This window comes from Salinadaptatus halalkaliphilus (assembly GCF_006543045.1).
In the GTDB taxonomy this organism is placed as follows: domain Archaea; phylum Halobacteriota; class Halobacteria; order Halobacteriales; family Natrialbaceae; genus Salinadaptatus; species Salinadaptatus halalkaliphilus.
In genome coordinates this window covers 1-114,445 of record NZ_RBZW01000014.1, presented here as the reverse complement: position 1 = coordinate 114,445, position 114,445 = coordinate 1, and the positions used below count along the sequence as shown (strand labels likewise).

Below are 114,445 nucleotides of genomic sequence, written 5' to 3'. Positions count from 1 at the left end.
CTACTGCATCTTCTGAGGTCGAAAAGCCGTCTCTAACGCCGTGAAATTGTAGATCAGCAACCCCACCCCGATGCCGTCTTGCGTTCAACAAGGCAACGTATTTTCCAAGAATCCAGAAGCCGGCGATGAGCGCCACATCGAAATCAAATCCTTCTCAAGCGGGGGAACCGCTAAGCTCCGACCCAATCAACAGGACCGAGCCAAGAATGACGACGACTTCTATCTCTACATAGTGATTAATCCGAAGAGCGATGACCCAAGGATTTGGTTCAAAGGGTCTCCAGATATAGAACATCTTCTTGACAGAGGTGCAGAAATGGAGAGAATTTTGGCGATTCCACGACCAGTTTGGGAAGGATACTGTGATGGACCAATCCCGACTAGGCGGCAATAATTAATTCACGTTCTGTATTCTCTGTTCATTTGACAATGAGCTGGATACCGATCACTCTTGCCCCGCCAGTTACCGATCCTGACGCTCCCTGTGGTTTCGATAAAACAGCGATAGCAGAGTCGCTGTTCTTAGCGGTCGGTCGGTCATGGACACGACCGAAAGCGCTGAAACTGGGTTAGTAGCGAATTGATACGTTAGGAGGTGTTCGACTCTATAATGAGGATGCGGGCTTTTTCAGTTGGTTGAATCTTGTAGTCGGCGTTTCGCTCGAAGTAGTCGTCGAGTTCCGAGGAGAGGTATTGCCACGCCTCTTTTCCGGTCTGGAGTCCCCACTCGTCGGCTAATTCACTGTTTGATGTTGGGGCTAACTGTACGATGTCTTTGACTCGGGAGCGGAGTTGCGGGTCACTGGGCGTGGTGCGGGCCGGGTCGTCGTCAGACCCGTTCCCAGTACCGTTAGTAGTGTTCGTGGTGCTACCCGTGCCGGGAGACTTTCCAGTCGATGGTTCGATGATGTCTGGCTGGTCACGCGGAACAGGTGATGGGACGTTGGATGGGTCGATCCCGTCAATCCAGAGCCCACCGTCCCAGTTGAACACGCCGCCGTGCTCGGTAGCGTACCTGATGAATGCACGGAGGGTGTTCTTCCACGGTGCTTCGTCTTTGATGGCGGTTTTATTGCCTACCATGATGAACTGGTCTTTCGGGCGAGTACAAGCGACGTTGAATCGGTTCTTGTTCCCGGAAAATTGCAGCCCATATTTTTCAGTGTTGACGGCGCTGAAGATGATCATTTCTCGCTCGCGGCCTTGAAAGCCGTCAACAGTTGAGACTTCGACACTGCCGTAGTCGGTGAGTTCGTCGCTGATCAAGGTGCGTTGGCCGCGGTAGGGTGTGATGACGCCGAGTTCTGATTCGGGGACGTCGCGTTCGTCTACGAGGTGGGCGACGAGGTCGGCGACGACATCGACTTCTACGGTATTGACGGAGCCGCTGAAGCGTTTGCGCCAGGATTGCTCGCCGGTGACGTCCACGAACGTTACGGGCGGGCCGTCACAAATGGCTTCGACCTTCGAGTCGGGGTCGTCTGCAGGATTCCAATCGAATCCTTCGGGGCAGGAGTCGTCGATAGTGATGTTTCCGTCGTAGATGTGTTCTTGCGAGAAGCCGATGATATCGGCGTGGCTTCGGTAGTGGTATTCAAGCCACTGATCGATGTCGTACCTGTTGCGAAGGAACGAAAAGATCGAAGCGTCGTCGGGTGGGCTGCCGTCGCTCGTTGAGAGGGTTTTGAGGACTGGTTGGAGTTGGTTGTGGTCGCCGACGACAACCCATTTGTTCGCGTTGATCATACCGAGAAGGCCGAGTGGGACGGGTATTTGGCTCGCTTCATCGATAATGACCGTGTCGAACTGAACTTGGGCGAGGCCGCCGAGTTGGGAGCGGATGATTGTCGCACCGGTAATGTCTGCGTTCTCGATGGAGGTCTTCTCCGCTTCCGACTGAAGTTCCTGAATTTTCCGCCGGGTGTCGGAGAGTTTGGCTTGCTTCGCATCGATATCGGCCTCGACCTCGCTCATTTGCGTGCTGCTCACAGGGCCGGTTTCGGCCGCTCGTTGCAACACCTCGTATTGCTCTTGATCGTTCTGTAGTTGAGCGCCCATGTTGCTGATCTCTGATTTGAGATCCTCGACTTCGGCCAGCAACTCTGACACGGAGTCATCGTCACTCTCGTCGATGACTTTCGAGAGCATCACTTCGGACGTGCCCTTCGACATTTTTTCTGGCCGGCCAGCCCGGACGAGCTGATGCGTATCTTGATGACTAAGTTTCTCGATAACGTTGTCAACCGCGATGTTCGTGTGAGATGTGACGAGCACAGATTCGCCTCGGGTAGCAAGTTCCTGAGCGGCTTTGGCGATAACTTCAGTTTTTCCGGAACCAGGGGGACCAACGACGAGTGAGAGGTCACCGGCTTCGAGGCCGAGGATGTTGGCCAACACGGATTGCTGTGAGTCATCCAGTTCGAATCCATCGAGACTTCGCGTATCATCTAATTCGACAGGTGTCTCCTGGGTGATCGTGGATTGGTCCAGCGTGTTGGATAGGTGTGGGCCGTTGACAGCGAGTTTCGCCACCGTTGGATCCGGGTTCTGCTCGTTTCGCCAGCCGGCGAAATCGCGGCGCAGTTCTCGTAATAACCCGAGTTGCTGGGTCGTGGCGATCATTGTTTCGGAACTACAGACCGTGATGTCCTGTCCAGATTCGAGGCTTGTTGCGACGCCGCCCCAGTAATCAACCTGAATGTCGCGGTTATCGATATTCACGACGCGCCCCATGTCGTGGAGACTGCCGTCGATAATCTGGCCGATTTGCCCGCCTTCTTCGGTCCACCCGGGAAGGGATGTTTTTGAGCGAAGGACGAGGAATCGTTTCTCGATGTTCTGGCTCAGGACGGTTACGTCGAGCTGTTCGCGCCATTTCGATGCGCTCTGTTCTTCGCCTTCAGCGAAGACGAGTCCGGACCAGCCAGGAAACCGCGTGGCACACGTTGTGCAGCGATAACTGAACGCTGTTTCGAGTTCTTCGCCACAGTACTCACAGTACTCGTACGGGTTCTCGTCGTCATATGCGTCTTCGATTCGCTTGAGTTCCATCGTATTCGCGTCGAAATACGATCGAACTTTCTCGACTTCGGCGGCGATGTCGTGCCGCGAGATGTCCTGTAGAAAGTCGTCAATGTAGTTTCCGAGGATTGCGAACCCCATCGCTAAATCGCCCTCTGTACGGGAAGCGACCTCTGATCCGACAGCATGGATCGTCGCGGCGACTGCGGAATCCTTCCCGTAGCGCTCTTTACAGAATGCAATTCCTTGCGTTGGGTGTTCGTCAAGCCACGTGACCTGCGTACCGAAGTCGGGTAAGTCGTAGTTCAGATACGGCGGCTGATTTTCGGTGAGGTAGCCACCATCAGCGAGCACGTTGACGAGGTGCATCGTTTCGGGAGGGATATCGAGGTCAATGGCGATTTGCTGATACACTCGCCAGGGAACCATGATAATGTGAATCCAAGTCACACATTTATAGATTTTCCAAAAGGGTGATGAGTGAGGTTCTCATCGTAGGTCCGTCTGTGAGTCTTTCCATGGTGGCTAAGGAAACCGTACTGAACAGGATGGCGAGTGCGGTTCGTATCGTGTTACGCAGTGCTTCGGGGCTATCTGGGACGTACCCGGCTCCTGCAAGTTGGTGAGGGCCTGATCGATAGTTGCGAGGTTCTTATGAAGGTCTTCTCTGGTACAGCCGTGCCGAGGAATTCGTTGCTGTGGGTGTTTTCGATGAGGAAATTGGCGTGCACGACGTCGTTACGGAACTCGGTGACTTCATGGAAACGAGAATCTGCGCCGCCTTTTGCGGAGAAGCCACAGGTTTGATAACAGGCTTCAACGCTGGTCACGATGGTTTCGAGCGCCGAAAATGAGGCATAATGGATCTCTTCTAACTCGACGTTTGCTGCTTGCGTGTCTTCATAACGGTCTTCGAGGTCGTTGAGTTCGTCTGCGGTGACTGGTGTGTTTTCCAGTCTGATTTCTTGTTGAGGATGAGTTCGCGGAGGTGTTCTTCGAGGTAGGTGATGCGGTCGAAGAGGTAGATGCGTACGGGAGTGGTGTTGAGATCCGGTTTAGGTGAGGATGCCGGTGACGTGGTTCGGACCACCAAGGAAGTACACGCGGTTCTCGATGAGTGCGGACAGGACGGCTGTGAAGGAAGTGTCGCCACTGATCATGTATGCGATGACCAGTCCAGTGAGATGGTCGCCCCGACCATAGGCATCCTACCAGCAACGCCGCAAATTAGGTTCGGCGTCTACTGTTTACGACGGGCGTGAATCCGACAATGCCTCCACAGTCATCGTTCAGTAGAAATACCGATATTTAAGTGAAATCCTCCCGTAGCATGACAGACACCGAGGCGGCATGACCGCCCACCTAATCGGACAATATCGGGACTCCGAGACCCAGAACGTTCGAGACACCATCTCGAACCGCTGTGGTGTCTCGACCAGTGAGATAACTCCGAGTCCCCCGCCGGGATAGGAGTAACAGCGGTGTGGCCCCGCCATCGACCCGTCATGCCGACAGGTCGTAAACCAGTAAATATCCCAACCCAGCGGCGCGGTGCCGTGGGAAGCCTCGCCGTTCACGGCGAGGAGGAGGTCACTTTGGATATTCCATTGATACTCTTTCGTAATTATTAGCTGTTGAGTCTGACGAGAGTAATGTGGGCTAACTGGACCGACAACGGTACGTCGGTCGTGCAAGAGAGAGAATGATCTCGGATCCTCAAGCACACTACGCGTGGTGTGCGGGACCGAGTACTCTCGCTACCCTACGATTCCGAATTAACCATTACAGCTACAGCGGAAACAAAATTCTCCCTGCGCACACCATGCTTGGCGTGCGGCTGTCTCCCGTGATTCCGGCGCCGACAAGAGTTCCTGTCGTCATAGTTGAGCGCTCATCTCGACAGTCGGTCTCCAGAATAACCTCTTCGGTAAAGTCGTCTGCGACAGTTACCGACACGAGAGTAGACCCCTCACTCTTGATACCTTCTCCCGGTTCATCATCGGAACCAAGACATCCCGAAAGCCCTGCGAGAAGGGGAAGAGTCGAAAGCAGTTTTCGCCGGTTCACACGTAACGTTGATAGTTTGAGTTGTAAGTGCTTTTTGTCGTTGAGGAACCTACTTTCTTCAGTGTTTCAATTGCTCAGTCATCCACCTGTACTTATCGCTTCCAAAGGACACCAGAACAAGATGTGCGAACTGCCTATGAAAATCCTGCAGGTGAATTTTCGCCTTGATCGCGTGCGGGTACGAACGCGATACCTCACCGTTGTGGGGTGAGGAAGACAATGAACTCCGGGACTTGCTTGATGAGGAACGGCAGACCGTTGCTGACGTCATTAACCGAGGAAACTTCGTCAGTTCTGCCCGTCGTGTTTCCCAGAACTTGCAGCATGGGCGGATGATTCCGAGGGGATACCCCGAGAAACATGAATCAGGGGTCGAGGGTTCGTTCGCCGAGGAGTTCTCGAAGGTACGTGCTGGCTGCGACGCCAATGTTAATACCCCAACGTAGTTTTCCGCCACGGCTCCTGCAGCGCGGTGTGAGATCCCGTCTGCAAGGCTGTGGCGGATGCACTCTGCGACGGCATTTTCCCGTACTTGTCGACGGCTTCGCGTACCCCTTTCGCATGAGCCATCCGATATGGTCGTGCTGTGAGTCCGCAGGAAGTGCTGATAATCTGGTTTTGAAGGCTTGTGTTCCCTATTCTCGCTAAACCTTTTCCCGCCAGAACGGGTATTATAGAATAATGCAACTGAGTCCGTTTGAGTCACGAATCAACGAGGACAGCTGGCCGCACAAAGCGCCACTCTATGGAAGATGTGGGTTACGGGACCCTCGCGGTCGCTGTACATTCGAGGTGTTCCCCGCACGTCCTGGGGAAGATGTGAGCGGATATCAGGAGATTCCACGGGATGACGAGCAGCATGACCCGGAATCAATTGGCTTCGATATCTCGAACGCGCAGTCTGGAACAGAGTATGTGTTGATAATAGATACGTACGGTCGACCGACTCTCAAGTGGTATTCACAAAACCAGTTCAGGGAGCGGTTCGGATATGATCCCCTAGACCCACCTCGTCCAAGAGGAATCCGTCCCGAGAAATGTAGACAACTTGCTGAGGACCGAGTGAGAGGAAAAGTCGAATCGACGGTTCAGCTCGATACGGACAAAACAATATTACTGAAGCGAATCGCCGCTCTGTGGAACGGCGAAGTCGTCTGCGGAGTGCATCTCCTTGCGGACCAGTGCCCGAGCATCAGACAGATCGCGTCCGACTTGGACGAAGAATCTCTCAATCGTCTCTACTACAACACGGATCTTGGTCGAAATGTTATTAGTGCGTTCGATGATGCTGACTGGTTTAAGACCGCGAGTGGGTTCTTAAAACCGACGAGTGTATTTCGCAAGCAAGCGTGGTATGATCTGAACGAGAAGGGTCGCTCACTGATTAATAACCGTAGTGAGTTTTCTACCCTCAAAGGAGATCCACGCGAAGGCCTCGTTCACAGAATTACGGTCGGGTTGGTAACACTCTTCGACAAACATCCCGGTTGGAAAGTATCTTCGTATTATAACTTAGACAACTACGTCATCGATGTCTTTGGAATAGACAGCGATGATCAAGCCAACGCGTACGAAATCCTCACTGAACATCACAATTGGAAGCTGTATCGGAAAACGTACCGGAAAATGGAGTCGCTGAACAAACGTGGAATCAAACCGATCGCAGTCTTTGATTCCCGAGAGACCGCTTATATGGTTTTCAACCACTGGCACAGAAAGGAGCTTGGAGAACTTCCAAACGGACCGTTCGAATCGGTGTATAGCGTAGAAAACGGGCGTAAGCAAATCAAGGAGGCATACCAGAGTGATAGTTTCGATTGGGTAGTAGCTGATTGGACGACAACCTGGAAAATCAAGCAGAAAGCGCTCGGGCCAGACGGCCCGGAGTTCACCCGAGATCAGATAGTATCGCTTGACTGGTAGGACGGTTTTCCGCAGCATTCACTTCTCATCCCTAAATGGGGTACAGTACACTAATTATACTGGTCCATTCTGAAGCGCTAATTTCACCGTTTACCGGTGCCTCACCCTCTTCCGGAGTTGATTTTCGCTCGGGAACGGGAACGCAGCCTGCTTCCTGTGACAAGATATAGATACATTAGTTTATGATATTGATCGTTAGAAACCACCAGACTACGACGGGGTATGGACTAATTGAATAATGTAATGATATATTTGAAGTTCAGAGATGGGAGTGGCGTGACTTCGAGTCGCTGACGATCAAATTTTCACGTTCTATCAATCAGAATTATATCCCACTAATTGAAACACAGGATGAAGATCTCGAAATCGCAGTACTGCGAGCTAATTGAATATTGGAATGGTTTCCTCAAAACTAATGGACTGAAGTGGAGTAGTAGAACGTCTCGATCTTAGTCTTCTCGGTAGCGATAGCCCCATCCTCGAAGTTCGTCAGCCAGTTCATCAACGTGATTCGCGCCGACGCGAATGAGGGCTTCACGGATATCGGTCAGGTACACATCAGTCCCAAGTTCCTGTTCAACAGCATGTTTGACATCGGATTCAAGATTCATTGTTTCGTCACGCAAGAAATATTGAACCATTTGCCGGTCAGTCTTGACTGTGTTCCGTCCGAAAATATACGGTAAATCCCCCTCATCAGTGTGATCTGCTGACTCGGATGCCACTGAACGAGTTGATGATGAGTGTCCGTCTGCCTCCGATTCAGGCTCCGAGTTGGCCTGTGTTGTCGTCTCTTGAGTGGTTACGTCACTAGTCTCCGGAGACTCCTCTTCGTTGTCGGAGTCGTCAGCAAATGGATCGCTTCCTGCCCCTGATTTCATTCCGTCCGTCATTGATCTCCTACCACCTGGATATGAGCCGCAAGATCACGTATCTTGTCTAGTGTTCCGACTTCGTAGTCTCTCCGTCGATTACGGTGGTATCCCACGTAGTAAAACGCCGTACATCGTTTGTCCCAGCAGCCTTCGAACAGCGATGACCGATCACGTAACACGATCGGGGCATGGTAGCCGAGTTCTCGAATTTGTTCGAGGTACTGTTCTTGATTTGTTGTCTGCCCGACGCCGTTTGGAATGATCGCAAGCACACCGATATCAATCTCCAACGCGGTTTCAAGGTTCATGACCATGTCCTGAATTCCTTCTACTGACTGTATTCCTTTTCCCGTTGGTTCGACTGGCAAGACGAGCGAGCGCGTCGCTGACAAGGCGTTATATAGGTGTGGCCCTGCTGTTGCTGGCGGGTCGATGATGACGGTATCGTACTCGTCGGGGATGTTCGCATCCGCTAGAACTTGTTGGAGACGGTCGTTCGTATCGAATGATTCCCCCAAATCCTCAGCCATGTCTTCGGCCTTCGTTAAGAGCTTCGGCAGGCTTTCAAGCATATTGTGCGAGGGAACGATATCGAAGTCAAACGGAGTCTCGTGAATGAGATCGGTGAAGTTACCTTTCGGCCGATCAATAAGATGGCGAGCGATATTGTCGGCTTCTCCGTCGTCACGAGGGGCAGTGATTCCTAGTAAGTACGTCAAAGAGCCTTGTTGTGGGTCTAAGTCTACAACCAGTACGTCGCGTCCTTGCTGGGCGTGAGCGTCAGCAAGGTTTGCGGTGAGTGTGCTTTTCCCAACGCCTCCGGCCTCAGAGTATGTCGTGTACGTGAGCATGTATACACATTAGTTATGCTTACGTAAAAGGGTAATTAGACTAATCAGTTAGACTAACTAGTTATACTAGATTGTTATACAGATCCGACAGCTCATTTTGGAAACCACGATTTCTAAGATCGTGATTTCTCTACCGAGTCAGTAGCTACGGGAAGTCAGAGCAAAGATTGAAAGACAATAATACTCGCTATAGAACACCCAAAAGCCGGTATTCGATTCTGAGATCCATACTAGTCGGAACTTTGTAAGCACAACGTTTCACATCTACCTTCATTTTCCGAGATTGTTGGATCTGATCCGAAAAGCATCACCTCGTATAACAACGAATTCCTCGTAATCAGGATACGGTGTCCCCCTCAGAAGAAATTCCCACGTCGAAACCACGGTATCTTGCATTGATCTGGTTCCAATACACCATTGTTCAGCCCCCGTCGCTATTACTCTCAATGGCTCTATTGAATCCACCAACGGCGTCGGGATGAGTTGCCAGAACGATTGAGTTGAAGCGGAAGAGGAACCTTTGTGCAGAAGACTCTCTTCCGCTTCGTCGAACAAGCCGTCTCGATAGCACGAAGACTTACCGATGCTGCGGTAATGCAGATCAGTCATCCTGCCGGCTGTAGGCACGCTGTCTTGCACTTTCTCCGGCTTCAGGTCCTCCACGACGCAATCCGGGCTGATACCGCCTAGGACGCCATTGTAACCGCTGTCAACCGAGGTGGCGATACGGATACGATGGGGGCCGTTGCCGGGGCCGTCGCTGGCGCTTGTTTTGGCGCAAACGAACTCCCCAAACGGTGGTTGAACGCGATCGATGAGGAGACCGAACTCTGTCAGCTCGCGGGTGATCTACTCGACATCGGAGCCAACTGATGTTCATCCTTGCGTTCGATCGTAACTGAACGGTTGACCTGAACCTATTCCTAAACGATACGCGGTGCTCCTCAACTAGGTCAAACATGAAGTATGGGCGATCAGGGCCAAGAACTCAGACTAATTCATACAATTGCTGCACGGTTGTGAGTGAATTCGACCACCACTTATTTATGTGCTATCGCCGTTCGATTATCCGGATTCCCAGAGGGAGGCGACTCGCGTGAAACAACTGCATGGGTTCACGAAATATCGTGACTCGAAATCGGCCGATGAAAATCACTATTCGGCTGGTAGAAGCGCTGAGGATTCGGAAAACGACGGAGTTACAGACCGTACGTAGTTCGTATGGGTTGGGGCAGATTCGAACTGCCGACTTCCTCCGTGTGAAGGAGGTATCATAACCGGACTAGATCACCAACCCGCAGGCGAGTGTATCCGGGCGTCTAACTTAAGACTTCCTTTCAATCGTGGCCCTCGAGCCGACTCCCGCGAGAACATATACGGTGGTACACGTCCACAATGGGGTATGAACGAGTTACAGGGAATCGCTCTGGAACGCGAGGGCGCGACCGCCGATCTGGTCGTCGACGGTGGACACGTCTACTGTTCGAACCGTCGGGAGTTCCTCGAGCGAGATGTCGCTATCGTCGGCGATCGCATCGCTGCACTCTTGCCCGACGCGGGTTCGGTCGTCGGCGACGAGACGACCGTCGTCGCGGCGGACGATCAACTCGTCTTGCCCGGCCTGATCGACGCCCACACGCACGCCGACCTACAGGTGACCCCGGATCGACTGTATCCGAAACTGCTCGAGGCCGGCACGACGGCGATCGTCAGCGAGACCTCGGGGTTGGGACTGCTGTGTGGCAGTCGCGGTATCGAGATGCTGCTCGAGCGAACGGCCGACACGCCGGTCGCGACCTATCTCGCGCTGGCGCCCCAGGGGCAGACGGTTCAGACGCTGACGTTTCCGGGCGTTCCCGCGCTGAAGCTGACGGCGTCGGGATACGCTGACGTCCTCGATCGGTCCGTCGTCAGCCTCGAGCTGGACGGCGGCGAACGCGAACCGGGCGGAAACTGACTCGAGCAAGATAGCGACGAACTCGAGTCGGACAACGGTGGCGACGGGTCCTAGTACTGTGGTTCTTCTTCGAGTTCGCCCTCGCGTGCGTTGACGACGCGAGCGAACGTGAACAGCCCGTCGGAGAGGCGATTCAGGTACTGGACGGCCTGTTCGTTGATCGGCTCCTCGCTCGCGAGGGCGACCGCGCGGCGTTCGGCGCGTCGACAGACCGTCCGGGCGTGATGGAGTTCGGCGCCGGCGTCGCTCCCGCTTGGCAGGATAAACGACGTCAGCGGCTCGAGTTCCGCGTCGAAATCGTCGATCCAGTTCTCGACGGTGTCGACGTGGTCGGCCCGGATCGCGGGGTCGTCATCGTCGGGGTCGGGATTCGCGAAATCGGCCTGCACGACGTGCAGGTGGTTTTGGACGGACCGCAGGCAGTCGTCGATATCGTCGTGGCCCGTCGGTCGAATGGTCCCGAGCAAGGCGTTGAGTTCGTCGACGGTGCCGTAGGCCTCGATGCGGGCGCTCGTCTTCGAGACGCGGGTCATATCACGCAGGTCCGTCTGCCCGTCGTCGCCGCGACCGGTGTAGATCGACATATCTCGAGCGACGGTCGCACGATACTTATCAGTAGTTGGTAGCGCCTGGGGATGAGTCAAACTACTTCAGTTTCGGCCAATTACCTTTTAATTTGTGTGACTAATACGTATTCATGGCTATCAGTAATACATCAGAAGACCCGCTTCTTCCAGATATCGAAGAGGAAGAACCCCTAGAGCAGGTGAAAAAAGAGCGGGATTTCTGGCAGTCGATGTTTCAGAGCCTCGTTGAGAACGCTCCCACACCCATACTCGTTACTGATAACGAGGAACGGATCACGCACTGGAACGAAGCCTGTGTCGAGTTTACCGGACTTTCACAATCCGATGCAATTGGGACGGCTGCTTCGGAGTTCGTCGTCGATGATGGAGAAGAGTTCGTCGTTCAGCCAGCAGTCCGTCACGACGAACCAGCCGTAGCCGATAAACGAACTGGAGAATATCCTGATGGATCGACGTGGACGACGAAAGACGTGGGCGTCCCGCTGGAAGGACCGGATGGGGAAGTCGTCGGCGGGATTGAATACGTGGTCGAAATCACAGAAGTCGTCGATGAACTGCACACTCTGATGAAAGATGTCGAACATGACCTCGCGACGCCGATCGACGAACTCACCGAATCAGCGAACGAGGTGAGCGGGACCGCGAGAGAGATACATACGGTCATTGAGGAGCAGACGGAGGCGCTCGACACGGCCGCTGGCGAGATTTCCGATATGAGTGCGGCGATAGAAGAGGTAGCATCGACGAGCGAACGAGTGGTTGATCGGAGTCAGCGGTCGGAAGCGCTGGCAGAAGACGGACGTGACGCTGCGATGACTGCTATCGACAGGATGGAAGAGATCGACAGTTCCGTCGAAACGGTGCGAAACGACATGGATGGGCTCCAGGCCCGGATGCAAGATGTCGCTGATTTCACCGAAATCATCGAAGACATCGCAGAGCAGACCAACCTGCTTGCGCTGAACGCCTCCATCGAGGCGGCAAGAGCGGGCGAGGAAGGTGACGGATTTGCGGTCGTTGCCTCCGAAATCAAATCGCTGGCAAATGAATCTGGGGAAAACGCGACAGAAATTGAAGCGACGATCGAGAGCGCCCAGACCGAGATGAACGAGACGGTCGAGAGTCTCCAGGCCGTCAGCAACCAGGTCGAACAGGGGATTACTGACGTTCAGCAGACGGTCGAACACCTGGGGGATATCGTCGAAGCAGCAAGAAAAACCGCAGAAGGGATACAAGATGTCGCACGCTCCACTGACGACCAAGCGTCTGGGGTTGAGGAAGTCGCTTCGATGGTAGATAACTTGGTCGATAAACTTGCGGAGATCCGTATTGGCGTGAACGAAGTCGCGGAGGCGACTGAGAACCAAACCGAACAGATTCAAGAAATTTCCGACACGACGGCACGTCTCACGGCCACGCAATAACGAAATCGTATTACCACTACTGTTATTACTGCCGAATGTCGCCGCTACGTCGGGAATCGGGACAGCAGTTCGTATGAGCGAAAGCAGTATCTTCAACACCGTCCGGTACGAACGCTCGCGTATGTCCATGGAACTCGATCACGACTGTCCCGACTGTGGGGGCGAGAAGACCTTCTATCGCGCGGCAAGCACGACGTTGCACCTGGGTGAGAAAGTCAAGTGGCACTGTCCCGACTGTGAGTACGGCTTCGTCCAGATCAACGGCAACGGCGACGGCATCGACTCGAGTGCGGCCGACGCCTGATACGGATTCTTGTAAATCGAGTTACTGTAGGTCAGTTCCGGCCCGATAGCGAGCTCTCCTGCACTCGGGCCGGTAAATCGGTACAGCGGTCCGCCCGAACGCAGCCAGTACGTATCGCTGGCTACCGATACCGTTCCGAGCGAGTCCCTGCTTGGATTCGTTATATAATTGTACTGTTATCCAAATATACTGAGAAACCAGTGTTATCCGGCCAAAGTACGTAGACCGTAGTGCGAATGAACGCCCACTGTCCGGCCTGTGACGACGGGCTGGGAGAACGACTCGCAAAATACGTCCCAACGGCGAAGTCGTCGCCGATTTCCGTTGTACGAGCTGTCGCCACGAGTGGTCGATTTCGTTGTAACTCGAGTATGCTTGCGAGCGGCTATACTCACACTTCTGTCCCGGATCGCTCGTCGGTGACGATCGATCGATCCGGGAGTTCGGGCGTCGGGGTTCGTCCGAGCGTGAGCAGCCGTTCGGTCCGGGTGATTTCGTCCCCACCGGGGGACGCTTTCTCGATTTCTTCGAACTCGACGGACACGCCGCCCGGTACGGCGGAAATGCGGACGACACACAGCTGGTAGGACGGATAAAACACTGGCGGTAACACGCCGGTGATGACGTCCCGACGATGAAGCCGTTTCAGCCACGTACCGGTATTGACGAGCAATCGATTATCGACCTCGGTGATGCCCGGTCGGTGCGTATGTCCGTAGCAAAACACCGCCGTCTCCGGATGCTCGGCGAAAATCTCTCGAGCGGCCTCGATATAGGGCGTCTCGGGATCGACGGTGAGATCCGTCTCGAACACCCCGAATCGATCGACGGTCGTGCCGATATCTCGGATGACGAAGTAGATCGGAATGCCTGCAAGCAAGAGCACGCCAGCGACCGCCGCGTTGAGCACGAGCAGGAAGTGGACGGCTTCACCGACCAGCCCGAGTTGCTCGAGTAGCGCGTCAGTCCGTTCGACGGGCATCGTCCAGATGCCGATCACGTCGAGACCCGCGGTCACCGCGAGAAAGGCGCTTACGTTGAACACCAACAGAAACGGGATCACGGCGTATCGCAGCAGCGGATTCATCTCGCGATAGAAGTACTTCGAAAGCAGCCAATGTGGGACGCGCTCTGTCGGGGTAACGGCCTGGACGTCTTTCAGCCAGTTGAATCGGCCGCGCTCGGACAGCCGGCCCGCTCGGCTCGTCACGTGCGTGTTGTAGTAGTAACCAAGCGGGGTCTCGTATCGGTTGCCGAAATCCTCGAAGCGGTTGTTTGAATCACGTTGATTGCCATGTTCGAACCAGATCGTCCGGTCGCCCACCTGTCGGGTGACCGATTCGGACCGAACGAGATCGACGTTGTACGCCGAGAGACGGTCGGCGTACGTCTCGTAAGCGGCGAGCTCGTGGTCGTGATTGCCCGGTAGCATCGTGATCGGAATCGATCCACCGGTCGCGCGCAGCTGCTCGAACAGTCCGGGATACCACTCGGTCAGCCGGTCGAATTTTGCCATCCCATCGGTCCCCGTCATCTCCCATAGCCCGAACGCGTCGCCGTTGATCACGAGCTCCGCCGGCTCGTCCGTCGTCTCTAATCGCTCGAGAAACGCGAGCAGTTCCTCGAGAAAGTCGATCTCACCTAGCTGCTCGTCGCCACCGATGTGGAGATCGCTGATGACGTAGTAGACCGGCTCGGTCGCGTTGTCGGTCATACCACCACACCACCGCGGCCAGCCCGATAGTAGTAGGCCCGGCACCGTGACCGCCCGTAGGGACAGGTGGTGATACCGTCGGCCAGCAGCCACTGCAGAGCAGTCGCCGGGCAGAGATGCGGAATCTGGGTACTAGTTCTGTCCAGCAGTCTGAATGCTCGAGCAACGCCACGCGATGCGTCTCGTATTCCACGGACACATACGGATTATCGAAGTCAGTTCCGGCGCAACCGTGATCTGGATGGCGGTTGCACGGGATATCGGGACAGCAATCCGTATCAGCGACGCCGAACGACGAGCCAGCCGGCCAGTCCCAGCCCGACGGCAGGAAAGATCGCGAGGACAAGAAACAGCAGTGTGGTCCCGCCGTAGGTGAGTGTGATGCCGGCAATCGAGGCCCCCGCAGCGCCGATGCCGAAGACGCCGAGGTAGGTGTAGCCAAACGAAAGGCCGTGGACGTCGGCGCGTGCATACTTGCCGATCAGTGCTTGGTGGATCGGCGCCTCGAGGTAGACGAAAAAGCCGAGCGCACCACAGGCGACGAGCGTCGCGACTAGTCCTGCGTTGGCCGCGATCGGGAACAGTAGCGAAACGACGATCAGCGCGACAAACGCGCCGGTGATCGCCCACTCGGGCGAGCGAGCGTCGCTGACCTTCCCGCCGACGTACTGGCCACCGGCGCCGAGCAACAGCAGGCCGGCGTAGGCGTACTGACTCGGCTCGAGCGTCTCGCCGGCGACCTCCACGGGCTCGAACACGGGGAGGTCGGCCAGGACATCGGGGAGGAACGTAAAGACGCCGCGATAGTACGTCCCCGCGAGCATCGCGATGGCGAAGACGAGGACGAATCCGCCGACGAACAGCAGTTTCGTCTGCTCGAACAGCTCGACGAATTCTCCGCGACGGTCGCGCTCGCTCGAGCCGCCATCGAACGTCGCGTCGGCAGCGTCGACGCCGGCCGTCTCGTCGAAACTGAGCCCGTAGGCGGCGAGGACCCCGAGGAGTGCCGGCAGAACGAACAGGAAGGCGACGACGCGCCAATCCAGCACCGTCAGCGCGATGGCGGCGATCAACGGACCGAACGCCGTCCCGACGTTGCCCGCCACGCCGTGATAGGCCAGGACGGTCCCCTGCTGGCTCGAGCCCCGGGTGATCAGCGAGAGGCCGGCCGGATGATAGAGACTGGCCGCTCCACCCCACAGCACGAGCGCGACCGCGAGGACGTGGACCGACGGGGCGAGGCCAACCAGGGCGAATCCGGCACCCATACCGAGCATCGAGAGGACAACCAGCCGCCGCGAGCCGTAGCGGTCGGCGAGGATGCCACTCGGGAGCGCACCGACGCCGACGAGTCCGTACCCGACCGCGACGACCGTCCCCAAAATCGCCGGCGAGACATCGAAGACATCGAGCCAGATTACGACGAACAGCGGGATCGTGAGTTCGTAGACGTGGAACGTCGCGTGCCCGACCATCGTGAATCGAGCAATGGCGCGATCGTTCCGATTCATACGTAGGAATTCCAGCGAGCGTGACACAAAACTGCCGATTCCACGTGTTCGAGTCCATCGCTTCCACTTTCACTCCGGTAGCGTACACCTTTTAGCCCCGCCGCTAATACAGGGTGGTGATGACGTCGTTCCAGTCGACGCTCGGCGAGGAGTCGGGGATCGCCGAAGAGCTGGCGGAAAACCAGCAATCGATCTCCATCGCCGAGTTCTTCGAGAAGAACAAGCACATGCTCGGCTTCGACAGCGGCGCTCGAGGCCTCGTCACGGCCGTCAAGGAGGCCGTCGACAACGCCTTAGACGCCGCCGAGGAGTCCGGTATTCTACCCGACATCTACGTCGAAATCCAGGAGGAAGGAGACTACTACCGGCTGATCGTCGAGGACAACGGGCCGGGACTGACGAAAGACTCGCTCCCGAAAGTCTTCGGGAAGCTGCTGTATGGCTCGCGGTTTCACGTCCGCGAGCAAAACCGCGGCCAGCAGGGGATCGGTATCTCTGCCGCGGTACTTTACTCCCAGCTCACGAGCGGCAAACCCGCCAAGATAACCAGCCGCACCCAGGGTTCGAGCGAGGCCCAGTACTTCGAGTTGATCGTCGACACCGACACGAACGAGCCCGAGATCAGCGTCGAGGAGACCACCTCCTGGGATCGACCCCACGGCACGCGCATCGAACTCGAGATGGAAGCCAACATGCGCGCCCGCCAACAACTCCACGACTACATCAAGCACACGGCGGTCGTCAACCCCCACGCCCGCCTCGAGTTGCGCGAACCCCAGGAACACTTCAAGTTCGAGCGCGCGACCGACCAGTTGCCTGAAGAAACGGAAGAAATTCGCCCCCACCCACACGGCGTCGAACTCGGGACCGTCCTGAAGATGCTCGAGGCGACCGACTCCCACTCGGTCTCGGGGTTCCTCCAGGAGGAGTTTACGCGCGTCGGCACCAAGACCGCCAATTCGGTCATCGACGCCTTTCGCGACCGTCACTACGGCCGCGAGATGCGCTGGCGACCGCCCGCGAGTCACGAATCGATCGATATCGAAGCAGCGGCTACCGACGCAACTGCGAACAAGGGCGCCGACGCGACCGACGCCTTCGCCAAAACCATCGCCGACGCCGTTGCCGACCACGACCGGATCGCCCACCACGAACTTCGCGAGATCGTCGCCGACGCCGCCGACGCCGTCGAAACCGAGCACGGAACGACGTTCGGCGAGACGGTCCAGGAGAACGCCCTCGAGGCGGTCTGGCTTGCACTCCTGGATGGCGCGGCCGTGGACGACGGGGCAGCGATCGACATCGACCCGGAATCCCGGCTGGTCACCGACCTCTACGAACTCGCCGACGAGGCGACGAGTACTCGCAAGGACGACGCCGTCGTCCGTGCATTCGCCGAACGCCTCGCCGGGACGTTCGCCGACGCGGCGGCCGAGGACGTTCGACAGCGACTGACGCGGGGAACGCTCGAGGAACGCGTCGACCGCGCCGCGGAGCTCACCGAGGAGTACGACGACGTCGCCTTCGGTGACACCGCTCGCGAGAACGTCGTCGAGGCAATCTGGGACGTGATGGGGACGGTACCGGACGAGCCGCCGCTCGTCCGCGAATTGAGCGACGACCGCGACGCCGCCAGCGACCTCGTCGACGGGATGCGCGCGACCGACATCATGGCCCCGCCGACGCGGTGTCTCTCGCCGATTTCGGCCGACCTTGTCGAAGCCGGCCTCGAGAAGGAGTTCGACGCTGATTTTTACGCCTCCGCCACGAGAGACGCCGAGGTCCACGGGGGCGATCCCTTCGTCGTCGAAGCCGGCATCGCACACGGCGGGGAGTTAGACGCCGAGGGAAGCGCTGACGTCCTTCGCTTTGCCAATCGAGTGCCGCTCGTCTACCAGCGCGGCGCGTGTGCGACGACGGACGTGGTCAAGTCGATCGGCTGGCGCAACTACGGGCTCGATCAGCCCGGCGGCTCCGGGCTACCGAAGGGACCCACCGTCATTATGGTCCACGTCGCCTCGACGAACGTGCCCTTTACCAGCGAATCGAAAGACGCCGTCGCGAACGTCCCCGAGATCGAAGACGAGATCGAACTCGCCATCCGGGAGGCCGCTCGCGAGCTCAAAAGCTACCTGAACAAACGCCGGTCGATGCAACAGCGCCGGAAGAAACAGAACGTCCTCGGGACGATTCTGCCGGAGATGGCCCAGAAGGTCGCCGAGGTGACCGGCCGCGACGAACCCGATATCGGCGACGCGCTCGCTCGCATCATGAACAACGTCCTCGTCGAACGACGCGTCGAACAGAACGGCGACGGCCAGGCCGTCTCGGTGACCGTCGAGAACAACGCCGAGACGAACGAATCACTCGAGATCACCGACATTGTCTCAGCGGAACCGACCGCCCTTCCCGACGACGCGACGGTCGTCGAGATGGACGGCGAGTGGTTCCTCAAGTGGGAACCCGAGGTGGGAAGCGACGACGAAGCGACGCTCGAGTACGTCGTCCCTGACGATGCATCGTTCGAGCTGGACGTCAAGGGCGTCGAAACGGAGAAACTAACGATCCAACAATGAGCGCGGACAACGACCAGGCCAGAGACCAGTTGATCGACCTCGCCGCACAGTTTTACGACCAGTTCGAACTCGGCGAGATTCCACACATGTCCGTGCCAACACGGACGAAGGCAAACATCGAGTACGACGAGGACTCGAACGTCTGGGTCTACGGCGACCGGGAGTCGACCCGCTCTGCGAACTCCGTTCGCGGAGCCCGGAAGCTGCTGAAAGCCGTCTACACGATCGAGTTCCTCGCCGAGCAACTCGAGGAAGACCGCTCGTCGACCCTGCGTGAACTGTACTACCTTTCGGAAAGCTGGGACAACGACGAGGCCCAGTTCAACGACCAGGACGAGTCGAACAGCATGATCGAGGACTTAGAGATCGTCTCGGGAGTCACCCGCGAAGACTTTCACATGCGCCCCGAGGAGTCCGGCGCGACGATCATGGGGCCGCTCCATCTGCGAGAGCAGACCCGCCGCGGCGAGCGCGAGATCCACTGTCAGGAAGATGTCGGCGAAGGTGGCTACCAGATCCCAAACAATCCTGATACGATCGAGTTTCTGGATACCGACGCCGACTTCATCCTGGCCGTCGAGACGGGTGGGATGCGCGACCGCCTCGTCGAGAACGGCTTCGACGACGAGTACAACGCCCTGGTCGTCCACCTGAAGGGCCAGCCCGCACGGGCGACCAGACGGATCACCAAACGCCTCCACGACGAACTCGAGTTACCGGTGACGGTCTTTACGGACGGCGACCCGTGGTCGTACCGGATCTACGGCTCGGTCGCCTACGGATCGATCAAGTCGGCCCACCTCTCGGAGTACCTAGCGACGCCCGAAGCGCAGTACATCGGCATCCAGCCAGCCGATATCGTCGAGTACGACCTGCCAACCGACCCGCTGTCGGATTCGGACATCAACGCCTTAGAGAGCGAACTCGAGGACCCGCGGTTCCAGACCGACTACTGGGAAGAACAGATCGAACTCCAACTCGAGATCGAGAAGAAGTCCGAACAGCAGTCGCTGGCCTCCCACGGACTCGATTTCGTGACCGATACCTACCTGCCGGAGCGACTCGACGCGATGGGCGTCCTCTGAAGTCGAAACCCGCGCTGAGCCGGGAACAACAGGAGTAAGACGGTCTATCGACGAGTGGACGTATGGTCGTCGACGGGCTCGGACTCGTGCTGGCAGCAGGGATATTTACCGCGCTCGTCTGTGGACTCGGGACGGTACCGTTTTTCGTCGTCGACGACATCAGCGATCGCGTCACCGTCGTTCTCTGGGGACTCGCCGGCGGAATCATGCTCTTTGCGTCCCTGTTTGGCTTCGTCGTCGAAGGGTTGGGCGAAGGGACCGTCGGCCAGGTCGGCCTCGGACTCCTCGTCGGCGTCGTGCTGGTCGTCGTCGCCGATCGGCTCATCACCGGCTACGAGTTCGAACCTCGAGAGATGCCCGACGCCGACTTTCGCAAGCTCGTACTCATCGTTGGCGTCCTCACCGTCCACAGTTTTCCGGAAGGGGTGGCACTCGGCGTCGCGTTCGCCGATCTCGGCGTCGAGGGGGATCTGGTGTTGGCAGGGCTGGCAGTTCCCGCACTCGCGGTCTTCATTACGATCGCGATCTCGATACAGAACATCCCCGAAGGGCTGGCCGTCGCCATTCCGCTTCACACCTACGGTCTCGCAAACTGGAAGATATTCGGCTGGGCCGTTTTCTCGAGCGTGCCCCAACCGATCGGCGCCGGAATCGCATACCTGTTCGTCACCGTCGCCCGCGAGTTCCTCCCGTTCGGGTTCGGCTTCGCGGCCGGCGCGATGATCTATCTGGTCGTCCACGATATCTTCCCCGAGGCACTCGAGTACGGAACGGATCTCCCCGGCCGGGGACGCCGCGAACTCGTCTTCGGGGTTGTACTCGGTGTCTCGATCATGGTCCCGGTCATGCTGCTCACCGACTAGGCTCTCGTTAACAATCACGCGAGAGACCGTGACTGACCGTCGTTCATGGCCGCCTCGAGACCAAACGTCCTCCTCGTCCACTGTCACGACCTGGGCCGATATCTCGGCTGTTACGGTGCCGACATCGAGACGCCCCGGCTCGACGCCCTCGCCGAGAACGGCGCGTGTTTCGAGAACCACTTCGTGACCGCACCGCAGTGTTCGCCGAGCCGCGGCAGCCTCATGACCGGACGCTACCCCCACGTCAACGGACTGATGGGGCTCGCACACGGCGAGTGGGAACTCGGCGACGGCGAGCGGATCCTCCCGCACTATCTCAGCGAGGCCGGCTACGAAACGCACCTGTTCGGCCTTCAGCACATCACCCAGGATACCGATCGCCTCGAGTACGATTACGTCCACTCCGAGGGGAATCTCTATCCCGGCGTCGCGCCGACGGTCCATCAGGCAAACCGGGCGCAAAACGTCGCCGACGTCGTCGACGGCTTTCTCGAGCGAGAAGCGTTCGAGCCACCCTTTTTCGCCTCCATCGGTTTTTTCGAACTGCACCGCGTCGAAGAAGACAACGGTCGGTTCGGGTTCGACGGCGACCACTACGAGACGGACGATCCGGACGCGATCAGGCCACTTGCCTATCTGCCCGACCGGCGAGGCATTCGCCACGACCTCGCGGAGATGCACGGCATGGTATACGCCATCGACGACGCCGTCGGCACCATCCTCGACGCCCTCGAGTCCAACGGGCACGCCGACGAGACGCTGGTACTCTTTACGACCGAACACGGGATCGCGTTTCCGCGAGCCAAAGGCAACTGTTACGATCCCGGCATCGAGGCGGCACTGTTGATGCGGTACCCGGAGTTGACCGACGACGGACGACGATACGACGAACTGATCAGCAACGTCGACGTGTTGCCGACCCTGCTCGAGTTTCTCGAGATCGATGTTCCGCCGGAAGTCGACGGACGGAGTTTCCTCCCCCTGTTAACCGACGACGAGTTCGACGAGCGCGACCGACTCTTCGCGGAGATGACCTGGCACGATATGTACAACCCGGTCCGGGCGATTCGCACGAACCGGTACAAGTACATCCGCAGCTTCTGGCACCTGCCGAAGGTGTATCTCACCACGGATATCTTCGCGAGCGAGGCCGGCCGCATGGTTCGCGAGACTGACGGGGTGCCACCCCGTCCCTACGAGGAGCTGTACGATCTCCGGGAGAGCCCTCAGGAAGACGACAACGTCGCACAGGAGCCGAGATACCAGGACGTTCGCCGGGATCTCGCAGCGCAACTCCACGAATGGATGGTCGACACCGACGATCCGCTGCTCGAGGGTCCGGTTCCGCCCGGTGACTACGAGACGGTGACGGCGTGGCCAGACGACATCCAGTAACCGACTGTCCGCTCGTCGAGGACCGGCCGTCGGTATCGTTGGTGACCACCGGGCATCGGGGTCGGTCTGATATGGTCCGTATGATTACGGAGCACCACCCGCATAGGTGGGGGTGGTTTTTTGTACTCGACGTGGTAGAGGATCCCGATGGCGGGACTACGCTGGGTTACCCTGCCCGACGCCGAACGCGACGCGTTTCTCGAGCCCGGTGGCACCGGAGTACTCTCGTTCACTACCGAGAACGACGAGCCGCCGGCGTCGTTACCCGTTTCGTACGGCTACGCGACGGACGATGGTGCCTTTTATTTCCGCCTCTCGTTCCCGCCCGAGAGCAACAAATCCGATCGGATCGACGATCCGGTGTCGTTCGTCGTCGCCGAGGAGACCGACGATGGCTGGCGAAGCGTCGTCGCGACGGGGAGCCTCGAGGAGCTGGCCGGCCATCCCTACGACTCGTCGGCCGTCCAGCGCATGTGGGCCGTCGACATCCCGACGGTCGACATCTTCGACCGGCCTCGAGACGAGATCGAGTTCGCCGACTTCAGGTTGATACCAACGTCGGTGACCGGGCGGAAAAGTGCCCCCGAGTGACGGTCGTACGGCTGACTGTCCGTCAGCGTCGGTCCGACCTCGAGGCGTCCTGGAGTCACTCCGGTAAAACGGGACAGCAGTCCGATGAATCCCATCTCCACGCGGTGGATCGACGACGGTGTTCGAACATCCGAACGGACGCCGCGGCCAGTTGGTACACGAACCGAGCACGGCCACGTCAGTCCGTCCCACCGTCGACTCGGAACGGAACGTTTTTGATAAACCCTCGGCAACTACCAGGTACGCCTCGATGGCGAGATGGACCGTGTCCGTCAGGCCGTCAGGTGTGTGAGAGACGCTCCGTTGGTGTAGTCCGGCCAATCATTTCGGCCTTTCGAGCCGATGACCTGGGTTCAAATCCCAGACGGAGCATTTTCCGAACCTACTGAGAAAAAGCGAACGCTTTTGATTTGAAGCAGGTACTCCGGCGAATCGAGGCTACGCATCGGGTTCAAATCCCGGACAGCGTCGGCGTCTCCGTAGTCGCTCGGTCGCTCGATAGAGCCGTTCCCATCTCGAGCGAGCGAATGATTCTGTCTCGATTCGAGGTCGATGTCGGATTCGGTGTGACCGATCTGCTCGCTGGGCCGGGTCTACCCATTGCGTTCGATCGTGCTCGAGCGAACGTCGATGGAACGGTCTCACTCGAGACGGTCGATCGAATCACGGGAGCGACCGTATCGCTCGGTTGCGTCGGAGACCTCGAGAACGCGTCGTTTTCGTGTATCCGTTCCGTACCGCTATCGCGTTTGGCTACGGGGCGTTAGTGTCGTCCCAAGCCTGCACTGGTGAGCGACATCACGCGGTGGGTATCGATGCGCTCAGCAGTCGACGCTTGGGAGGGTACTTAGCCGAGAACGTATCGGAGCCACGGATTCGATCGAACGATTCCGGTCTGCTCGAGGACGCCGTCGATGCCGGCGAGACGACCGGCACCCCAGGCAGCGAGGCCGAACAGCAGTAGCATGTAGACGAACGAGCTATCGAAGACGAAGCCGTTTTCGACGGGGAGTCCCGCTGCCAGGCCGCCTTCCCAGGCTGCAGTCCAGAAAAATAGCATCTGGACTGCGCCCATCAGTGCGGCAAACCGGAAGCATGCGCCAACCAGTAACGCCAATCCGATGAGTAGCTGTCCGAAGATAACCAACGGGTCGACGAGAGCGGCGTAGTCGCCAAACCACAGGAACAAGCCGTGTAGGGGGTTCGCATCGGCGACGGCGTTGTTCAGAAAGCCCGCGGACGACCACGCCAGCGGTTCGCCCCAGCCACCGTCGGCCACCTTCCCGAGGCCGGCCTGGATGAAGACCCAGGCCATCACGAGTCGAAGGCCGACGATCGAGTAGGCGACCCAGGTCTCCGAGTAGTTGAACGAGACTGACCGGCCGAGCAATGTCGATTCGAGCGTGCGTTCTGCAGGGGTACGTTTCGTTGCCACGTGTTGAGCCTCCATTTGGCGGTGGGTCCCAACGGTCTTAATACAGACCTGAATTCCAGCGTTTTGATAAGTTCCGAAAGTCGAGTTCGTGCCCCGGTGGGCCGTGCATGGCTCGCGAGCAGACGGACAGGTGTGGCGATTCCCGGTGGGCTCGCGAGGCGGTCGCGGGCATATCGGCACTGCCGGACAATCGTCTCAGCGGACGAGCTCGAGGACGGTCAACGTCTCGAAGGGGAACGACTCCTCGGCGATGGCGACGGCGCTGAATCCGTGCTCGCCGGCCCGTTCGACGACCTCGTCGACGCCGGTGAGACTGCTGACGAGCAGATAGACGACGCCGTCGGGTGCGAGCACGCGGCCGACGGTTTCGAGGAACGGATCGATGACGGCGCGGCCGTCTTCGCCGCCCGAGAGGGCCCGTTCCATCCAGTCGTCCCACTCGTTGTCGGGATCGGTCGGCAGATACGGCGGATTGAACGCCACGGCGTCGAAACTGTCGTTGGCAAACGGCGAGACCAGATCGGCTCGAATCGCCTCGACACCCTCGTCGCGGGCCTGGCGAACGGCGTGGGGATTCAGGTCGGTGGCGACGACTTGGGCGTTCGTCTCCTCGGCAATGCGGCCGGCGACGTAGCCCGACCCCGTCCCGACCTCGAGGACGAGTCCGTCCGCCACGCGATCACAGACGGCATCGGCGAGCAACTGTGAATCCTCGGCTGGTTGGTAGACGTCGGTCGTTTCGCCGCGTTGCTCTCGGAGATCCATCACTCGTCCTCCGCGTAGGTTATCGGTCGGTGGTCGTCGTCCGATCCATCGTCGGTTTGCGGGCTCGAGTCGTCGGTAGCGTTGGTGTCGTCTGTCATCCTCTCGGTGCCGTCCGCGTCGACATTCGCGTGGTCGCCCTCGGAATCCGGTGGATCGACGGTGGGTTCTGCCCCGTCGCTATCGCCGACTCGAACGGCAACGTCGTCACGGCCCGAGAGTTCGCGCTGTGGATACGGGATGTCGATCGATTCGGCCTCGAGATCGCGTTTGATGGCCTGAACGGCCGCCGTCCGGGCCCGCCAGTAGCGTCTCGCGCTTGGGTTGGTGATCCAGAAGCGCGCGCCAAGAACGATCGCCGAGTCGCCGAACTCCTTGGAGACGACCTGTGGCGAGGGGGCATCGAGCGATCGCTCGAGGTCCGCGAGGACCGCCTCGAGGCGCTCGGTCGCATATTCGATATCGGCGTCGTAGTCCACGCCGATGTCGATTTCGATGCGGAGTCGGCCGCGGCGGGATCGATTCGTGACCATCTCGGAGGAGACGACGTCGTTTGGAATCATGATATATTCGCCGTCGAACGATCGAACGCGCGTGTTGACGATCGAGATATCCGTGACGATGCCCTGTTTGTCTTCGATTTCGACCCAGTCACCGATCTCGAAGGGGCGAGAGAACATCAACACGAACCCGGCGAGGACGGTGCCAAGCGTCTGTCGGGCGGCCATCCCGATGACGATTCCGAGAAACCCGGCTCCAGCGAGCAGGCCGGTCAGGTCGTCGATCCAAACGGCTAGGATGACGATACACGAGATCGCCCAGACGATGACCTGTGCGACCCGGTGGGTGATCTCGCGCTGGTGGTCGGTCACGGCGGACGCCGAGCCAAGCACCTCGTCGACGATGCGCTTGACGAATCGCATCACGATGACGGTCCCGATCACGAGGACGAACGAGGCGATCGCGCTCGGGACGATGTCGCCATCAAGGCCGTTTTCCGAAATCGCGTCGACGACAGTCGCGGTGTACTCCCAGAGGCCCAAGACGACCGAGAGCGTAATCGCACAGGTGATAATAAGGATCGCCGTCGAAATCACGTCGCCATATAACGGTCTGGTCCAGTCGCTGATCTTGGATTGGAGCCGCCGGTAGGTGAGGAGGACAGCGACTAAAATCCCGACTGCAGCGACGGTGATGGCGAGTTTGAGTTGCGCCGACTCTATTTCCATCCCGAGCCAGTCGAGACCCGCCGATTCTACCGCCATGGTCAGTGTATCTCTCGCTCTGTCGTCCGCCCAGCTTTGAGTATCCGTCGGTCACGGCCGACCGTGCCCTCGACACACTGCGATCGCAAACCCCAACTCGAGTTCGGTCGGCCGTATCACACAGGTAGACCTGCCGAACCACGTCAGTATCCGATCGACTGCAGCCCCATCTCGAGAACCAATTGCGGAACCTCGTAGATGATCGCAGCGGCGACGGCAAGTTCGAGCCCCGTCACGACCCACGTGACGACCGTCGCGTGTTTGCTACTGACCGCGACGCCAAACGGAAAGCCGAACTCGTGAGAAGAGAGCGGATAGAAGAGGGCGATACCGCGTTTGCTCCCGGCGACATCTAAGACGTAGTGGGTCAGGACGCCGATCCAGACGTACTCGAGGTTGTTGAAAATTTCCGGAAACGCAACGAAGGCGGCAAGTAGCGGGAGGTTGTGCAGCGTCTTGCGGTGCTTGCCGAACTCGGTGTCGATGTCGGGGACCATCGCCCCGAGCGTAATCGGGACGCCGACGAGTACGATCATCTCGAGCGTCGCTGGCGCGTGGGCGAGTTCCGTCGCTGGCTCGAGCAGATACCCCAACCCGATACTCAACAGGATGGCGTTGAGCACGTGGCCCTTCTTGTTCATCTACATCCTCCTCTCGAAGCGACCGACGAATAGTTTTCTCTCTCGAGAGTGTCGTTCGAAATGGCGTATCTCGAGGGATCCGATCGGGAGCTTAGCGCTGGTCGTCGATTTCCCCACGGAGATCCTCGAGGGCCCGATCGACGGTCTGGGCACGAACGGCCGCACGGTCGCCGTCGAACTCGTAGCGGGACACGGTTGCGAACGAGGACTCGCTACCCCACGGGCCGGCGTAGGCGATCCCGATATAGACCGTCCCGACCGGATTCGCTTCGCTTCCACCCGAGGGACCCGCGACGCCGGTCGTCGAGAGTCCCCAGGAGACGTCCGCCACGTCGCGGACGCCGCGGGCCATCTCGCGGGCGACGGGTTCGGAGACGGCGCCGTGTTCGTCGAGGGCTTCCCGACTGACCCCGAGATGGCGGCGCTTGGCGTCGTAGGCGTAGGTCGTCAGCCCGGTATCGAAGTAGTCGCTTGCACCCGGAACCGCGGTGATCGCCGCCCCGACCAGCCCCCCGGTACAGGATTCGGCGACCGCGAGGGTGTCGTCGGCGTCTCGCAACGTGTCAGCGACCGTCATCGGTAGCTCGCGGTCGATGTCGTCGTTCATGGTTCGGGGGTAGGATCGGGACGGTTGTCATACTGTCGGACAGAAGTCAGTGAAACGTCGGTCGCGAATTCGCGGCCGTCCTTACGGTGGCGGCCGCAGTACTGCGACCGATCGTTGAATAGTTCTGTCCAACAGTATCAATGGACGGGTGGACGAGAGGTCGATGACCGGCGGGACGCGGGCTCGGTGATCGACTGGCATTCGAGCCCTCGCGGAGAAGAACAAGAGCCACGGTTGCCCAGTAGTATGTCCCGGTATGGAGTACGAGACGCCGCTTTTCTTCCGCGTGATGCAATACGCGGACGAGGCCGATCGCGATGTCGTCGACATGGTCAGCGGGAATCCGGACTGGGAGCCGCCGACGGCGCTCAGAGCGGGACTTCGAGAGTACGCCGACCGCGACCCCGATGCCTTTCAGTACCCCGCCAGCGAGGGGTTGCTCGAGTTGCGCGAAGAGATCGCCGCCCGCCGCCGCGTCGACGTCGAGCAGGTGATCGTCACCAACGGTGCTGGCGAGGCGAACTACCTCGCGATGGCGCGAGCCCTCGAGCGCGACCGCGGCGACGAGATCCTGCTGACCGATCCGGTATATCCCTACTATCCGGGGAAGACGACGATGCTCGGCGGGACTCAACGCTATGTCGCGACGGACGAGAGCGGCCAACTCGAGCCGGCTGCCGTCCGCGAGGCGGCGAGCCAGGAAACGGCGGCGATCGTGGTCAACTCGCCGAACAACCCGACGGGTGCGGTCTACCCCGAGTCGACGATGGCGGCACTCGTCGACGTCGCCGAGGCGTACGACGCCATCCTCGTCAGTGACGAAGTCTACGATCACTACGATCTCTCCGGACGATTCACGAGCGCACTCGGCTTCGATTCCGATCACCGGATCGTGACCAACGCCTTCTCGAAGTCGATGGCGATCACCGGCTTTCGGGTCGGCTACGCCATCTTCCCGCCGGGGCTGGTCGCCGACGCCAAGCGCCGTCACATGCTGGTCAACGTCGCCGGCAGTCGGCCGGCACAGACGGCCGTCTTGCACGCCCTTCGAGAAACCGGCCCCGACTACTACGACCGAAATCGAAAACTGCTCGCCGACCGGGTCGATACCTTCACCGACGCGCTCGAGGCAGCCGGCGCGGACTATACGGAGCCACAGGGATCGTTCTACGTCATGGCTCGATTCGAGAACTTTCCCGGCACGCTCGAGAACACCTTCAGACTCGTCGATGAGGCCGGCGTCGCCGGGATGCCGGGCAACGCCTTTGGCGACTCGCGAACCGACTGGCTTCGATTCGCGCTCGTGACGCCGCGACTCGAGGCGGCCGCGGATCGGCTCGCGGCGTACTTCGAGTAGGTCGGCCGTCTCGAGCCGTTACCAGTTCGTCGTCGCGAGCTATCGAAGGATACCGGTCCAGTCACACGACGTGCAGACGAACAGGCCGGCACCGTTGATCGTCTCTCCGTCGCAGGCGGGACAGGCCGTCGACCCCGCAGCGCCGACCGCCGCTGTCGGCTCGGCCGGCCGGAGCACTCCCCGAGCGGGGTACTGGGCGAGGGCAAAGCCGGTGTCGGTACTAGCGTACGGAAACGGTGCGTCGGGCGTTCGGTCGGCGTCGGTTCGGGCGGACTCGAGGTGGGCGAGTTGCGGTGTCATGGTATGGAGTTGGCATCGCGAGTGGCGTCTGCGTACTCGAATCAACACCGTTTTCGTATATAATGCTTCGCCTCAAATGAATACATGGGATAGGCAGTATCGAGATAATTGGTAGAATATAAGGGCATATGCACGGTCGTTTCACAACCCACCTCGACCGGAGACGGTCCGTGAGAAGTGACCCGCAACCACTAAACGCGACTCGCCCCAACCACGCGTCAATGAGCGACTGGACCGTGCAGTCGAACAAATACGATGTAGATTCGATGTACTGAGAACGCCGAATATCTGTCGCCGGCCGCTCGTGAATGTAGAGACAAACTCCGACAAGTGGACGTGGAATGGGTATCCACATATATCGGGGAACGCTTTTACTTTCGCCCACCGTACACCGAGATATGTCTGACGTAGCGCTTGACGACCGTGGCCGTCTCACGCTCCCGAAGGAGGTCCGAGAGCGATACGGGGACCGATATCACGTCGTTCAGCTTTCCGACGGTGTTAAACTGGTTCCTGTCGCCGATGACCCGCTCGAGGCCCTTAGGGACGAATTCGAGGATGTCGAAAAATCGGCAGACGAACTCCGTGAAGAAGCGCGCAATGCAGCGCTCGACGAGGCCGGACGATAGATGTATGCGGAAACCGACTTCCTTCTTGCACTGATTAAGGACGACGACTGGCTCGGAGATGCCGCTGAGTCGGTATACCACGAGCACCGTGACGAGTTGTGGACATCACAGTTCACGCTCATCGAACTCCTGATGGTCGCTTATCGCGAGGATCGAGACACCGAACGTGTCGTCACGAACGCTGCCGCCCTCGTCGAGGTACGTGGTGATGTCGAGACCGTCGTCTCCGCAGCGACCTACGTCGAAGACCACGGGTTCACACCGTTCGATGCGCTCCACCTCGTCGAATCAGATGGTGATACCATCGTTTCGAGCGACGACACGTATGACGACGTTACACCGCGTCTCGACCTGAAAACAGTCGCCGAGGAGTGACGCTCCGCAACCACTAAACGCGACTCACCCCAACAATCTCTCAATGAGCGACTGGACCGAAACGTACCGCCCGACGACGCTGTCGGAGGTGCGTGGGAACAACAAGGCCCGCGACAAACTCGAGGAGTGGGCGACATCGTGGGACGACCACCGGGATGCGGTGATCGTCCACGGCTCGCCAGGCATCGGGAAGACTTCGGCGGCCCACGCGCTGGCAAACGACATGGGCTGGCCGGTGATGGAACTCAACGCCAGCGACGACCGCCAGGCCGATGTCATCGAGCGTATCGCAGGCGAAGCCGCAAAGAGCGGAACGCTGACCGCCGGTGAGTCGGGCCGACGGCTCGTCATCTTAGACGAGGCCGACAACTTCCACGGCAACGCCGACTACGGCGGCTCTCGGGAAGTCACGCGAGTCGTCAACGACGCCAACCAGCCGATCGTCCTCGTGGCCAACGAGTTCTACGACATGAGCCAGTCACTTCGCAACTCGTGTGAGACGATCGAGTTCCGTGATGTTTCGGCTCGCTCGATCGTCCCCGTGCTACGGGATATCTGCCGTCGTGAAGGAATCGAGTTCGAAGAGGAAGCTCTCGAGAAGATCGCCGACGACACCAGCGGCGATCTGCGTTCGGCGGTCAACGATCTGCAGGCTGTCGCGGAGGACACGTCGCGGCTGACCGTCGACGACATCGTCACCGGCGAGCGCGACCGGACCGAAGGCATCTTCGACTTCCTCGATACGGTCATCAAGGAGGCCGGCGCCGAGGCCGCCCTGCGCGCGTCCTACGACGTCGACGAGAACCCAGACGAGATGCTCAACTGGCTCGAGGACAACGTCCCGAAGGACTACGCGGGCGCCGAACTCGCGGACGCCTACGAGTTCTTCGCGAACGCCGATCGCTGGCTCGGGCGCGTCCGCTCGAGTCAGAACTACTCCTACTGGCGGTACGCGACGGACAACATGACCGCCGGCGTGGCTGCCTCCCGCCGCGAGCCGAAAGGCGGCTGGACCCGCTATGGGCCGCCGAGTTACTGGTCGAAACTCGGCCGCAGCAAGGGGACACGCAACACCCGCGACGGGATCGCCGAACGCATCGCCGAGCGCGAGGGGACGAGCGTCGCGACGGCACGGCGGGAAATTCTGCCGTTCCTCTCGGCGATCACCCATCACTGCAAGAACCGCGAGCGGACCGTCCAGATGGCCGCCACCTACAATCTGGACGAGTCGGAGGTATCGTTCGTCACCGGCAGTGGCAAAGAGACCAACAAGGTCGAGTCAATCGTCGAGGACGCCGAAGAGCGAATCGCCGAGACGACGGTCGAACACTCCGGATCGGCGTTCTTCCAACCCGACGACGCGGATAGCGATGGGAGTGAAGACACAGCATCCGCCACGGAGCGCCCGGACGACACCGACGCCGATCGACAGTCGCCTGCGTCCTCGAACGAGTCGTCGTCCGCCGAAAGTACGGCCGAGACAGCAGGACACGAGTCGGACGACGACCAGGCTGGCCTGAACGATTTCTTCTGAGTTCGACCTCGCCGCCAGCGTCGATCCGTTGGTCCAGATTACCGGGGATAACCGGCCAGTTCCTCGAGAAAGGCGTCCGAGAGCGCGTCGTAGACGCCGATAGCGAGCCGTTCCGGTGATGGATCGGCCGCTTCGTCTTCGCGTCCCGAACCGATCGGCGGCACCGTCTCGACGTCGTAGCCGGTCATCCGTTCGAGTTCGGTCGGGTTCGTCCGTTCGGCGACGGTATCGGCTCGATACTCGTTACAGACGATGCCGACGACATCGACATCGCGGCGCTCGAGGGCGTCGACGGAGAGCGCGGTGTGATTTAGCGTCCCCAGTCCGGAGCGGGTGACGACGATGGCCGTCGCCCCGAGATCGGCAACGAGGTCGATCACCTCGTGGTCTTCGGCCAGCGGCACGCGCAGGCCACCGATGCCTTCGAGCAGCGGGAGCGCCGTGCGTTCGATCTCGCGCTCACAGGCCGCACGGATCGCCTCGTAATCGAGTGCTTCCTCGGCGACATCGGCGGCGACCCGTGGGGCGAGTGCGGGCTCGAGATAGCGCGGGCAGGTGGCCGCCTCGGGGTCGGCACAGGCCTCCACGACGAATCCTGCATCGTCGTCCGGCGGATAGCCGGTCTGGGCGGGTTTGATCGCTCGCGCGTCGATCCCCTCTTCGCGAAGCCAGCGCGTCAGTCCCGCCGTGACGACGGTCTTGCCGATACCGGTGCCGGTACCGACGACCGCGATCGGACCGGTGGCGTCGCTCACAGCAGCCCCACCTCCTCACCGGCCGCCTGGAACGCCTCGAGACAGGTGACGATATCGTCGCGGCTGTGGGCGGCCGTCGGCGTGACCCGAATGCGACTCGTCCCCTCGGGGACCGTCGGCGGGCGAATCGCCGGCGCGACGACGTTGCGTTCGCGCAAGCCGTCGGCGAGCATGAGTGCATCCTGTCGATTCCCCACGCGAACGGGGAGAATCTGGGAGTCGCCGGTGATGGCAAAGCCCATGGCCTCGAGACCGTCCCGGAGGTGGGCGACGTTGTCCCAGAGTCGCTCGCGAACGTCGTCGTGGCGGGCGACGTGTAACGCCTCGCTCGCCGCAGCGGCCGCCGGCGGCGTGAGGCCGGTCGAGAAGACGAACGACCGAGCCTCGTTGACGAGATACTCGATCAGCGCCTCGTTACCGGCGATGTAGCCGCCCTGGCTGGCGAGTGCCTTCGAGAGCGTGCCAAGCTGGACGTCGATGCGATCCGCGAGTCCTTCGGCCTGCACGACGCCGCCGCCGTCGGCGTACAGGCCAGTCGCGTGTGCTTCGTCGACCATCACCCACGCACCGTACTCGTCTGCCAGGTCGGCGATCCCGGTCAGCGGGGCGACGGTCCCGTCCATGCTGAAGATGGAATCGGTGACGATCAGCCAAGACTCGTCCTCGCCGCCTCGCGTCGCCTGCTCCTCGAGGGCGATCCGTAAGCTCGCGAGGTCACAGTGATCGTAGACGACGGTGTCGGCAGCGGCGAGTCGACAGCCGTCGATGATACTCGCGTGGTTGTGTTCGTCCGAGAAGATTACGTCCGGCTCGAGAGCGGCGATCGTGCCGACGTTTGCGGCGTAGCCCGAGGAAAAGACCAGCGCCCGCTCGGTGTCTTTGGTCTCGGCGAGTTGGCGCTCGAGGTCACGATGGACGAGCGTATCACCGGTGACCAACCGGCTCGCGCCAGCACCGGTTCCAACGGTCGCAGCCGCCTGGGTCACCGCCTCCTCGATACGCTCGTCGGCGGTGAGCCCGAGATAGTTGTTCGAGGCAAACACCAGCGCCTCCGAGCCCTCGAGTACCGGCAATTCGCCCCCAGAGGGTGCCGCGAAGTAGCCCCGTTCGGCCACCCGATCGACCGGTGACAGCGTTCGTTTCAGGTCCTGCGACTGAAGGGACTCGAGTCGGCTCTCGAGATCGAACCCGCGGTCTTCCATTCGGATCAATGCTGACGGTGCCACGATTTCACTGTCACGGTTTGGCCTCGGGCGATTCAAAATCGTGGCAACAGCTCTGCTGGTCCGAAAACGCCGTACTCACCGGCCCAATTCCGACGAACGCCGGCCGAGAGATACCCCAGCGCGGGACCGTTGACGTTCGCTTCCATGCTCGTCCGGTCGCCGAGTTCGAAGGTGTTCGTCGCCGTCTCACCGTCGAAGGTTCGACCGGTCACCGAGACGGTCGTCGTCGTCGGCTTCGCGTCGCTCTCGACGTCGAGAATCCCGCCGACGGTGACATCCTCGGCCTCGCAGATACCGGCACGCTCTAAGAGGACGTCGTCAGCGTGTTCCATGTCTTGGAACTCGATGACGCCGTCGTGGTCGTCGATGATCGCTTCGATCTCTTCGTCGCTCAACTCGCGTGCGGTCTCGATGTCGTATCCCGGCAGGTGAGCGATATCTTCGCGGACCGTGCCGCGGTTGTCCTCGTAGCCCGACTTGAGGCCAACGCCCCACCAGATCTCGACCTCGGTGACCTCGACGAACGACTGGGCGGCGAGTGCCGCGGCACCTGTCAAGAGTCCCGGCGTCGCGCCAGCGCCACAGACGAAGGTGATGCCGGCATCCTCGAAGTCCGCGCTGCGCTCGTCGAGCATGTCGATCACGCGCGAGCGCTTGAGCACGTCGATCAACACGCCCGCGTAGCCACCCTCGAGAAACCGATCTGCCGTCCGTGGGATGAAGTCGTGCTCGTAGTTCGGCACCGCGAGCAAGACCGCGTCGATCCCATCGCCGTGGTCGATGACGTCCTGAATCGGGTCCTCGCTCGCACGAGCTTGACTCGAGGCGACGACGCCTTTGCCGTCGCCGTGTTGTTTGACGCCGTCGCCGCCGGTATCTCGTTGCTGCGTCGGCCCAACGCCGTCGGCCGCCGTCGCACCCGACCCGCCGTCGGTCGCAATCTCGTCGTCACCCGGTCCGCTGTCGATATTCCCTTCCGTCGCGGCGAGCAGTTCGTCGACATCGAGGCCGTCGAAGTCGATCGCGGTCCCGTGGCGATCACAGGCCGCGACCGGCGTCAGGGCGTCCTTGTGCTGGCTCACTTCGAGTGCTCGTCGGCCGATTCCACCGGTGCCAAGTACTGCAAACGTGATTTCGTCCATTATCGTCGTTGTCGGGTAGCGCGTGTCGGTCGCTCGTCGTTGGCTAGCGCGTGTTGGTCAGTCATCGCTCGGTTCCGGATCCGTATTTACGGTCGCGTCACTCGAGGTTGGACCTGTACTCGCGGCCGCGTCGTCCGGGGCCGTCTCACTCGCCGCTGTCTCCGAATTACCGTGGCGTGCTTTGACCGCCTCGGGATCGAACGCGTTCGTCTCCCGATTCGGCTCGAGGCCGGCGCGCTCGATGATTTCGATATCCTCGGCGGGCGATTGGCCCTCCGTCGTGAGGTAGTCGCCGGTGAGGATACCATCGGCGCCGGCCTCGAGGGGGAGGTGCTGTTCCTCGGGCTCGAGGTTGACCTCCCGGCCGCCGGTGAGTCGAACCCGCGAGTCGGGATGAAGGAGTTTGTAGACGGCGACCGTCTTGACGATCTCCTCGGTAGTGATGTCGACACCTCGCTCAGCGAGTGGCGTCCCCGCGACGGGATTAAGGACGTTGACCGGCAGCGAGGAGATACCGATGTCCTGTAGCGCGATCGCGGCCTCGACGCGGTCGGTCGGCGACTCGCCCATACCGAGGATGACGCCGGCACAGAGGTCCATACCGGCCTCTTTGGCGACCTCGAGCGTCTGTACCCGATCCTCGAAGCTGTGGGTCTCGACGATCTCGGGAAAGTAGTTCGGCGAGGTCTCGATGTTGTGATTGTAGTGATTGATCCCTTCGTCGGCGAGGATCGCGGCCTCTTCCTCGGTGAGAATCCCCAGCGAGGCGTCGACCTCGAGATCGCACTCGTCGCGGACGCGACGGATGGACTCGAGGACATCCTGCCACTCCTCGGGACGGTTCTCCTTCGAGACGCCTTTCTCGGCGACGACAATGCCAAAGCGCTGGGCGCCGTCGCGTTCGGCTCGCTTGGCCGCCTCGAGGATCTTCTCCGGGCCGAGAAAGCCGTAGGTGTCGATACCGGTGTCGAAGTGGACCGACTGCGCGCAAAAGCCGCAGTCCTCGGCGCAGTTGCCCGCTTTCGCGTTGACGATCGAGCACGCGTCGACCGTGCCGTCGCCGAACTGATCGCGCACGACCGCACCGGCGTCGGCGAGGGGCTCGACCGGCTGGGCTATCAGTGCCAGTCCGTCGGTCCGGTCGAGTTGCTCGCCGGCCAGCACGCGCTCGAGTGCATCGTCGACCGTCTCGTTGCCTGTCTCGTAAACCACGACTAGAAAAGTGGTTAACGAGGATATAACCGTTGTGGATACTCACGATATTTGACTGTGCCCGGCCAACTCCAGCCGTACCGACTCCAGCCGGTTACTCGTCCGTCTCGTCGCCCTCGAGTTCGCGCGTCGAAATCTCGTACGTCTCGCCGTCGTACTCGTAGTAGCCGTCGTCCCGGCTGCCGAAGATCGGGTGGGTACCGTCGTACTCCTTGAGCCGAACGCGGTCGGCGTCGTACTCGCGAGCCAGCGCGACGACATCGCGCAACTGATCGTTTCGCATCAGCGTTTCGGTGATGTGGGGATCACCCCGGACATCGTCGTCGGTGCGGACCAGTTCGTAGGCGCCAAGTCGCGTCGAGTCGCTGTCCGCGTCACCCCGATCGGACATCGCCACGAGCGTTTCGTCGTCCCATTTTGTCTCCGAAATCGCATCCGACGGCGTCAACTCGAGCGGTTCGGTCTCGAGGTCGAACCGGGCGCTGAACCCGATGGCGTCCTCGTGGGATTCGTCTTCGAACCAGCCGCGGGTACCGAACGCGTACTCGCCGCCGCCGAGGCCGGCGATCGGATTCGGCTCCTGACCGCCGCCTCGGTCGGGTGATCCGCCGGGCTCGAGGGCTGCGTTGTCGACGCGCAGCGTCCACACGTGGCTGTCGCCGGCCCGTAGATTGGTCAACGGGAGGGGGACTTCCCAAGGTGCGACGTGGTACCATCTGTCGTCGACCCGTTTGTGGAGCCGCCAGCCGTAGGGATTGAGCGCGAACGTCCGTCCGGCGGCGTTGGTCAACGTAAACGTTGCGCCCTCGTTCTCGGTGAGCGTCGTCGTCGAGGGCTCGAGGTAGATCGGCGTCGTGTCGGGGTCGATTTCGCCGTAGGCGACGACGCGCTCGACGTCGTCGTACTCGGGGTAGCCGTTGGGAAACGTTCCCTCGACGGGCAATTCCCCTCGAGAACCACGGGAGAGACAGCCACTGAGGACGAGCCCACCGATGGAAGCGAGGAGGGTACGACGGGATGGGCGGAACATGTCGGAAATACAGTTCGAATCGCTGTATGCTTTGTCCTGTCTCGAATGGGGTTTCTTCCGGACGGATTCACGCCCGTTCTCTCGTTACACCTCGTCAACGTGTTCGTGGTTTGTTTCTGTTTCACAATCCTTGAATAGTGGTATGGTGTCTCACGACATATGGTTCTCAGTGTCCCGGAAGCACGATTCGAGGACGTTCCGAACTTCGATTACGAGCCCCAGTACGTCGACGTCGGCGACCTGCGGATGGCCTACGTCGAAGCCGGCGACGGTAGCGATGGCAACGCCGAGGAGACGTTCCTCTGTCTGCACGGCGAGCCCACGTGGTCGTTTCTCTACCGGAAGATGATGCCCACGCTGGCCGAGCGCGGCCGTGTCGTCGTCCCCGACTTGATCGGCTGTGGCCGCTCGGACAGATACGAGGATCGCGACGAGTACACGGTCGAGATGCACTACAGCGCTCTCAAGACGTTCGTCGAGACACTCGAGTTGACGAACATCACCCTCGTCTGTCAGGACTGGGGTGGGGTTCTGGGCCTTCCGCTCGCGACCCACGAACCCGACCGATTCGCACGGCTCGTCCCGATGAACACCGGCGTCCCCGACGGAACCCAGGAGATGAGCGATCGATGGAAGGAGTTTTCCGAGATGGTGGCGACGACCGACCATCTCGACATCGGTCGACTGGTCGAAGGCGGCTGCTACCGGGACCTCTCGGACGACGTCGTCGACGCCTATCGTGCGCCGTTTCCCGACGATCGGTACAAGGCCGCTGCGCGGACGTTTCCGGGTCTCGTTCCACAGTCTCCCGACGACCCAGGGGCGGAGCTGTTCGCCGAAACGCAGGACCGTCTCGGCGAGTGGGAGAAACCGGCGTTCGTCCTCTTCGCGAGTGACGACCCGATCACCTCTCACGACCGCGATCCACTGCGACACCACATCCCGACCGCGACCGAGCAACCCGACGTCTGGATCGACGACGCGGCACACTTTCTCCAGGAAGACGCCGGCGAGGAGATCGCCGACCACATCGTCGCGTTCGTCGATCGAACCTGACGCGAGGCCGGCTCCCGACCAGCACGACTACCGCGGCGTCTCCGCCCCCCACTTCTCGAGCGCGGTCGCCAGTTCCTCGTGATCCGTCGCGTAGTCCGCGAGACTCACGCCCTCGAGGCTCGCTTCGGTGGCCTGCCGAAGTGCTTTCGCACCCGCGTGGGTGCCGTCGGGGTGGCCGTGGATGCCGCCGCCGGCCTGGATACAGATGTCGGTCCCGAGGGCGTCGATGAGCTGGTCGACGACGCCGGGGTGGAGCCCGCCGGAGGCGACCGGGAGGACGGGCTCGAGGCCGTGACAATCGCCGTGGAGCCAGTCGTTGATACCAGGGGTATCCTCGTTCGCGAGTTTGCCGAGCCCCGCAGTCCCGGTGTGGATGTGGTCGACGCCACAGAGGCGGGCAATCTGGGCGAGGACGCGCATCGAGACGCCGTGGTGCTCGAGTCGATCGAAGGCGGCGTGCATCGCGCGGTGGGCGTGGATTGCGAGCCCGTGGTCTTCACAGCGCTCGCGGACGCTCTGGACGGCCGACCAGCCGCAGGTAATGACGTCGACCATGACGAAGCCACCCCCGTGTTCGGCCACCAGATCGACGCGCTCGAGCATCTCGGTCGTCTCCGCGGTGACGTTGACGAGGTAGTCCTTTCGTTCGCCCACGTCTTCCTCGACGCGATCACGGGCCGCGAGACTCTCCGCGAGTCGGTCCTCGAACGGGTTGAACGCCTGGTCAGTGAGGTTCTCGTCGTCTTTCAGGAGGTCGACGCCGCCGCGCCAGGCCTCCTCGCCGACGCGGACGTGGGCGTCCGTCGAGAGCCCCACCTTGGGTTTAGGCACCGTCGCCAGAATCGGACGCGCACCGGCGTCGAGTTTCTCGCGAGCGACGCTCGTACCAAACTGGGGGCCGGGAAATCCCGAGACGATCGACTCGGGCCACTCACAGTCCTCGAGGCGGATCGAGTCGACCGCTTTCATACCCAAAATATTTCCCGCGATACACGAGAGGATCTGTGGCATACTCCCCGACTCGAACAGCTCGGCGGGATAGGCGACGGTGATCCGCTGGCCGTCGATGTCACAGGCGACCGCGCCGAGGTGGGTCAACTCGTCCTCGGCGACGTGCAACGCCGCCCACGTGCCGTTCGACGATTCCGAGGCGACTCGACTGGCTGCGGCCTCGAGGCTCATGTCTTCGGCCGGATCGATGCGAAATTCACAGATCAGATCCGACGCGGTTGGCTCGTACTCGAGGTCCAGGAAGTCGTCGTATTCGATTCCAGTCATGGCAATTGCTGACGTTTGTCGCGTCAGACAATAAGCGTTTGTACGCGCCCCACCCCACGAGACCGAACGCCGGCGTAGCGATCCGCTGGCGATTGGAACTTTTCGTTCGCCACGGGTTTATCGATATTATTGTGCATTCGACCACCGATTACACGGCAGCCGGCACGCGGTGGCCGTCACGCTATTGTACTCCGTCTCTCGACGGTCGTGACTGAAAAAATTCCAAAACTTAATTACGTGTGATAATGTAGTGGTACAGAACGAGTCCATGACCGACAGTACGATCGACAACAAATCGGGCGAGGGCGATCTCGATGTCGGCTCGAGTGCCGAGGAACTGTTCGGGGGGATCAACGAGGAGTCACCCGAGGCGGAGGTCGATCGATCGAAGGAGACAGCGTCGGCCGAGGACGAGGATGCAGCGGCTGACGACGCCAGTGATATCGAAGACCAGACTGCCGCGTCGGTCTTCGGACAGTTGAAAAGCGACGTCGACTCGGACGGCGCGGACGAAGTGCTCGCCGACGAGAGCCCCGACGACATCATCGCGAGTGCCGACGAACCCGATCCGGATCACGAGCCACTCGACGACGCATTGCGACCCGACGACGACGAACTCGCCGACCTTTTGCTCACCGGCCGCACGAAAGACCAGGAGTTTCTCTGGATCGAGACTGAAGAGGATGCCGACGCCGACTCGGTGGACTGGAGCGGGGCCGACGACGCCGGCGTTGGGACGGATACGGGCGGCGACGATACCGAAACGGACGACCCCGAGACACCCGATAGCAACGCCGAACCGGCCACCACCGACGCTCGTGCCGTCGAGGACGCCGAACGCGACGCCGACCTCGAGTCCGGGTCGACACAACCGACGGTGGTCGATTCGGACACGACAGAATCGTCGCCGGCGGCTGAAGCCGATTCGACAGAATCGGAGTCGGCCCCAGTCGAGTCGGATGCAGTGACTGCAGAATCGGCCGCCGAACCGAACGACGACGGTGGGGAAGAAACACTCGAGTCGGCGACGGCCGAAACACAAGACTGCAATTCGAGTGCAGCCGAATCGGTTGCCCCGGCGAGCGACGACGAAGACAGCCAGGCACTCGCCGTTCACGAGTCCGAAACAGCGGATGTCCCCGCATCCGCCGCTGACGACGACACTGACGACGATTCACCCGGATTCGTTCGTCGACTCCTCGCGAAGCTCAACCCGTTTTAACCTGGCAATCGGTCGTGGACAGGTCGATCGTACGGGAACACTCGAGCTCGGACGGGATGTTCGGACGAGGCGTAACTGACTCTCTATTGACTTCTAGACGATCCACTAGACACAGTTTTCTCCCTGGGAGTGCTTCACGTCACCATGGGACATTCATATCGAACGGAGCCCGATCCACCGGAAGAACCGAGTGAGCGGAGCGAGGCTGACGCACAGGAGACGACTGATGCGTTCCGAAACGGGGTCTGGATCGCAATTTCGTCGGTATTCGGACTGATGTTTCTCGTCGCGGCCATGACACAGCTGATTCGCGTGCTCGTCCCGGCCTCCCCCTATGGCGGTCCGACGGTGCTCAACTGGTTGCTGTTTACCGCCGTCACGGTCGCGTTCGTCGTGGCTCTCGCCTGGAGCTGGCGGGAACGAACTGCGTTGCAGGCACGGCGTGCGAGTCGATAAGAAAAACGTCGAGCCGGTGTCGTTACGCGAGGAACTCTTCGATGTGGTCGGCGACTTCTTCGGGGGTGTCACCGACTGGGACGCCAGCATCGTTCAGTGCGGAGATCTTGCTTTCGGCGGTCCCGGTTCCGGAGCCGGAAACGATCGCACCGGCGTGGCCCATCCGTTTGCCCGGCGGCGCGGTTCGGCCGGCGATGAAGCCGGCGACCGGCGTCTCGACGTTTTCGTCGATGAACGCAGCCGCTTCTTCTTCGTCTTCGCCACCGATTTCACCGCACATGACGATGGCGTCGGTGTCGTCGTCGTTCTCGAAGAGTTCGAGGGCGTCGACGAAGTCCGTGCCGATGATCGGATCGCCGCCGATGCCGATGGCGGTCGTCTGGCCGATCCCGCGGTTCGTGAGATTGTCGACGACCTGGTAGGTCAGCGTCCCGGATCGGGAGACGAGACCGACGTTGCCCTCCGAGAAGATGTTTCCGGGGAGGATACCGAGTTTGGCTTCGCCGGGGGTGATGAGACCGGGACAGTTCGGACCGACGAGTCGCGTGTCGGTTTCGGTCAGACGCTTGTTGACCCGAGCCATATCCTGAGTCGGGATGCCTTCCGTAATCGCGACCGCGAGCTCGAGGTCGGCGTCGAGCGACTCGAAGACGGCGTCGCCGGCAAACGCCGGCGGGACGAAGATGACCGAGGTGTCTGCGTTTTCTTCCTCGACGGCCTCGTGGACCGTATCGTAGACGGGAACGCCGGCGGCTTCCTGTCCACCCTTGCCCGGAACCGCTCCGGCGACGACGTTCGTGCCGTATTCCATCATCTGTTCGGCGTGGAATTTGCCTTCCCCGCCGGTGATGCCCTGTACCACGACGCGCGTGTCGTCGTCGACTAGCACACTCATTATTCGTTCACCTCCGCGGCGTACGCGACGGTACGCTCGACCGCATCCTCGAGGGTCTGTTCGACCGTCACGAGGTCTTCGTTTAGAATCTCCATCCCTTCCTCCCAGTTGGTGCCGGCGAGTCGAACGACGACGGGCTTGGGAATCTCGTCGAACTGCTCGAGCGCTTCGTTGATCCCCCGGGCGACCTCGTCGCCGCGGGTGATGCCGCCGAAGATGTTGAAGACGACGGCGTCGACGTTGTCGTCGGAGAAGACCATATCGAGCGCGTTCGCGATGCGGGCCGCTTTCGCGCCGCCACCGACGTCTAGGAAGTTCGCCGGCTCGCCGTCGTAGTAGTCGACGAGGTCGAGCGTCGTCATCACGAGGCCGGCGCCGTTGCCGATGATGCCGACGTTACCCTCGAGGCGGACGTAGTCGAAGCCGTACTCGTCGGCTTTTTGCTCGAGTTCGTCGCCGCCGGCAGCTTCCTCTTCCATCTCGGCGAGTTCGGGCTGGCGGAAGAGTGCGTCTTCGTCGATGTTCATCACGGCGTCGGCTGCGATAACGTCGTCGTCAGCTGTGACCATCAGTGGGTTGATCTCGGCGTCGGAGCCATCCCGACTCTCCCAGAGGTCGTACAGCGTCGTGAGGACGCTCGCGACGTCGTTGGCGATCGACTTGTCGACGCCGGCGTCGTAGACGGCCTTTCGGGCCTGGTATGGGTGCATCCCGAAGGCAGGATCGATATGTTCGCGGGCGATCGCGTCAGGATCTTCCTCGGCGACTTCCTCGATATTGACGCCGCCCTTGGTCGAGACCATCGCGACGGGCTTGCCCTCGCCGCGGTCCATCGTGATACCGACGTAGAGTTCGTTCGTGAAGTCGACGGCTTCCTCGACGAGCACGCGGTCGACGTGGTAGCCCTTGAGATCCATCCCGAGAATCTGGGAGGCCGCGTCCCGAGCCTCGTCCTGGTCGTCGACGAGTTTGATGCCGCCGGCTTTGCCCCGGCCACCGACCTGTACCTGCGCTTTGATCGCGACTGGATACCCGATCTCCTCGGCCGCGGCGACCGCGCCGTCGACGTCGGAGGCGAGTGCTGACGCCGGCGTCGGAATGCCAGCGTCGGCGAAGACCTGCTTCGCCTGATACTCGTGTAGTTTCATAGCCATTCGAACGGCCGTGCCGACCTTGCTTAAATCCTGCCAGTTTCCACTCGCTACCGGAATCGCCAGACGAGTATCAACTCCACGTCGCTACCGTTCCGATACCGTGCTTCGACTAGCTGATTTTGTGTACTATTTCAATAGGCAACACCGAAAGACACACAGCCGTCCGAACTTTGCCGATAGATCACCTCGAGAGTGCTCGATCGGGCGCTTCTCTGGTGTATCGCTTCTCAGACGTTGATTGTCGATGCTCGCTCGTGGTCGATACCGATACGCAATACGAGGTCGCGAATCGCGTATGCACCGCCGACGTACCGTTAGGCCTCGATTTGAGTGACGTCGAGAATAATCTGATTGCGGGTCGTTTCGATCGCTTCGATCTCACCCGCAAGCAGCAGTTCGGAGTCGGGCATCGCACCGATCGCGATGGCATCACCTTCGTCGAACTCCTGAATCGACTGCTGAAAGCGGATCCGCGCCCGGCAGACATCCGGATGGTGGACGTTCGGAAACGTGATCGCGTCGACGATTGCATCGACACGGTCGAACTCCCGGGCGAGGACAGCCATTTCCGGATCCTCGAGTTCCTCCCGGTCGAGAATATCGTAGGCGTTTTCCATCGGTTTGTACCCACCAGCGGGTCCTGGAATGCCTTCGACGAGGCTGAGATCTTTCAGACTCGACATCTGGTTGCGGACCGTCCGTGGTTCGCGATCGACTTCGCTAGCGATATCTTTCGCGGGTATCGGCTCGTCGGCGGCTTGGTAGTGATTAATAAGTACCGTCAAAATATGTTGTTGACTGTTCGTCAACTCGATCCGTCCCATACTCCCAAAACGGTCGTCGGCAATTTATACTGTTCGCTGTCGGAACCGGCCAACAGACGTGAACGTTGTGGCAGTTTTCGAAGGCCGTCTGCAGCCCCCCACAATCACCAAGTTCGTCCGTCCGCTACGGCTACAGTAGTGGTGGATCGCACGTGACCTGGCGGTCGTCGACGACGGCTGCCCCTCGACAGTCGTCGGGCAACAGAGGGCCGCGCTCGTGATCGACTCACCCTCGAGTACTGGACAGTCTCGACCGGTCTCGGCCCTGATTGGGGTCGTTCGGACACTGGTCCATAGCAATCTCGTTATTTCGCTGGCGACCACGAGCGTGGCAGTCACGACGATGATTCTGGCGGGACTGCCCCTCGAGGCGATACCGCTGTTTATCGTCTTCGCTGCGACGATGTTCGTCTACACGGTCAATCGGTTCACCGACCTCGACGAAGACGAACAGAACGTCCCCCGGCGCGCGGCGTTTGCGAAGCGATACGGGGCCGGCTGGCTCGCCGTCGGCGTCGGGCTATACCTCGGGGCGATCGTCGCTGCAGTGGCTCTCGGCCTCCCCGGCGCGGTGTATCTGGGGTTACCACTCGTCGTCGCACTGGCGTACTCCTACGGCGGAATCAAGCGCGTCTTCCTGGTGAAAAACTGCTTCGTCGGAGGGGCCTGGGCTGGGATCCCGCTGGGCGTTGGCTACTACTATGGCCAGCTCCTGGCGCTCGAGATCCTCTTTCTGGCCGGCTACGTGTTCGCGATGATCACCATCGCCGCCGTGATATTCGATATCAAAGACATCGAGGGCGACCGCGAAGCGGGAGTTTCGACGGTCCCCAACGTCTTCGGTCCACGGGTGACCCGGATCGGATCGCTGGTCGCAACCGCCACCGTCGCCATCGCCGTCGTGATCGTCGTCTTCGAGACGGCGCTCGCTCAGGCGTTTCTCGTCGTCCTCGCGATGAACGGCTACGTCACCGCCTACACACCGTTTGCGAGGGCGGACCGTGGGCCGCTGTTTTACGGTTTCGTCGTCGACGGCGAACACGTCTTTTTGGCAGCGCTCGTGTGTCTCCTCGAGTGGGGTGGGTTCCTCTAAGAACTCGCGCTGGCTACTCCCTGTCGGTCTCGGCCCAGTCACACTCCTGGCATTTCCAGCCGGTGACAAACGCCGTCACTGACGGCATGTAGCCGACCTCGAGGACGTCACCGCCACACTCCGGACAGTCCCGGTCGGCGTCTTCGATCGGTTCGGCGTCCATCACTGACTCGCCTTCGATGAGTTCGGCGAGCGATTTTCTCGTAACCATCCGTCCCTGAACGACGCGATTTTCGCTCACAGCAACGACTCAGACCGACTGCTGTAAGTCAGTTCCGGCGCAACGACAGGACCTGGCGGAGTTGCCGGTCAATCGGGACACCACCCCGTATCACGTGATTCGAAGGACGGTCTCGTCGCCGAACTCGATCGAGATGTCGTAACCGGCGTACGGAAACGAAACCTGTCCGGTTCTGGGACCACTCGTGGTCGTCGACCGAAAGATCGTCGATAACGCGTCGGGGTCGACGACGTCGAACAACGGGGGTAACTCCACCGGATCGACATCCTCGAGTTCTGCGACCGCTGTAACGATCCGTTCGCAGACGGTGTCGTGAGTGGTCACGACGGTTCGTTCCATTGCTACTCAGGGCCACATACCCACGTGAATAGGTTTCGATATTCTTCGACCGATCTTCGCCGAACCGCCAGAAAAAACCCATACGTTGGGGCCTGCCGTGGTAACTAGGGACACACCGGTGGCGAAGCAGCGAAGCGATAGACAGTCACACTGTTTTCGACACGCAAGTGGACGTTTGTATGATATTACCCCTCAGTTCGGAGACTGTGGTGAATGTTCACGGAAAATTTGCGTGGAAAAGTTGAATACGTTTCGCTCGATGTGTGTTGTATACGACCATGAGTAAGACAATCACACTCGAACGCGTCGACGACGTTCCAGCTGACTCCCGAGTCTGTCACTACGACGAGCTAGGCGAGCGTGCGAAAGCGGAACTGCCGTCACTCACCGAGTCGACCGACGATGCGGTAGAGAGTGCTGTTGCCGAAGGGTTCCACACCTGCGACCTCGTCAAGTATACCGATTACTACGAGGTATCCGTCCACTGATACGGACTGCTGTGAGTCGGTATGGAGCGACCACGAGCGCTCGCGGTCGCTCCAATAAAACGGTACAGCAGACCGGATGAACGGGATCCTCGTAGCCAACCGGGCGTTTCGTACCGTTCGACTTGCCCCGTCGATTGATCCCATAGCCAGGATTTTCGAATCCACACTAGTACCCTCCCAACCGTCGACTGCTGGGTCGAACCGACACCCGCCAACTGGTTCGACCCAGCAGTGCAGGCTTGGGAAGCCACTAGTATCCTCCTGAGCGCGCACTGGTGTGCGAAATCATGCAGCGGGTATCGGTGTCGCTCAGCAGTCGACGGTTGGAACGGTACTGATTCCGACGAGGCGGATCCGGCCGGAACTCGTCTCGGATCGACGATACACCGGAACTCGAGTCTCGACGCTCGTCTCCATCGTTCCCAGACGTTGCCACCGTCGAAACCCCCTTGCGGGATGGTTTCCTACGGACGGGTAGCACATGGTTCGCGCGACCGTTACGACCGGGGCTCGCCTCCACGTCGGCTTTCAGAACCTCTCGCTCGCCCGCAGACGCCTCTACGGGGGGATCGGCGTCGGGCTCAAGCAGCCGAGCGTGACGGTAACGGCCGAGCCGGCAGCCACCGTCGAGACGGCAGATTCACTTGCCGAGGAGTATGCGAGTCGGGCCGTCGATGCACTCGACGTGTCGGGTGTCAGGCTAACGGTCGATCAGCGACTTCCCCGCCACGTCGGACTCGGCAGCGGCACGCAACTCGCCCTGGCGGTCCTTGCGGCGACAGCGCGGGCTCACGACCTCGAGCCGGCCGTCAGAGCGAACGCACCGGCGATGGGTCGAGGCGGCCGCAGCGGCGTCGGCGTCGCGACGTTCGAAGCGGGCGGCTTCGTCGTCGACGCCGGCCATCCGACGAACCGGTTTACGACCGAGCCGCCGGCCGAAGGCGACTGGACGGTGCCACCGATCGTCGCCCGTCACGACCTCCCCGAAACGTGGCGATTTCTCGTCGTCGTCCCCGACGCCGATCCCGGCCGTAGCGGCGACGACGAAGACGCGAGCATGCGTGCGGTCGTCGAACGAGCCGACCCCGCAGTCGCCGACGAACTCGCCGGCGTCCTCACCCGAAAACTCCTGCCCGCGGTCGCCGCCGGCCGACTCGAGGCCTTCGGGGAGGCGATCGCCGAGATCGGCCGGAAGAACGGATCCTGGTACGCCGACGCCCAGGGCGGCGTCTTTCGGCCACCCGCCGGATCGCTCGTCGAGACGCTCGAGGACTGTCCGGTGCTCTCCGGCGTCGGCCAGTCGTCGTGGGGACCGGTCGTCTACGGCGTGACCGACCGCCGCCACGCCACGGAAGCGAAACGCGCGGCCGAGCAAGCCCTTGCAACACACGGACTCGAGGGACGGGTCGTCGTCTCCCAGCCGTCGACGACGGGTGCGACGGTCGACGGCATCGGCGAAACGGGCGATCGACTCGACGGTGGATGCCACAACTGGTAAGCAAGTGCCACGAGAGTGGCGGGTATGGAGCGGATGCCACTTGGCGTCTCCCGGCTCGATCGGATGATCGGTGGCGGAGCACCTGCCGGAAGCGTCGTCTTACTCGCGGGCCAGTCAGGAGCCGGTGCCCGCGAGTTTTGCTACACGAGCGCGCTCATAAACGGGCTCGCAAGGGCCGATCACGAGCTGTTCGACCTTCATTACGGTGACGTCGCCGAGGGGACGACCGTCCCCGAAGAAATACACTATCTCTCCTTTACCCACGAGCGAAGCGCCGTTACCGACGAAATGTCGGTGGTCCTGGATGACGAGCTCGTCGACGCTGGGATGAACGACGTCGAGTTCGTCGAGTTGGCCAAGCAGTACTTCCAGCTGACACCGGTCCCTCGCGAGTGGTACGCCGCTAGCCCGGGCGACATTACCGAACTTGGCGATCACACCGGCGACAGCGACGTTCTCGAGGCGTTCGCGTCGTATCTGACGGACCACGCTGCCGGGAATCTGGTCGTCGTCGACTCGATCTCCGATCTCGTGTCCGCGGCCGACGACGACCTCGGCTGGGCAGATCTGACCGTCCTACTGAAGGGGCTTGCACGGGCCTCTCACCGCTGGGGTGGTTTGGTCCTCCTACTGGTCAATGCCGACGTTCTTTCGTCGACCCAGTTTGGACGACTCCAGGAGGCGACCGACGGCACGCTTCGGTTTGAGTGGGAAAGCGGCGGCTCCGAACGCGCCCGAACGCTGGTCGTCCAGGAGTTCCGTGGGGTTCTCTCGAGACTCGAAGACGAGAACATCGTCCGGTTCGAGACGGAGATCGGTGACGGCGGCTTCGATATCAGCAACGTCCGGAAGATCCGCTGACGGCAACAATCCTTATCTGGCGGTCGACCCAACCCCGAAGAAATGGCGGGCGACGACCAATACCGCGGCAGTGTCTCGATTTCACTCCCGCCCGACGTCGACGACTGGCTGGCCGATATCGCCGCCGAACAGGGCCAGACTCGTGACGAACTCTGCCGACGACTGGTAACGGCAGCGCACTCGGTCTCGACCGCCGACGAAATACCGGGCAACGCCGATACCAGCGCGGAGATCGACAGGCAACTCGAGGAGGTGACACAGCAACTCGAGGACGTCGAGAACGATCTCGAGGACCACCGTGCGGAGTTCACGGATCTCATCGAAGACGTGCGTTCGCGCGTGATCCAGGTCAAACGCGAAGCCGACGCGAAAGCGCCGGCCGACCACGACCACCCCAGCTATGCTGCGGCCGACGACCTCGAGGTGATCCGTGCGGATGTCGACGACCTCGAGGACCGACTCGAGGGCGGGTTCGAGAACTTCGAAACGATCCTCGAAGATCTGCTGGACCGCGTCGATCAGTTCGACGATCGATCCACGACACTGGCTCGAGCCGTCCTCGAGCTTCGACGCCAGTACGACGAAATCGTCGAACGCGAACGTCGACACACCGCGCTCGCGGATCTCCAACGTGCAGCGAACAGGGCCGGTATCAGATCCGCCACCTGTGAAGACTGTGGCGCGAGCGTCGACATCGCATTACTGACCGAACCCGCCTGTCCGGACTGTGGATCCTCCATCGTCGATGTCGTCGAAAACACCTCCTTTTTCGGCTCGGACACGCTCGTGACCGGCGACCCACCTGCACTCGAGGGAAGCGACGATCCGGCGTCCGAAACCGACGACGTGTTCGAGGCCGTCGAATCGGAGGCAATCGACGAGTCGACGAACGAGGCTGGCGCCGATGCGGAGGAATCGACCCCTTCCCCGGACCCCCACTCATGACGGACCGAGACACCGAGGCGACCGATCGACCGATCGACGACCCTGACGAGACGATCGACGACGACAGCCACGACGCGGACCGATCGATCGGCCCCGCTGACGAGACAGACATCGATACCGATGACGACCGAGTTTCTCCGGCGGAACCGGCGGTTCCACTGGGCGAGCTCGCCGCTCGCGTCGATGACGACGGTGCAACCGCCAGCTCCAGTGCCCGATCGACGACCGACGATGTCGACGAACTATTCGATCAGGAACCCGTCACCGAAATCGATAGCGATCGCCTCTGGGAGCGCCTCGAGGACGGCACGTCGGTCCCGATCGGTGAGACAGATCGCGAGATTCGCGAGATCGACGCCCAAAACTACTGCCACCAGTGCGAGCACTTCGCCAAACCCCCGACGGTCGCGTGTACCCGCGAGGACACCGACATCATCGAATTGGCTGCACTGGGCACGTTTCGCGTCGCCGACTGTCCGATCGTCCTCGAGGACGAGGCACTCGAGGACGACCGGCACTGATACCGGTGGCCGACAGCCGGTGCCAATCGACGGCTCCGCTCGCCGATGGCCCGGGCACCGTTTAGGGGACGTGGCGGCGACGACAGTATATTTTTGCCGACCGAGCGCGTACGGACGGCTATGCAATTTTGCGACGAGTGCGGGTCGATGATGAAAGCAGACGGCGAGCAGATGGAGTGTACGAACGCCGACTGTGGCGCTGCGACAGATCGTGACCGCGATCTCGAGGACGCGTTCGTCACGACGGAAGCCCAGACCGACGACGACGTCATCGAGTCGAGCGAAGACGCGAACTTCGAAGGGAAACCGACCTCGACCGACGTCGTCTGTGACGAGTGTGGGAATCAGGAAGCCTGGTACACGCTCAAACAGACCGCCTCCGCGGACGAACCGCCGACGCGATTTTTCAAGTGCACCGAGTGTGGCAGCCGCTGGCGGGAGTATAACTGAAAGTAATGTGACACGTCTTGCGGTCGCGTCGGAACTGACTTCCAGCAGTTCGTCTCAATCGTCGTCTGCTTCGTCTTCCGCCTCGGCTTCGGCAGCGTACGCTTCGATATCGTCGGTAGCGAGCGGGAACCGATCCATCTCACCGTCTTCGCCGGGCAGCGTTCGCGTCTCGAGGAGGCCCTCGTCGGCCGCGTCGACGCCCGCCCACTCGGCGTAGTAGTTCCCCAGCTCCCGTTCGGAATCGTAGAGATCGATGTCGTCGCTGGGGAACGACGAGAGGTCGCCGGTGTCGGTCGTGATGCGAACGTCGCCGCCACGGAAGACGTTGAGATAGATGTTCGTCGCCGGTGCGCCGTCGATGACGAACCGGGCGCTCGAGGGGGCGTCGACGACGTTCATCTCGAGGCGGTCGATGTAGGAGCCGTCCTCGTTCGATCGGATGGTCCCGTAGATCTCGGAGTGTTCGATAGCGACGTCGTACCTGCTCAGGATGTCGATCGCGCGGTCGGTATCGGGTTTAGACTGGATCTCGCAGTCGTCGACGTTGCCGCCGCCGGTGACGTTCAGTCCGCTGTGGAGTTCACAGCGAACCATCGTGAGGTTGTTCAGGCTCGCGATTCCCTCGATGGTACTGTTGTAGACCCAGCCGCCGTCGCCGTCGACTCGGCCGTCGAACTGGCAGTGATTGGCGGTCACTCTCGGTCCGCCGACATCGTCGTAGAACCGACAGTTGGTCGGAGACACCTCGTAGAAGACCTCGTCGGTAAACGTCGTCTCGTAGGCGCTGACCGGGCCGTCGAACGAGCCGTCGACGACGCAGTAGTTGACGGTGGATTGCTCGTTTGGATAGATTTCGGTGAGGTCGTCCTCCTCGGACGCCTCAAAGTGGGCGGCGAGATGGTCCTCGCGGTCGTCCTCGTCCTCGAAGATCTCGTCGAGGTAGTCGTCGAGTTTGTCGCTGTCGTCCTCGTAGGCACCGATCCGTGCGAACGACACCGTCTCTGGAATATCGACTGTCAGATGCCAGAAGCCTGGCGCACCGTCCTCGGGCCTGAATCGCTGCGGGCCACGAACGATGTAGGAGGTCGCTTCGGGCTGGACGAACTCGATCGAGGTCTCGTCGGGATCGTCCGCGAGTCCGACGTAGGTGTAGGTCTTGACCAGATCCTCGCCGTCGCCGACATCGGCGTTGTCGACATCGAGTTGGACCGTGTGCTCGCCAGGTTCGAGGCCGATCACGTCACCGGACTCGAGCGAATCGTAGGCGTTCTGGAGTGTCTCGTAGTCGGCGTCGGCGCTGTCGCCGACGATGAACCCGGGTTCGGGCGCCGTCGGTTCGGCGAGTGTGTCGCCACCGCCGTCGACATCGTCGTCACCGTTTCCGTCGCCGTTCCCGCTGTTGTCGACGGTGTTTTCGCCGCCCGTATCGATTTCGAGACAGCCGGCTGCCCCGGGCAGTGCCAGGCTCGCCCCGAGAAGCACCGCCCGCCGCCGTAACCGCGTTCCCTCCAACTGACCCATACATTCTGCATGAGACGACTGTGTAATAAGCCTGTTCGTCGACCGAACCGGTCGCATGACCCAAGGTTCACTACGGTTCGGACGAACCGCTCAGTACGCGCATGTCCGACGGGCCACGGTTACCGGGTGTCGAAGACGGCGACGACGAGGATCGCATCGTCTGTCACGTCGACGCCGACTGTTTCTACGCCGGCTGCGAGCGCCTTCGCGAACCGGAACTCCGTGGCGAACCCGTCGTCGTCGGCATGGGATACGAGCCCGGTGAAACGATCGGCGCAGTCGCGACTGCCAGTTACGAGGCCCGCGAGTTCGGCGTCGAGAGCGCCGATGCCATCTCGAGCGCGCTCGAGGCCCTGCCGCGGCGGGCCGCCCTGGACGAGGGCGACGAATCCGATCTCTCCCGGGCGGAAACCGGCTACTACCGTCCGGTCGATATGGACTACTACGAATCGATCGCCGCCGAGGTCCGGGAGATCCTCCATGACTGTGCCGATGTCGTCCGCGAGGTAAGCATCGACGAAGCCTATCTCGACGTCACCGAGCGAACCGCCTGGAACGTCGCCGACGGCTTCGCACGCCACATCAAAGATCGCATCCGCCGGGAGGTCGGCGTCACCGTCAGCGTCGGCGTCGCCGCCTCGATGTCGACGGCCAAAATCGCGAGTGACTTCGAAAAACCCGATGGGCTCACGGTGGTCAGACCCGACGAGACGCGGGAGTTTCTGGCCCCGCTCGCGGTCGATCTCCTTCACGGCGTCGGCCCGGTGACAGCACGGGAACTTCGGGAGATGGGCCTCGAGACGGCGGGCGACGTCGCCACAGCCGATCCCGAGCCGCTGGTCGAGCGCTTCGGCGAGCGGGGCCGTGAGCTGTACGACCGCGCCCGCGGCGAGGACGACCGGCGGGTCGAGCCGAAAGGCGAGCCAAAGAGCTTCTCGAGGGAGTCGGCTTTCGCCGAGCCGGTGGCCGATCCGGAGCCGAAGTACGACCAAATCGAGGCCCTCGCGGAAGCGGTCGCCGACCGAGCGCAACGAGAAGGCGCGTTGTACCGAACGATCGGCGTCAAAGCCGTCACGCCGCCATACGACGTCAACACCCGCGAACGGTCGCTGTCGGGCCCGGTCGACGAACCCGATCTCGTCGCGGAGATCGCTCGCGAACTGTGTACCGAGTTCGACGACGTTCCCGTCCGCAAACTCGGCGTCCGCGTCGCCAACCTCGAGTTCGCAGCCGCGGATCAGGCGAGTTTAGACAGTTGGGAGGGCGAGCGAGTCGACACCACCGCGGAATCGGCAGTGGCGAAAGAGAGTATCGACGAGCCGGAGCCACCGCACGGCCAATCGTCGTTGGCGGACTTTTCGTGACCGACTTCATCGCCGACCGGTGATCCCAGAAGAACGTCGGAATTATGATCGTTCGTTCGTAACTCCGGAGCAGACGACGATATCCCCCTACCCATGACTGAGGATTTCTACGATCTTCTCGACGTGTCGCCCGACGCCTCACAGGACGAGATTACGTCGGCCTATCGCGAGAAGGTCCGGGACTATCACCCCGACGTCAACGACGACGATCGGGCACAGGCCCAGTTTACGGCACTCACGAAGGCAAACGAAATCCTCGGTGATCCGGTCGAGCGGCGGGCCTACGACCGACTCGGCCACGAAACCTACGTCGCGAAACGGACCAGCGGCATCCCGTCGCCCGACGTCTGGGCGAGCCGGGTCGACGATTCGGAGCGTTCGGTCACCGAATCGCCGGCCGCCGCCGACGACAATCCATCGGAAACCGGCCGCGGCGCAACCGCTGGCGAGAAGACCGGGACGGCCACCGGTAGCGACTCGCAGATGTCGTCCGGGACGACGGGCGCTCACGCGGGCGACTCGAGCAGGAGTGACCGAGCACGAACGCGATCGACGACGGACCGATCGACGACCGATCGAACGAGCGAGTCGTCGACGAGTGCCGACTCGGCTGGCTCAACGACGCAGTCGACCGCCACGACGACGACACACACGACCAAAACCAACCGAGAAACGGCCACAACGGGGGAGTCGACGGCGTCACGCGCCACCGGTGGGACGGCAACGGGACGTTCGAGCGCGACGGCCGGGTCGACGGGCACACGCTCGAGTACCCGGACAACGACTCCCAGCGAGCCGGCGCGTGCTGACAACAGTGTCGTTCGCTGGTGGCGTCGGCGAAACGTCGCGATGCCCTTGTTGTGGTGTTCGTTGGTCGTGTATCTCGCCGGCGTCGCTCACTACGCGGGAGCGAACGAAACGGCCCTCGAGACGCTGTGGGCTGACCTACGGGCAGGTGGCCTCGCGCCGACGGCCGTCTGGGAAACGCTTTCGAGCGGTCGGTACGGCCTCGAGACGCCACTCGCGTTCGTGACGGCCGTCGAACCGATTGCGCCGTCGCTCCCACCGACCCAGTGGTACGGGCTGTTAGCGGGGATCGTCGGCCTCACCGTCGTGGCGATCGGCGGCTCACGACTCGCCATTCGATCCGATCCGTGGGGACCGATTACGATGGACGAGACGATCGTCCTCGCGCTGGCACTGGCGCTGTCGACGGGGCTCTACGGCGGTCCGTTGCTCGCCGGCACGGTCCTGTTGCCGTTGCTGTTTGGCATCGTCGTCCATCACACGCGCCGACGGCCCGGCTGGACTCCCACCTATCTCTACGTCGTCCCCGTCCTCGCACCGATCGTCGGGCTCGGGGCCCTGGCCGGCGGCATCACGTCGTTGCCACTCGAGTTGGGCGCGTTCGTCGCCTGTCCGCTCGTCGGCGGGCTCTGGCTGCCGCTGCGAGCGACGATCAGAAAACATCTCGGCCGGTAGCGTTTCTACCCGACCGTCGTCGCGACACCCTTCGTCTGCCTGTAATCCCGACCGAGGATCGCCTCGAGCGCCGAGCCGATCGCGTCTCGGTCGCCGTCGGTCCACTCGCGAGGATCGCGGATCGGCACGACCAGAAAGCCGCGGCCGCGGATATCGCGAGCGTGGAGCTTCGCCATGTCTAACTCGAGTCGGCCGCGTTGGGTGGTGTACTCCCGGAGTACGTGGTCGGTTGCTCGATCGCCGACCGCCAGCAGAATGTGAGCGTTGATCGCCCGCAGTTCCGCGTCGAAAAACCGCTCGAGCGTGGCGTAGTCGTCCGTGGTCGGCTCGTGACCGTCCGGCAAACAGTTCATGTGGACGTAGCTCAGAAAACAGTTCTCGAGGGACGGCTCGTCCATGGAACCGGCGCTAAACCCTCCCTCGCGAAGCACGTCCTGGATAGCGCGACCGCTTTCGGTTTCGGTGAAGGGGACCCCGGTTCGGCGGCCGCCGTGGACGCCGGGATGGTCGCCGATAACGTGGAAATCCGCGTTGGCATCACCGTAGCCGAAGACGGCCGTCCGTTCGTCGGATCCGGTCCGATCGAACGGCGGCCTGAAACCGAACGGATTGCTCGTCCTGTCGGTGACGTTTTGCACGCCAGTACCGACGCGTCCGAGGGAAAAAACGCTCCCGGTACGCGTCGCGTGGGTTCCGTACGGTTAGTGCTCCTCCGAGCGCAACAGTGTTACGGAGACTTGGCCGACGGCGTCGAAATCTTTCAACCGATAGACGAGCGACCGAATCTGGGCCGCCGAGCCGTGACAGAACACCGCCTCGAGACACCACTCGCCGTGGTGGACGTGACAGGTCGTATCGATTTCGGCCTGGAACTCGTGTTGGATCTCGTGGAGGTCTTCGATGATCGCTTCGTGAACGTAATCGAAGACGACGGTCGCCGCGACAGTCCCGCGTGCTTCCTCGAGTCGATGATGGGATTCGACATACTCCTGAATCGCCTCCCGAAGGGCGCGCGAGCGCGACTCGAGGCCTTCGGCCTGCCAGGTCCGGTCGAACTCCTCGAGCATCTCCTCGGGCACGTTGAGGCTGGTCCGCATACGAGTGCGTTCGATCGACGAGGAAAAAGCTCCGGCGATCGGGGTCGCTCGAGCGCTGGCGGGTGGCATCCAAACGCCTTTGGTTGCGCTCTGTTTTCTCTCGAGCCAGATGTACCAGCTCGGCCACTACGGGGCTGCCCTCCTCGTCTACGCTCCACTCGGCGGTGTCGTCGCCGTCCTCGGCGCCGAGTGGCTCGCCGTCGTCGGCGGTGTCGTCTGCGTCTCGCTGTCGACGCTCCCCGATATCGATCACCGACTCCCGGGAATCTCTCACCGGGGGGCGACCCACACCGTCGGGTTCGCGCTGCTCGTCGGCGCCGCCGTCGCCAGCGCCGCGGCGATACTGATCGATGCAGCGCCACTGGCGCTCGAGGGGTTCGTGATCGCGTTCGCGTTTCTCGTCGGAGTGCTCGCGATCGGCTCGCATCTCCTCGCGGACGCGCTGACGCCGATGGGGATCCGTCCGTTCTGGCCGGTCCGGGGGAGCCACTACTCGCTCGAGGTGACCCGTGCCGCCAACCCGATCGCGAACTACGTTCTGCTGGCACTCGGTGTGGCCAGTTGCGTCGCCGTCGGTGCCGCCGTGACGACGGTTCTCTGAGACGGTTTACTGTAAGTCATTTCCGGCCCAGCCGCGACCCGGGCGGCGGCTGGGCCGGTAAATCGGTACAGTAATCCGTATGAGACGGTTCGTGTCGTATCCCGGCGCGACGGGCGGATCACGGTTGCGAACCGTCTCAACGCGGTTCAGATCCGGTCGGAGTTGCTCCGGGTGAGCACGAGGCTCGCGACGAACGCACCGAACAGTCCGATAGCAACGAATATATAGAGATCATCGAGCACTGGATTCAGCGTCATCACCGTCCGTCGGCCGAGGAAAATCGCAACGAATGCGAGCACCGAGGTGACCGCGAGCAGGCCGATCGTCCGTCGACTCTCGAGTCGCCAGTAGCCGATCATCAGCGAGGCGATGACGGCGGTTAGCAGGGCGAGCGTGACGCCGTACTGGGTCATCTGGACGGTCGGCGAGTAGTTGGTGATGTCGGTGAGGACGAACGGACTCAAGACGACGTGAAACGGCACGGAGAGGATACCGAGTGCGAGTGCACCGGTAAGATGGGTTCGGGTCAGCCGCGGCTTCCAGACCATGATCGTCGCGACGATAAACAGTGCGAAGATGAGCACGGCCGTCCAGAAGTGTAGCGAGAGGATGTCCATCTGGTACTGGAGGACGGTCTCACGCCCGAGAATAACCTGGATCGGCGTCAGAACCATCCCGGCGACGACGAGTGCGGCGACACGTGTATCGATATCCGGTACTCGCCAGGACGCAAGCGCCGAGCCGATGATCGCGAAGCCGGCAAACATGGCGACGAAGCGGTGGAACCACTCGTAGAAACTCGGCAGATTCGCCGGAAACAGGTTGTAGGGGCCGGCATCACACTGGGGCCAGTTCGCTTCACAGGCCAGTCCCGAACCCGTCGCCTTCGCCGCGACGCCGAGTAAAATCGTCGCGGCGACCAATACGAGCGTCGTCGCGAGCAGGTGCGGGAAGCCGAACCGATCGATCAGCGAGCGAAGTCTCGAGGTGGGGCTGTCGGACGACACAGTCGTTCGCTCGAGGGTTAGGATCTCCCGTATTTAGGTTGCCCGAGTCGTTCTCAGATCGTTAGAACCGCTGTTAGTGGCGCGAAAACGGTCGTGTAGCGCAGTTGTGGGAATCGACACAGCCCGGAGAGCGCCCGCTTCGTCGCATTCAAGAGCCAGCCACGCCAGCACCCGGCATGGACAAACGCGAGCGCCTCGAGGCGGTCCTCGAGAGCCGCGACCTCGACTCGATCTGGCTCGCCCGCCCGAACACCTTCGCCTGGTTCACCGGCGGTTCGAACGTCGTCGACCGCGAGAGCGATATCGGCGAAGCCGCGGTCGGCTACGACGGAACGACCGTCACCGTCGTCACGAACAACATCGAAGCCGACCGTATCGCCGCCGAGGAACTCCCCGACTGCTCGTCGGCGAACGTCGCCGTAGAGGCGGTGCCGTGGTACGAGACATCACTCGAGGCGGGTATCGCCGAGCAGGTCGAGGCGGCCGACCGAGCTGCCGCCGATATCGACGTTCCCGGGCTCGAGACGTTCGATCCGTCGACGGTCCGCCAGCCCCTGACCGAGACCGATCGCGACCGCTACCGGCGCCTCGGCCGCGAGACTGCCGCCGCCGTCGAGTCGGTCTGTCGCGAACTGCGAGCCGACGATACCGAACACGAAGTTGCCTCGGCCCTGCGGGTCGCCCTCTCGGCGCGCGACATCGAAGCGCCGGTCGTTCTCGTCGGCGGCAGCGAGCGAGCAACGCAGTACCGCCATTGGACGCCAACCGAGGCCACACTCGGTGCGTACGCACTCGTTGCGGTAACGGCTCAGCGAGGTGGGCTCCATGCGAGCTGTACGCGAACCGTCGCGTTCAATTTGCCAGCCTGGCTCGAGGACCGTCACGAAGCCGCTGCCCGCGTCGAGACGACGGCGCTCGAAGCGACGCAGGCGGCCGCAACCGCCGATGGGACTGCAGGCGACGTCTTCGCGGCGATTCAGGACGCCTACGACGCCGTCGGCCACGCCGGCGAGTGGCAACACCACCACCAGGGCGGTGCAGCAGGCTTTGCCGGTCGAGAGTGGATCGCAAACCCCGGCCACGACGCCCCAGTGTGTGAGCCCATGGCCTACGCGTGGAATCCGACGGTCAGCGGCGCAAAAAGTGAGGACACGGTGCTCGTCACGGCGGATGATCTCGAGGTGCTTACGGCGACCGACCGGTGGCCGACATCGACGGTCACCGCTCTCGACGGCGATCTCGAACTCGAGCGTCCCGACGTGCTCGAACTCGACGGCGACGCCTAAGACTCCTCGGCCGAATCGAACTCGTCCTCGTCCTTGCCGTCCTCGCCGTCCTCGCCGTCGTTCGTTTCGTCGCCCGTCTCGTCGAAGCTCGCGTCGCCGTCCTCGAGCGGATCGGTGTCGTCGACGGTGATCGTCACGGGCTCGATGTCGCCGTCGAACGTCGGGTCGGTGTCGCCGCCACGATCGAGGACGCGATCGAGCGCGAAGATCGTATTCAACTCCGCTTGAACCTGATCGACGACGCCCCCGACGAGTTCGCTCGGCTGGATCGCCGTGTACTCGTAGGGATTGTTCCCGGCACCGTCGCTCGAGCGTTTTTCCCGCGTGACGCGGTCTTCCTCGTGGAGTTCCGCGAGCGCTTCTCGGACCGTACTCGGGTAGAGCCCGGTTCCGGTCGCGACCTCCTCGGACGTGCTGGCGGAGTTGGCAAGCAGGAAGACGTAAATCTTCGCTCGCGTCTCCGTATCGAGGATCCAGGACAGCAGATCGACGATGCGTTGATCGATCTCGTCGCTGGTCGCCGATTGGAGTACCTCCTCGCTACTGTCAAACTCGTCTGGCGAGCGATCGGTTCCGTCGTCCACCCGGTGCTCGTCGGTATCGTCTCGAGACATAGTGTCCTCTCCAGTAGGACGAAGTCTCGCGCGAGGTTAAACCTTTGTGCGCTCTGTGCGATCATCTGCACCGATCGACGCCCGTTGCACGACGACCGTGATGTGTCCTGACACTCCAGAGTGGGGACCAAACCACTGGAGCTATATGTCCGGTCGTCTCTGTTTGAGACATGGGTTTTGGAAGCTACGACGAGTCCGAGCAACAGCACCAGCAAAGCACGGATGACGACGACGAAGACGCTGCGATCAACGTCCACGAACACGACCATCACGGTTCGGTCTCCGTCGAAACCGACGCCTCGACCGACGACCTGCTCGGCCAGTTACAGGAGATCAAAGACGCCGACGAAGACGACGAGTAACGGTCGTCGAGACGACGTTTTGCACGTGCTACGGGACGAACACCATTCTTCCAAGCGTCGACAGTAGCGTCGGGACGAGTCCATCGACCGTTCGACCGAACCACCCGGCCACACATACCCACGAACGTGCACATAGAAACCCATTTACCGGCCGACTTTCACCACCTAGATGAATGAGTCTTGCCGATTCGGACCGCGAACTCGTCGTCGAGGAGCTCGGTCGGGAGCCCACCCCAGCCGAGGCGGCGCTGTTCGAGAACCTCTGGAGCGAACACTGTGCGTACCGCTCCTCGAGACCGTTGTTGTCGGCCTTCGAAAGCGAGGGCGAACAGGTCGTGATCGGACCGGGCGACGACGCGGCGGTCGTCGCGTTACCCGAGGATGGTACGGACGAAAACCACTCGAGTACCTACATCACGCTGGGGATCGAGAGCCACAACCACCCGTCCTACGTCGATCCGTTCGACGGCGCGGCAACGGGCGTCGGCGGCATCGTTCGAGACACCCTCTCGATGGGTGCCTACCCGATCGCACTCGCCGATTCGCTATACTTCGGCGACTTCGACGCTGAGCACTCGCGATACCTCCTCGAGGGAGTCGTCGAGGGGATCAGCCACTACGGCAACTGCATCGGCGTCCCGACGGTCGCAGGGAGCGTCGACTTTCACGACGGTTACGAGGGTAACCCACTGGTCAACGTCGCCTGCGTCGGCCTGACCGACGACGAGCGGCTGGTGACCGCCGAGGCCCAAGAGCCCGGTAACAAACTCGTACTCGTCGGCAACGGCACCGGTCGCGACGGACTCGGCGGCGCGAGTTTCGCCAGCGAGGATCTGGCCGAAGACGCCGAAACCGAGGACCGACCGGCGGTCCAGGTCGGCGACCCCTACGCCGAGAAACTGCTCATCGAGGCCAACGAACAACTGATCGAGGAGCAACTCGTCGAGTCCGCTCGAGACCTCGGCGCGGCCGGCCTCGGCGGCGCCTCGAGCGAACTCGTCGCCAAAGGTGGGCTGGGGGCCCACATCGAACTCGAGCGCGTCCACCAGCGCGAGCCGAACATGAACGCCCTCGAGATTCTGCTCGCCGAATCCCAGGAGCGGATGTGCTACGAGGTCGCGCCCGACAACGTCGAGCGCGTCCGCGAGATCGCACAGCGTTTCGACCTGGGCTGTTCAGTCATCGGCGAGGTTACCGACGGCAACTACACCTGCACCTTCGATAACGGCTCGGGCGACTCCGAGACCGTCGTCGATGTCGACGCCCACTTCCTCGGCGAGGGCGCACCGATGAACGACCTGCCGGCCGAGGAGCCAAGCCAGCCCGACACCGATCTCCCCCGGACAGATCTCGAGGCGGCCTTCGAAGCCGTCGTCTCGAGTCCGAACACGGCTTCGAAACGGTGGGTCTATCGCCAGTACGATCACGAAGTCGGCGTGCGTACGAGCGTCGGTCCCGGCGACGACGCGGCCATCGTCGCCGTCCGGGAGGCCGAGTGCGGGCTCGCCATCTCGAGTGGCGCCGCGCCGAACTGGACCGAGACCGCTCCCTACGTGGGTGCACAGGCGGTCGCTCTCGAGAACGCGACGAACGTCGCAGCCAAGGGCGCAACCCCGCTTGCAGCCGTCGACTGTCTGAACGGCGGCAACCCGGAAAAACCCGACGTCTACGGCGGGTTCACGGGAATCGTCGACGGACTCGCGGACATGTGTGAGACGCTCTCGACGCCGGTCGTCGGCGGCAACGTCTCGCTGTACAACGACTCGGCGGCCGGTCCGATCCCGCCGACGCCGACGCTCGCGCTCGTCGGAACCAAAGCCGGCTACGATGCACCCGCGCTGTCGGTCGATGCCGACGGCGACAGCGAACTCCTGTTGGTCGGCGATCACGGCCTCGAGCGCGAGGACGCTCGTCTGGGTGGCTCGGAGTATCTCCGGCAGTTCGACGGGTCGGATCGGTTCCCCGCGCTCCCCGACGACCCCGCGTCGGTCGTCGACACGCTCGCGGCCGTCGCCGACGACGAGTCGACCCGTGCCGTCCACGACGTGAGCCACGGCGGCCTCGCCGTTGCCCTCGCGGAGATGGTCACCGACGAGGCCGGCCTCGAGGTCTCGATTCCCGTCGACGGCGGTGTCGACCCTGCACACGTACTCTTCCACGAACAGCCCGGCCGCGCGCTGATCCAGACGACCGATCCCGACGATGTCCGCGAGGCATTCGACGGCGTCGCCCCGGTCGTTTCCCTGGGCGCGCCGACCGACGATGGCACGCTCGAGATCGACATCGGCGAGACGACCCTCGAGACCGACGCCGACGCGATTCGGACGCTCCGGTCGACGATCGAGTCCGAACTCGAGTAATCTCGGAGCCGAACTCGTGTTCCACCGGATCCGAACCCACACACCACTGGACCCGGCGAACCGAGCAAATACACCGTTGTACCGACGCTCGAGCACGTTTCTCCCAGTTCCGAGATAGTATTCCGCCGTCGGTATATTGATATAACTGCAGGACTCACCGAGGAGACGAACGGAATCGGTTCCCCGATGAGTCCACAATCTCCCACGGTGTTGATCGTCGAAGACGAGCCGGACCTCGCGACGTTGTACGCCGCCTGGCTCGAGGACGTCTGCGAGCCGACCGCGGTCCACGATGGGAGCAACGCTCTCGAGGCGATCGACGAAAACGTCGACATCGTATTGCTCGATCGGCGGATGCCGGGACTGTCCGGTGATGCCGTCCTGGATACGATTCGCGAACAGCAACTGGAGTGTCGGGTTGCGATGGTGACGGCGATCGAACCGGACTTCGACATCGTCGAAATGGGGTTCGACGACTACCTCGTCAAACCGGTCTCGGAGGACGAACTGATCGAGACGATCGACCGACTGCGGCTGCGCTCGGCGTACGACGAGCAACTGCAGGAATTCTTCGCGCTGGCCTCGAAAAAGGTCCTCCTCGATTCGGAGAAGACCACCGCCGAACGCAAGGCCAGCCAGGAGTATGCCCGCCTCGAGGACCGACTCGCCGTCTTGCGCGTGCAGGTCGACGAGACCGTCGAGGAACTCCTCGAGGGCGATGGCTACCGCCAACTCTGTCGAGAACTCTCGAACGAGCCGCTGCTCGAGGATTGAGACGGATTGCTGTACCGGTACAGCCCAAGATCGTCGTGGTTGAGTATACAACAAACCGAAAACTGCCCGGAAGGCGTTTCGGCTATTCCTCGTTGGTGCCTGAGTTGGTGTCGGCGTGTGCGGACAGTTCAGCTTCGTCCCCGGTCGCCGAGTCGGACTCGAGGGTCGTCACGTCTCGGATCTCGATGCGAGTCTCTTCGTCGTCAACGATCGAAAGCTCCCAGTCGTGGGCTTGAGCGATCGCCCGAACGAGCGCGAGACCCAGTCCCTCGAGGGCGCCGTCCCGGTCGGCTGTCGACTCGAGGAAGTGGTCTTGGGGCGAGGAGGGTCGTTCGGGTGCATCGTCGACGAGTGCGAAGCCACGTGGTCGGTCGGTCTCGTCGACACCGACGATTTCGATTCGGACCGTCACGTCGCCACTCGAGCGCGCCGCGACATCGTCGAACGCCGTCTCGAGGAGGTGGACGAACCGGTCGTAGTCCGCCCGCAGCGTGGCTGGACGCTCGAGGGTGACGGCGTCGTCCTCGAGACGGGATCCCGCCGTGGCCTGCTCGATGGCCTCGCCGACGTCGACCCGCGTTCGCGTTCGAACGGCGGTCGCGTTGCGGGCGAACTCGCGAACGTCGTCGACGAGGCGTTCGGCCCGGTCGAGCGTGGCTTCGACCGATTCCTCGGCGAGCGGGAACTCCCAGTTCTCGTCGTCGTCGCCCAACGCGTCGGCGACCAACTCGAGCTGGTGTTTCAGGTCGTTCGAGAGAACGGTCGCGACGCCCTCGAGACGTTCGGTCTGGCGCTCGAGGTCGGCGCTGCGTTCGCGGAGGATTCGCTCGCGATCGGCACGATCGAGCGCGGCGCGCGTGTTCTCGACGAGCGTCGAGACCAGTTCCACGTCGGTCTCGTCGAATCGGTGGGCCTCGAGGGAGCCGGACATGAGCACGCCGTGGGTGCCGATCGGTGCGATGAGTTCGGATCGAATCGGCGTCTCCGGATTGTAGATGTCGTCGACGGTCTCGAGGTCGTCGAACCGGCTCACGTCACCGGATTCGAACACGTCCCAGACGAGTCCCTCGCCCGGATGGAAGCGGGGCAGGCCGCCGAACTCCTCGTGAGCGCCGGCGGTGCCCGCGACGGGATCGAGATAGCCGTGTTCTTCCTCGAGCAGCCAGACGCCGCTGATCGGGAGATCGAGGAGGTCGCTCCCGGCGTGGACGGCGATCGCACAGATTTCCTCGGGATCGTCGGATTCCAACAGCCAGCGAGTCACCTCGTGGAGCGAGGCCGCCACGCGTTCGTACTCGTGGCGATCGGTGACGTCCCGGATAACGATGGCGACGGTGGCCGTATCGTCTTCGATCGGGACGACGCGGAACTCGCCAATCCGGTTGCGGCCGTCGCCGTCGCTAAAGGGTAACTCGAGCTGGCGTTGGTCGGCGGTGCCGATATCGACGTCGGTGATCGCCCGGCCGATGTCGACCGCGTCGTCGTTTGCGATGTCGGCCAGTTGGGGCACGACCTCGACGTGTTCGCCCCGTAACTCCTCGCGGTCGGTGCCCAGAAAGGACTCGAGGGCGTCGTTGACGGTAACGATCTGGCGGTTGCGGTCGAGGGTGAGGATGCCGTCGTGGATTGCCTCCACGACGGCGGCGTGCTGGGCCAGCGTCGTTTCCTGGCGCTTTCGCGCCGTAATGTCGCGCATGAACACCGAGAGACCGCTCTCGGAGGGGTAGGCCCGCGTCTCGAACCAGGTCTCGACCTGCGTGTGATAGATTTCGAAGGCGACCGATACCTGCTCGTCCATCGCCTGGTGGAAGCCGTCGGGAAACTGCGTCTCGACGGTCTGGGGAAATTCGTCCCACATGACCCGACCGATCAACTCGCCACGAGAACGCTCCAGGAGGTCCTCGGCGCGGTCGTTCAGGTAGGTGAACCGAAAGTCCGTATCGAGCGCGAAGAAAGCGTCCGTGACACGATCGACCATCGGATCCGATCGGATCGTCACGACTACGCACCCGCCTCCGTCATCGCTGCGTGATCCCTATCTGTGATCGACGCTCGCTCGAGAATACCATCACCTAACAGTTACGTCTATTTCGTGAAGGGTGTATTTCAGTGTCGCGGCCGATCGACTGACGCCAGCATGACGCTCGTCGGACGGATACGGATTGCCGTACCCGTATTTCGGTACAATCCGATCCCACTGACGGTTGCACCGAAACTGACGTACAGTAAACCGTATCATATGGACCGTTGTAGTTCTTTACCGGTGATCACCCGGACGGGGTCGGTGATCACCGGTAAAACGCTACAACAATCCGTATCAGTCGAGGGCGACCGTCGTTCCCAGCTCGCGATCGACCGCCCGATCGAAGACGAACGTTGCCGTCGCCGCGTCGAGTACCGCCGAGCCGACGCTCTCGAGGACGACGATTTCGTCGGTCGACTGCCGGCCAGCCGTCGCGTCGGCGGATCGACGGTCGGTATCCTCGGCAACGACGGCGCCGAACGGTCGGACGGTTCGATCCCGGTGCTCTCGAAGGTCGCCCGTTTCGATAGCCTCCGCGGGAACGTCGCCGAAAATTCGATCCGCGCGATCGATCGTCGTCGCGTCCAGTTCCTGCATCTCGGGCGTGTACGCCCCGATCGCGATCACGAGCGTTCCCTCGGCCAGTTTCTCGCCGGGAAACACCGGCTCCTCGCTCGTTGTCGCTGTCACCACGATTTCGGCGTCCGAGACGGCGGTCTCGGGACTCGAGACCGGCGAGACAGACGCGTCGAGTTCGCGCTCGAGCACGCTAGCACACTCCCGGCGAGAATCGCTTGGCGAATAGACGCGAACGGACTCGAGGGCTGAACCGACCGCCGCCGCGATGGCGCGAACCTGCCAGCGGGCCTGGACGCCGGCACCGATCACGCCGACCTCGAGCGGGCCTTCCGTCGCGAGGTCGTGGGCCGCGAGACCGCCGATGCAGCCGGTTCGGGCGTTGGTGATACGGTTGCCCTCGAGGTAGCCGGCGGGCCGGCCAGTTTCGGCGTCGACGACCGACAGCTGGGCGGACACAGTGGGCCGGTCGCGTTCACGATTGTCCGGACAGACGGCCACGAGTTTCGTGACGGCGTACTCGCTGCCGTGAATATACGCCGGCATACAGAGCCCGGTTCCCGTCGGCTCCGTCGGTGCGTCGGGATCGAGCCCAATGCCGATCGGGTAGTGCGGTCGCGCCGGTCGTTCGACGGCGCCGTCGAACTGCCGTTCGAACGCGTCGGCGATCACGGGCAACAGCGCCTCGAGATCGAGGACCGATGCAACGTCGTCGGCGGCGAGTGCGCGTACCATAGCCGAGCTATCGACGGGAAATCACTTGAGCGTCTCCCCGTGGCAAAGACGGCGAACCCCGACGACCCACACCGGTTACCGTGATACGTCTATCACGTTCGACGTGGTAGCGCGACCCATGCACATCGTCATCGTCGGCGGCGGCATCGTCGGCACTGCGATCGCAGCTCGACTCGGCGAGACCGACCACGACGTGACTCTCCTCGAGCGCTCGACCGTCGGCCGGGAGACGACCGCCGCGTCGGCCGGGATCGTCATGCAGTCGATGGTCGATCCGACGCCGTTCGATGTCGACCTGCGCGAGCGCGCACGGTCGGTCTACCGCCGACTGTTCGAGGACGGCCCGCTCGAGTGGACCCGCGTCGGCGTGCTCTACGTCGCCGAGACGGACGCATTCGCCGAGCAACTCGAGTTGGCGGCCGAGACGTTCGCCGAGTGCGGGCTCGAGGCATCGGTTCTCCCGGCGACCGATCTCGCGGACTTCGGCGTCGCCCCCGAGAATTTCGTCGGCGGCCTCTGGACGCCGAACGACCGCATCTTCGATCCGACCGCCGTCGCCCGGTGGTTCGCGGACTGTGCACGGCGCCGGGGCGTCGACGTTCGTACCGATGTGGCGGTAACCGACCTTGGGGAACGGAACGGTAGCGTCTCGGGCGTCGAGATCGACGACGATGCCGAGGGTCGAGCCACCACGGACACGCTCGCAGCCGACTACGTGCTCAACGCGACCGGCCCGTGGGCGCCGCGGCTGAACGAACTGGCCGGCGTCTCGCTTCCGCTCTGTCACACGCTCGGGCCGATGACAGCGCTCGAGACCGACGCGCCGGTCGAGAGCCCGGTGACGATCTTCGAGTCCGAACGCTACGTCCGCCCCACCCGCGAGCCCGACCGAACCGGCGCGTGGGTCGGCGCCTACCGGACGGGCTACGTCGAGGGCCAGTCGTTCGACCCCGACGACCTGACGGTTCCCGCCGAATTCATGGCCGAAGCGACCGACCTCGCCGACGCCGTCCCCGCACTCGAGGGCGCACGCGTCGTCGACGAGTGGGTCGGCCTGCGGACCGTGACGCCCGACGGCCGCCCGATCGTCGGCGAGACTGCCCTCGAGGGCTATCTCGTCGCTTGCGGATTCTCCGGCCAGGGACTCACGCTCGCGCCCGCCGCCGCCATCGTCGTCTCTGCCCTCCTTGAGGGGCGACTCGACGACGAGACGCGAGCGCGACTCGGGTCGGACCGGTTCTAAACGGGCGCGGACAGGCCCGACGACGGAACCAATCCTTATCGCCGGTCACGTTCTACGGTACCGCATGACTGTCGTCGTAGTCGGGGGCGGCATCGTCGGGATGGCGAGCGCGTACGAGCTGGCCGATCGTGGCGTCGACGTGATCGTCTGTGAGAACGGATCGATCGGGAACGGCAGCACGGAACGCGCCGTCGGCGGCATTCGAGCGCAGTTTTCGACGCCGGCGACGGTCGAGATGTCACTCGCGAGCATGGCCGTCTGGGACGCGTTCGAGGAGCGATTCGGCGAGACCATCGACTATCGACGAACGGGATACCTGTTTCTCGCTCGCTCGAGCGAGGACGCCGACGCGCTCGAGGCGGCGGTCGCCACCCAGTCCGACCGCGGCGTCCCGAGCGAGGTGATTTCGCCGGACATGGCCCACGAGTACTGCCCGGCGATCGACCCCAGTCAGTTCGTCGCGGGATCGTATTCCCCAACGGACGGCGTCGCCGACCCCCACCTCGCGTTGCAGGCCTACACCTCGGCGGCCAGGGAGGCTGGCGCGGAGATTCGGACGCAGACGCCGGTAACCGACATCTATCGCGACGGCGTCGCGGCCGCAACCGGAACGCGGCGAGTGGCGGGCGTCGAGACATCGGAGAGCCGCCTCGAGGCGGACTACGTCGTCAACGCGGCGGGGCCCTGGGCCGGGGAGGTCGGGGCGATGGCCGACGTGTCGCTGCCGATCGTCCCCAAGCGCCGCCAAATCGCCGTCGTCCGTCCCGAGACGACGATTTCGGAGTCGTCACCGCTGACGATCGATCTCGAGAGCGGTACCTACTTCCGGCCGGAACGCGGTGACGACGCGCTGGTCGGCGGTCACGTAGACGATGCCGATCCCGTCGTCGACCCCGACGGCTATACTCGCTCGATGGACTTCGAGTGGGCCGGTCGCGTCCTCGAGACTGTCGCCGGCTGGACGAGTGCCTTCGGGCCCGAGTCGGCGATCAAGCGCGGCTGGGCGGGGCTGTACGCGGTAACGCCGGACGACAACGCGATCATCGAGGAGAGCGTTCCCGGCTTCATCACCGCCGGGGGGTTCTCGGGTCACGGCTTCCAGCACGCGCCGGCGACCGGACAACTCGTCGCGGAACTGATCGTCGACGGGTCGGCGTCGCTGGTAGATCTGTCGGCGTTTGCGAGCAACCGCTTCGAGCAGGGCGAGCAGCGACGGGAGCGAAACGTGGTCTGATCGGCTCAGATCGTTAGCCGTGCGCTGCGACGAACGCCTCGAGTCGATTCATCGCTTCGCGCAGGTCCTGCAGTCCGGTGGCGTAGGAGACCCGAAGGTGGCCCTCGCCACCGGCGCCGAAGACATCGCCGGGGACGACGGCGACGCCCTGTTCGTGCAGGACCGCCTCGGCGAACTCCTCGGCGGTAAAGCCGTCGGGTACCTCGGGGAAGCAATAAAACGCTCCCTTGGCCTCGAAAACATCCATCCCGATCTCACGGAATCGCGAGAGGACGAACTGGCGGCGCCGATCGTACTGGCTCACCATCTCCCGAACGTCGTCCTCACAGGAGTCGAGCGCCTCGAGTGCGGCGTGTTGGGCCGTCGTCGGGGCCGAGAGCATCGCGTACTGGTGTATCTTGTTCATCGCGTGGATGGCGTCGGCGGGCCCGAGCGCGTAGCCGAGCCGAAGGCCGGTCATCGCGTGGGCCTTCGAAAAGCCGTTGAAGACGATGGTCCGCTCGCGCATGCCCTCGAAGGTCGCGATCGAAGTGTGTTCGCCCTCGTAGGTCAGTTCGGCGTAGATCTCGTCGGAAAGAACGATCTGATCGTGCTCGCGGACGAACTCGGCGATCGGCTCGAGATCCGCCTCGCGCATGATCGCGCCCGTCGGGTTGTTGGGATAACAGAGCACGAGAACGTCGGCATCCTGCGCGCCGGCTTCCTCGAGGGCGTCCACGGTCAGCCGAAAGTCGTCGTCCTCTTTCGTGGGTACGGGCAGGACATCGCCGCCGGCAAAGATGACGCCGGGCTCGTAGGAGATGTAGGACGGTTGGGCGATGGCGACGGTGTCGCCGGGATCGACGAACGCTCGGAAGGCCAGATCGACCGCCTCGCTCGCTCCCGCGGTGACGATGATCTCCTCGCCGGGATCGTAGCCCAGGTCGAACCGATCCGCGACGTAGTCGGCGATCGCGTCCCGGAGTTCGCGTTTCCCTCGATTCGCCGTATAGGAGGTCTTGCCCTGCTCGAGCGAGGCGATCGCAGCGTCACGGGCCGCCCACGGCGTGGCGAAGTCGGGTTCGCCGACGCCCAGCGAGATGACATCGTCGCGCTCTTCGGCGATTTCGAAAAAGCGCCGGATCCCCGACGGCGGCACCGTCTGGACGCGGTCGGCTAGTTCGAACGTCATTGTCAGGGAGAGACCGAGAGCCGGTCGTCGTCGTCGCCGTCACCGAACTCGATCCCGTTTTCCTTGTAGGAGGTCATCACGTAGTGCGTGACCGTCTGGGTGATCTCGGGGACGGGAGCGACTTTCTCGCTGATGAACTGCGACACTTCTCGAATGGAGTCACCCTCGACCTCCATATCGAAGTCGTAGTCGCCACTGACCAGTCGCAACGCGGTGACCTCCGGGAACCGTGCGAGGCGCTCGGCGATGTCGGCATAGCCCGTCTCGCGGTCGAGCCGGACGTTGAGCTCGACCTCCGCGCGGACGCGCTCGTCTTCAAGCTCGTCCCAGTCGACGACCGCCTGGTAGCCCTGGACCACCCCTGCGGCCTCGAGCTCGTCGATCGCTGCCTCGACCTCGGCTTCGTCGAGGTCGGTCATTCGCGCGATATCGGCCGCCGAGTAGCGCGCGTTCTCACGAAGCAACTCAAGCACCTCGCGTTCGCTCATACCGTCTCGAAGCGCGACCGCGAGTAAAAACGTTGTTCTTTGTCGCGTTTGCTGGTAGCGAGCGCGTCGAACGCGGTATCGGACGTGCTGGCCCCGCGAACGTTATTCGGCGTCGAGATCGATCGACTCGAGTCCGATCCGGGACTCCGTGGGATGGGGTTCGTAGCCGCTGACGCTCGCCGCGGTCGCGGTGATGTTCGTGTAGTTGGTTAAAACCGCGATCGGGACATCTTCGGCGACGATCGACTGGACCTCGTGGTACCGTTCCAACCGGGCTTCGTGATCGTCGGTTCCGCGGGCCTCCTCGAGCAGCGTATCGACGCGGTCGTTCTCGTACCCGTGGTGCAACGACGCGGCCCTCGAGTGAAACATGTCGGTGAGCCGATCCGGATCGGGATACCACAGCGTTCCCCAGGAGGTGAGATAGACGTCGAACGGCTCCTGGCCGACGCGGTCGACCATCGTCGCGTACTCAAGGGTCGTCACGTCGAGATCGATGCCGACGGCGGCGAGTTGCTCCTGGAGCACCTGGGCTATCAGGGGCAGGTCTCTGCCGTCGAAAGTGAGACACTCGATGGCCAGTTCGGTTCCGTCTCGCGTCCGTGTCTCACGCTCCGTATCACCGTCGATCGTCCAGCCGGCGTCCGCAAGCAGCGTCCGTGCCTGTTCGGGATCGTAGCGGTCGGTCTCGAGGTCCGGATTCGCCCACTCGGTAATCGTCGGCGAGAACGGGCCGACTGCCGGATCGTCGACACCGTCGAGAATCGAGTCAGTGAGCGCGTCTCGGTCGACTGCAACCGACACCGCGCGCCTGACACGTTCGTCGTCGAACGGTTCGGTCTGCGTGTCGAACGTGAGGAACCGTATCCGTGGGATTTCGGGCGTGTAGACGTCGATTCCGTCGGTCTCCTCGAGCGGGGCGACCGTTTCGGTCGGCAAGATTCGAGCCATCTCGACTTCGCCGTTTTCCAGTTTCAGTCGTCTGGTCTGGTCGTCGTCGACGACCTCGTAGTGGACCGCCTCGAAGGCGGGTTCCTCGCCGTAGTACTCGTCGTGGCGCTCGAGACGGAGTTCGGCGCCGGGATCGAACGTGTCGACGGCGAAGGGACCGGCGCTGATCGGGTTCTCGATCGAATCGTCGGCCTCGATGCTCTCGGGGCTCAAAATCACTGCCTCGTTGCGCGAGAGGTGGGCCGGTAGCGGTGAGAACGGCGTTGCCGTCTCGACGCCGACGGTCGTTTCGTCGACGGCCTCGATCGATTCGATCGGCACGTCCTCGAAGGCCGCCGACGCGTTGGTTCGGTGAAGCGATTCGACGGCGGCCGCGGCGTCCAGAGACGCCCCGTCGTGAAACGTGACGTCCTCGCGGAGGGGAAACTCCCAGCGGTGGTCGTCGGGTCGCTCCCAGCCGGTCGCGAGCCCGGGTGCCGGATTGGCGTCGTCGTCGACGCTGACTAACGCCTCGGTCACGCCGAGGCGACGAATCTGGCTGCCGCCGTCGAGGGGATCGCGGTTGGGCGCCCACTTGCCGCCGATCCGGAACGTCGATCCGGTCTCGCCGGCTGAATCGTCCGAGAGACAGCCCGCGAGAGCGAGCGCTCCGGTGGCAAGGGTCGTTCGCAGTGCGGTTCGTCGGTTCATCGTCGGCTGTCGGGTGTGGTTCATGCTATGTCGTCGTCGACGGGTCGTTCGGCGGACGATTCGTCTCGCCACTCCGGGGCGTACAGACACCTCGAGCACCCGTTTCCGGTGGGCTCGAGGTCGGGGTCGATCTGCGAACACTCCTCGGTCGCTACCGGACAACGGGGATGGAAGGCACAGCCCGAGGGCGGGTCGGCGAGACTGGGCGGCTCCGCCCCGAGCGTTCGCTCGTCGAGTTCGGCGTTCCGGCCGGGGACGGCGTCGAGCAACGTCTGTGTGTACGGATGCGTCGGCCGGGTGAGCGTCGTCTCGGCAGGGCCGCGTTCGACCAACCGCCCGCAGTACATCACCGCGACCCGGTCGGCGACGTGTCGAACGGCGTCGAGGTCGTGAGAGACGTACAGGTACGCCAACCCGAGTTCGGCCTGCAGGTCGGCCAGCAGATTGAGGACCGTCGCCTGGATCGAGACGTCGAGTGCGGCGGTCGGCTCGTCTAACACGAGCACGGCTGGTTCCAACGCGAGCGCACGTGCGATCGCGACCCGCTGTCGTTGGCCGCCCGAAAGCTGGTCGGGGTAGCGATCGCCGACGCCGTCGGGGAGGCCGACCAGCGAACACAGCTCCTCGAGGCGGCTCTCACGGCGCGACCGCGACCAGCCGGCTTCGACCAGCGGCTCGGTAATCGACTCGGCGACCGTTCGCTTCGGGTTCAAACTGCCGCCCGGATGCTGGAACACGACCCCGACGTCGGCCAGTTGCTCACTCGTCCGCCCGCCGACCCCGCCGACCGGGCGGCCACGGAGCCTGACGGTCCCCTCGTCGGGCACCTCGAGGCCCGAGACCAGGGATGCAAGCGTCGACTTGCCACAGCCGCTTTCGCCGACCAGCCCGACCGTCTTGCCGGCTCGGAGCTCGAGCGAGACGTTTCGGACCGCCGGCATCCGATCGTCGGTGCCCAGCAGGCGATCGACGAGCGCGTCGGATTCGCGAAACGACTTCGCGACACCCTCGAGTTCGACGACCGGCTCGTCCGGTCGGATCGGCTCGTGGTCGTCGTTCGAGGCATCGCCGGCCACTCCAGTCGAGACAGGGTCGCCCGTTCCGCCGTCGACGGCAACCGACGATGGGTGCATCTGTTGGGATTGTGATGCCATATCGCCAGTCCCGTTACCAGTCGGTGTCTCGGTGGTCATCGCCTCAAGCGACGCCTCGCGAGCGTCGGAGACGTCACACCGTACTGTGTGGTCCGGCCCAGCGTCGACGACCGCTGGCGGCGTTTCCCGACAGTCGTCGGTCGCAAACGGACAGCGCTCGACGAACGCACAGCCAGCCGGTGGCGCGGTGGTGTCCGGCGGCGTGCCCGCCACCGTCGGCAGCGGCGAACCGGAATCCGCACGTCGGGGGACACAGCCCAGTAACGCCTTCGTGTAGGGATGTTCGGGATTCGAGCGCAACTCGTCGGTCGGTCCGCGTTCGACGACGACGCCGTCGTACATGACCACGATGCGGTCACACAGCGTCGAGACCACGCCGAAATCGTGGCTGATCACGAGCATCCCCATCCCCCGGTCGGCGTTGAGGTCGGCCAACCGCTCGAGGATGGCCGCTTGGGTGGTCGTATCCAGCGCCGTCGTCGGTTCGTCGGCGATCAACACTGACGGATCGCGAGCGAGTGCGACGGCAAGCATCGCCCGCTGGCGCATCCCGCCGCTGAACTGGTGGGGGTAGGCGTCGATCCGCGCTGCCGGCCGCGGGATGCCGACGGCTGCCATCAGCTCGAGGACGTCCGATCGGCGGCTCGAGGATCGCAGCCGCGAACTCAGTCCGCGCGTGAGTTCCCGGAAAAACGGCTGGCGGTCGGGATCGCGGTGAATGCGAAGCGCCTCGGCGATCTGTTCCCCGATCGGGTAGACGGGGTTCAGGGTCGTCGACGGATCCTGGAACACCATCGCGAGCTCTCGCCCGCGGAGCTGACGGAGCGTTCGATCGTCCGCCGTCGTCAGCTCGCGGTCGCCGTAGCGGATGCGTCCGTCGACGATGTCGCCCGGTGACTCGAGGCGGACGATCGATCGGGCGGTGACCGACTTCCCACAACCGCTCTCGCCGATCACGCCGACGACCTCGCCGGGATCGATCGCAAACGACGCGCCGTTGACCGCGTGTACCGTCTCCGAGCCGGTGTCGAATCGAACGTGCAGGTTCTCGATGGTGAGTTTGGAGCTCATGTTCGCCTCCGTTGTCGGTCCTCGAGGTGGTCGGGATCGAGCGCGTCCCGCAGCCCGTCCCCGAGGAGGTTGAAGCTGATGACGGTCAGCATGATCGCGACGCCCGGCGCGGTGACGATCCAGGGGGCAGCTCGCAGGTAGTTGCGGCCATTAGCGATCATCGTCCCCCATTCCGGCGTCGGCGGCTGTGCACCTAACCCGAGATAGGAGAGGCCGGCGACGGCGAGAACGACGGTCCCGACGTTCAACGTTGCGAGGACCAACACCGGACTGACGAGGTGTGGCAACAGGTGGCGTCGAACCAGTCGATGCCACGGCGTCCCGTGGAGTTTCGCCGAGCGAACGAACGGTCGCTCTCGAATCGAGAGGACGCTCCCTCTGACGACCCGAGCGTAGGACGCCCAGCCGACCAGCGACAGGGCGATCACGACGTTTCGCAGGCTCGGTCCGAGGACGCCGGCGATGACGAGCGCGAGCACGAGCCCCGGGAAGGCCAACTGGACGTCGACGAGCCGCATCAAGACCGTGTCGACGAGTCGGCCGCCGGTCGCCGCGAGCAAGCCGACGGTCGTCCCGATCACGAGCCGAACGAGCGTCGCCGCAACCGCAAGCGCCAGCGAGACTCGCGCGCCGTAAGCGAGTCGCGTCGCGATGTCGCGCCCGAGCGCATCAGTACCGAGCGGGTGGGCTAGCGACGGCCCCTCGAGTCGTGCCTCGAGCAACTGTGCGGTCGGATCATACGGCGACACGGACGGCCCCACGAGGGCGAAGACCACGAGGACGCCGGCGATTGCCCCGCCGAGTCGGACGGCCGCGTTCGTCCGACCGAGGGGTCGACTAGCGAGGAGGGTTCGGCCGCGCTCTACCAGCGTCGACGGACGGAGCGCCGCCACGGCCGACCGCGACGACCGGCGGTCGCTCACGACCGATCACCTCGGTCGACGCGGGGGTCGAGTGCGACGTAGGCGAGGTCGACGAGCTGGTTGGTCAGGACGAACGCCACCGCCGTGACCAGCACGACGCCCTGGACGATCGGATAGTCGCGAGCGAAGACGGCGTCGACCAACAGCGTCCCGAGTCCCGGTCGCTGGAACACCCCCTCGACGACGACCGCACCGTTGATGATGAATCCAAACTGTAGTCCGACGATTGTTACGACGGGGATCAGCGCGTTTCGAAGCGCGTGTTTGTAGACGACCAGCCGTTCGCGCACGCCTTTCGATCGCGCGGTATCGACGTAGGCCTCCTCGAGCACCTCGAGCATCGACGCGCGGACGAGCCGGGTGACGATCGCGGCCATTCCGGTCCCGAGCGTAATCGCGGGCAACACGAGGTGGGCGAGCGTGCCGGCACCGCCGACGGGCGTCAGTCCGAGCCAGAGCGATACGACCAGGATCAACAGATAGCCGAGCCAGAAGTTCGGCATCGAGACGCCGAGCAACGCGACGAGTTGGCTGGTTCGGTCGATCCACGTGTCACGGTGGACGGCACTGATCACGCCCGTCGGTACCGCAAGGAGCAAGGAGACGACCGTCGCCGCAAGCGCTAACTCGAGCGTGTTCGGCAGGTGTGCAAGCACCAACGAGGTCACGGGTTCGGATTGATAGTAGGACATCCCGAGATCCCCCCGAAGCGCATCGGTAAGCCAGGCGCTATACTGGACGAGAAACGGCTCGTCTAACCCGTGTTCGGCACGGAACGCCGCCACCTCGGACTCGGACGGCGGACTCTGGCGTTGCTCTCTAAGAATCGTATACGCCGGATCGCCGGGTGTCAGAAAGACGAACCCGTAGGTCACCATCGACACACCGACCAGGACGGCCGACAGCGAACCCAACCGTGCGAGGAGCGGCCGTAACATTTCAGGCGTCGATCGTCGCGTCTTCCATCTCGGTCGCCGATTGTGGCGATCCCACGCGATAGTGGCGTCGTGTTTCGGTCACAGTGCGGTCGTCACGTTGCCCGTTCATCAACCTTACTTTCATTCCTACAATTGTACTTGTTAATACTGTCGTTCATCTCGAGTCCGACCAGGGACCCAACTAGTTGCCACTACCATCGCCAGGACGGTCGATGGCTCTATAGGAAACGATCCGCATATCCTAGTTAAATCTTGCTATTATGAGTCAGTATTTTACTAGAATATGCTAATATACTATATCAGTATATTATAATCTATTGGCGAACACACTTATTTTGAAGTGGCGAAGAGAGTATCGTCACCGGACGCCATCTCATCTGGACGCTGCCGTCTCCCGAACGCGCGATTCGAGAGTGGCGTCGCGTCGTCGGTCCCGGCGGTCGAATCGTCCTCATCGAAGGTCACTGGGACTTTCCGGAACCGTTCGAGGGGTACGAGGCTATCCACGACGACTTGCCGCTGTACGACGGACGCCCGCCGGAAGAATTGGCCACCTTCCTGACCGATCACGGCCTCGAGAACGTCGAGTACGAACCGCTGATGGACGCCGTTCTCTGGGGGACAGATCCGAACGACGAGCAATACATCATGGTCGGCGACGTTGTGCAGTAAGCGGCCGGATCAAAAGTGAAGAGGTAGAACGTGTTACCATACAACACAGTGAGTCGCACACAGCGCGTGCCGTCCCTCAAGTTCGAACACGCCCTGCGGTCGCGGTCGGTGCTCTGGGCCGCGTTCGGCGTCTGGTGGGGGATCGACCTGCTGACGACGCTGCAGTTTTTCCGCGCGACGTCGATCGTCGAACTCAACCCGATAACGGTGCTGTTGTACCATCTCTTGGGGCTTCCAGGCGTGGTTCTGGCAGCAACGGGATACGCCGGTGGCGTCGTCCTCGCCGTTCGTGCGAGTCCCCAACGGTACGAGGGAATTGTGCTCCGATGGTCGATCCTCTTCTATGGGGCATTTGCGATCCACAACGTCAGCCTGCTCGTGGGTGGCGTGAGTCTGCTCGGCGTCTACGCGCTGGTCGCGTTGACTGGTGCCCTCTCGATCGCCGTCACGCACCTGACCGTCGCCTACGAGCGCGGGTTTCTCAACTATCTCGGGGGCTCACGCCTGCGGAACCCACTGGCGCTGTATTGTTACGGCGCCGTACTGGTGGCTTGCTGTAGCACACTCGCCGATACTGCGACCGACTCGTTCGTCCTCGCCGTCGGCATTCGTTTTCTTGGCAGCTCGCTCCCACCACGGTCGGCAGAACAGGTATTCGCCCAGTTTGCTCTCGGCGTCTTCCTGGCGTTTCTGTATTGGCATTTCGTCGTCTTTGGCGGGCCGTCTCGAACATCCGCTCGAGCGTGAGTCGTGAACGCACTCAGCGCTCGGAAATGGAAATCTCACCGCTGCTCTGGACACAAACCTCGTATCCGTTGTACGTGAATCGGACGTTTCCGACGCTCCTGGCGTCCGTCCCGTCGGTCGTCGAAAAAAGCGAGTCGAGCGCCTCGGGATCGATTGCCGAATAGAGCGGCGGGGTTAGTTCCGTTGGATCGACGCCATCGCGCTTTGCGATCCGCTCGACGATCGTGACACTCGGTTTCGACGATGAGACGGTCGTATCGGCGTCCACAGTCACTGCATCCATTACGTTCGAGTCAGTGCCGTCGGCCCTCGAGTCTACTGTCGTATTCTTCCACTACTTATATCGGGGGCGGTGTATCTTCCAGCAGTGACGCTATCCGAGAGGATAGTGTCAGAGGGACTAGTGTCTGTCAGTACAGATGGCCTCGCAGGCGGTTGGATGGTCCCGGGAGATCGGTACGACGGACCGCCTCACCCGTCCTCGGACAGATACTCGAACATCGTCGCCATGATCCGCCGAATGTGCGTCGAGAGCGTCGACGGCGAGATATCGAGTTCGTCGGCAACCGCCTTGGCTGTGGCCCCATCCTGGTCGTAGTAGCCCATTCGGGTGACGGTGTCGACAACCTCTAACTGTCGATCGGTGAGTTGTGCCTCGAGCGGCTCGCTTCCGGTCGGCCGCGGCTGCGGGCCGGAGCTGTAGATTTTCTCGAGTTCGAACGCGACGCCTTCGTCGCGACAGTACTGCCAGTAGTCGCCGAGTGCGTCCCTGTCGGGAGCCTGCAGCTGGAAGTGCCACCGACCGTCTACACTCTCGAGAGAAAGCACACGAATGCCGAGATCGGCGATTTTCGGCGTCGTGAACTTCGTGTTAGCGCTTGGCGCAATCTGGTAGAGGCGACACTCGTCGTCCGTGATGGATGTCTGCCAGTCCGTAACCGTCGGATCGTCCTCGAGGGCGCTCTCGAACTTTGCAAAGTCGTCGCCGGTCACGGAGTAGAAGATACTCGGCGACTCTCGCTGGGTCGGCTGTGATTCTACCGTAACTGCTATCTCGGGGACGGCACGTAGCGTCGGTGTCAACGGAAGCTCGGCGTGGTCGATGACGACGTCGGCGACGAAGCTCCGAGACATGCGTGCTCGCTCGATACGATGTCGTCCACAAGGAAACAGCCTCGGATTGCTGTATGCAGTCCGATACTATCGCGGACGACGACGGCGTTTCCCCCACAGGGACTGATTCCGACTCTCGGGCGTCTCGGGGCCCGTTTCGTAGTGGTTTCGGGGTTGGTGATACTGCCAGACCGAACGAGTGTGAGCGTTCGCCGCCCCCGTCCGTGGAGTTCGCTTCAGTGACTGCTGTCCGACAGACGCGTCGCAACTGGAATGGTGAATGTCGACCGAAGGGTCGAACTCGAGTTGCCAGGAGCCCGGTGACGGGTCGCTGCCATCCGTCGGTTTGTCGTGGTGTGGCGTGACGGTGCGGCCTCGATTCGCAACCCTTATACATCCCTCCGGGAGTAGAATGAAGTGTAGCAGGGCGCTGGTAGTGTAGTGGTATCACGTGACCTTGCCATGGTCACAACCTGGGTTCAAATCCCAGCCAGCGCATTTCTGTCGCGAACAAATCGTGAGCGGCAGAAATCGTTCTTGGATTTGAACGAGAGAAGTCCCAGCCTGCGAGCGAACGGAGTGAGCGAGCAGGACCGTCTTCGCGTTGTTCAAATCCCAGCCAGCGCATTTTTCGATCACCAACACCGACAAGCGACGCGGTCGAGTAGGGGACCCTCGATACGATGGGATCAGAACGGAGGAGAGCACGTCCGACGAGTGTGAGGCCATTTGGATAGTGGCACTACCGGTCCACAGACGATTATTCCGCAATACGGTCGCTCTCTCACTCGAGGTTCCGATTACGCCTCGTCCCACTCGCCGCCGATTCGGTCGACGCCCATCATCGACTCGCCGGGGTGCTCGGTGAACACGGCCTTCATGTTTTCGTCGGGAACGTCGAACGTCTCGCCAACGTACCCGAAGACGTCGAGGGCGAACGCACGCTTGCGCTCGAGCGATCGCCCTCGCCGAATGTCGGCGTCGAGAAAGAGCAGTGGGCCGTCGACCGCACGTCCGAGGTGGAGGTCGGCTGGATCGCGCTCGCAGATCGTCACGGCGACGTGGCCTGCAGTCGTCGCCATCTCCGTAGTGTAGCTGTCGGTCACGAAATTTGCCAACGCCGTCTTCTCCTCGGCCGATAGCGAGAGCGTCGTCTCGAACTGAAGCAGTGGCATACGCCGACGTGGATCTGCCATCGGGTATACGTTCCGACGGTCTCGCGGCGTCGGCACGTCTGTGACGGTCACCGCCGTCGCGACCGGAAAACATACATCTTCTCTGACGTGTATGGTGGCGTATGGCTAGGACTGTGACGACAACCAGTCTCCACCGGTTTTGTAAGCGGTACGGTCCGGGTCGACTGCCGAAGGCCGACGACGACAGCATCGGCGCAGGATACGCCGCCGCCACGGCAGCGGTGGTAGCCACAGTCGCGTTCGGACTCGTTATGGTCGGTGCCGATTTCGTCGTTGCCGGCGCGTTCGATGGGACCGTACTGGCGGCACTCGGACTATCGATGGCGCCGATCGTCGGCCCGTTGGCGTTCGTCGTCGGCGTCGTTATCTGGCGACACCTCCCGTCAGAAACGCCATACTACGGCTTCACCGCCGGGTTCCTGGGTACGGTAGTGACCTACGTCGGGGCGTTTCTCGTCGGCTGTATTCTTCTCGTCAGTCTAGCGGCGCTGTCGGTGACTGGCACCGATCCGGTGGCGGCCGGTGCCTTCGCGGTCGGGGTTGCCGACGTCGGCTTTCGCCTCACCGCCTGGCTGACGGTTCCCATCGGCTGTGCAAGCGGCTACCTCTACGAAACCGTCGCGGTCCGCTCTCGAGTGCCATCCTAACTATCCACGAGCCCGTCACAGACGGCGTATTTCACCGAAACTAACCGTTGACGCCTCCAGTTGACTTTTATACCGCGGCATACTACGACGGAGTGACGACCGCACCGCTCAGATACCAATGCAGACGGAATCACCAGCAAGCGCAACGACGGACCTCCAGTACGATCAGCCTAACGACCGGTACGTGTTCCACCACGACGTGGAGGGGACCGCGACGCTGACGACGACGATCGTCCACGCGATCGCGGAGATCGCCGACACCGACGTCTCCCAGGGGGAGTTCTCTCTCTACGATAGCATCGACCCCGACGCCCTCGATCGGCTCTTTAGCCCGAAAGCCGACGGCACCGACCGAACCGGCGGTCACGTGGCGTTTACCGCCCTCGAGCACGAAGTGTTCGTATACGCAAACGGCGACGTCATCATCTATCCCCCGTCGAAAAACGGCCATCCGACGCCGTCGAACTGACCCGCAACCACCCGCGGAATCGACCGTTGCCACGCTGTCCACGACGGCCACGGTTTTAGGAGTCTACCGCTCGTGAGTGTCGACGATGACAGTAATCGCACTACTGAGCGTCGCTCCCGTCATCGAAGACAGCATGGCCGGCGAGATCGCCGAGGCAGTCGACGCGCTCGAGGCCTACGACGTGAGCTACGAAACGAATCCGATGGGGACGGTGATCGAAGCCGAGAGTACCGACGAACTCTTCGCGGCCGCGCAGGCGGCCCACGAGGCGGTCGACGCCGACCGAGTGAGTACGGTGTTGAAGATCGACGACAAGCGAACGCGGGAAGGCACAGCCAGCGACAAGGTCGACGCCGTCGCCGAGGAGTTGGGCAGGGAGCCACGAAACGAGTGACGCCGTCCAGCGACGAGTGAACACGCCACACAGGCGCCACGTCGATCCGAAAGCGTGGATTCAAGTATCGCCCGCTCCGTGTCTCGGGTATGCAAAACCAGGGACGCTCCACGCGAAAGCGAACCGGTGGTCGACTGAAGAACGTCCGCAAACGCCGCAAGGACGAACTCGGTCGGCTACCGACCGAAACCCAGGTCGGCGAACCGCGCTACCGAACCGTCGACGTTCGGGGCAACGACACCAAGATCCGCGCGCTGGCGACGAACGTCGCAAGCGTCAACGACGGCGACGAGACGCTCTCGGCCGACATCGAAGATGTCGTCGAAAACGACGCCAACCCCAACTACGTCCGCCGAAACATCATCACGAAGGGGGCCGTCATCGAAACCTCCGAAGGCCGCGCCCGCGTGACATCCCGACCCGGCCAGACCGGCCAGGTCAACGCCGTCTTGCTCGAGTAATCGGTTTCTTCGGTCCGCGTATCGCTTCTAATCGACTCTCACCCGCTAGCGGCTGGTCCAGCGGGGGCGAGTCGGTAGCTCGATCCAACGGACGACGAGTGAACCGGACTCGATCGAACGCGGACCACCGGCCGACCACGTCGTCGACCGGTGGATGGAAGCCCGACTGCGGAAATCTGGAATAAAAAGGCAAGAACAAAGCGTTCAGGGACGAGGGGCTGCCTTCTGCAACGCTGTCTCGGCAATGTTACCGCCGTAGTCGGCACTTCGCGAGAGCGAGTCGACGATCAAACCGAGCGACTGGGCCTGGACGGGCTCGAGATCCCGGAGCATGTCGTCGATGTGGCGGGTGTGTTCGTCGATCTCGAGGACGGCCTCGCGAGCGGCGTGGCCGAGTCGGTTTGCGTCCTCAGTCTCGTCGGCAAAGAGGGCGTCCATCGCCTTCTCGAGAACGTCGACGGCGTCGGCCTGCAGCGCCTCGAGCGCGTCGGCGACGGAGTCGGGAATCTCCTCGAGTTTGAGCGCGAGATTACTAATCTTGGCGGCGTGGTCGGCAACTCGTTCGAGTTGACGAGCGCTCGAGTGGTAGTCGAAGCAGTCCTCGCGGGGGACGCCGAGTTCCTCGGCAGCGCGGGGCGAGCGAAGCGTCGCACGGAAGATACGGGAGACGACGAGCCAGAGCCGATCGACATCGTCGTCGCGTTCGATGACGTCGCGGGCGATGTCGTCGTCGTTTTCGGTGAGAGCGACGACGGCGTCCTCGAGCATCGAGGTGGCGATCAAGCGCATGCGCGAGACGGCGTTGACGATCGAGAGCTCCGAGGAGTCGAGCAGGTCCTGGATGACGACGCTGTCGGTCGTCTCCTCCAGTACTTCGACGCCGACGAGACTCTGCGTGGCGTCCCGAATTGCCCGTCGCTGGTCGGTCGTGATTCGGGTCGCCTCGAGGCGGATGATGTCGAAGCCGCTGACGTACATCGTCATCACGGCTCGGGTGAGTCGTTCGCCCTCGAGGTCGGAAACGTCGAGGGTCCCCTCCTGTCGATCGGTTTCGCTCCGGGGCGTCAGCAACAGCGAGTCGTCTTCAGGGTAGAGTTCGACCGTCGACCCCGAACTGATCTCGTTGTCGGTCGCCCACCCTTTCGGCAGCGAGACGGTGTAGGTCGATCCTCCCGTTACCTGGACCTTACGCGTTTCCATACACTCGATTGTGGTCCCCGAACTATAAATTCCCGACCATCTATAGACCGCAGGCCGACGGCAGCTACTCGCTCGATAGCTCGCGTTTTACCCTCGCTTGCGTCCCCCACATCGGTTCCGTTTCCGTGGCATCGATTGTCCTATGTATCCCTATATAGGAAACATAGTAGGGTATTTAGAGACGATATCCCCACGTACACGATAATGGGTACGGAGCCGATCACTGACCGAGCCGGCGCGGTGTCACGTCGGCAGGTTCTACTCGGTGCCACAGGAACCACGCTTGCTGGGCTTGCAGGCTGTATCACTCGCGGCGAATCGAGTCATCTCGAGGGCGAAATCGTCATCGACGGCTCGAACACGCTGTTGCCAAACAGCGCGTTGGTCGCCGAACTATTTATGTGGGAGAACAACCAGGTGAATATTTCCGTTAGCGGAGCCGGGACCGGCGCCGGCTTCCAGCAGTTCTGTCGAGACGAGACGGATCTGCAGAACGCGAGCCGGGAGATCAACGATGCCGAGGCCGACCAGTGTGCAGACAACGGCGTCGAGTGGCTCGAACTCGAGGTCGTCTTAGACGGCCTCGCCGTGATGAAACACCCCGACAACGACTGGTGTGACTGTCTCACGGTCGAGGAACTGAGCCGAATGTGGGAACGGGGTTCGGACGTCGAGACCTGGGCCGACCTCGACGACGAGCGGCCCGACGAAGAGTGGCCCGACGAGGAAATCGCCTTTTACGGTCGGGATGCGGCGTCGGGTACCTACGATTATTTCACCGAGCAGATAAACGGTGCGGTCGGCAATATCCGAGATGACTTCAGCGGCTCGCCGGATACGAACAACATCATTCGCGGCGTTCGGGGTAATCGTCACGCGGTCGGCTTCGGTGGGGCCGGCTACTACTACGAGAACGAAGACGATGTGGACCTCGTCGCGATCGACAACGGTAACGGTTGTGTCGAACCCGAACGCGAGACGATCGAAGCAGAAACCTATCAACCGCTGTCTAGACCGATGTATCTCTACGTTCGGATGGGCGCGCTCGCTCGAGAGGAGTTTCGTGCGTTCGTTCGGTTCTATCTGGAGAACACCCAGGAAACCGCCCGCGACGTCGGTTTCTATGCGGTCCCCGACGAAACGATCGACAGCCAGCGCGAGAAACTCGAGGACGCGATCGCGGGGGTCACATGAGTTCGGAACCGATCGACCTGAGCCGGTCCGGTAACGATGTCGGGACGATCGGCGATCGGGTCGCGAGATACGTCTTCTTCGCGTGTGCGTTCGTCACGGTCGCGACGACGGTGGCGATTATCGCCGTGCTGGTCGAGGGTGCGATCGACTTCTTCTCGGCCGTCTCGATCGTCGAGTATCTCACCGGAACGAACTGGTCGCCACGGGCGGCCGACGATCCGAGCTTTGGGGTCCTCCCACTGGTCTGGGGGACGCTCATGATCACCGTCGGCGCGGCGCTGATCGCGGTTCCGGTCGGCACGCTGACGGCGATCTATCTCTCGGAGTACGCCAGTCCGCGCGTTCGCAGCGTCGTCAAACCGGTGCTCGAGATCCTCGCGGGCATTCCGACGATCGTCTACGGCTTTTTCGCGATCTCGTTTATTACCCCGATTCTCCAGGGGCTCGGGGGCCGGGTTCCGCTGCTCCCGGAACCGGGGACGTTCAACGCTGCTGCAGCGGCGATCGTCGTCGGCATCATGATCATCCCGATGGTGTCGTCGATCTCCGAAGACGCGATGTCGTCGGTTCCCGACTCGCTTCGGAACGCGGCCTACGGGCTGGGCGCGACGAAGTTCGAGGTCTCGACGCAAGTCGTGCTGCCGGCGTCGCTGTCGGGAATCGTCGCGGCCTACATCCTCGCGGTGTCGCGGGCCATCGGCGAGACGATGGCGGTCGCGCTCGCGGCGGGTGCACTGCCCCAACTGACACGCAACCCCTTCGAGGAGATTCAGACGATGACGGCGTACATGGTCGAGATCGGGACGGGTGACGCGTCGGTCGGATCGATCGGCTATCAGAGCCTGTTCGCGATCGGGTTGACCCTGTTCGTGATGACGTTCCTGATGAACATCTTCAGCATGTGGGTTCGGTCCCGCTACCGGGAGGAGTACCAATGAGTACGCCACCGACGACCGACGACAGCGGCTTCGAGTTCGACGAATCGGCGGTCAGACGAAAACGACGGCTCGGGAAACTGTTCCTCGGGCTGTGTGGGACCGCGACGCTGGTCGGTATCGTCGCGCTCGTGGCGCTGCTGGTCGACGTCGTCGTCGAAGCCTGGGGCTGGCTCACCTGGGAATTCCTGACCTATCCGCCGTCCCAGATCGTCGAACACTACGATCCGAGCAACTACGGCGATCTGCCGACCGGTCCGGGCGGCCTCTATCCGGCGATCGTCGGCTCGATCTACCTGATCGTCCTCACCGCGATTTTCACGCTCTTTCTGGGTGTCGGCGCAGCGATCTACTTAGAGGAATACGCCCCCGATAACCGACTGACGCGGTTCATCGAGGCGAACATCACCAACCTCGCCGGGGTTCCCTCGATCGTTTATGGACTGCTCGGCTTGGCCGTCTTCGTCCGGGCGCTGCAGACGGGAGCGAGTCTCATCGCCGGTGCGTTGACGCTGACACTGCTCATCCTGCCTATCGTCATCGTCCAGTCCCAAGAATCCCTACGGGCCGTTCCGGATTCGATGCGACAGGCCTCCTACGGCACCGGCGCGACGAAGTGGCAGACGATTCGCAACGTCGTCCTTCCCGAAGCGGTTCCGGGGATCATGACCGGGATCATCCTCTCGCTCTCTCGAGCGATCGGCGAGACGGCGCCGATCCTGATGGTCGGGGCGGCGACGACGATGTTCACGCCGCCCGAGTTGACGGATCCGACCGGACCGTTCAGCGCGATGCCGATGCAGATCTTCGAATGGGCGAAACTTCCGGACGGCGACTTCCAACACGTTGCAGCCGCCGGGATCGTCGTTCTCTTGACGGTGTTGCTGTTGATGAACGCCGTTGCGATCTACATCCGCAACGCGTACGATCCTCGCGGGTGAATAGCCGCTGTCCCGTCTGTGGCGGCCTGCATGGACATCGGCTTTCTAACATCGAACACAACAGCCACAACCATAATAAAACGATACATTACATATAATGGTACAACCACACCGACATGAGAATTGCGTACCGCTTTTTTCTCGTCTTTCTGCTCGTCGTTCTCGTCTCCGGAGCGGTGCTTTTCCTGACGTTCGACGCCCATCAGAGCGACGTGACGGCAAACGCCGAAACCTCGGTCGCGGACCACGCGAACATCTCCGCCTCGATGCTCGACGATCGCATTCGCGAGCAACAGCGGTCGGTCGCGATCGCTGCAGGCGACGAGGCGCTCACCGAGCACGGAACCGACGCCCAGTCCGACGCCCTCGAAGCGTTCGTCGACACGTCTGCCTTCGAGGGGGCGACCGTCGTCGACGACACCGGCGAAGTGCAGGCGATCGTGTCCGGCGACGACGCCGCTGACGTCGAGGGAGCAGACCTCAGCAAACGCCCCTACGTCGATCGAGCGCTCGCAGGTGAGCGATACGTCAGCGAACCATTCGTCGCCGAAACCGGTTACGAAATCGTGACCATCAGCATGCCGATCTACGACGACGACGAGATCGTCGGTGCGCTCAATGGCGCGTATCACCTCGACGAGACCGAACTGTTCGATCCGTTGAGCGGAGCGCCCCGCGAGGGCATCACCGTCGAAACGACGGACCAGACGCTGTACTCCGATGGCGACCAGTTCGAGGAGACGATCGACCACAGCGAAACGCTCGAGACGGTCGAGTGGACCGTCACCGCCCACCGCGACCGGGCGGAGGTATCGGCGACGACCAACCAACTCGCCATCTTCCAGCTCGTCTCCGGACTCACCCTTCTCGGTTCGATTTCGGCGTTCGGTCTCTGGGTCTATTGTTCGAACATTCGACGTATCGGACGACTCCACGACCGGGTTCGCGCCCTCGAGGCGCGTGACTATGAGTCGAGGCCATCGATCGACGGCAGCGGCGAGTGGGGTCGGATCGATGCCGCACTCGAGTCGCTGGCGAGTTCGTTGGCGCGGCGCGAACAGATGCTGCTCGTGCTCAATCGTATTTTGCGACACAATCTCCGCAATACGCTCAACGTCGTTGCCGGCCGGGCGACCGACCTCGAGTCGACGCTCGAGGGTGAACGCAGCGATACCGCGGCGGACATCCGCGTGGCGACCGACGAACTGGTGGCGTTGGCCGATCGGGCCCGAATGACGGAGTCGCTGCTCGATCCGATCGAGGAGCCAGTCCCCCGAACGGACCTCGCGGCGCTCGTCCGCGAGCGCGTCGACGCATTCGAGCGCACGCCGGACGACGGCGGCGATGGCGGAGACGAGACGACCGATCGGACGGAGCGCCATCGGCAACTGGAGTCGATCACCGTGGTCGCTCCGGAAACCGCCGTTGCAACCTGTGGCGAGGAGGTTGCCGTCGCTATCGATGAGCTGCTCGCAAACGCCGCCGAACACGCTGGTCCGAACGCGAGCGTCGAGGTCACCGTCGAAACCGACGAGCAGTGGGTGCGGGTTCGAATCGACGACGACGGTCCAGGGATTCCGCCCGTCGAAGGCTCCGCTATTGCTAGTGACCGACCGACCTCACAGGTCAATCACACTGGCGGAATCGGGTTGTGGCTCGTCAACTGGATCGTGAGTCGATACGACGGTCGGCTCTCTATTCCGTCGGTCGAAGACCAGCCGCCGACGGATTCGAACACGAACGACGGCCCGACCGGGGACAGCGGGACGACCGTGATGTTCGAACTCCCGCGTGGTTCGGATTCGACCGCCGACTGACCGATCGTCGGCCTCGGCTACATAGGACTATATGGCCGTATGGAGAGATCTAGTTTCCTACTGACTCCTCATAGTATCGTATTTTAGTTCGACCGACAACGGTTCGATATGCACCACGACGAGTATCGGGTCGAGCCTGTGGGGTTGTGGAAACGGACCGACCCGCAACGCCGACGCCCAGTTCCGAGTCGCAGTCGATCGAATCCGGAACAAGTAACTGCTCGAGTGCCAAGGGTGTCGTACGTTCTATGACTGCGAACGGAGAGGCCCCACGAACCGTATCCAAGTCCGCAGCCGACGACCAGCAGTCGACCGCGACGAGCGTTGACGACGGGTCGCTCGGTTCGTCTCGCGTGGCCGATCCCGTCATCGAATCACGTGATCTCGACGTCTACTACGGCGACGACCAGGCGCTTGATGGAATCGACATGACGATTCCGGAACGACAGGTGACCGCGCTCATCGGGCCCTCCGGCTGCGGGAAGTCGACGTTCCTGCGCTCGATCAACCGGATGAACGATCTCATCGACATCGCTCGCGTCGACGGAGAGCTGTCCTTTCACGGAAAAAACGTCTACGACGAGGACGTCGATCCCGTCGCCTTACGTCGGAAGATCGGCATGGTGTTTCAGAAACCCAATCCGTTCCCCAAGAGCATCTTCGACAACGTCGCCTACGGACTTCGTGTACAGGACCAAGACGAGAACGTCGAGCAACAGGTACGGACGGCCTTAGAGCGGGCCGCACTGCTCGAGGAAGTCGAAGACCAACTCGACTCGAGCGGCCTCGATCTCTCGGGCGGCCAACAACAGCGCCTCTGTATCGCCCGCGCGATCGCACCCGACCCGGAGGTCATCCTGATGGACGAACCCGCGAGCGCGCTCGATCCCGTCGCGACTTCGAAAATCGAGGATCTCGTCGAGGAGTTAGCCGAGGAGTATACGGTCGTCATCGTCACACACAACATGCAGCAGGCGGCGCGAATCTCAGATAAGACCGCCGTTTTCCTGACCGGCGGTCACCTCGTGGAGTTCGACGACACGGACAAGATCTTCGAAAATCCCGAAAGCGACCGCGTCGAAGACTACATCACCGGCAAGTTCGGCTGATCCGCTGATCGGAACCGCGCCTACGCGTCGTCGCTGTTTTCGCTCTGTCGCGGTTCGTCATCCGCCGGATCCTCACCACCAGTGTTTTCCGACGCTTCGGCCGTCGATTTCTCGGTGTCGCGTTCCGACTCGTCGCTCGAGCGTCGGTAGCCACGATAGCGCCGAGCGGCGAAAGCCAACAAGACGCCGCCACCGACGATCAGGGCGCCGCCTCGAGAGAGATCCCCCTGGAACAGTATCAGCATGAGACCGAGCGCGAACGCGAGGACTGCACCGTTGACGACGAGTACCACCGCCCAGAAGGTCTTGAGGAGGGCAGGCGGGACATCGCTCTCTTCGCCCATCTCCTCGAGTCCCGTCTTTGCTTCGGATTCGAACTCCTCGCGCAGCTCCGATCCGAGGCCCGAGCCCGCATCCTCGGTCTCGACTCGCGGAATCGTCAGCGAATCGCTATCGGGATCCCGAAAGTCAGCTTCCGGATCGTCCTCGTCGGGTTCGTGCTCGGTCCGATCGAATACCACAGTCGAACGCTTGGCGAGCGGTGAGAAAAGGATTGGCGTTTCAGTCGAAAACGCGAACGATTTCAGGCGAGTTCCTCGAGGGCGATCGCTCGCGAGGTTTCGACCCACGCCAGCGGATTTTCGGCATCGTATAAGACCATCCCATCGTCCGTCTCGTAGGCCTCGATCGTCGCGGTTCCGGCAGGTTCAGATCGCGACTCGACTCCGTCCGTCTCGTCGTCGGCTTGCGTAGACATATCGAACACCTGATCCTATGGTATGTGTTACCACATTATATGTCTTGTTGCTCCTGCAAGTGCCGCTGGCAGTCGGGGCCGACGCGAGAGAAAGGGGTTTTATTCGCCGGCTGCCAATCCCGATATCATGACTGAGGCGGGCCAGACCGGACTTACCGAGTTTTCCGGGGGAGACGACCGGCCGGACGAAGAGGCAGTTGCCGTCGCGGGCAACGGTGGGACCGACGCGACCGAGGTAATCGACGTCGTCGCGGAGACGCTTCCGGACCCCGAGGGGACACTCGAGCTCGCCGTGATGCAGGTCGACTACACGATCGCCGGCTACGGCGACGAGGAACGACCGATCATGCACGTCTTCGGGCGCACGCCTGCGGGCACGCTCGAGCACGTCCAGGTCGTCGGCTTTCGCCCATACTTTTACGCGCCGACCGACAGCCTCGAGCGGCCGCCCGAAGAGGCCTACGATCGCCTCACCGACAGCCGCGAACTCGACCGGAACGAGGAGCCCTATGAGAGTATTCGTGGCGAGAAACTGACGAAGATCTTCGGCCAGACGCCACGCGACGTCGGGCAGATTCGTGACGACTTCGAGCACTACGAGGCGGACATCCTCTTTCCGAACCGGTTTCTGATCGACAAGGACATCCGCAGCGGCATTCGGGTGCCGGAGCGACGCGCGGACGACGATTCGCTGGTCGTCCCCCACGAGGAAGTCGAGGCCGTAGATGTCGACGCGGAGCCTCGCGTCCTGACGTTCGACATCGAGGTCGAGGACCGCCACGGGTTCCCCGAGGACGGCGAAGAGCCGATCGTCTGTCTCACGAGCCACGACTCCTATCGCGACGAGTACGTCATGTGGCTGTTCGACGCGCCCGATGGCGACGGCGAGATCCCCGACGAAATCACCGACTACGACCCCATAGAAGGCGAAATTGACCACGAGATTCGGGCCTTCGAGGAGGAGGAAGCGATGCTCGAGGCGTTCGTCGATTACGTCCGTGAAACCAACGGAGACATCATGACCGGGTGGAATTTCGAGGATTTCGACGCCCCCTACGTTCTCGACCGCCTCGAGGAACTCCAGGGTCCCCACCACGACTACGACCTCTCGATCGACCGGCTCTCGCGGGTCGACGAGGTCTGGCGCAGCAACTGGGGCGGCCCCGATATCAAGGGCCGGGTCGTCTTCGACCTGCTGTATGGCTACCAGCGGATGGTTTTCTCCGAACTGGACTCCTACCGACTCGACGCCGTCGGGGAGACCGAGTTAGGTGTCGGGAAGGAACGCTACGCCGGCGACATCGGCGACCTCTGGGAGACCGATCCGACACAACTGCTCGAGTACAATCTCCGGGACGTCGAACTCTGTGTCGAACTCGACCGCCACCAGCAGATCATTCCCTTCTGGGACGAGGTGCGAGCGTTCGTCGGCTGTAAACTCGAGGACGCGCCGACGCCGGGGGACGCGGTCGACATGTACGTCCTGCACCAGGCCCACGGCCAGTTCGCGCTCCCTTCGAAGGGCCAACAGGAAGCCGGCGAGGAGTACGAGGGTGGGGCTGTCTTCGAGCCGATCACAGGCGTCAAGGAGAACGTGACCGTACTCGACCTCAAATCGCTGTACCCGATGTGTATGACGACGGTCAACGCCTCCCCGGAGACGAAGGTCGATCCCGGCGAGTACGACGGTGAAACGTACGTCGCGCCCACCGAACCCGAGCCGATTCACTTCCGGAAAAAACCCGACGGCGTGATGCGCGAGATGATTACGGAACTGCTCGCCGAGCGCGAGGAGAAGAAGGAACTGCGAAACGAGCACGAACCGGGAACGCTCGAGTACGAGCAGTACGACCGCCAGCAGGGTGCGGTAAAGGTTATTATGAACTGCTTCACACCGGATACGGAGGTGCTAACACCCCACGGTGTTCGCGACATAACTGACCTCGAGATCGGTGACGAGGTCTATTCGCTCGATCCTGAGACCGACGAATTGGAGCGCAAACCAGTCGTCGAAACGCACGCCTATCCCGAGTACGACGGCGACCTGATCGACATCGAGACGAATAAAATCGACTTCAGCGTCACACCGAACCACCGAATGCTCGTTCGAAAGAACGAGACGAACGGCATCACTGAAGACGAATACAGTTTCGTCGAGGCCGGAGACCTCGACCGGGCGACGAACTACGAACTTCCACACGGCTGGGAGGGACCAGACGGAGACGAACTCCAGGAGGTCGATCTGACGAAACTGATCGACGGCGAGTACGAGGTCTGGGTTCGACCATCCGTGCATGGTCACACGTTTACCGCGGAACTGGGCTGGACGCCCCATCGTGTGTCGAAAGCCGATGTCGGGCAGGTGGGGTACGTCTTCACCGCCGAAGAGTTCGAGGAACACCGGGAGTATATCGAGGGTGTCTGTGAAACGAGCTACATCCACCGCGAATCTGGCCGGAAGTGGATTCCCCGGACGTACGACGGAGACGAGTTCCTCGACCTGCTCGCGTGGTTCGTGACCGAGGGGAACGTCTACACGTCCGAAGACAAGCAGTTCGGCGAGAACGTCCGTGGATCTTCGACGACCGTGAAACTGGCCCAGAACAAACTACCGATCGCCGACGGCGGTGTCGATCACCACGCGACGATCGGTGAACTGCTCGACGACATGGGATTCGACTACTACGTCGACGATCGTTCCTACACGGTCACGTCGAAACTCCTTGGAGATCTGCTGACATCGCGCTGTGGCGAGGACAGCTTCGAAAAGCGAATTCCCGACTTCGTCTTCGAGTGTAGTCGTCGACAGAAACGCCGATTCCTCGAGGTGCTTATCGACGGCGACGGTGACCGACAGACGAACTCCTGGCGATACACGACCTCGAGCGAGCGGCTTCGAGACGACGTGCTCCGTCTCTGTGCACATCTCGGTCTGACGGCCAACTACAACCGGGATAGCGGTTCGTGGCGAATCTACGTGACCGAAGATTCGAAGAATACGCTTCGAATGCACCGAAGTTCGTCTCGAAGTACGGCCGAAAACGGCGTGTACTGCGTTACCGTCGAGGACAATCACACGCTGCTTGCAGGCCGGAACGGCAAGTTCCAGTTCGTCGGTCAATCGCTGTACGGCGTCTCTGGATGGGAACAATTCCGTCTCTACGACAAGGAGGCGGCCTCCGCGATCACCGCGACCGGGCGCGAAGTGATCGAGTTCACCGAAACGGCGGCCAACGAGTTGGACTACACGGTCGCCTACGGTGACACCGACAGCGTGATGCTCGAGCTCGGGCCGGACGTTCCCAAAGACGAGGCCCTCGAGCAATCCTTCGAGATCGAGGAGTACATCAACGGTCGATACGACGACTTCGCGCGAGAAGAACTCAACGCCGATTTCCATCGTTTCCAGATCGAATTCGAAAAGCTCTACCGACGGTTCTTCCAGGCGGGCAAGAAGAAACGCTACGCCGGACACATCACCTGGAAGGAGGGCAAAGACGTCGACACGGTCGACATCGTCGGCTTCGAGTACCAGCGCTCGGATATCGCACCGATCACCAAGGAGGTTCAGCACCGCGTCATCGAGATGGTCGTCAAGGAAGGCGACGTCGAGGGCACAAAGGAGTACGTCAACGGCATCATCGAGGACGTGCGCACGGGTGACATCTCGCTCGAGGAGATCGCCATCCCGGGCGGCATCGGAAAACGCCTGGATAACTACGACACCGACACGGCCCAGGTCCGAGGGGCGAAATACGCGAATCTCGTGCTCGGGACGAACTTCCAGCGGGGGTCGAAACCAAAACGTCTCTACCTCGAGCGCGTCGACCCCGCGTTCTTCCGGCGGATGGAAGCCGAGGAAGGGTTCGATCCCCAAACCGACCCGCTCTATGGCGCGTTCAAGCGCGATCCGGACGTCATCTGCTTCGAATACGACGATCAGATCCCCGCCGAGTTCGAAGTCGACTACGACACGATGCTCGAGAAGACGTTGAAAGGGCCGATCGAGCGTATCCTCGAGGCGCTTGGGGTCACCTGGCAAGAGGTCAAGACCGGACAGGAACAGACCGGCCTCGGGAATTTTATGTGATCCACCGGCGTTCGAAACGATCCGACGACTCCCGACAGCACCACCAGCGTGGGTTTCCGTAACGAAAAATAATCTTCCGTCATCGGAATCGTATCCAATTGGATACGAAACCGTTATTAGTCAGACGGCCCACCCATTAGACGACAGAGTACTATGGCACGTCTCGAGCTACGCAATCTACACGCGGCGGTAGCAGAGGGCGACGAGCAGATTCTCGAGGGCGTCGACCTCGAGGTCAACCCGGGCGAGATCCACGCCCTGATGGGTCCGAACGGGTCCGGGAAGTCGACGACCGCCAAGGTCATCGCCGGCCACCCGGCCTACGAGGTCACCGAGGGTGAGGTCTTGCTTCACCTCGAGGAAGGCGAGTTCGGCGAGGACATCGAGATCGACGAAGACCAGCGCACCTGGGACCTGCTCGACCTCGAACCGAACGAGCGCGCGGCACTCGGCGTCTTCCTGGGCTTTCAGTATCCCGCCGAGATCGAGGGCGTCACGATGACGAACTTCCTCCGGACAGCGTTGAACGCCAAGATCGAGGAGCGCGAAGAGCTCTTCGAAGACGAGGAGGAAGTCGAGGACGAAGCAGACGAGGACGACGGCTTCGAAACCTCGCCGATGGAAGGCCCTGCGGACGAGGGTGAGGTCGGCGTCGCCGAGTTCCAGCAGCTCCTCCAAGAAAAGATGGAACAGCTGGAGATGGACGAGCACTTCGCCCAGCGATACTTGAACGCCGGCTTCTCCGGCGGCGAGAAGAAACAAAACGAGGTCCTGCAGGCAGCCATCCTCGAGCCGTCGGTCGCCGTCCTCGACGAGATCGACTCCGGGCTCGACATCGACCGGCTGCAAGACGTCTCGGAAGGAATCAACTCGCTTCGGGACGATCAGGGCACCGGCATCCTCCAGATCACCCACTATCAGCGCATCCTCGACTACGTCGAGCCCGATCACGTCCACGTGATGCTCGACGGCAAGATCGCCAAAAGCGGCGACGCCTCCCTCGCCGAGGAGCTCGAGGACAAAGGCTACGACTGGGTCCGCGAAGAGGTCTACGGCACTGCGTAATCAAATTCGACTAGAACAACTGTAATAACCCTACAGCCGTAACCACATACACAATCACATTATGAGCTCCGAACAAGACCACCTCAAAGAAACTGACACCGAAGCGCGATTCGAGTTCAAAAAGGAGGAGAACTCGGCGGTTCGATCGGACAAAGGCCTGACAGAGGAGGTCATCCGCATGATCTCCGAGGACAAAGACGAACCAGACTGGATGCTCGAGCGCCGGCTTCGTGCACTCGAGCAGTATCAGAACATGCCGATGCCGACCGACTGGCCCGGCCAGCCGGATCTGACCGAACTCGACATCGAAGAGATCGTCCCGTATATCCGCCCGGACGTCGACAAGCGCGAAGGCGTCGACGACTGGACGGAACTGCCCGACGAGATCAAAGACACCTTCGACAAGCTGGGCATTCCGGAAGCCGAGAAGAACGCCCTCTCGGGCGTCGGCGCCCAGTACGAGTCCGAGGTTGTCTACCAGAACATGCAAGAGCAGTGGGAGGAGAAAGGTGTCATCTTCATGAACATGGACCGCGCGGTCCAGGAACATCCCGAGCTCGTCAAAGAGCACTTCATGACGACCTGTGTCCCGCCGAGCGACAACAAGTTCGCGGCACTCCACGGTGCCGTCTGGTCGGGCGGCTCGTTCGTCTACGTCCCAGAAGATGTCACCGTCGAGATGCCGGTCCAGGCCTACTTCCGAATGAACTCGGAGGGAATGGGGCAGTTCGAGCACACGCTCATTATCGCCGAGGAGGGCTCGGAGGTCCACTACATCGAGGGCTGTTCCGCGCCGAAGTACGGCACCCACAACCTCCACTCCGGCGGCGTCGAGGTCTTCGTCGGCGAGGACGCCCACGTTCAGTACTCGACGGTCCAAAACTGGTCGAAGAACACGTTCAACCTGAACACCAAGCGCGCCATCTGCGAAGCAAACGGCACGATGGAGTGGGTCTCGGGCAGCATGGGTTCGAAAGCGACCATGCTCTACCCGTGTACGATCCTCAAGGGTCGCGGCTCGACGGACACCCACATCACCATCGCCTTTGCGGGCGAGGGCCAGGACATCGACACCGGCGCGAAGGTCTACCACAACGCGCCAGACACCAGTTCGACCATCGAGTCCAAGTCGATCTCCAAGGACGGCGGCCGCACCAACTACCGCGGCCTCGTCCACATCGCCGACGGCGCCGAGAACTCCTCTACGGCCGTCGAATGTGACGCGCTGATGTTCGACAACGAGTCCACCAGCGACACCATGCCCTACATGGAGATCGAGGAGTCGAAAGTCGACGTCGCCCACGAGGCCACAGTGGGTAAAATCGGTGACGAGGACATCTTCTACCTCCAGAGTCGCGGGCTGGACGACGACGACGCCAAGAAGATGATCGTCGCTGGCTTCATCGAGCCGATCACGGAGGAACTGCCGATCGAGTACGCCGTCGAACTCAACCGCCTCATCGAACTCGAGATGGAGGGAAGCCTCGGATAATCCGAGACCGAACATGAGCACGCAGCTACACGCCAATCTGACCGAGGAACAGGTACGCCAAATTTCGGGCGATCTTGACGAGCCCGACTGGCTGCTAGAGATCCGTCTCGAGGCACTCGAAGCGCTCGAGGAGCTCGACATGCCCGATGTCATCCGGACGCCGGGACGGGACTGGACGAACCTCCACGAACTCGACTTCGAGTCGCTCGTGGATCCGCTAAACGCCGCGGAGAACAAAGATCAAGTCGGCCCCGACGAGGCCGAGGTCCTGCCGTGGGCCGACGCGGTCGCCGAGCACGAAGCGCTCCTGAAAGAGCACTTCGGCTCGATCGTCGATCCCCAGGAGAACTACTTGACGGCGCTCTCGACGGCGCTGTTCAGTACGGGGACCGTCGTCTACGTCCCCGAGGGCGTCGACGCCGAAGCGGTCACGATCCGCACCGAACAGAACTCCCGCTCGCTGTTCAACTACACGCTCGTCGTGACCGAGGAGTCCTCGTCGGTCACGATCCTCGAGCGCCAGTCGACAGGATCGGAGCAGGACGAGCAGTACTACAGCGGCATCGTCGAAGTTGCCGCCGGCGAGAACAGCTACGTTCAGTACGGCAGCCTCCAGAACCTCTCGGAGGACGCCTACAACTTCACCGTCAAACGCGGCGTGACCGACACCTACGCGACGATTGACTGGATCGAAGGCAACGTCGGTACCCAGCTCACCAAGACGGAAGTTTCGACGGAACTGAACGGCGACAGCTCCGAAACCCAGATCGTCGGTGCCTTCTACGGCCACAACGACCAGCACTTCGACTTGGACGCAAAGGTCTGGCACCGCGCCGAGCACACGACCGCCGACCTCGTTACTCGCGGCGTCACCGACGATGTCGCCCGCTCGGTCTATGAGGGCGTTCAGGATGTCGGCGAGGGTGCTTGGGACACGAGTTCCTACCAGCGAGAGAACACGCTGATGCTCTCCGACGAGAGCGAGGCCGACGCCTCGCCGAAGCTGATCATCAACAACCACGACACCGAAGCATCCCACAGCGCGACGGTCGGCCAGATCGACCAGGAGGACCTCCTCTACATGACCTCCCGCGGTGTCGACCCACGATCCGCCCGCAACATGCTCGTCGAAGGCTTCTTCGTCCCCGTTCTCGACGAAGTCGATGTCGACGAACTGCGCGACGATCTCGAGGGCCTGATTCGCCAGCGCCTTCACGCTCGCGACTAACGCCTGCTGGGACCGCACACGGCTCGATTTTGCGTTGCTCGACTTCGGTTCGAGATGCTGGAAGTTAAGTAACGTGCCCACCCACCCATAGCTATGAGTCTGGGACAGCGCGTCTCGAGCGACCACCAACTCGCGCGACTCCTCCAGATCGGCGTCGTGTTAGAGGAGGTCGTCGAGTCACGCGCCGCCCACCACCTCGAGTCCCTGCCGCCCGACGAGCGAGCAGCGGTCGACGAGGCGGTGCGGGAGTTGCTCGTCGAGGCCACCGAAGAGTCGGCCGACCACCGCGAGCGACTCGAGGCGCTAATCGACGATTTAGACGCCGAAACAGTTGCGTACGAGGAAATCAACGCGTTGGTCGACGCCCAGTACGGGCCACCCGAGGACACCGACGGCGTCCTCTATGACCAACTGGCCAACGAGGAAACCGCATACAAGTTCTACGACGATCTGATCGAGGCGGTCGAGGCCAGCGACGCCGAGTACGCGATCGATCGCGATCGCCTCCTCGAGACGCTCTACGAGATCCGCGAGGAGGAAAAGGAAGGCGTCGAAGACGTGACCGAAATCATGGAGTATCGAGTATGAGCGGCCCGAACAAACGACTCACGGCGACCGGAGGAAAGCGATGAACACTGCCGATCAGTATCTCAAGGCGATCTATCTCGCACAGCGTATCGAAGAGGGGCCCGCCTCGACTGGCACGCTCGCCGATCTCCTCGAGGTCAGCCCCGCAAGCGTCAACGAGATGATCGGCAAGCTCGAGGACCGGGGCCTCGTCGAACACGAGAAGTACAAAGGAGCGAGTCTGACCAACGAGGGCCTCGAGCGCGCCCACGATGCGCTCCAGACCTACTGTATCATCGAACGGTTTCTGACGAACGTCCTCGAAGTCGAGGAGTTTCGAGAGGAGGCACGGACCTTAGAGAGCGTCATCGACGACACCGTCGCCGATCGGCTCGATACGATTATCGATCGGCCCGAAGAGTGTCCGGACTGTTTCGACCCCGAGGCGGACTGCTGTGAGCGACTCGAGGCCGAAACGCGCGCCAACTAAGTCCGCCTCCTCGATTAGCTGTAATTGAGGGCGCTAAGCCCCCTTCCTCAGCGAGCGAAGCGAGCAGGGAGAGGATACAGCGTTCACAAGAGCAAACTCCGACACAGAAACAGGAAGCCCCACCCGCAACAAGCGAGGGGCGAGTAGCCCCGAGCGCGGTAGGGTGGGGTAGTTCACTCGATCTCGTCGTAGTCGCGCTGTGAACCGAACCGAATGTACCGGTAGCCGACGACCGCTGCGACGACGAGTGCCGCGAGGACCGTTAGACTCAACTCGAACGGAAGCGTCCATGGCGACTCATCCGTCGTATTCCAGTCGTTCTCGAAGACATCGACGTAGTAACCCGCAGCCTCTTCGCCGTGGAGTGTGAGCATGACTTCCCGATTGTTTTCGAAGGCGTTTTGATTCCAGTTCGCGCTCCCGACGACCGCAATCTCGCCGTCGATCACGACGCCTTTGGCGTGAATCTTCTCGAATCGATCGGTCTCCTCGACGAGTTCGACCTCGAGCGGGAGGTCCTCGACGGTGGCCGCCGCTTGGAGGTCGTCTCGGAGGGCAACGTTGTCGTCCTCGTGATACCAGGTCGAATCGAGTAGAATCCGGACGTCGACGCCCCGGCGGGCGGCTGCGAGCGTTTCTGCGAGGACGGTCGCGTCGGCCGCGATACTCGCCTGTTTGATCAGTATCTCGTCGTCCGCGGCTCGGATGTGGTCTGTGATCGCGTCCTCGGCGTTGTCCGGGGCAAGCAGTAGCTCGACCGTTTCCGTGCGAACAGTCCTGGGTTCGTGTTCGCTCGGCAGTGGCTCGCGAGCGGTGGTCTCGCTCTCGTCGTCGACGAAGGTCGTCGTCTCCCGGAACGACTCACTGGATTGGGTATCCCACCCCTCGAAGTCGGCTCGAAAGACCCGCTCGAGGTCGGCAGCGAGAGTCGAGTCCTCGACGCGGACGCCCCAGCCGCGACTCGAGGTACCGCCGACGCCCGAGGGCTTCCAGTTTTCGCTCGTCACCACGGCCGTATCGTCTGCGACGGCGTACTTCGGATGGTGAAATCGATACCGAGCGCCCTCGCCACCGATGACGCGGACGTCGACGCCGCCGTCCTCGAGGGTCTCGAGCACCGGCACGGTCGCTTCGGGTGTGCCGCCGACGGGACCGGATTCGAAGAGGACCGCGACGTCGACGCCGCGATCGGCCGCCTCGATGAGGTCGTCTGCGATGGCCGTCGACGTGATCGTGTAGCCGGCCAGCAGAAGACGGTCGTCGGCCGCTCGGAGCGTCTCCCGTGGGACCTCCGGCGCGTCGGGGAGAACGAACGTCGTCGTCTCGTCGACGGTCGTGTTCGAGACGGGAAAGCAAGTACCGTCTCGTGGAATCCAGTCGCCGTCTTCGCGAGCAACGGCGACTCCGTCGGCAGTGCTGGCAGCCTGTGATCCGTCGACTCGCACGCTCGAGTGATCGCTCTCCCGGTGCCAGCGTTCGGCCGTCGGTGCATCCTCGTAGGAGACGGCGTCGACGATCTCCGTCCCGTTTCGGAGTTCGAGATCGTCGCCGTCGACCGCGAGCCGGATCGTCCCCTCGAGTTCGAGGACGGGATCGTCGGTCAGTGTCTCGGTGACGTTGGGGTCGGTGCTGACAGCGACACGGCCCGAGGCCGTTTCGTCGGGAAATTCGGCGGTGGTGTGGCCGTCGGTGACGGTCCAGTTCTCGAGAGTGGTATCGGGTGGAACCTCGAGCGTGAGGTACTCGCCGACGTTGTGATCGGTCGTCGGGTTGGGGTAGAGTTCGACGATCCGCGGATCGACTGGGGCCGTCTCCGTATCAACTGCGTCGGGGTCGGACGGCGCTGGAAGGCAGCTGGGATCGAAATCGCTGGCCGAGGTGGGAGCGGTGCTACCGATTGCAGGCGGTGTGGTCGTCATCGTATCCGGCCCAGACGGGCCGTGGCTGGCTCCAGCGGCTCCCGGCACCACTCCAGTGCAAACGACGAGGGCGATCGCGGCGACGAGTAGCCAACTGTCGGGCATCGATCCCTCTGGCCGCCCGTTCGTACTTAAACAGCCGGTGTCGTGAGAGCACCCAACGGAGGTGCGGACAATTGTCACCCTACTGATAGCTACGTGGCCTCTCCATCGTCCTTCCAGGAGAGCCCCTGTGGGTCGGCAGGGGGTGTGAGTGGGCTCGAGGGGAGGTCGCCGCTGGGGTCAGGATCGTTGTACGCCTTCGGCGCAACGTCGTTCGGGGCGGTCGGGTAGAACAGCGATGCAATCGCGTGGAGGTGTTCGCGGCCGACGTCGAGTTCGAACTGTCCACCGCCGAACAACTGTATCTCGTGGTCGCGACAGTAGTCGATCGTCTCGAGGAGTGACTGCACCGAGCCGAACCGGGACGGCTTGATGTTGAGCCACGCCGGTTCCCAGGGGAGGGCTTCGACCGTCTCGACACCGCGGATCGGGTAATCCCAGGTCACGCGCGGTTCGTGGCCCTCGAACAGCGGTCGCGTCTCGTCGTTCAGTTCCGGATCTTCGATGAGTGCTTCGGGAAAGCCCTCGATAACCTGTTCGTACAGCGCGGGGTCAGCGGGTTGATCGACCGTCGTGCCGTGGTACTGGCCTTTGAGGTCCAGCGTCTGTACCGCGTCGGTCGTCGCCAGCCGCTGGACGATGTCGTCGGTCCACTCGGCGGTCGGGTCGAGTTTGAACTCCAGATCGGGGTTACGGTCGAGCCAGTCGAGCACCCGGTCGCCGGTCGGCGGCTCTTCCAGACGGGTACTGACGACGAATCGAACCGGGTCGTACGTGCGATCAAGCTGTTCGGCGAGGTTCGTATCGGCCTGTCTCAGCGCGAGGTCGAGCGCGGCGCTTTCGACGGCCCACTGCCGATAGTTCCGGAAGATCGACTGATTCGGCTCGTTGCCGAGGAAGAAATCGATCTCGGATACCGTCTCAGAAAACGCCTCGAGCGTGTACTCGCCCGTGATGGGAAACTCCGCTGCAGTATTCTGAATGGTTTCGTGTTCCTCGTTATCGTATATCACGTCCTCGCCGCGGCCGGTTTCGCCGTCGCCGTGTACCGAGACGATGGTCGTCGCTCGAGTGAAGCCACTCGAGGTGTCCCGCTCGCGCCCGTCGAGATCGTAGCCGTCTATTTCGAGTTCGAGATCGGAAATCTGTTCGTACAACATTGTGACCCTTCCTTTGTCCCGGCACCAGTAATACCTGGGAGTGAGTCTTGGAGACGAGACGGGTCGCTGTCGTGGGTGCGTCGATATCTTTCGGCCAAGCGAGGCGGTTCCGGCAATCGTCGAAGCGGCACTGGATCGTAACGATGTCAAGGCGATATGGATGCAACACGGGATTCGGAACGACGAGACAGCACAAGCAGTCGAATCCGCTGGCCTCGATGTCGTGCAAGATCGCTGTCCGAAGGTCGAGCACGGCCAGCTACTCAACAACCCGATGGACTGACCGACGGTGGAGAGATCCGACGAACAAACTGTGGTGGCGCAGTCGCTCGAGTCCGTCCTCAGGCTGCAGGCTCGAGGTCGACTTTCTTCGCTTCGGCCTGCACGAGATAGGCGCGGTCGTCCTCGTAGTCAGCGACGACCTCGAGGGCTTCGCTCGTGCCGATGCAGGTCAGTGCCCACGCGGCGCTGGCGCGGACCCGATCTACCTCGTCTTCGGCGAGAACGTCTGCGAGCGGGTCGATAGCGCGGGTGTCGCCGAGCAGGCCGAGCGCGCGAGCGGCCCAGCTACGGACATCCGGGTTGTCCTCGACGAGTTGGTTCGCGATCGGCTGGACGGCCGCTGGCGTGCCGATCTCGCCGAGGGCGCGAAACGCCGGCTGCTGGAGATCGGGGTTCGAGTCGACGTAGTCTAGCAGCGTCTCGACGACTTTGTCGTCGTCGATGCCGATCTTGCCGAGGATCCGCATGGCGGCGTGATCCCGACGATTGGCCTGTGCGAGCATCGGCTCGGTGGCCTCTTCGGGACCCATTCGCTCTAAGGCCTCGAGGCAGTGTTCTTCCATGAAATCCGAGTCCATGCTCTCGTAGGCCAGCAGGATCTGGTCGACGTTGCCGCGTTTCTCGTGAACCTTGAGGGCGTGCCACTCCGGCGGGAAGTCCTTGATATGATCGAGGACGTCGTAGAAGCCCTCGCGGCGGAGCTGTTCGCGAACTTCGAGGTCGGTCCACTCCGTCGCGTCGTCGACGCCGGACTCGAGGTCGTCGGTGGCCTCGAGCAGGGCCGCGATCGTCTCGGCGTCGTCGTCCGGATCGAGATCGGCGTTCTCGACGGCGGCGGTCGCGTCCTCGAGCGCGTCGGCGAGGCGTTCGGGAACGTTGCCCTCGTCGGTCGCGTTTGCGCCGAGTTCCGCCCCGCTTGCGGGCTCGAGGTCGTCGGGCGTCTCGAGGTCGCCCTCGAGGAAGTCGTTTACATCGGCGAGGAAGGCGTCGACGATGTCGATCAGTTCCTCGTCGCCTTCGACGGTCCAGCGCGTGGCCGTAATCGTGCCGGAAACGCCGTCGATCTCGCCGACGATGTCCTCGGCGTAGGGGCCGCGCTGATCCTCCAGATCGTCCTCGAGATCCGAGATGTCGTCGGCGAGATCGTCGTAACTGTCCTGGAGTTCTTCTTCGGGCGCTGGCTCCTCGTCCTCGTCTTCGTCCTCGTCGTCGGTCTCCGGCGGCGCTGGGACCTCGATGGCCTCGAGGCTGGCCGTCGTCGCCTCGATATCGGCCTCGACGACGTCGAGATCGTCTTCGGTCTCGGCCGCCTCGAGGTCCCCCTCGAGGACTTCGATGTCACCGCGGATCTCTTCGAGGGCCTCGCGGATCGCCTCGAGATCCGGCGACGGGTCGTCGTCCGGTTCGGTCTCGGCCGCCTCGTCACCTTCAGGCTCGTCCTCACTCATCCTACCACCTTCGCTGGACGATACCGACGCGTGACTACGTGCATACGCATTCGTCGTTTCAGCAGCGTCCTAAGCGTTTCCATGCAGTGTGGGGTTCGATGGTGTGTCCGGAGAAGCAGACCAGACATTTCCGCCGATCTTGGCGGTACCGTCTCAGCGACGGAGAATCGAGACGATAGATAGTCGTCACGAAATTCCGGCGAGTGAACGCACACGTCGGCTTCTCACCGTATGGCCACTCACCGAAGGTGAGGTCCTGTTCGTACGTGGTGGCACCAATCACGAGGGAGTCGACGCGCTCGAAAAATACCTAAATCTTCCCCTTTTCGTCCCCTGTCGACACCGCTTGGCATTCCTCGAGCCAATCGACACCGCCGTCTTCGCCTTCGATATAGCCGTCGATACTTGATCAGGCCCGCAAGAATAGCGACTCACAGAGGGCGTCGTCCCCCTCTTCGGTCCGGAGTCGACGCTGTGTAGTGGCGCCGCTTTCGCGCTCGTAGACGCGTTCGATGCCGTCGATACCGAGACGTTCGCACTCGCGGTCGACGAGTTCGTCGAGGTCGATCGTTCCCGCCATGTCGCGGGTGATAAACGAGGCATCCTGGCCGTGGCGGATCGCGCGCCACTTGTTCTCGTCTAACAGTTCGCGGCGCTGATCCTGGGCGTAGCCGCTCGAGCCGTCCTCGTAGGCCTCTGCAAGGGCTTCGACCAGCGCGTGGGTGTACTCGACGAACGCCATGACGATGTCGGGGTCGGCTTGTCCGTCGGGAGCCCGAAGTTCGACGGTGCCGTGGGCCGTATGCGGGCGTACGTCGTACCAGAGTTCGCCCCGGTCCTCGATCGAGTCGGTCTCGAGCATCCGGCGTTCGAACCGGTCGAAGGCGTCGTAGTCCTCGAAGTACGTCGGCATCCCGGTGTTCGGTAACCCCTCGAAAATCTTTGCTCGAGCCGACTCGAGGCCGGTATCGAACCCGTTCCAGTACGGCGAGTTCGCCGACAGCGCGAGGATGATGGGGACGTACCAGCGCAGTTCGTTCGCGATCCAGACAGCTTTGTCGGCGTCGTCGACGCCGACGTGGACGTGGACGCCCGCCGTCGTGTTGCGGTGTTGTGGATACTGGATCCGATCGAGTTGGGACTGATACCGTGGCTTCTCGGCGTGCTCGAGTTCCTGCCACGTTGCCAGCGGGTGCAAGCCCGCAGCGGCGATCCGGTAGCCGTGGGCGTGGGCGTGCTCGAGCAGCGCCTCCCGAATCTCGAGCAGAGACTCGCGAGCGTCGCCCAGGGATTCGATCAGCGGCGTCTGGGTTTCGATGACGAACTTGAACAGCTCGTGGTCGAGTCGCCCCTCAAGGAGTTCGGGTGGCTCCGTTTCGTAGACGAGTTCGTCGGTGCCGCTCGTGGGGCGACCGTCGTCGTCGACGACGTAACACTCCTCTTCGATTCCCAGCGTCCCCATTCGCGTGAACGATTCGCGAGACCCGCGCTCCATCGTGTGAGGGTTTCGACGCCGACTGTAAATACGATTTGGAGTCGGCCGGTTCGACCGCCTCGTGGCCGTCGCCCGAGTCACCTGCTCGCAGCCTCGATCGCAACCGACGTGTGTCCCACTGGCCGGCGTTGGGAACAGCGTTTATGACCGGAGCAGCCAATCGGCAGATATGACTTCGTCCTCGAGCGGGCTTCCGAATCCGAGTCAGTACGAGTGGGACTTCGAGCTGCGAAACGGCGTCGGTATCTGGTTCATGAAGGGGTGGCGAGGATTCGCCGACGAAGACCTCGAGGCGGCGAGCGATCACTATCGTGGGCGCGGCAGTCGCGACGACATCGACGCGACGCTTGCGGTCTTCGGCGACGAGACGAGCCTCCCGAAGGAGACCCAGGAGTACATGGGCGAGGCGTGGTCGGAAAACGGCGCGTACACGGGCGTCGACGGATCGGGTTCGTCTCGGACGGAATCACCGCGATGGCGGTCAAATCGCAGGTGTCGGTTCCCGACGCCGAAGTGGAGAGTTTCGGCGACCTCGAGGCGGCACTCTCGTGGGCAAGCGACGGGTAACTGTCACCCGTCATCGACGCGACCGCCGTTCGAACGACGCGTCGATAGGCCGTCGATACGGGGTGTAGGAGTCGGATTCCGCTGGTAACTCGAGCCGTGTCTCGAGAAAGCACGGACTGACCTTCTGTACGAGTCCCCTGCAGAAGCCGACGAGCGTGACGGGCGCTGTGTGCTAGTATCTGCCGAGTGAGTCCGTCGTCGACACGTCTGTCGTCCGAACCGGAATCCCTAGTCACGGTCGACAGCTCGCGAGGAATGTCGTTGCGTCGCCAAGCAGGCCCATAACAAGGGGCCACGGCGGATTCCGTGCCGGCGTCACGTCCATGAAACGACGGTCCTATCTCGCAGCGGCGATCGCCGGAAGCACCCTCGCCGGCTGTACAGGCGCGACTCCCGACGCAACGTCCAACGAAACCGACGGTGGTACCGACACCGGAGGAGGGGAGACGGACCAACCCGGTGAATCCGACGGCGACCCCGCGGACGAAGACGACCACGAGCCCCGGGACGACTCGTCGCTGCGTGGCACCTTCGACGACTTCGAACGGCTGGAGTTGTGGGACCCCATCGCCGGGACCCTCGAGGCGGATCGCGAACACGCTGCCCTCGGCTCACAATCGGCCCGAATCGTCGCCGCCGAGGGTACACAGCAGGTTCGGATCGCGCGTGAACTGGCCGAGCCGATCGACGTCCGGGCAGTCGTTCCCGGACTGGCCCTCGAGACCGACAGCGTCGGAAACCCGCTGATCCGGCTGCGGGACGCGAGCGGCGACTACCGCCAGTATCGCCAACACGTTCGCGAGGGCCAGCCGTTCGTCAGGCGGAACTTCGGACACACGGCCGTCAGCGGCGATCCCGATCTGGGGACGATCACCGAGATTCAGATCCTCCAGTGGACCGGCGGCGCCGCACGGACGCTCCGGATCGACGACCTTCACTTCGTTCCGCGCGTCGAGCAGGGGCGCGTTCAGATCCAGTTCCAGGGCGGGTTCGAGACGGATTACACGCTGGCGTATCCGATCCTCTCGGCGCACGATCTCACGGCGTCGACGTTTCTGGCCACCGCGCGGATCCGCGGGACCGACGGCGTCGCTGGCGACCGCATGACCGAGGCTCAGGTCGCCGAGTTGGCCGACGCCGGCTGGACGCTTGGCACCGTCGGCGCCCGCCACCGGCACCTCCACGAGGTCGACCCCGACCGGCTCGAGACCGATATTCGCTCCCCGCTGGAGTGGTTCGCCGAGCGGGGTTACGACGACGCGCGATACTTCGGGTTCCCGGGCGGGCGGTTCGACGGACGGATGCTCGAGCTCGTCGGCGACCACTACGACCTCGGCTTCGGGGATCGCAACCGGTCTCACGGCTACGCAAGCAACCATCTCACCCTGCCACGGATCTCGGGCGGCGTCGATCGGCGGAACCTGTCGGCCGAGCAGCTGACCGACGCACTCGAGTGGACGGCCGAACACGGCGGTATCACGACGATCGTCTTCTACGAGATGGACGAAGACGACGCCGAGGCACTCGAGGCGATGGCCACACGCCTCGCCCAGCTGCGGGAAACCGGCGACCTCGAGCTCGTCACGCCTCGAGAGCTCGCCGACGAGTTCGTCGTCGACGGGCCGTAGAATCCATCACGGGCCCCACTGCAGCAGAGACAGAATCGAACCGAATCTCTCGAGTTCGATTCCTCCTATTCGGGGCGAGCGACGACCCCGAGATGATCCGCGTGGTAGTCTTCGAGCCGTCGCGTCTCGAGGACCTCGTAGCCGGTTGCGAGTTCTTCGCGCACGTCGGCGAACACCTCGCCCGGCTCGCGTGTCACGTCCTCGCTTCGGGCCTTCACGGCGAGTAGCAGCCGGCCGTCGTCGGCGAGGAAGCGTCGGTTCTCGAGGGCGACGCGTGCCTGCCCGCGGGTCGCGACATCCTGAACGAGCACGTCGATGTCAGACTCGACGACGTGGGCGTACGTTTCGGGTTTGCGAGCGTCGGCGAGTAGCGGAAACAGCCGCGGTCGCGAGTCGGCGACCGCGAGCAGATCGCGCGTCGGTCTGGGTGCGAACTCGACGGCGTAGGTCGGCCCCGCGAAGTCGGCAACGTGGCTGACGGTCGTTCCGCTTGCGGCACCCAGATAGAGCACGGTTTCCTCGGCACCGCCTGCGAGGCCGGTGTCCATCCCCAACTCGAGCATCGCGCCGAGTTTCGAGCGGGTGGGGTTCCAGGCACGCCACTCGCCGTCGGTCTGCTCGCCGTAGACCGGCTCACCGCGCGTTGCGAGATGCTCGTCGTCGCCGAAGGTGTGGCGGTCGACGCCCGTCGGGAGCCGTTCGTCCTCACGCATCGGAACCACCGTTACGCTCGCTGGTGTCGGATTTGGTCGTCTCGTCGTCCGTGCGGGCCTGAATCGTCTCGATGCGCTGGGCGAGTTCGGCCTCGAGTTCGGGTCGGCGGTCGCCGCTGTAGTGATCGACGCGGGCGGCGATGGCGAGTTTGCCGGCAAGGGCTCGGGCCGCCGATCCTCGTTCGTCGGGATGGGTGCCGCGGACGGCATCGTGGACGTAGATGATCCCGTGTTTCGGCGAGGGGGCGTGGCCCCGAAGGTGGGCAAACAGCGCGTCCTCGGCGCCGAGTACCTGTACCGTCCCGCTCGGTTTCTTGGCCAGTTCCTCGAGGCCGCCGGCCAGCGAGATCAGCCGGGCGGCGAGCACCGGACCGGCGAGCGCGGCGAGGTTGGGCGCGATCGTCGGCGTTTCACGTTCGACGTACTCCCGAAGCTCGTCTGCTTCGTCGGCGAGGGAAACGACGCGCTCGGCGAGTGACTGGAGTCGCGGGCCGCCGGCCGTCGCGTCGTCCGGCCGAGCGTCGCCGTCGGTGTCGCGGGTCGTGAGCTCGCGTGCGTACTCGAGGCCGGTGCCGGCGTTGGGGTCGACGGTCCCGCCCCACTCGGCCAGGCGTTCGGCGAGTTCGTTGCTCGTGCGCTCACAGTCGTCCATCGCCCGAATCGCGTGAACGAGTTGACGGTCATCGGCCGCCTCGCGCTCGCGAACGGCCCCGCGAGTCGCTGCCGTGGTCGCCTCGTGGAGGCGATCGTAGTACGCGCTCTCGTCGTCGGCGAACCCGGCGTCGACGGCAAGCGTCGGCCAGTCTGCGGGCCGTTCGCGCCGCCCCTCGAGAACTGCGGCAGTGGCACCCTCGAGATCACTCGGGTCCAGATCGGAAAACCAGCCTGCTGTGGCGGTGTCGCTCTCGTCGGTCATTACGATCCGGTAGACGCCGTGGTTGTAAATGCGTTCCCGAAACGACGAGCGAACGGCCGTCGTCTGGACCGACACGGGTGCGATCGCTGGCGCGGCTACTGACCGATTTCCGTGTCTGGATCGTACACGTCCCCGAACACTTCGAGGACGGCTTTGAGCGTCGCCAACAGGACCGAGCCGAGTAACGGGCGGAGTCGGGCACGGACGGGTCACAGAGCGCCCCGCAATCCTCGAAGCGACGGCTTGAGGAGGACGCTATCGGCCGAACAGCCGCTCCCGGAGCGACCGCGAGGTCGGGCGTTCGGCGAGGATAACCGAACAGTCGACCTCGCGCACGATGTCGTAGGCCAGCGAGCCCCGAAGCAGTCGCGAGAGGAGACCGCGTTCTGTCGCCCCGATGACCAGCAGCGAGTGGTCGGCGGCCGCGTCGGCGATGGCCGTCTCGACATCGCCAGTGCCGATCCGAATCTCGGCGTCTGCGAGGTCGCGATCGGCGGCCCATTCGGTGAGGAACCGTTCGCCCGCCTCGCGCTCGCTCTCGTCGTCGACGACGTGCAACAGCGTGATCTCGGAGCCGAGTTGCTCGCGCATATCCCGTGCGACCTCGGCGCTCAGATCGGAGTCGGGACCGCCGGCAGTCGGGACGAGCACGCGGTCGGTCTCGAGGCCCTGGTCGTCGAAGACGAGGAAGTCACAGGGCAGGTCGTGGGTGAGTTCGTCCAACGGGCGCTCGGCGCGACCGGCGGACCACGGTCGGCCCGGCCCCCAGCCCATGACGACGGTGTTTGCCTGCTCCCGCCGCGCGACGTCGAATAGCTCTTCGAAGCCGCGGTGGGAAGCGACGGTCGTTACGTCGACCGGGACGTCGAGGGTCTCGGTACTCTCCCGAACCTGGTTCATGAGTTGCTGGGACTCCTCGTCGATCCGTCGGATGTGTTCGGAGCCCTCCTCGAGGGGCGTCTGGTCGGGCACCTCGACGATGTGGACGGCCTTGACGACGCCGTCGTTGGCCTTTGCGACGGCGCTTGCGAGCGAGAGCAGGTTCGACTCGGTGCGTGGGTTCGATACCGGAACGACGACCGTGTGTTCGTCGCCGCCGGAGGGACGAACCGCACTCGCGGCGGTGACGGCCACGTCGGGCATCTCGCTCGAGCGATCGAGGATGTACGAGCCGAGGATTCCCTCGAGTTCGGTCTCGGTGCGGGCGTACCAGAAGTACCAGGCGACCGCGAAGACGACGAAGGCGCCGGCGATCGCGGTCGCGAGGGTGTCCATGAAGTAGATCAGCGCGAGCGAGAGGACGAAGCCGGCGATCGGCAGGTACGGATAGAACGGCACCTCGAAGTCGGGATCGTACTCCGGCGGATTCGTCTCGCGAAAGACGATCAGCGAGGCGTTGATCAACGCGTAGACGACGAGATGGAGGATGCTGGCCGCACTCGAGAGGATCTCGACGGTCTCGCCCAGCGCGACGATGAACGCGAGGATCATGAAGCCGGTGACGGCGATCGATCGATACGGCGTCGCGAATCGGGGGTGGATCTCGTTGAGCGCCGGCGTGACGATCTTGTCTCGGCCCATCGCGAAGTTGATCCGGGCCGACGCGAGAATCGAGGCGTTCGCACTCGATGCGGTCGCGAGCAACGCCGCGATCGTGATCGAGGTGACGCCGGCGCTGAGCAGCGGGATTTCGAAGCCGGCGACCGGAAGCTGGTAGTCGAAGACGATTTCGGCGGCGTAGGTCATCGGCGCGTTCTCGACGGTCTCGAGGAAGAACTCCTCGTGGGGGATCAGCCCCATCAGGAGGCCGACGAGGATCGTGTAGATGACCATCACGATGCCGACGCTGCCGATGATCGCGATGGGGAGATTCCGCCCGGGATTCTTGAGTTCCTCGCCGATCGTCGCGATCTTCGCGTAGCCGAGATAGGAGACGAAGACCAGCGCCGCGCCGGGGAGGATGGCGCCGGTGCCTTCGGGGGTGTACCCGCCGTCGACGGCGACGGTGCTCCAGTCAAACGAGAAGAAGCCGACGATCGCGAAGATCGTCAACAGCCCCAGCAGGATGGTGACGATCGCGGTCTGGATGCCGCCGGTTTCTTTCGCGCCGATGTAGTTGACGCCGACGAAGGCGATGCCGGCGATGACGGCACCGATCTGAATATCGCTGAGCACGAGCGGGCCGATCACGACGGTCGGGAGAAGCGCGAGTTCACCGAGAAGCGGGAGCGTGACGACGGTTCCGTCGAGCAGGTCCGCGAGGTAGCCGCCAAAGCCGATGGCGTAGAACGCGCTCGCAAACGCCAGTCCGATCCAGTCGCCCATCCCCGAGATAGAGCCAAACAGCGGTCCGAGCGCGCGGTTGATGTAGTAGTAGGCGCCGCCGGCTTTCGGCATCGCCGTCCCGAGTTCGCTCACCGAGAAGGCGTTTATCATGGCGATCATGCCGCCGATAATGAACGAGAGGACGACGGCCGGCCCCGCTTGCTGTGCGGCGATGCCGGGGAGGACGAAGATACCCGCGCCGATCATCGTCCCGATACCGACCGCTAACGCCGAAACGAGGCCGAGGTCTTTGGCGAGTTCCTTGTCACTCATTGCTGGTCACCCACCGAGACGGTCGCTTGCGGTCGATCGACGAGATATCGAGACGGACGCGATACGTGTCGCTCTCTCGAAAACGCTCATACGCATACCGAATCTTACTCGGACTTAATTTGTTCGATGAAAACCGAAACTGCGACTGAGTTCGTATTCCGAACTCGCGGCGTCACAGGCGTCGGGTCCTACTCGTCGTCTGCTGGCCCGGGGGACGCCGCCGTCGGCGTCACGCCAGTCGCACCCTCACCAGCGTCAGTTCCTGTTCCGAAGATTCGTTCCCGAAGCGTCCGTTCGTGACGTTTCTCCGTGAGCAACACCGAACACTCGACCTCCTCGAGGACGTCGAGAATGAGCGAGCCCCGAACGATCCGGGAGAGGACGCCCTTCTCGGTCGCACCGATGAGGACGAGCGAGGCGTCTTCGGCGGCTGCCGCGATATTGCGCTGGACATCGCCGGTCTCGACCCGGCAGATTGCGTCCTCGAGACCGTGTTCTGTAGCCCAGTTCTCGAGGAATCGTTCGCCCTCCTCGAGATCCTCGGCGACGTGCAACAGCGTTACCTCGGTGTCGAACTGTGCTTGCAGCGTGCGTGCGACGGCAGCGGCGAGTTCCGAGTCCGGACCGCCGGCCGTCGGCAGCAACACGTTCGAGGGATCGAACCCGCGATCGCGGAAGACGAGGAAGTCACACGGCAGCGACTGGGCGAGTTCGTCGAACGTCGGCTCGATGCGGCCGGCAGTGCCGTGGGAGTCCGGCCCCCAGCCCATCAGACAGACGTCGGCGCCGTAGCGTGTCGTGGCGTCGAAGATCTCCTCGACGCCGCGGTGTGAGAGCACGACGTGGGTTTCGATGTCGACGCCGTAGGTCTCGGCGTCGGTCTGTGCCTGCTCGAGCAGATGCGACGCTGCCTCGTGTTCTTCCTGTTTCCGGGCGGCCTCGAGGGTGGTCTGGTCGGGGACCTGCTCGATGTTGACTGCGACGACGGTGCCGTCGTGATGGTCGGCGATGGCTGAGGCGAGCGTGATGAGGTGTTGCTGGGTGGCCGGATTTGCAAGTGGCACCATCACGCGGTAGTCGCCGCCTTCGGGCTGGACAGACGTTGTCGCCGACACCGCGGCGTCGGGTAGTTCCTCGGAACGGTCGAGGACGTACTGTGCGAGGACGCCCCGCGATTCGATCTCCGCGCGTGCGTAGCCGAGATACCAGACGACGCCAAAGAGCACGAAGCCGAACGAGAGCAGGATGACGATCGGTTCGATGAAGGCGATCAGCGCGAACGAGAAGACCGCGCCGAGAATCGGGACGACGGGGTAGAGCGGGACTTCGAAGTCCGGGTCGTATCCCGCCGGCTCGGCCTCCCGAAAGACGATCAGCGCGAGGTTCAACAGACCGTAGACGATCAGGTGCAAGACGCTGCCGGCCGTCGCAAGTATCTCGAGGTTCCCGAGTGCGATAAACACCAGAATGAGTGCACCCGTTATCGCGATTGCACGGTAGGGGGTCCCAAAGCGAGAGTGAATCTCGTTGATCTTCGGCGTGACGAGTTTGTCCCGGCCCATCGCGAAGTTGATTCGCGAGGACGCCATGATCGAGGCGTTCGCCGAGGAGGCGGTCGCGAGCAAGCCACCGAAAAGCAGCGCCGCCGCACCGAGCGGTCCGATGAGCATCTGGGCGACGTCGACGACGGCCGTCTCGTTGTTCGCGACGACGTCCGTTTCGACGGCCGCGAGGACTGCGAGCAAGATCAACGCGTACATCACGGTGACGATGACGACGCTACCGATGACCGCCCGCGGGAGGTTCTTCCCCGGGTTCTTGATCTCCTCACCGACCGAGGTGATCTGGACGAATCCGAGGTAGGAGACGAAGATGAGTCCCGTGACCGGCAGCAGGTCCGCGTAGCCAAACGGCGCGACTGGCCGAAGCGTCTCGAGATCGGCATTGAGGAGCCCGAACAGGGTAAAGACGGCGAGAATAGCGACAAGCGTGATGACGATGATGTTCTGGAGCCGACCGGTTTCTTTGGCGCCGACGTAGTTGATAGCGATGAAAAACGCCGCCCCCACCAGTCCGATGAGCTGGGCCGACTCGAGGCCGATGGGGCCAAGCGACAGTGCCGAGACGCTGACGAACTGGTTGACGTACTCGCCGAAGCCGTACATGTAGAACGCCGAGGCGAAAGCCAGCCCCATCCAGTTGCCCCAACCGGCGATGGAGCCAAACAGCGGGCCGAGCCCGCGGTTTACGTAGTAGTATGCACCGCCGGAGACAGGCATCGCAGTCCCCAGTTCGGAGGCCGAAAGGGCCGTCAGAAGGGCCAGGGCACCGCCGATGACGAACGCACCCGCGGCCAGCGGACCGAGGTCGGCGACGGCCGGACCCGGCAGGACGAAGATCCCGGCTCCGATCATCGTCCCGACGCCGATGGTCAGCGCGGCCAGCGGACCGAGGTCTTTCGCGAGTTCTTCGTCGTTTCCACTCATCTGTCGTCCCGTCGATGGCGTTTAGATCGAAACGCCGGTAGTGCAGTTTTCATAGCAACGCTGTGTCAACTCCGCTCTCTGCACTCGAGTCCAAACACGATTCGCAATCCCGACAGCCGTCGGCACCGGCGACTCGAGCACGTCATTCACAGTAACTCGAGTGGGAGAATCCCCTTAACAGATTCGTTTATAGGCTGAACAGGCGCAATACCACGTCGTTCACGGCGTGGATACGCGCCGTCACTCTGGGAAACGTACCGCCATTCAAACGCCTGCCCCGAGTTTCCAACGGTTGCGTTTAAGTGACAGGCCGCCCTACACTGATGTAGGAATAGGTCGGAACGGAGCGGATTCCGAACCGTCCTTCGGAGGCGGCCTGTCCGCCCACGTAACGAGGTCGTTCGAAAATCTTCGATTTTCGTGATCACGAGAGACCCCGTCTCTCGGACGACAGTATCCGAAAGGGTAGTCGGTGAACGCACATGCTCGAAGCGTGTGTCTGTGCCGACTGCTCAAAGCGAGCAAGACGATACCCCCGACTCTGCTG

Annotated in this window: 100 protein-coding genes, 3 tRNA genes and 4 pseudogenes; 56 read left to right on the top strand and 51 right to left on the bottom strand. The window is 62.3% G+C overall.

Annotated elements, in window-relative coordinates; genetic code table 11:
- Positions 1–588: 588 nt before the first annotated feature.
- Positions 589–2,733: a DUF5797 family protein gene (locus tag D8Y22_RS05405; protein WP_217350858.1), complete on the bottom strand. Its 2,145-nt coding sequence runs from the start codon at positions 2,731–2,733 to the stop codon at positions 589–591.
- Positions 2,734–5,769: 3,036 nt separating this feature from the next.
- Between D8Y22_RS05405 and D8Y22_RS05395 the strand changes: the two genes are divergently transcribed.
- Complete coding sequence (locus tag D8Y22_RS05395) at positions 5,770–7,011, top strand: hypothetical protein (RefSeq protein WP_141463687.1); 1,242 nt, start codon at positions 5,770–5,772, stop codon at positions 7,009–7,011.
- Positions 7,012–7,460: 449 nt separating this feature from the next.
- Here the strand turns inward: D8Y22_RS05395 and D8Y22_RS05390 are convergent, their stop codons facing one another.
- Positions 7,461–7,904, bottom strand: a complete 444-nt coding sequence (locus D8Y22_RS05390) for a hypothetical protein (RefSeq protein WP_141463686.1) — start codon at positions 7,902–7,904, stop codon at positions 7,461–7,463.
- On the bottom strand, positions 7,901–8,737 hold the full coding sequence (locus tag D8Y22_RS05385; RefSeq protein ID WP_141463685.1) for a ParA family protein: 837 nt from the start codon (positions 8,735–8,737) through the stop codon (positions 7,901–7,903). The genes D8Y22_RS05390 and D8Y22_RS05385 overlap by 4 nt, the downstream gene beginning before the upstream one ends.
- 522 nt (positions 8,738–9,259) lie before the next feature.
- On the opposite strand from D8Y22_RS05385, the pseudogene D8Y22_RS22790 reads away from it, so the two are divergent.
- Together D8Y22_RS22790 and D8Y22_RS22785 are read left to right on the top strand one after the other, a co-directional pair.
- A pseudogene (locus tag D8Y22_RS22790) lies at positions 9,260–9,394 on the top strand (IS5/IS1182 family transposase); the annotation flags it as partial.
- Positions 9,368–9,610 (top strand): annotated as a pseudogene (locus tag D8Y22_RS22785) (ADP-ribosylglycohydrolase family protein); the annotation flags it as partial. The pseudogenes D8Y22_RS22790 and D8Y22_RS22785, both read left to right, overlap by 27 nt.
- A gap of 349 nt (positions 9,611–9,959) precedes the next feature.
- On the opposite strand, the gene D8Y22_RS05375 reads toward D8Y22_RS22785, so the two are convergent.
- Positions 9,960–10,034 (bottom strand) — tRNA-Val (locus D8Y22_RS05375).
- A 105-nt stretch (positions 10,035–10,139) separates the two neighbouring features.
- Here D8Y22_RS05375 and D8Y22_RS05370 point away from each other — a divergent pair.
- A complete protein-coding gene (locus D8Y22_RS05370; RefSeq protein WP_141463684.1) occupies positions 10,140–10,694 on the top strand; it encodes a hypothetical protein in 555 nt (184 codons plus the stop codon).
- A 50-nt stretch (positions 10,695–10,744) separates the two neighbouring features.
- Here D8Y22_RS05370 and D8Y22_RS05365 read toward each other — a convergent pair whose 3' ends face one another.
- Positions 10,745–11,278 (bottom strand): cob(I)yrinic acid a,c-diamide adenosyltransferase, encoded by a 534-nt coding sequence (locus D8Y22_RS05365; RefSeq protein WP_141463683.1) that lies wholly within the window; start codon positions 11,276–11,278, stop codon positions 10,745–10,747.
- 113 nt (positions 11,279–11,391) lie between these two features.
- On the opposite strand from D8Y22_RS05365, the gene D8Y22_RS05360 reads away from it, so the two are divergent.
- Together D8Y22_RS05360 and D8Y22_RS05355 are read left to right on the top strand one after the other, a co-directional pair.
- Positions 11,392–12,705: a methyl-accepting chemotaxis protein gene (locus D8Y22_RS05360; RefSeq protein WP_141463682.1), complete on the top strand. Its 1,314-nt coding sequence runs from the start codon at positions 11,392–11,394 to the stop codon at positions 12,703–12,705.
- A 121-nt stretch (positions 12,706–12,826) separates the two neighbouring features.
- Positions 12,827–13,009 carry a DUF7838 family putative zinc beta-ribbon protein gene (locus tag D8Y22_RS05355; protein ID WP_141463694.1) on the top strand — a complete coding sequence of 61 codons (183 nt, stop codon included), beginning with the start codon at positions 12,827–12,829 and terminating at the stop codon, positions 13,007–13,009.
- A 391-nt stretch (positions 13,010–13,400) separates the two neighbouring features.
- On the opposite strand, the gene D8Y22_RS05350 is transcribed toward D8Y22_RS05355, so the two are convergent.
- Together D8Y22_RS05350 and D8Y22_RS05345 are read right to left on the bottom strand one after the other, a co-directional pair.
- On the bottom strand, positions 13,401–14,723 hold the full coding sequence (locus tag D8Y22_RS05350; protein ID WP_141463681.1) for a metallophosphoesterase: 1,323 nt from the start codon (positions 14,721–14,723) through the stop codon (positions 13,401–13,403).
- Between the two features lie 278 nt (positions 14,724–15,001).
- A complete protein-coding gene (locus D8Y22_RS05345; RefSeq protein ID WP_141463680.1) occupies positions 15,002–16,234 on the bottom strand; it encodes an MFS transporter in 1,233 nt (410 codons plus the stop codon).
- Positions 16,235–16,353: 119 nt separating this feature from the next.
- Between D8Y22_RS05345 and D8Y22_RS05340 the strand changes: the two genes are divergently transcribed.
- The 6 genes from D8Y22_RS05340 to D8Y22_RS05315 all read left to right on the top strand — a co-directional run bounded on the left by D8Y22_RS05340 (position 16,354) and on the right by D8Y22_RS05315 (position 23,116).
- On the top strand, positions 16,354–18,810 hold the full coding sequence (locus D8Y22_RS05340; RefSeq protein WP_141463679.1) for a DNA topoisomerase VI subunit B: 2,457 nt from the start codon (positions 16,354–16,356) through the stop codon (positions 18,808–18,810).
- A complete protein-coding gene (locus tag D8Y22_RS05335) occupies positions 18,807–19,895 on the top strand; it encodes a DNA topoisomerase IV subunit A (protein ID WP_141463678.1) in 1,089 nt (362 codons plus the stop codon). The genes D8Y22_RS05340 and D8Y22_RS05335 overlap by 4 nt, the downstream gene beginning before the upstream one ends.
- Before the next feature lie 62 nt (positions 19,896–19,957).
- Positions 19,958–20,758 carry a ZIP family metal transporter gene (locus D8Y22_RS05330; protein ID WP_141463677.1) on the top strand — a complete coding sequence of 267 codons (801 nt, stop codon included), beginning with the start codon at positions 19,958–19,960 and terminating at the stop codon, positions 20,756–20,758.
- 45 nt (positions 20,759–20,803) lie between these two features.
- On the top strand, positions 20,804–22,153 hold the full coding sequence (locus D8Y22_RS05325; protein ID WP_141463676.1) for a sulfatase family protein: 1,350 nt from the start codon (positions 20,804–20,806) through the stop codon (positions 22,151–22,153).
- Positions 22,154–22,300: 147 nt separating this feature from the next.
- Complete coding sequence (locus D8Y22_RS05320; protein WP_141463675.1) at positions 22,301–22,744, top strand: pyridoxamine 5'-phosphate oxidase family protein; 444 nt, start codon at positions 22,301–22,303, stop codon at positions 22,742–22,744.
- Between the two features lie 297 nt (positions 22,745–23,041).
- Positions 23,042–23,116: transfer RNA gene (locus D8Y22_RS05315), tRNA-Glu, on the top strand.
- Positions 23,117–23,591: 475 nt separating this feature from the next.
- On the opposite strand, the gene D8Y22_RS05310 is transcribed toward D8Y22_RS05315, so the two are convergent.
- The 5 genes from D8Y22_RS05310 to D8Y22_RS05290 form a co-directional block, all read right to left on the bottom strand.
- Entirely contained in the window at positions 23,592–24,179 is a 588-nt protein-coding gene (locus tag D8Y22_RS05310; protein ID WP_141463674.1) for a DoxX family protein, read from the bottom strand.
- A gap of 195 nt (positions 24,180–24,374) precedes the next feature.
- Positions 24,375–24,944, bottom strand: a complete 570-nt coding sequence (locus D8Y22_RS05305; RefSeq protein WP_141463673.1) for a HemK2/MTQ2 family protein methyltransferase — start codon at positions 24,942–24,944, stop codon at positions 24,375–24,377.
- Positions 24,944–26,206 carry a mechanosensitive ion channel family protein gene (locus tag D8Y22_RS05300; RefSeq protein ID WP_141463672.1) on the bottom strand — a complete coding sequence of 421 codons (1,263 nt, stop codon included), beginning with the start codon at positions 26,204–26,206 and terminating at the stop codon, positions 24,944–24,946. The genes D8Y22_RS05305 and D8Y22_RS05300 overlap by 1 nt, the downstream gene beginning before the upstream one ends.
- Positions 26,207–26,349: 143 nt before the next feature.
- On the bottom strand, positions 26,350–26,847 hold the full coding sequence (locus D8Y22_RS05295) for a metal-dependent hydrolase (RefSeq protein ID WP_141463671.1): 498 nt from the start codon (positions 26,845–26,847) through the stop codon (positions 26,350–26,352).
- A gap of 91 nt (positions 26,848–26,938) precedes the next feature.
- On the bottom strand, positions 26,939–27,454 hold the full coding sequence (locus D8Y22_RS05290; RefSeq protein ID WP_141463670.1) for a CinA family protein: 516 nt from the start codon (positions 27,452–27,454) through the stop codon (positions 26,939–26,941).
- Positions 27,455–27,710: 256 nt separating this feature from the next.
- Here D8Y22_RS05290 and D8Y22_RS05285 point away from each other — a divergent pair, with 256 nt between their 5' ends.
- Entirely contained in the window at positions 27,711–28,811 is a 1,101-nt protein-coding gene (locus D8Y22_RS05285; RefSeq protein WP_141463669.1) for a pyridoxal phosphate-dependent aminotransferase, read from the top strand.
- Between the two features lie 39 nt (positions 28,812–28,850).
- Here the strand turns inward: D8Y22_RS05285 and D8Y22_RS05280 are convergent, their stop codons facing one another.
- Positions 28,851–29,111, bottom strand: coding sequence for a hypothetical protein (locus D8Y22_RS05280; RefSeq protein ID WP_141463668.1), 261 nt, complete (start codon positions 29,109–29,111; stop codon positions 28,851–28,853).
- Positions 29,112–29,509: 398 nt separating this feature from the next.
- Between D8Y22_RS05280 and D8Y22_RS05275 the strand changes: the two genes are divergently transcribed.
- The 3 genes from D8Y22_RS05275 to D8Y22_RS05265 are packed head-to-tail and all read left to right on the top strand — an operon-like array spanning position 29,510 to position 31,649.
- A complete protein-coding gene (locus D8Y22_RS05275; protein WP_141463667.1) occupies positions 29,510–29,740 on the top strand; it encodes an AbrB/MazE/SpoVT family DNA-binding domain-containing protein in 231 nt (76 codons plus the stop codon).
- The gene (locus tag D8Y22_RS05270) at positions 29,741–30,115 is read left to right on the top strand and encodes a PIN domain-containing protein (protein ID WP_141463666.1); all 375 of its coding nucleotides are present in this window, start codon (positions 29,741–29,743) and stop codon (positions 30,113–30,115) included.
- A 43-nt stretch (positions 30,116–30,158) separates the two neighbouring features.
- A complete protein-coding gene (locus D8Y22_RS05265) occupies positions 30,159–31,649 on the top strand; it encodes a replication factor C large subunit (protein ID WP_141463665.1) in 1,491 nt (496 codons plus the stop codon).
- A gap of 38 nt (positions 31,650–31,687) precedes the next feature.
- Here the strand turns inward: D8Y22_RS05265 and bioD are convergent, their stop codons facing one another.
- From bioD to D8Y22_RS05240, 5 genes are all read right to left on the bottom strand, one after another.
- Positions 31,688–32,404, bottom strand: a complete 717-nt coding sequence (bioD, locus tag D8Y22_RS05260) for a dethiobiotin synthase (RefSeq protein ID WP_141463664.1) — start codon at positions 32,402–32,404, stop codon at positions 31,688–31,690.
- A complete protein-coding gene (locus tag D8Y22_RS05255; RefSeq protein WP_141463693.1) occupies positions 32,401–33,606 on the bottom strand; it encodes an aminotransferase class I/II-fold pyridoxal phosphate-dependent enzyme in 1,206 nt (401 codons plus the stop codon). The genes bioD and D8Y22_RS05255 overlap by 4 nt, the downstream gene beginning before the upstream one ends.
- A 56-nt stretch (positions 33,607–33,662) precedes the next feature.
- On the bottom strand, positions 33,663–34,772 hold the full coding sequence (locus D8Y22_RS05250; protein ID WP_141463663.1) for a transcriptional regulator: 1,110 nt from the start codon (positions 34,770–34,772) through the stop codon (positions 33,663–33,665).
- Positions 34,773–34,829: 57 nt separating this feature from the next.
- A complete protein-coding gene (gene bioB, locus D8Y22_RS05245) occupies positions 34,830–35,984 on the bottom strand; it encodes a biotin synthase BioB (RefSeq protein ID WP_141463662.1) in 1,155 nt (384 codons plus the stop codon).
- Positions 35,985–36,078: 94 nt separating this feature from the next.
- Positions 36,079–37,014: a hypothetical protein gene (locus D8Y22_RS05240; protein WP_141463661.1), complete on the bottom strand. Its 936-nt coding sequence runs from the start codon at positions 37,012–37,014 to the stop codon at positions 36,079–36,081.
- 159 nt (positions 37,015–37,173) lie between these two features.
- On the opposite strand from D8Y22_RS05240, the gene D8Y22_RS05235 reads away from it, so the two are divergent.
- Complete coding sequence (locus tag D8Y22_RS05235) at positions 37,174–38,070, top strand: haloalkane dehalogenase (RefSeq protein WP_141463660.1); 897 nt, start codon at positions 37,174–37,176, stop codon at positions 38,068–38,070.
- A 27-nt stretch (positions 38,071–38,097) separates the two neighbouring features.
- Here the strand turns inward: D8Y22_RS05235 and rbcL are convergent, their stop codons facing one another.
- The gene (gene rbcL, locus D8Y22_RS05230; protein WP_141463659.1) at positions 38,098–39,348 is read right to left on the bottom strand and encodes a type III ribulose-bisphosphate carboxylase; all 1,251 of its coding nucleotides are present in this window, start codon (positions 39,346–39,348) and stop codon (positions 38,098–38,100) included.
- Between the two features lie 268 nt (positions 39,349–39,616).
- Between rbcL and D8Y22_RS05225 the strand changes: the two genes are divergently transcribed.
- Positions 39,617–40,570 (top strand): midas domain-containing protein, encoded by a 954-nt coding sequence (locus D8Y22_RS05225; RefSeq protein WP_141463658.1) that lies wholly within the window; start codon positions 39,617–39,619, stop codon positions 40,568–40,570.
- Positions 40,571–40,714: 144 nt separating this feature from the next.
- Positions 40,715–41,026, top strand: coding sequence for a hypothetical protein (locus D8Y22_RS05220; RefSeq protein WP_174811768.1), 312 nt, complete (start codon positions 40,715–40,717; stop codon positions 41,024–41,026).
- 22 nt (positions 41,027–41,048) lie between these two features.
- Here the strand turns inward: D8Y22_RS05220 and sucD are convergent, their stop codons facing one another.
- The 3 genes from sucD to D8Y22_RS05205 form a co-directional block, all read right to left on the bottom strand.
- Complete coding sequence (gene sucD / locus D8Y22_RS05215) at positions 41,049–41,921, bottom strand: succinate--CoA ligase subunit alpha (RefSeq protein ID WP_141463657.1); 873 nt, start codon at positions 41,919–41,921, stop codon at positions 41,049–41,051.
- The gene (gene sucC, locus D8Y22_RS05210; protein WP_141463656.1) at positions 41,921–43,069 is read right to left on the bottom strand and encodes an ADP-forming succinate--CoA ligase subunit beta; all 1,149 of its coding nucleotides are present in this window, start codon (positions 43,067–43,069) and stop codon (positions 41,921–41,923) included. Before sucC ends, sucD begins: the two co-directional genes overlap by 1 nt.
- Positions 43,070–43,389: 320 nt before the next feature.
- The gene (locus tag D8Y22_RS05205; RefSeq protein ID WP_141463655.1) at positions 43,390–43,899 is read right to left on the bottom strand and encodes an Rrf2 family transcriptional regulator; all 510 of its coding nucleotides are present in this window, start codon (positions 43,897–43,899) and stop codon (positions 43,390–43,392) included.
- A gap of 286 nt (positions 43,900–44,185) precedes the next feature.
- On the opposite strand from D8Y22_RS05205, the gene D8Y22_RS05200 reads away from it, so the two are divergent.
- On the top strand, positions 44,186–44,992 hold the full coding sequence (locus D8Y22_RS05200) for a UbiA family prenyltransferase (RefSeq protein ID WP_394348188.1): 807 nt from the start codon (positions 44,186–44,188) through the stop codon (positions 44,990–44,992).
- Positions 44,993–45,005: 13 nt separating this feature from the next.
- On the opposite strand, the gene D8Y22_RS05195 is transcribed toward D8Y22_RS05200, so the two are convergent.
- Together D8Y22_RS05195 and D8Y22_RS05190 are read right to left on the bottom strand one after the other, a co-directional pair.
- Positions 45,006–45,233 (bottom strand): DUF5795 family protein, encoded by a 228-nt coding sequence (locus D8Y22_RS05195; protein WP_141463654.1) that lies wholly within the window; start codon positions 45,231–45,233, stop codon positions 45,006–45,008.
- A 90-nt stretch (positions 45,234–45,323) separates the two neighbouring features.
- Positions 45,324–45,572 carry a HalOD1 output domain-containing protein gene (locus D8Y22_RS05190; RefSeq protein WP_141463653.1) on the bottom strand — a complete coding sequence of 83 codons (249 nt, stop codon included), beginning with the start codon at positions 45,570–45,572 and terminating at the stop codon, positions 45,324–45,326.
- A gap of 278 nt (positions 45,573–45,850) precedes the next feature.
- Here D8Y22_RS05190 and D8Y22_RS05185 point away from each other — a divergent pair, with 278 nt between their 5' ends.
- The 6 genes from D8Y22_RS05185 to D8Y22_RS05160 all read left to right on the top strand — a co-directional run bounded on the left by D8Y22_RS05185 (position 45,851) and on the right by D8Y22_RS05160 (position 50,335).
- Positions 45,851–46,060: a hypothetical protein gene (locus tag D8Y22_RS05185; RefSeq protein ID WP_141463652.1), complete on the top strand. Its 210-nt coding sequence runs from the start codon at positions 45,851–45,853 to the stop codon at positions 46,058–46,060.
- Positions 46,061–46,541: 481 nt separating this feature from the next.
- Positions 46,542–47,558 carry a beta-ribofuranosylaminobenzene 5'-phosphate synthase family protein gene (locus D8Y22_RS05180; RefSeq protein ID WP_141463651.1) on the top strand — a complete coding sequence of 339 codons (1,017 nt, stop codon included), beginning with the start codon at positions 46,542–46,544 and terminating at the stop codon, positions 47,556–47,558.
- A 24-nt stretch (positions 47,559–47,582) separates the two neighbouring features.
- Positions 47,583–48,419: an RAD55 family ATPase gene (locus D8Y22_RS05175; RefSeq protein WP_141463650.1), complete on the top strand. Its 837-nt coding sequence runs from the start codon at positions 47,583–47,585 to the stop codon at positions 48,417–48,419.
- 42 nt (positions 48,420–48,461) lie between these two features.
- Positions 48,462–49,364, top strand: coding sequence for an SIR2 family NAD-dependent protein deacylase (locus D8Y22_RS05170; RefSeq protein ID WP_174811767.1), 903 nt, complete (start codon positions 48,462–48,464; stop codon positions 49,362–49,364).
- Positions 49,361–49,885, top strand: coding sequence for a hypothetical protein (locus D8Y22_RS05165; RefSeq protein ID WP_141463649.1), 525 nt, complete (start codon positions 49,361–49,363; stop codon positions 49,883–49,885). Before D8Y22_RS05170 ends, D8Y22_RS05165 begins: the two co-directional genes overlap by 4 nt.
- A gap of 120 nt (positions 49,886–50,005) precedes the next feature.
- Complete coding sequence (locus D8Y22_RS05160) at positions 50,006–50,335, top strand: transcription factor S (protein WP_141463648.1); 330 nt, start codon at positions 50,006–50,008, stop codon at positions 50,333–50,335.
- A 54-nt stretch (positions 50,336–50,389) separates the two neighbouring features.
- On the opposite strand, the gene D8Y22_RS05155 is transcribed toward D8Y22_RS05160, so the two are convergent.
- Positions 50,390–51,856, bottom strand: a complete 1,467-nt coding sequence (locus D8Y22_RS05155; RefSeq protein WP_141463647.1) for a hypothetical protein — start codon at positions 51,854–51,856, stop codon at positions 50,390–50,392.
- Positions 51,857–51,957: 101 nt separating this feature from the next.
- On the opposite strand from D8Y22_RS05155, the gene dinB reads away from it, so the two are divergent.
- The gene (dinB, locus tag D8Y22_RS05150; RefSeq protein WP_141463646.1) at positions 51,958–53,220 is read left to right on the top strand and encodes a DNA polymerase IV; all 1,263 of its coding nucleotides are present in this window, start codon (positions 51,958–51,960) and stop codon (positions 53,218–53,220) included.
- A 93-nt stretch (positions 53,221–53,313) separates the two neighbouring features.
- Complete coding sequence (locus D8Y22_RS05145) at positions 53,314–54,702, top strand: J domain-containing protein (protein WP_141463645.1); 1,389 nt, start codon at positions 53,314–53,316, stop codon at positions 54,700–54,702.
- A 5-nt stretch (positions 54,703–54,707) separates the two neighbouring features.
- On the opposite strand, the gene D8Y22_RS05140 is transcribed toward D8Y22_RS05145, so the two are convergent.
- A complete protein-coding gene (locus tag D8Y22_RS05140; protein WP_141463644.1) occupies positions 54,708–55,340 on the bottom strand; it encodes a uracil-DNA glycosylase family protein in 633 nt (210 codons plus the stop codon).
- A 63-nt stretch (positions 55,341–55,403) separates the two neighbouring features.
- On the bottom strand, positions 55,404–55,799 hold the full coding sequence (locus D8Y22_RS05135; RefSeq protein WP_141463643.1) for a CopG family ribbon-helix-helix protein: 396 nt from the start codon (positions 55,797–55,799) through the stop codon (positions 55,404–55,406).
- 109 nt (positions 55,800–55,908) lie between these two features.
- Between D8Y22_RS05135 and D8Y22_RS05130 the strand changes: the two genes are divergently transcribed.
- Entirely contained in the window at positions 55,909–56,400 is a 492-nt protein-coding gene (locus D8Y22_RS05130) for a metal-dependent hydrolase (protein ID WP_141463691.1), read from the top strand.
- Positions 56,401–56,546: 146 nt separating this feature from the next.
- Here D8Y22_RS05130 and D8Y22_RS05125 read toward each other — a convergent pair whose 3' ends face one another.
- The gene (locus D8Y22_RS05125) at positions 56,547–57,407 is read right to left on the bottom strand and encodes a COX15/CtaA family protein (protein WP_141463642.1); all 861 of its coding nucleotides are present in this window, start codon (positions 57,405–57,407) and stop codon (positions 56,547–56,549) included.
- Between the two features lie 176 nt (positions 57,408–57,583).
- Between D8Y22_RS05125 and D8Y22_RS05120 the strand changes: the two genes are divergently transcribed.
- Positions 57,584–58,693, top strand: a complete 1,110-nt coding sequence (locus D8Y22_RS05120) for a M24 family metallopeptidase (protein ID WP_141463690.1) — start codon at positions 57,584–57,586, stop codon at positions 58,691–58,693.
- Here D8Y22_RS05120 and D8Y22_RS05115 read toward each other — a convergent pair.
- Positions 58,690–59,307 carry a helix-turn-helix domain-containing protein gene (locus tag D8Y22_RS05115; protein ID WP_141463641.1) on the bottom strand — a complete coding sequence of 206 codons (618 nt, stop codon included), beginning with the start codon at positions 59,305–59,307 and terminating at the stop codon, positions 58,690–58,692. The genes D8Y22_RS05120 and D8Y22_RS05115 overlap by 4 nt on opposite strands.
- 170 nt (positions 59,308–59,477) lie before the next feature.
- Between D8Y22_RS05115 and D8Y22_RS05110 the strand changes: the two genes are divergently transcribed.
- The 3 genes from D8Y22_RS05110 (at position 59,478) to D8Y22_RS05100 (ending at position 62,803) form a co-directional block, all read left to right on the top strand.
- Positions 59,478–59,669 carry a DUF5786 family protein gene (locus tag D8Y22_RS05110; RefSeq protein WP_141463640.1) on the top strand — a complete coding sequence of 64 codons (192 nt, stop codon included), beginning with the start codon at positions 59,478–59,480 and terminating at the stop codon, positions 59,667–59,669.
- A gap of 173 nt (positions 59,670–59,842) precedes the next feature.
- A complete protein-coding gene (gene purL, locus D8Y22_RS05105; protein WP_141463639.1) occupies positions 59,843–62,029 on the top strand; it encodes a phosphoribosylformylglycinamidine synthase subunit PurL in 2,187 nt (728 codons plus the stop codon).
- A gap of 186 nt (positions 62,030–62,215) precedes the next feature.
- Entirely contained in the window at positions 62,216–62,803 is a 588-nt protein-coding gene (locus D8Y22_RS05100) for a HalX domain-containing protein (RefSeq protein ID WP_141463638.1), read from the top strand.
- Between the two features lie 82 nt (positions 62,804–62,885).
- Here D8Y22_RS05100 and D8Y22_RS05095 read toward each other — a convergent pair whose 3' ends face one another.
- Positions 62,886–64,802: a PAS domain-containing protein gene (locus tag D8Y22_RS05095; protein ID WP_141463637.1), complete on the bottom strand. Its 1,917-nt coding sequence runs from the start codon at positions 64,800–64,802 to the stop codon at positions 62,886–62,888.
- A 318-nt stretch (positions 64,803–65,120) separates the two neighbouring features.
- A complete protein-coding gene (locus D8Y22_RS05090) occupies positions 65,121–66,137 on the bottom strand; it encodes an ornithine cyclodeaminase family protein (RefSeq protein ID WP_141463636.1) in 1,017 nt (338 codons plus the stop codon).
- A gap of 118 nt (positions 66,138–66,255) precedes the next feature.
- Between D8Y22_RS05090 and D8Y22_RS05085 the strand changes: the two genes are divergently transcribed.
- Together D8Y22_RS05085 and D8Y22_RS05080 are read left to right on the top strand one after the other, a co-directional pair.
- Positions 66,256–67,380, top strand: coding sequence for an NAD(P)/FAD-dependent oxidoreductase (locus tag D8Y22_RS05085; protein ID WP_141463635.1), 1,125 nt, complete (start codon positions 66,256–66,258; stop codon positions 67,378–67,380).
- Between the two features lie 64 nt (positions 67,381–67,444).
- Positions 67,445–68,614 carry an NAD(P)/FAD-dependent oxidoreductase gene (locus D8Y22_RS05080; RefSeq protein WP_141463634.1) on the top strand — a complete coding sequence of 390 codons (1,170 nt, stop codon included), beginning with the start codon at positions 67,445–67,447 and terminating at the stop codon, positions 68,612–68,614.
- A 13-nt stretch (positions 68,615–68,627) separates the two neighbouring features.
- On the opposite strand, the gene D8Y22_RS05075 is transcribed toward D8Y22_RS05080, so the two are convergent.
- The 6 genes from D8Y22_RS05075 to nikB form a co-directional block, all read right to left on the bottom strand.
- Positions 68,628–69,785, bottom strand: a complete 1,158-nt coding sequence (locus D8Y22_RS05075) for a pyridoxal phosphate-dependent aminotransferase (RefSeq protein ID WP_141463633.1) — start codon at positions 69,783–69,785, stop codon at positions 68,628–68,630.
- 2 nt (positions 69,786–69,787) lie between these two features.
- Positions 69,788–70,273, bottom strand: coding sequence for an Lrp/AsnC family transcriptional regulator (locus tag D8Y22_RS05070; RefSeq protein ID WP_141463632.1), 486 nt, complete (start codon positions 70,271–70,273; stop codon positions 69,788–69,790).
- A 102-nt stretch (positions 70,274–70,375) separates the two neighbouring features.
- Positions 70,376–71,938 carry an ABC transporter substrate-binding protein gene (locus D8Y22_RS05065; protein ID WP_141463631.1) on the bottom strand — a complete coding sequence of 521 codons (1,563 nt, stop codon included), beginning with the start codon at positions 71,936–71,938 and terminating at the stop codon, positions 70,376–70,378.
- Positions 71,935–74,139, bottom strand: coding sequence for a dipeptide ABC transporter ATP-binding protein (locus D8Y22_RS05060; protein WP_141463630.1), 2,205 nt, complete (start codon positions 74,137–74,139; stop codon positions 71,935–71,937). The genes D8Y22_RS05065 and D8Y22_RS05060 overlap by 4 nt, the downstream gene beginning before the upstream one ends.
- Positions 74,136–75,008 carry a nickel transporter permease gene (gene nikC / locus D8Y22_RS05055; RefSeq protein WP_246084359.1) on the bottom strand — a complete coding sequence of 291 codons (873 nt, stop codon included), beginning with the start codon at positions 75,006–75,008 and terminating at the stop codon, positions 74,136–74,138. The genes D8Y22_RS05060 and nikC overlap by 4 nt, the downstream gene beginning before the upstream one ends.
- A gap of 50 nt (positions 75,009–75,058) precedes the next feature.
- A complete protein-coding gene (gene nikB / locus D8Y22_RS05050; RefSeq protein WP_141463629.1) occupies positions 75,059–76,000 on the bottom strand; it encodes a nickel ABC transporter permease in 942 nt (313 codons plus the stop codon).
- 354 nt (positions 76,001–76,354) lie between these two features.
- On the opposite strand from nikB, the pseudogene D8Y22_RS05045 reads away from it, so the two are divergent.
- Positions 76,355–76,672 (top strand): annotated as a pseudogene (locus tag D8Y22_RS05045) (class I SAM-dependent methyltransferase); the annotation flags it as partial.
- A 48-nt stretch (positions 76,673–76,720) separates the two neighbouring features.
- A complete protein-coding gene (locus D8Y22_RS05040) occupies positions 76,721–77,419 on the top strand; it encodes a hypothetical protein (RefSeq protein ID WP_141463628.1) in 699 nt (232 codons plus the stop codon).
- A 13-nt stretch (positions 77,420–77,432) separates the two neighbouring features.
- Here D8Y22_RS05040 and D8Y22_RS05035 read toward each other — a convergent pair whose 3' ends face one another.
- Together D8Y22_RS05035 and D8Y22_RS05030 are read right to left on the bottom strand one after the other, a co-directional pair.
- The gene (locus D8Y22_RS05035; protein WP_141463627.1) at positions 77,433–77,702 is read right to left on the bottom strand and encodes a HalOD1 output domain-containing protein; all 270 of its coding nucleotides are present in this window, start codon (positions 77,700–77,702) and stop codon (positions 77,433–77,435) included.
- 188 nt (positions 77,703–77,890) lie between these two features.
- Positions 77,891–78,553: a helix-turn-helix domain-containing protein gene (locus D8Y22_RS05030; RefSeq protein ID WP_141463626.1), complete on the bottom strand. Its 663-nt coding sequence runs from the start codon at positions 78,551–78,553 to the stop codon at positions 77,891–77,893.
- A 406-nt stretch (positions 78,554–78,959) separates the two neighbouring features.
- On the opposite strand from D8Y22_RS05030, the gene D8Y22_RS05025 reads away from it, so the two are divergent.
- Positions 78,960–79,030, top strand: a tRNA-Gly gene (locus tag D8Y22_RS05025).
- Between the two features lie 302 nt (positions 79,031–79,332).
- Here D8Y22_RS05025 and D8Y22_RS05020 read toward each other — a convergent pair.
- The gene (locus D8Y22_RS05020; protein WP_141463625.1) at positions 79,333–79,707 is read right to left on the bottom strand and encodes a tautomerase family protein; all 375 of its coding nucleotides are present in this window, start codon (positions 79,705–79,707) and stop codon (positions 79,333–79,335) included.
- A 122-nt stretch (positions 79,708–79,829) separates the two neighbouring features.
- On the opposite strand from D8Y22_RS05020, the gene D8Y22_RS05015 reads away from it, so the two are divergent.
- The 4 genes from D8Y22_RS05015 (at position 79,830) to D8Y22_RS05000 (ending at position 81,699) form a co-directional block, all read left to right on the top strand.
- Positions 79,830–80,375, top strand: coding sequence for a hypothetical protein (locus D8Y22_RS05015; protein WP_141463624.1), 546 nt, complete (start codon positions 79,830–79,832; stop codon positions 80,373–80,375).
- A gap of 118 nt (positions 80,376–80,493) precedes the next feature.
- Positions 80,494–80,844 (top strand): HalOD1 output domain-containing protein, encoded by a 351-nt coding sequence (locus D8Y22_RS05010; protein ID WP_141463623.1) that lies wholly within the window; start codon positions 80,494–80,496, stop codon positions 80,842–80,844.
- Between the two features lie 85 nt (positions 80,845–80,929).
- Entirely contained in the window at positions 80,930–81,238 is a 309-nt protein-coding gene (locus D8Y22_RS05005) for an MTH1187 family thiamine-binding protein (RefSeq protein WP_141463622.1), read from the top strand.
- A gap of 89 nt (positions 81,239–81,327) precedes the next feature.
- The gene (locus tag D8Y22_RS05000) at positions 81,328–81,699 is read left to right on the top strand and encodes a 30S ribosomal protein S8e (protein WP_141463621.1); all 372 of its coding nucleotides are present in this window, start codon (positions 81,328–81,330) and stop codon (positions 81,697–81,699) included.
- Between the two features lie 204 nt (positions 81,700–81,903).
- Here the strand turns inward: D8Y22_RS05000 and D8Y22_RS04995 are convergent, their stop codons facing one another.
- A complete protein-coding gene (locus D8Y22_RS04995; RefSeq protein ID WP_141463620.1) occupies positions 81,904–82,899 on the bottom strand; it encodes a phosphate signaling complex PhoU family protein in 996 nt (331 codons plus the stop codon).
- Between the two features lie 204 nt (positions 82,900–83,103).
- Here D8Y22_RS04995 and D8Y22_RS04990 point away from each other — a divergent pair, with 204 nt between their 5' ends.
- The 5 genes from D8Y22_RS04990 to pstB all read left to right on the top strand — a co-directional run bounded on the left by D8Y22_RS04990 (position 83,104) and on the right by pstB (position 88,895).
- Entirely contained in the window at positions 83,104–84,093 is a 990-nt protein-coding gene (locus D8Y22_RS04990) for a PstS family phosphate ABC transporter substrate-binding protein (protein WP_141463619.1), read from the top strand.
- Positions 84,090–85,031 carry a phosphate ABC transporter permease subunit PstC gene (pstC, locus tag D8Y22_RS04985; RefSeq protein WP_141463618.1) on the top strand — a complete coding sequence of 314 codons (942 nt, stop codon included), beginning with the start codon at positions 84,090–84,092 and terminating at the stop codon, positions 85,029–85,031. Before D8Y22_RS04990 ends, pstC begins: the two co-directional genes overlap by 4 nt.
- Complete coding sequence (gene pstA / locus D8Y22_RS04980) at positions 85,028–85,969, top strand: phosphate ABC transporter permease PstA (protein ID WP_141463617.1); 942 nt, start codon at positions 85,028–85,030, stop codon at positions 85,967–85,969. Before pstC ends, pstA begins: the two co-directional genes overlap by 4 nt.
- A gap of 116 nt (positions 85,970–86,085) precedes the next feature.
- On the top strand, positions 86,086–87,786 hold the full coding sequence (locus tag D8Y22_RS04975; RefSeq protein WP_141463616.1) for a sensor histidine kinase: 1,701 nt from the start codon (positions 86,086–86,088) through the stop codon (positions 87,784–87,786).
- Between the two features lie 248 nt (positions 87,787–88,034).
- A complete protein-coding gene (gene pstB / locus D8Y22_RS04970) occupies positions 88,035–88,895 on the top strand; it encodes a phosphate ABC transporter ATP-binding protein PstB (RefSeq protein WP_141463615.1) in 861 nt (286 codons plus the stop codon).
- 20 nt (positions 88,896–88,915) lie between these two features.
- Here pstB and D8Y22_RS04965 read toward each other — a convergent pair whose 3' ends face one another.
- A complete protein-coding gene (locus D8Y22_RS04965; protein ID WP_174811766.1) occupies positions 88,916–89,416 on the bottom strand; it encodes a DUF7322 domain-containing protein in 501 nt (166 codons plus the stop codon).
- 62 nt (positions 89,417–89,478) lie between these two features.
- Positions 89,479–89,652, bottom strand: coding sequence for a DUF7331 family protein (locus D8Y22_RS22235; RefSeq protein WP_174811765.1), 174 nt, complete (start codon positions 89,650–89,652; stop codon positions 89,479–89,481).
- A 127-nt stretch (positions 89,653–89,779) separates the two neighbouring features.
- Between D8Y22_RS22235 and D8Y22_RS04960 the strand changes: the two genes are divergently transcribed.
- The 6 genes from D8Y22_RS04960 to D8Y22_RS04935 all read left to right on the top strand — a co-directional run bounded on the left by D8Y22_RS04960 (position 89,780) and on the right by D8Y22_RS04935 (position 98,584).
- Positions 89,780–93,742, top strand: coding sequence for a DNA polymerase domain-containing protein (locus tag D8Y22_RS04960; protein WP_141463614.1), 3,963 nt, complete (start codon positions 89,780–89,782; stop codon positions 93,740–93,742).
- A 153-nt stretch (positions 93,743–93,895) separates the two neighbouring features.
- On the top strand, positions 93,896–94,807 hold the full coding sequence (locus D8Y22_RS04955) for an ABC transporter ATP-binding protein (RefSeq protein WP_141463613.1): 912 nt from the start codon (positions 93,896–93,898) through the stop codon (positions 94,805–94,807).
- A 61-nt stretch (positions 94,808–94,868) separates the two neighbouring features.
- A complete protein-coding gene (gene sufB / locus D8Y22_RS04950) occupies positions 94,869–96,299 on the top strand; it encodes a Fe-S cluster assembly protein SufB (protein WP_141463612.1) in 1,431 nt (476 codons plus the stop codon).
- Between the two features lie 13 nt (positions 96,300–96,312).
- Positions 96,313–97,527, top strand: a complete 1,215-nt coding sequence (gene sufD, locus D8Y22_RS04945) for a Fe-S cluster assembly protein SufD (protein ID WP_141463611.1) — start codon at positions 96,313–96,315, stop codon at positions 97,525–97,527.
- A 93-nt stretch (positions 97,528–97,620) separates the two neighbouring features.
- On the top strand, positions 97,621–98,115 hold the full coding sequence (locus tag D8Y22_RS04940; RefSeq protein ID WP_141463610.1) for a ferritin-like domain-containing protein: 495 nt from the start codon (positions 97,621–97,623) through the stop codon (positions 98,113–98,115).
- Positions 98,116–98,155: 40 nt separating this feature from the next.
- Positions 98,156–98,584: a metal-dependent transcriptional regulator gene (locus D8Y22_RS04935; protein WP_141463609.1), complete on the top strand. Its 429-nt coding sequence runs from the start codon at positions 98,156–98,158 to the stop codon at positions 98,582–98,584.
- 173 nt (positions 98,585–98,757) lie between these two features.
- Here the strand turns inward: D8Y22_RS04935 and D8Y22_RS04930 are convergent, their stop codons facing one another.
- Complete coding sequence (locus D8Y22_RS04930; RefSeq protein WP_141463608.1) at positions 98,758–100,608, bottom strand: phospholipase D-like domain-containing protein; 1,851 nt, start codon at positions 100,606–100,608, stop codon at positions 98,758–98,760.
- A gap of 89 nt (positions 100,609–100,697) precedes the next feature.
- On the bottom strand, positions 100,698–101,765 hold the full coding sequence (locus D8Y22_RS04925) for a hypothetical protein (RefSeq protein ID WP_141463607.1): 1,068 nt from the start codon (positions 101,763–101,765) through the stop codon (positions 100,698–100,700).
- 79 nt (positions 101,766–101,844) lie between these two features.
- Here D8Y22_RS04925 and D8Y22_RS04920 point away from each other — a divergent pair.
- Positions 101,845–102,048 (top strand): annotated as a pseudogene (locus D8Y22_RS04920) (CoA-binding protein); the annotation flags it as partial.
- Between the two features lie 58 nt (positions 102,049–102,106).
- Here D8Y22_RS04920 and D8Y22_RS04915 read toward each other — a convergent pair.
- Together D8Y22_RS04915 and D8Y22_RS04910 are read right to left on the bottom strand one after the other, a co-directional pair.
- Entirely contained in the window at positions 102,107–103,495 is a 1,389-nt protein-coding gene (locus tag D8Y22_RS04915) for a HEAT repeat domain-containing protein (RefSeq protein ID WP_141463605.1), read from the bottom strand.
- 409 nt (positions 103,496–103,904) lie between these two features.
- On the bottom strand, positions 103,905–104,990 hold the full coding sequence (locus D8Y22_RS04910; RefSeq protein WP_141463604.1) for a glutamate--cysteine ligase: 1,086 nt from the start codon (positions 104,988–104,990) through the stop codon (positions 103,905–103,907).
- Between the two features lie 169 nt (positions 104,991–105,159).
- Here D8Y22_RS04910 and D8Y22_RS04905 point away from each other — a divergent pair, with 169 nt between their 5' ends.
- Together D8Y22_RS04905 and D8Y22_RS04900 are read left to right on the top strand one after the other, a co-directional pair.
- Complete coding sequence (locus tag D8Y22_RS04905) at positions 105,160–105,645, top strand: hypothetical protein (protein ID WP_246084358.1); 486 nt, start codon at positions 105,160–105,162, stop codon at positions 105,643–105,645.
- A gap of 235 nt (positions 105,646–105,880) precedes the next feature.
- Positions 105,881–107,185: a polysaccharide deacetylase family protein gene (locus D8Y22_RS04900; RefSeq protein WP_141463603.1), complete on the top strand. Its 1,305-nt coding sequence runs from the start codon at positions 105,881–105,883 to the stop codon at positions 107,183–107,185.
- Between the two features lie 65 nt (positions 107,186–107,250).
- Here the strand turns inward: D8Y22_RS04900 and D8Y22_RS04895 are convergent, their stop codons facing one another.
- The 4 genes from D8Y22_RS04895 to D8Y22_RS04880 all read right to left on the bottom strand — a co-directional run bounded on the left by D8Y22_RS04895 (position 107,251) and on the right by D8Y22_RS04880 (position 113,898).
- A complete protein-coding gene (locus D8Y22_RS04895) occupies positions 107,251–107,898 on the bottom strand; it encodes a fibrillarin-like rRNA/tRNA 2'-O-methyltransferase (protein ID WP_141463602.1) in 648 nt (215 codons plus the stop codon).
- Positions 107,891–108,814, bottom strand: coding sequence for an NOP5/NOP56 family protein (locus tag D8Y22_RS04890; RefSeq protein WP_141463601.1), 924 nt, complete (start codon positions 108,812–108,814; stop codon positions 107,891–107,893). Before D8Y22_RS04890 ends, D8Y22_RS04895 begins: the two co-directional genes overlap by 8 nt.
- A 255-nt stretch (positions 108,815–109,069) precedes the next feature.
- On the bottom strand, positions 109,070–111,412 hold the full coding sequence (locus tag D8Y22_RS04885; RefSeq protein ID WP_141463600.1) for an amino acid permease: 2,343 nt from the start codon (positions 111,410–111,412) through the stop codon (positions 109,070–109,072).
- Positions 111,413–111,600: 188 nt separating this feature from the next.
- Complete coding sequence (locus tag D8Y22_RS04880) at positions 111,601–113,898, bottom strand: amino acid permease (protein ID WP_141463599.1); 2,298 nt, start codon at positions 113,896–113,898, stop codon at positions 111,601–111,603.
- Positions 113,899–114,445: the final 547 nt, after the last annotated feature.

Bases quoted from the DNA above. Each gene is read 5' to 3' on its own strand.
- D8Y22_RS05405 (WP_217350858.1), bottom strand. From the start codon at position 2,733: ATGGGGCGCGTCGTGAATATCGATAACCGCGACATTCAGGTTGATTAC.
- D8Y22_RS05395 (WP_141463687.1), top strand. From the start codon at position 5,770: ATGCAACTGAGTCCGTTTGAGTCACGAATCAACGAGGACAGCTGGCCG.
- D8Y22_RS05390 (WP_141463686.1), bottom strand. From the start codon at position 7,904: ATGACGGACGGAATGAAATCAGGGGCAGGAAGCGATCCATTTGCTGAC.
- D8Y22_RS05385 (WP_141463685.1), bottom strand. From the start codon at position 8,737: ATGCTCACGTACACGACATACTCTGAGGCCGGAGGCGTTGGGAAAAGC.
- D8Y22_RS05370 (WP_141463684.1), top strand. From the start codon at position 10,140: ATGAACGAGTTACAGGGAATCGCTCTGGAACGCGAGGGCGCGACCGCC.
- D8Y22_RS05365 (WP_141463683.1), bottom strand. From the start codon at position 11,278: ATGTCGATCTACACCGGTCGCGGCGACGACGGGCAGACGGACCTGCGT.
- D8Y22_RS05360 (WP_141463682.1), top strand. From the start codon at position 11,392: ATGGCTATCAGTAATACATCAGAAGACCCGCTTCTTCCAGATATCGAA.
- D8Y22_RS05355 (WP_141463694.1), top strand. From the start codon at position 12,827: ATGTCCATGGAACTCGATCACGACTGTCCCGACTGTGGGGGCGAGAAG.
- D8Y22_RS05350 (WP_141463681.1), bottom strand. From the start codon at position 14,723: ATGACCGACAACGCGACCGAGCCGGTCTACTACGTCATCAGCGATCTC.
- D8Y22_RS05345 (WP_141463680.1), bottom strand. From the start codon at position 16,234: ATGAATCGGAACGATCGCGCCATTGCTCGATTCACGATGGTCGGGCAC.
- D8Y22_RS05340 (WP_141463679.1), top strand. From the start codon at position 16,354: ATGACGTCGTTCCAGTCGACGCTCGGCGAGGAGTCGGGGATCGCCGAA.
- D8Y22_RS05335 (WP_141463678.1), top strand. From the start codon at position 18,807: ATGAGCGCGGACAACGACCAGGCCAGAGACCAGTTGATCGACCTCGCC.
- D8Y22_RS05330 (WP_141463677.1), top strand. From the start codon at position 19,958: ATGGTCGTCGACGGGCTCGGACTCGTGCTGGCAGCAGGGATATTTACC.
- D8Y22_RS05325 (WP_141463676.1), top strand. From the start codon at position 20,804: ATGGCCGCCTCGAGACCAAACGTCCTCCTCGTCCACTGTCACGACCTG.
- D8Y22_RS05320 (WP_141463675.1), top strand. From the start codon at position 22,301: ATGGCGGGACTACGCTGGGTTACCCTGCCCGACGCCGAACGCGACGCG.
- D8Y22_RS05305 (WP_141463673.1), bottom strand. From the start codon at position 24,944: ATGGATCTCCGAGAGCAACGCGGCGAAACGACCGACGTCTACCAACCA.
- D8Y22_RS05300 (WP_141463672.1), bottom strand. From the start codon at position 26,206: ATGGCGGTAGAATCGGCGGGTCTCGACTGGCTCGGGATGGAAATAGAG.
- D8Y22_RS05295 (WP_141463671.1), bottom strand. From the start codon at position 26,847: ATGAACAAGAAGGGCCACGTGCTCAACGCCATCCTGTTGAGTATCGGG.
- D8Y22_RS05290 (WP_141463670.1), bottom strand. From the start codon at position 27,454: ATGAACGACGACATCGACCGCGAGCTACCGATGACGGTCGCTGACACG.
- D8Y22_RS05285 (WP_141463669.1), top strand. From the start codon at position 27,711: ATGGAGTACGAGACGCCGCTTTTCTTCCGCGTGATGCAATACGCGGAC.
- D8Y22_RS05280 (WP_141463668.1), bottom strand. From the start codon at position 29,111: ATGACACCGCAACTCGCCCACCTCGAGTCCGCCCGAACCGACGCCGAC.
- D8Y22_RS05275 (WP_141463667.1), top strand. From the start codon at position 29,510: ATGTCTGACGTAGCGCTTGACGACCGTGGCCGTCTCACGCTCCCGAAG.
- D8Y22_RS05270 (WP_141463666.1), top strand. From the start codon at position 29,741: ATGTATGCGGAAACCGACTTCCTTCTTGCACTGATTAAGGACGACGAC.
- D8Y22_RS05265 (WP_141463665.1), top strand. From the start codon at position 30,159: ATGAGCGACTGGACCGAAACGTACCGCCCGACGACGCTGTCGGAGGTG.
- D8Y22_RS05255 (WP_141463693.1), bottom strand. From the start codon at position 33,606: ATGGAAGACCGCGGGTTCGATCTCGAGAGCCGACTCGAGTCCCTTCAG.
- D8Y22_RS05250 (WP_141463663.1), bottom strand. From the start codon at position 34,772: ATGGACGAAATCACGTTTGCAGTACTTGGCACCGGTGGAATCGGCCGA.
- D8Y22_RS05240 (WP_141463661.1), bottom strand. From the start codon at position 37,014: ATGTTCCGCCCATCCCGTCGTACCCTCCTCGCTTCCATCGGTGGGCTC.
- D8Y22_RS05235 (WP_141463660.1), top strand. From the start codon at position 37,174: ATGGTTCTCAGTGTCCCGGAAGCACGATTCGAGGACGTTCCGAACTTC.
- rbcL (WP_141463659.1), bottom strand. From the start codon at position 39,348: ATGACTGGAATCGAATACGACGACTTCCTGGACCTCGAGTACGAGCCA.
- D8Y22_RS05225 (WP_141463658.1), top strand. From the start codon at position 39,617: ATGACCGACAGTACGATCGACAACAAATCGGGCGAGGGCGATCTCGAT.
- D8Y22_RS05220 (WP_174811768.1), top strand. From the start codon at position 40,715: ATGGGACATTCATATCGAACGGAGCCCGATCCACCGGAAGAACCGAGT.
- sucD (WP_141463657.1), bottom strand. From the start codon at position 41,921: ATGAGTGTGCTAGTCGACGACGACACGCGCGTCGTGGTACAGGGCATC.
- sucC (WP_141463656.1), bottom strand. From the start codon at position 43,069: ATGAAACTACACGAGTATCAGGCGAAGCAGGTCTTCGCCGACGCTGGC.
- D8Y22_RS05205 (WP_141463655.1), bottom strand. From the start codon at position 43,899: ATGGGACGGATCGAGTTGACGAACAGTCAACAACATATTTTGACGGTA.
- D8Y22_RS05190 (WP_141463653.1), bottom strand. From the start codon at position 45,572: ATGGAACGAACCGTCGTGACCACTCACGACACCGTCTGCGAACGGATC.
- D8Y22_RS05185 (WP_141463652.1), top strand. From the start codon at position 45,851: ATGAGTAAGACAATCACACTCGAACGCGTCGACGACGTTCCAGCTGAC.
- D8Y22_RS05180 (WP_141463651.1), top strand. From the start codon at position 46,542: ATGGTTCGCGCGACCGTTACGACCGGGGCTCGCCTCCACGTCGGCTTT.
- D8Y22_RS05175 (WP_141463650.1), top strand. From the start codon at position 47,583: ATGGAGCGGATGCCACTTGGCGTCTCCCGGCTCGATCGGATGATCGGT.
- D8Y22_RS05170 (WP_174811767.1), top strand. From the start codon at position 48,462: ATGGCGGGCGACGACCAATACCGCGGCAGTGTCTCGATTTCACTCCCG.
- D8Y22_RS05165 (WP_141463649.1), top strand. From the start codon at position 49,361: ATGACGGACCGAGACACCGAGGCGACCGATCGACCGATCGACGACCCT.
- D8Y22_RS05160 (WP_141463648.1), top strand. From the start codon at position 50,006: ATGCAATTTTGCGACGAGTGCGGGTCGATGATGAAAGCAGACGGCGAG.
- D8Y22_RS05155 (WP_141463647.1), bottom strand. From the start codon at position 51,856: ATGGGTCAGTTGGAGGGAACGCGGTTACGGCGGCGGGCGGTGCTTCTC.
- dinB (WP_141463646.1), top strand. From the start codon at position 51,958: ATGTCCGACGGGCCACGGTTACCGGGTGTCGAAGACGGCGACGACGAG.
- D8Y22_RS05145 (WP_141463645.1), top strand. From the start codon at position 53,314: ATGACTGAGGATTTCTACGATCTTCTCGACGTGTCGCCCGACGCCTCA.
- D8Y22_RS05135 (WP_141463643.1), bottom strand. From the start codon at position 55,799: ATGCGGACCAGCCTCAACGTGCCCGAGGAGATGCTCGAGGAGTTCGAC.
- D8Y22_RS05130 (WP_141463691.1), top strand. From the start codon at position 55,909: ATGTACCAGCTCGGCCACTACGGGGCTGCCCTCCTCGTCTACGCTCCA.
- D8Y22_RS05120 (WP_141463690.1), top strand. From the start codon at position 57,584: ATGGACAAACGCGAGCGCCTCGAGGCGGTCCTCGAGAGCCGCGACCTC.
- D8Y22_RS05115 (WP_141463641.1), bottom strand. From the start codon at position 59,307: ATGTCTCGAGACGATACCGACGAGCACCGGGTGGACGACGGAACCGAT.
- D8Y22_RS05110 (WP_141463640.1), top strand. From the start codon at position 59,478: ATGGGTTTTGGAAGCTACGACGAGTCCGAGCAACAGCACCAGCAAAGC.
- purL (WP_141463639.1), top strand. From the start codon at position 59,843: ATGAGTCTTGCCGATTCGGACCGCGAACTCGTCGTCGAGGAGCTCGGT.
- D8Y22_RS05100 (WP_141463638.1), top strand. From the start codon at position 62,216: ATGAGTCCACAATCTCCCACGGTGTTGATCGTCGAAGACGAGCCGGAC.
- D8Y22_RS05090 (WP_141463636.1), bottom strand. From the start codon at position 66,137: ATGGTACGCGCACTCGCCGCCGACGACGTTGCATCGGTCCTCGATCTC.
- D8Y22_RS05085 (WP_141463635.1), top strand. From the start codon at position 66,256: ATGCACATCGTCATCGTCGGCGGCGGCATCGTCGGCACTGCGATCGCA.
- D8Y22_RS05080 (WP_141463634.1), top strand. From the start codon at position 67,445: ATGACTGTCGTCGTAGTCGGGGGCGGCATCGTCGGGATGGCGAGCGCG.
- D8Y22_RS05075 (WP_141463633.1), bottom strand. From the start codon at position 69,785: ATGACGTTCGAACTAGCCGACCGCGTCCAGACGGTGCCGCCGTCGGGG.
- D8Y22_RS05070 (WP_141463632.1), bottom strand. From the start codon at position 70,273: ATGAGCGAACGCGAGGTGCTTGAGTTGCTTCGTGAGAACGCGCGCTAC.
- D8Y22_RS05065 (WP_141463631.1), bottom strand. From the start codon at position 71,938: ATGAACCACACCCGACAGCCGACGATGAACCGACGAACCGCACTGCGA.
- D8Y22_RS05060 (WP_141463630.1), bottom strand. From the start codon at position 74,139: ATGAGCTCCAAACTCACCATCGAGAACCTGCACGTTCGATTCGACACC.
- nikB (WP_141463629.1), bottom strand. From the start codon at position 76,000: ATGTTACGGCCGCTCCTCGCACGGTTGGGTTCGCTGTCGGCCGTCCTG.
- D8Y22_RS05035 (WP_141463627.1), bottom strand. From the start codon at position 77,702: ATGGATGCAGTGACTGTGGACGCCGATACGACCGTCTCATCGTCGAAA.
- D8Y22_RS05030 (WP_141463626.1), bottom strand. From the start codon at position 78,553: ATGTCTCGGAGCTTCGTCGCCGACGTCGTCATCGACCACGCCGAGCTT.
- D8Y22_RS05020 (WP_141463625.1), bottom strand. From the start codon at position 79,707: ATGCCACTGCTTCAGTTCGAGACGACGCTCTCGCTATCGGCCGAGGAG.
- D8Y22_RS05015 (WP_141463624.1), top strand. From the start codon at position 79,830: ATGGCTAGGACTGTGACGACAACCAGTCTCCACCGGTTTTGTAAGCGG.
- D8Y22_RS05010 (WP_141463623.1), top strand. From the start codon at position 80,494: ATGCAGACGGAATCACCAGCAAGCGCAACGACGGACCTCCAGTACGAT.
- D8Y22_RS05005 (WP_141463622.1), top strand. From the start codon at position 80,930: ATGACAGTAATCGCACTACTGAGCGTCGCTCCCGTCATCGAAGACAGC.
- D8Y22_RS05000 (WP_141463621.1), top strand. From the start codon at position 81,328: ATGCAAAACCAGGGACGCTCCACGCGAAAGCGAACCGGTGGTCGACTG.
- D8Y22_RS04995 (WP_141463620.1), bottom strand. From the start codon at position 82,899: ATGGAAACGCGTAAGGTCCAGGTAACGGGAGGATCGACCTACACCGTC.
- D8Y22_RS04990 (WP_141463619.1), top strand. From the start codon at position 83,104: ATGGGTACGGAGCCGATCACTGACCGAGCCGGCGCGGTGTCACGTCGG.
- pstC (WP_141463618.1), top strand. From the start codon at position 84,090: ATGAGTTCGGAACCGATCGACCTGAGCCGGTCCGGTAACGATGTCGGG.
- pstA (WP_141463617.1), top strand. From the start codon at position 85,028: ATGAGTACGCCACCGACGACCGACGACAGCGGCTTCGAGTTCGACGAA.
- D8Y22_RS04975 (WP_141463616.1), top strand. From the start codon at position 86,086: ATGAGAATTGCGTACCGCTTTTTTCTCGTCTTTCTGCTCGTCGTTCTC.
- pstB (WP_141463615.1), top strand. From the start codon at position 88,035: ATGACTGCGAACGGAGAGGCCCCACGAACCGTATCCAAGTCCGCAGCC.
- D8Y22_RS22235 (WP_174811765.1), bottom strand. From the start codon at position 89,652: ATGTCTACGCAAGCCGACGACGAGACGGACGGAGTCGAGTCGCGATCT.
- D8Y22_RS04960 (WP_141463614.1), top strand. From the start codon at position 89,780: ATGACTGAGGCGGGCCAGACCGGACTTACCGAGTTTTCCGGGGGAGAC.
- D8Y22_RS04955 (WP_141463613.1), top strand. From the start codon at position 93,896: ATGGCACGTCTCGAGCTACGCAATCTACACGCGGCGGTAGCAGAGGGC.
- sufB (WP_141463612.1), top strand. From the start codon at position 94,869: ATGAGCTCCGAACAAGACCACCTCAAAGAAACTGACACCGAAGCGCGA.
- sufD (WP_141463611.1), top strand. From the start codon at position 96,313: ATGAGCACGCAGCTACACGCCAATCTGACCGAGGAACAGGTACGCCAA.
- D8Y22_RS04940 (WP_141463610.1), top strand. From the start codon at position 97,621: ATGAGTCTGGGACAGCGCGTCTCGAGCGACCACCAACTCGCGCGACTC.
- D8Y22_RS04935 (WP_141463609.1), top strand. From the start codon at position 98,156: ATGAACACTGCCGATCAGTATCTCAAGGCGATCTATCTCGCACAGCGT.
- D8Y22_RS04930 (WP_141463608.1), bottom strand. From the start codon at position 100,608: ATGCCCGACAGTTGGCTACTCGTCGCCGCGATCGCCCTCGTCGTTTGC.
- D8Y22_RS04925 (WP_141463607.1), bottom strand. From the start codon at position 101,765: ATGTTGTACGAACAGATTTCCGATCTCGAACTCGAAATAGACGGCTAC.
- D8Y22_RS04915 (WP_141463605.1), bottom strand. From the start codon at position 103,495: ATGAGTGAGGACGAGCCTGAAGGTGACGAGGCGGCCGAGACCGAACCG.
- D8Y22_RS04910 (WP_141463604.1), bottom strand. From the start codon at position 104,990: ATGGAGCGCGGGTCTCGCGAATCGTTCACGCGAATGGGGACGCTGGGA.
- D8Y22_RS04905 (WP_246084358.1), top strand. From the start codon at position 105,160: ATGACTTCGTCCTCGAGCGGGCTTCCGAATCCGAGTCAGTACGAGTGG.
- D8Y22_RS04900 (WP_141463603.1), top strand. From the start codon at position 105,881: ATGAAACGACGGTCCTATCTCGCAGCGGCGATCGCCGGAAGCACCCTC.
- D8Y22_RS04895 (WP_141463602.1), bottom strand. From the start codon at position 107,898: ATGCGTGAGGACGAACGGCTCCCGACGGGCGTCGACCGCCACACCTTC.
- D8Y22_RS04890 (WP_141463601.1), bottom strand. From the start codon at position 108,814: ATGACCGACGAGAGCGACACCGCCACAGCAGGCTGGTTTTCCGATCTG.
- D8Y22_RS04885 (WP_141463600.1), bottom strand. From the start codon at position 111,412: ATGAGTGACAAGGAACTCGCCAAAGACCTCGGCCTCGTTTCGGCGTTA.
- D8Y22_RS04880 (WP_141463599.1), bottom strand. From the start codon at position 113,898: ATGAGTGGAAACGACGAAGAACTCGCGAAAGACCTCGGTCCGCTGGCC.